The organism is Ruegeria marisrubri, assembly GCF_001507595.1.
Classification (GTDB): Bacteria; Pseudomonadota; Alphaproteobacteria; order Rhodobacterales; family Rhodobacteraceae; genus Ruegeria; species Ruegeria marisrubri.
On record NZ_LQBQ01000036.1, the window covers coordinates 109,200 to 217,504 of the forward strand.

The 108,305-nt window shown below is 61.5% G+C and carries 89 protein-coding genes, 2 tRNA genes and 2 pseudogenes (1 of these 93 only partly in view); 56 read left to right on the forward strand and 37 right to left on the reverse strand.

The genetic code is table 11. The annotated features are described in order from the left end of the window. Positions 1–133 carry the 3' end of a hypothetical protein gene (locus AVO45_RS16105; RefSeq protein ID WP_068349057.1) on the forward strand. It extends 533 nt beyond the left edge of the window, so the window shows 133 of its 666 coding nt (coding positions 534–666); its start codon lies off the left edge, out of view; the stop codon is at positions 131–133. Between the two features lie 52 nt (positions 134–185). On the opposite strand, the gene AVO45_RS16110 is transcribed toward AVO45_RS16105, so the two are convergent. Next, complete coding sequence (locus tag AVO45_RS16110) at positions 186–2,471, reverse strand: glycosyl hydrolase family 28-related protein (RefSeq protein WP_068349061.1); 2,286 nt, start codon at positions 2,469–2,471, stop codon at positions 186–188. Between the two features lie 184 nt (positions 2,472–2,655). Then, entirely contained in the window at positions 2,656–4,230 is a 1,575-nt protein-coding gene (locus tag AVO45_RS16115) for a lysine--tRNA ligase (RefSeq protein WP_068349064.1), read from the reverse strand. Positions 4,231–4,581: 351 nt separating this feature from the next. Between AVO45_RS16115 and AVO45_RS16120 the strand changes: the two genes are divergently transcribed. After that, positions 4,582–5,004: a tellurite resistance TerB family protein gene (locus tag AVO45_RS16120; protein WP_068349285.1), complete on the forward strand. Its 423-nt coding sequence runs from the start codon at positions 4,582–4,584 to the stop codon at positions 5,002–5,004. 9 nt (positions 5,005–5,013) lie between these two features. On the opposite strand, the gene dacB is transcribed toward AVO45_RS16120, so the two are convergent. After that, positions 5,014–6,492 carry a D-alanyl-D-alanine carboxypeptidase/D-alanyl-D-alanine endopeptidase gene (gene dacB, locus AVO45_RS16125; RefSeq protein WP_068349067.1) on the reverse strand — a complete coding sequence of 493 codons (1,479 nt, stop codon included), beginning with the start codon at positions 6,490–6,492 and terminating at the stop codon, positions 5,014–5,016. Between the two features lie 66 nt (positions 6,493–6,558). After that, positions 6,559–7,191 carry a nicotinate-nucleotide adenylyltransferase gene (locus AVO45_RS16130; protein WP_068349287.1) on the reverse strand — a complete coding sequence of 211 codons (633 nt, stop codon included), beginning with the start codon at positions 7,189–7,191 and terminating at the stop codon, positions 6,559–6,561. 174 nt (positions 7,192–7,365) lie between these two features. Here AVO45_RS16130 and ettA point away from each other — a divergent pair, with 174 nt between their 5' ends. Beyond that, positions 7,366–9,021 (forward strand): energy-dependent translational throttle protein EttA, encoded by a 1,656-nt coding sequence (gene ettA / locus AVO45_RS16135; RefSeq protein WP_068349070.1) that lies wholly within the window; start codon positions 7,366–7,368, stop codon positions 9,019–9,021. Positions 9,022–9,049: 28 nt separating this feature from the next. Here ettA and AVO45_RS19815 read toward each other — a convergent pair whose 3' ends face one another. After that, a complete protein-coding gene (locus AVO45_RS19815; protein ID WP_205627905.1) occupies positions 9,050–9,739 on the reverse strand; it encodes a hypothetical protein in 690 nt (229 codons plus the stop codon). A gap of 383 nt (positions 9,740–10,122) precedes the next feature. Here AVO45_RS19815 and AVO45_RS16140 point away from each other — a divergent pair, with 383 nt between their 5' ends. Then, complete coding sequence (locus AVO45_RS16140) at positions 10,123–10,794, forward strand: hypothetical protein (protein WP_068349072.1); 672 nt, start codon at positions 10,123–10,125, stop codon at positions 10,792–10,794. Positions 10,795–11,013: 219 nt separating this feature from the next. Then, positions 11,014–11,856 (forward strand): 2-dehydro-3-deoxygalactonokinase, encoded by an 843-nt coding sequence (locus tag AVO45_RS16145; RefSeq protein WP_068349074.1) that lies wholly within the window; start codon positions 11,014–11,016, stop codon positions 11,854–11,856. A gap of 11 nt (positions 11,857–11,867) precedes the next feature. Here the strand turns inward: AVO45_RS16145 and AVO45_RS16150 are convergent, their stop codons facing one another. Further along, positions 11,868–12,785, reverse strand: a complete 918-nt coding sequence (locus AVO45_RS16150) for an MBL fold metallo-hydrolase (RefSeq protein WP_068349077.1) — start codon at positions 12,783–12,785, stop codon at positions 11,868–11,870. 238 nt (positions 12,786–13,023) lie between these two features. Between AVO45_RS16150 and hemP the strand changes: the two genes are divergently transcribed. Next, positions 13,024–13,191: a hemin uptake protein HemP gene (gene hemP / locus AVO45_RS19495; RefSeq protein WP_082688839.1), complete on the forward strand. Its 168-nt coding sequence runs from the start codon at positions 13,024–13,026 to the stop codon at positions 13,189–13,191. Between the two features lie 76 nt (positions 13,192–13,267). On the opposite strand, the gene AVO45_RS16155 is transcribed toward hemP, so the two are convergent. From AVO45_RS16155 to AVO45_RS16180, 6 genes are all read right to left on the reverse strand, one after another. Continuing rightward, positions 13,268–16,333 (reverse strand): aminotransferase class III-fold pyridoxal phosphate-dependent enzyme, encoded by a 3,066-nt coding sequence (locus AVO45_RS16155; protein WP_068349080.1) that lies wholly within the window; start codon positions 16,331–16,333, stop codon positions 13,268–13,270. Between the two features lie 106 nt (positions 16,334–16,439). After that, positions 16,440–17,312 carry an NAD(P)-dependent oxidoreductase gene (locus tag AVO45_RS16160; protein WP_068349083.1) on the reverse strand — a complete coding sequence of 291 codons (873 nt, stop codon included), beginning with the start codon at positions 17,310–17,312 and terminating at the stop codon, positions 16,440–16,442. 98 nt (positions 17,313–17,410) lie between these two features. Next, the gene (locus AVO45_RS16165; RefSeq protein ID WP_068349289.1) at positions 17,411–18,169 is read right to left on the reverse strand and encodes an SDR family NAD(P)-dependent oxidoreductase; all 759 of its coding nucleotides are present in this window, start codon (positions 18,167–18,169) and stop codon (positions 17,411–17,413) included. Further along, entirely contained in the window at positions 18,166–19,098 is a 933-nt protein-coding gene (locus tag AVO45_RS16170) for an SDR family oxidoreductase (protein ID WP_068349086.1), read from the reverse strand. Before AVO45_RS16170 ends, AVO45_RS16165 begins: the two co-directional genes overlap by 4 nt. After that, positions 19,095–19,997, reverse strand: a complete 903-nt coding sequence (locus AVO45_RS16175) for a bile acid:sodium symporter family protein (RefSeq protein WP_068349089.1) — start codon at positions 19,995–19,997, stop codon at positions 19,095–19,097. The genes AVO45_RS16170 and AVO45_RS16175 overlap by 4 nt, the downstream gene beginning before the upstream one ends. Then, complete coding sequence (locus tag AVO45_RS16180; protein ID WP_068349091.1) at positions 19,994–21,310, reverse strand: flavin-containing monooxygenase; 1,317 nt, start codon at positions 21,308–21,310, stop codon at positions 19,994–19,996. The genes AVO45_RS16175 and AVO45_RS16180 overlap by 4 nt, the downstream gene beginning before the upstream one ends. Positions 21,311–21,372: 62 nt before the next feature. Between AVO45_RS16180 and AVO45_RS16185 the strand changes: the two genes are divergently transcribed. Continuing rightward, on the forward strand, positions 21,373–22,044 hold the full coding sequence (locus tag AVO45_RS16185) for a TetR/AcrR family transcriptional regulator (protein WP_068349094.1): 672 nt from the start codon (positions 21,373–21,375) through the stop codon (positions 22,042–22,044). 10 nt (positions 22,045–22,054) lie between these two features. On the opposite strand, the gene AVO45_RS16190 is transcribed toward AVO45_RS16185, so the two are convergent. Together AVO45_RS16190 and AVO45_RS16195 are read right to left on the reverse strand one after the other, a co-directional pair. After that, a complete protein-coding gene (locus tag AVO45_RS16190; RefSeq protein WP_068349097.1) occupies positions 22,055–22,795 on the reverse strand; it encodes an aspartate/glutamate racemase family protein in 741 nt (246 codons plus the stop codon). A 7-nt stretch (positions 22,796–22,802) separates the two neighbouring features. Next, a complete protein-coding gene (locus AVO45_RS16195) occupies positions 22,803–23,492 on the reverse strand; it encodes a GntR family transcriptional regulator (protein ID WP_068349101.1) in 690 nt (229 codons plus the stop codon). A 102-nt stretch (positions 23,493–23,594) separates the two neighbouring features. Between AVO45_RS16195 and AVO45_RS16200 the strand changes: the two genes are divergently transcribed. Next, positions 23,595–25,286 carry a thiamine pyrophosphate-binding protein gene (locus AVO45_RS16200; RefSeq protein WP_068349103.1) on the forward strand — a complete coding sequence of 564 codons (1,692 nt, stop codon included), beginning with the start codon at positions 23,595–23,597 and terminating at the stop codon, positions 25,284–25,286. A 13-nt stretch (positions 25,287–25,299) separates the two neighbouring features. Here the strand turns inward: AVO45_RS16200 and AVO45_RS16205 are convergent, their stop codons facing one another. Together AVO45_RS16205 and AVO45_RS19500 are read right to left on the reverse strand one after the other, a co-directional pair. After that, a complete protein-coding gene (locus AVO45_RS16205) occupies positions 25,300–25,494 on the reverse strand; it encodes a DUF1059 domain-containing protein (protein WP_068349106.1) in 195 nt (64 codons plus the stop codon). A 31-nt stretch (positions 25,495–25,525) separates the two neighbouring features. Then, positions 25,526–26,059 carry a GFA family protein gene (locus AVO45_RS19500; RefSeq protein WP_082688840.1) on the reverse strand — a complete coding sequence of 178 codons (534 nt, stop codon included), beginning with the start codon at positions 26,057–26,059 and terminating at the stop codon, positions 25,526–25,528. A 31-nt stretch (positions 26,060–26,090) separates the two neighbouring features. Here AVO45_RS19500 and AVO45_RS16215 point away from each other — a divergent pair, with 31 nt between their 5' ends. Beyond that, positions 26,091–26,972: a LysR family transcriptional regulator gene (locus AVO45_RS16215; protein WP_068349112.1), complete on the forward strand. Its 882-nt coding sequence runs from the start codon at positions 26,091–26,093 to the stop codon at positions 26,970–26,972. 58 nt (positions 26,973–27,030) lie between these two features. On the opposite strand, the gene AVO45_RS16220 is transcribed toward AVO45_RS16215, so the two are convergent. Both AVO45_RS16220 and AVO45_RS16225 read right to left on the reverse strand, forming a co-directional pair. Then, positions 27,031–29,175 carry a 3-hydroxyacyl-CoA dehydrogenase NAD-binding domain-containing protein gene (locus tag AVO45_RS16220; protein ID WP_068349114.1) on the reverse strand — a complete coding sequence of 715 codons (2,145 nt, stop codon included), beginning with the start codon at positions 29,173–29,175 and terminating at the stop codon, positions 27,031–27,033. A gap of 12 nt (positions 29,176–29,187) precedes the next feature. Further along, complete coding sequence (locus tag AVO45_RS16225) at positions 29,188–30,396, reverse strand: acetyl-CoA C-acetyltransferase (RefSeq protein ID WP_068349117.1); 1,209 nt, start codon at positions 30,394–30,396, stop codon at positions 29,188–29,190. Between the two features lie 99 nt (positions 30,397–30,495). Here AVO45_RS16225 and AVO45_RS16230 point away from each other — a divergent pair, with 99 nt between their 5' ends. Beyond that, the gene (locus AVO45_RS16230) at positions 30,496–31,491 is read left to right on the forward strand and encodes an AraC family transcriptional regulator (RefSeq protein ID WP_068349120.1); all 996 of its coding nucleotides are present in this window, start codon (positions 30,496–30,498) and stop codon (positions 31,489–31,491) included. A 7-nt stretch (positions 31,492–31,498) separates the two neighbouring features. Here the strand turns inward: AVO45_RS16230 and AVO45_RS16235 are convergent, their stop codons facing one another. Then, a complete protein-coding gene (locus AVO45_RS16235) occupies positions 31,499–32,656 on the reverse strand; it encodes an acyl-CoA dehydrogenase family protein (protein WP_068349123.1) in 1,158 nt (385 codons plus the stop codon). Then, positions 32,653–33,285, reverse strand: coding sequence for a TetR/AcrR family transcriptional regulator (locus AVO45_RS16240; protein WP_082688841.1), 633 nt, complete (start codon positions 33,283–33,285; stop codon positions 32,653–32,655). Before AVO45_RS16240 ends, AVO45_RS16235 begins: the two co-directional genes overlap by 4 nt. A 120-nt stretch (positions 33,286–33,405) precedes the next feature. On the opposite strand from AVO45_RS16240, the gene AVO45_RS16245 reads away from it, so the two are divergent. The 8 genes from AVO45_RS16245 (at position 33,406) to AVO45_RS16280 (ending at position 43,712) form a co-directional block, all read left to right on the forward strand. Continuing rightward, entirely contained in the window at positions 33,406–35,169 is a 1,764-nt protein-coding gene (locus AVO45_RS16245; RefSeq protein WP_068349129.1) for an acyclic terpene utilization AtuA family protein, read from the forward strand. Positions 35,170–35,182: 13 nt separating this feature from the next. Beyond that, on the forward strand, positions 35,183–36,802 hold the full coding sequence (locus AVO45_RS16250; RefSeq protein ID WP_068349131.1) for an acyl-CoA carboxylase subunit beta: 1,620 nt from the start codon (positions 35,183–35,185) through the stop codon (positions 36,800–36,802). Then, positions 36,802–37,599, forward strand: coding sequence for an enoyl-CoA hydratase/isomerase family protein (locus AVO45_RS16255; protein WP_068349134.1), 798 nt, complete (start codon positions 36,802–36,804; stop codon positions 37,597–37,599). Before AVO45_RS16250 ends, AVO45_RS16255 begins: the two co-directional genes overlap by 1 nt. Beyond that, positions 37,584–39,575: an acetyl/propionyl/methylcrotonyl-CoA carboxylase subunit alpha gene (locus tag AVO45_RS16260; RefSeq protein WP_276202410.1), complete on the forward strand. Its 1,992-nt coding sequence runs from the start codon at positions 37,584–37,586 to the stop codon at positions 39,573–39,575. The genes AVO45_RS16255 and AVO45_RS16260 overlap by 16 nt, the downstream gene beginning before the upstream one ends. Position 39,576: 1 nt before the next feature. Then, positions 39,577–40,704: an NAD(P)H-dependent flavin oxidoreductase gene (locus AVO45_RS16265; RefSeq protein WP_068349138.1), complete on the forward strand. Its 1,128-nt coding sequence runs from the start codon at positions 39,577–39,579 to the stop codon at positions 40,702–40,704. Between the two features lie 2 nt (positions 40,705–40,706). Next, entirely contained in the window at positions 40,707–41,498 is a 792-nt protein-coding gene (locus AVO45_RS16270) for a TIGR03084 family metal-binding protein (RefSeq protein ID WP_068349141.1), read from the forward strand. A gap of 106 nt (positions 41,499–41,604) precedes the next feature. Further along, positions 41,605–42,762 (forward strand): acyl-CoA dehydrogenase family protein, encoded by a 1,158-nt coding sequence (locus tag AVO45_RS16275; RefSeq protein ID WP_068349292.1) that lies wholly within the window; start codon positions 41,605–41,607, stop codon positions 42,760–42,762. A 185-nt stretch (positions 42,763–42,947) separates the two neighbouring features. Then, complete coding sequence (locus AVO45_RS16280; RefSeq protein ID WP_068349144.1) at positions 42,948–43,712, forward strand: nuclear transport factor 2 family protein; 765 nt, start codon at positions 42,948–42,950, stop codon at positions 43,710–43,712. A 12-nt stretch (positions 43,713–43,724) separates the two neighbouring features. Here AVO45_RS16280 and AVO45_RS16285 read toward each other — a convergent pair whose 3' ends face one another. Next, positions 43,725–44,621, reverse strand: coding sequence for a LysR family transcriptional regulator (locus AVO45_RS16285; RefSeq protein WP_068349147.1), 897 nt, complete (start codon positions 44,619–44,621; stop codon positions 43,725–43,727). Positions 44,622–44,720: 99 nt separating this feature from the next. On the opposite strand from AVO45_RS16285, the gene AVO45_RS16290 reads away from it, so the two are divergent. The 4 genes from AVO45_RS16290 to AVO45_RS16305 are packed head-to-tail and all read left to right on the forward strand — an operon-like array spanning position 44,721 to position 50,443. Beyond that, positions 44,721–45,887 (forward strand): pyridoxal phosphate-dependent aminotransferase, encoded by a 1,167-nt coding sequence (locus tag AVO45_RS16290; RefSeq protein WP_068349150.1) that lies wholly within the window; start codon positions 44,721–44,723, stop codon positions 45,885–45,887. Positions 45,888–45,905: 18 nt separating this feature from the next. Continuing rightward, positions 45,906–48,095: a dehydrogenase E1 component subunit alpha/beta gene (locus tag AVO45_RS16295; RefSeq protein ID WP_068349153.1), complete on the forward strand. Its 2,190-nt coding sequence runs from the start codon at positions 45,906–45,908 to the stop codon at positions 48,093–48,095. Further along, positions 48,092–49,126: an acyl carrier protein gene (locus AVO45_RS16300; RefSeq protein WP_068349155.1), complete on the forward strand. Its 1,035-nt coding sequence runs from the start codon at positions 48,092–48,094 to the stop codon at positions 49,124–49,126. The genes AVO45_RS16295 and AVO45_RS16300 overlap by 4 nt, the downstream gene beginning before the upstream one ends. Before the next feature lie 42 nt (positions 49,127–49,168). Then, entirely contained in the window at positions 49,169–50,443 is a 1,275-nt protein-coding gene (locus AVO45_RS16305; protein ID WP_068349158.1) for an NAD(P)/FAD-dependent oxidoreductase, read from the forward strand. 4 nt (positions 50,444–50,447) lie between these two features. Here the strand turns inward: AVO45_RS16305 and AVO45_RS16310 are convergent, their stop codons facing one another. Next, on the reverse strand, positions 50,448–51,152 hold the full coding sequence (locus AVO45_RS16310) for an SDR family oxidoreductase (protein ID WP_068349161.1): 705 nt from the start codon (positions 51,150–51,152) through the stop codon (positions 50,448–50,450). A gap of 102 nt (positions 51,153–51,254) precedes the next feature. On the opposite strand from AVO45_RS16310, the gene AVO45_RS16315 reads away from it, so the two are divergent. Beyond that, on the forward strand, positions 51,255–52,106 hold the full coding sequence (locus AVO45_RS16315) for a LysR substrate-binding domain-containing protein (RefSeq protein ID WP_068349162.1): 852 nt from the start codon (positions 51,255–51,257) through the stop codon (positions 52,104–52,106). On the opposite strand, the gene AVO45_RS16320 is transcribed toward AVO45_RS16315, so the two are convergent. Then, positions 52,097–52,999, reverse strand: coding sequence for a LysR family transcriptional regulator (locus tag AVO45_RS16320; protein WP_068349165.1), 903 nt, complete (start codon positions 52,997–52,999; stop codon positions 52,097–52,099). The genes AVO45_RS16315 and AVO45_RS16320 overlap by 10 nt on opposite strands. Before the next feature lie 73 nt (positions 53,000–53,072). Here AVO45_RS16320 and AVO45_RS16325 point away from each other — a divergent pair, with 73 nt between their 5' ends. The 5 genes from AVO45_RS16325 to AVO45_RS16345 all read left to right on the forward strand — a co-directional run bounded on the left by AVO45_RS16325 (position 53,073) and on the right by AVO45_RS16345 (position 60,272). After that, a complete protein-coding gene (locus AVO45_RS16325; RefSeq protein ID WP_068349169.1) occupies positions 53,073–56,285 on the forward strand; it encodes a reductive dehalogenase in 3,213 nt (1,070 codons plus the stop codon). A 148-nt stretch (positions 56,286–56,433) separates the two neighbouring features. Further along, positions 56,434–57,300 carry an FAD binding domain-containing protein gene (locus AVO45_RS16330; protein WP_068349172.1) on the forward strand — a complete coding sequence of 289 codons (867 nt, stop codon included), beginning with the start codon at positions 56,434–56,436 and terminating at the stop codon, positions 57,298–57,300. Further along, complete coding sequence (locus AVO45_RS16335) at positions 57,297–57,776, forward strand: (2Fe-2S)-binding protein (RefSeq protein WP_068349174.1); 480 nt, start codon at positions 57,297–57,299, stop codon at positions 57,774–57,776. Before AVO45_RS16330 ends, AVO45_RS16335 begins: the two co-directional genes overlap by 4 nt. After that, on the forward strand, positions 57,776–60,034 hold the full coding sequence (locus AVO45_RS16340) for a xanthine dehydrogenase family protein molybdopterin-binding subunit (RefSeq protein WP_068349176.1): 2,259 nt from the start codon (positions 57,776–57,778) through the stop codon (positions 60,032–60,034). Before AVO45_RS16335 ends, AVO45_RS16340 begins: the two co-directional genes overlap by 1 nt. Further along, positions 60,027–60,272, forward strand: a complete 246-nt coding sequence (locus AVO45_RS16345) for a MoaD/ThiS family protein (RefSeq protein WP_068349179.1) — start codon at positions 60,027–60,029, stop codon at positions 60,270–60,272. The genes AVO45_RS16340 and AVO45_RS16345 overlap by 8 nt, the downstream gene beginning before the upstream one ends. A gap of 138 nt (positions 60,273–60,410) precedes the next feature. Here AVO45_RS16345 and AVO45_RS19820 read toward each other — a convergent pair whose 3' ends face one another. Next, complete coding sequence (locus tag AVO45_RS19820) at positions 60,411–60,791, reverse strand: hypothetical protein (protein ID WP_157770189.1); 381 nt, start codon at positions 60,789–60,791, stop codon at positions 60,411–60,413. A gap of 308 nt (positions 60,792–61,099) precedes the next feature. Further along, positions 61,100–61,174: transfer RNA gene (locus AVO45_RS16350), tRNA-Thr, on the reverse strand. Positions 61,175–61,257: 83 nt separating this feature from the next. On the opposite strand from AVO45_RS16350, the gene AVO45_RS19915 reads away from it, so the two are divergent. From AVO45_RS19915 to AVO45_RS16385, 8 genes are all read left to right on the forward strand, one after another. Then, the gene (locus AVO45_RS19915) at positions 61,258–61,413 is read left to right on the forward strand and encodes a hypothetical protein (RefSeq protein WP_169796024.1); all 156 of its coding nucleotides are present in this window, start codon (positions 61,258–61,260) and stop codon (positions 61,411–61,413) included. A 5-nt stretch (positions 61,414–61,418) separates the two neighbouring features. Next, a complete protein-coding gene (gene murA, locus AVO45_RS16355) occupies positions 61,419–62,684 on the forward strand; it encodes a UDP-N-acetylglucosamine 1-carboxyvinyltransferase (RefSeq protein ID WP_068349182.1) in 1,266 nt (421 codons plus the stop codon). Then, complete coding sequence (locus AVO45_RS16360) at positions 62,684–63,160, forward strand: DUF2948 family protein (protein ID WP_068349185.1); 477 nt, start codon at positions 62,684–62,686, stop codon at positions 63,158–63,160. Before murA ends, AVO45_RS16360 begins: the two co-directional genes overlap by 1 nt. Before the next feature lie 147 nt (positions 63,161–63,307). Next, complete coding sequence (gene hisD, locus AVO45_RS16365; RefSeq protein ID WP_068349187.1) at positions 63,308–64,609, forward strand: histidinol dehydrogenase; 1,302 nt, start codon at positions 63,308–63,310, stop codon at positions 64,607–64,609. Between the two features lie 197 nt (positions 64,610–64,806). Next, positions 64,807–65,286, forward strand: a complete 480-nt coding sequence (locus AVO45_RS16370) for a UPF0262 family protein (RefSeq protein WP_068349190.1) — start codon at positions 64,807–64,809, stop codon at positions 65,284–65,286. A 3-nt stretch (positions 65,287–65,289) separates the two neighbouring features. Beyond that, the gene (locus AVO45_RS16375; protein WP_068349193.1) at positions 65,290–65,748 is read left to right on the forward strand and encodes an arsenate-mycothiol transferase ArsC; all 459 of its coding nucleotides are present in this window, start codon (positions 65,290–65,292) and stop codon (positions 65,746–65,748) included. Beyond that, positions 65,745–66,143 carry a ketosteroid isomerase-related protein gene (locus AVO45_RS16380; protein ID WP_068349195.1) on the forward strand — a complete coding sequence of 133 codons (399 nt, stop codon included), beginning with the start codon at positions 65,745–65,747 and terminating at the stop codon, positions 66,141–66,143. The genes AVO45_RS16375 and AVO45_RS16380 overlap by 4 nt, the downstream gene beginning before the upstream one ends. Beyond that, positions 66,136–66,729, forward strand: a complete 594-nt coding sequence (locus tag AVO45_RS16385) for a GNAT family N-acetyltransferase (RefSeq protein WP_068349198.1) — start codon at positions 66,136–66,138, stop codon at positions 66,727–66,729. Before AVO45_RS16380 ends, AVO45_RS16385 begins: the two co-directional genes overlap by 8 nt. Positions 66,730–66,854: 125 nt before the next feature. Here AVO45_RS16385 and AVO45_RS16390 read toward each other — a convergent pair whose 3' ends face one another. After that, on the reverse strand, positions 66,855–67,826 hold the full coding sequence (locus AVO45_RS16390; RefSeq protein ID WP_082688842.1) for an adenylate/guanylate cyclase domain-containing protein: 972 nt from the start codon (positions 67,824–67,826) through the stop codon (positions 66,855–66,857). Positions 67,827–68,082: 256 nt separating this feature from the next. Here AVO45_RS16390 and AVO45_RS16395 point away from each other — a divergent pair, with 256 nt between their 5' ends. The 9 genes from AVO45_RS16395 (at position 68,083) to AVO45_RS16430 (ending at position 76,460) form a co-directional block, all read left to right on the forward strand. Then, positions 68,083–68,958 carry a carbon-nitrogen hydrolase family protein gene (locus tag AVO45_RS16395; RefSeq protein WP_068349204.1) on the forward strand — a complete coding sequence of 292 codons (876 nt, stop codon included), beginning with the start codon at positions 68,083–68,085 and terminating at the stop codon, positions 68,956–68,958. 89 nt (positions 68,959–69,047) lie between these two features. Next, complete coding sequence (infA, locus tag AVO45_RS16400; RefSeq protein ID WP_005620785.1) at positions 69,048–69,266, forward strand: translation initiation factor IF-1; 219 nt, start codon at positions 69,048–69,050, stop codon at positions 69,264–69,266. 10 nt (positions 69,267–69,276) lie between these two features. After that, positions 69,277–69,855 carry a Maf family protein gene (locus AVO45_RS16405; protein ID WP_068349207.1) on the forward strand — a complete coding sequence of 193 codons (579 nt, stop codon included), beginning with the start codon at positions 69,277–69,279 and terminating at the stop codon, positions 69,853–69,855. After that, the gene (locus AVO45_RS16410; RefSeq protein ID WP_068349209.1) at positions 69,852–70,874 is read left to right on the forward strand and encodes a ribonuclease E/G; all 1,023 of its coding nucleotides are present in this window, start codon (positions 69,852–69,854) and stop codon (positions 70,872–70,874) included. Before AVO45_RS16405 ends, AVO45_RS16410 begins: the two co-directional genes overlap by 4 nt. After that, positions 70,871–71,053 (forward strand): DNA gyrase inhibitor YacG, encoded by a 183-nt coding sequence (locus AVO45_RS19505; RefSeq protein ID WP_082688843.1) that lies wholly within the window; start codon positions 70,871–70,873, stop codon positions 71,051–71,053. The genes AVO45_RS16410 and AVO45_RS19505 overlap by 4 nt, the downstream gene beginning before the upstream one ends. Before the next feature lie 79 nt (positions 71,054–71,132). Continuing rightward, positions 71,133–71,207 (forward strand) — tRNA-Phe (locus AVO45_RS16415). A gap of 99 nt (positions 71,208–71,306) precedes the next feature. Continuing rightward, positions 71,307–72,488 carry a tyrosine-type recombinase/integrase gene (locus AVO45_RS16420; RefSeq protein ID WP_068349211.1) on the forward strand — a complete coding sequence of 394 codons (1,182 nt, stop codon included), beginning with the start codon at positions 71,307–71,309 and terminating at the stop codon, positions 72,486–72,488. An 814-nt stretch (positions 72,489–73,302) separates the two neighbouring features. Further along, positions 73,303–73,671 carry a hypothetical protein gene (locus AVO45_RS16425; RefSeq protein ID WP_068349214.1) on the forward strand — a complete coding sequence of 123 codons (369 nt, stop codon included), beginning with the start codon at positions 73,303–73,305 and terminating at the stop codon, positions 73,669–73,671. A gap of 482 nt (positions 73,672–74,153) precedes the next feature. Then, positions 74,154–76,460 (forward strand): DNA polymerase, encoded by a 2,307-nt coding sequence (locus AVO45_RS16430; protein ID WP_240482159.1) that lies wholly within the window; start codon positions 74,154–74,156, stop codon positions 76,458–76,460. Positions 76,461–76,545: 85 nt separating this feature from the next. On the opposite strand, the gene AVO45_RS16435 is transcribed toward AVO45_RS16430, so the two are convergent. The 3 genes from AVO45_RS16435 to AVO45_RS16440 all read right to left on the reverse strand — a co-directional run bounded on the left by AVO45_RS16435 (position 76,546) and on the right by AVO45_RS16440 (position 79,414). Beyond that, positions 76,546–77,202 (reverse strand): recombinase family protein, encoded by a 657-nt coding sequence (locus AVO45_RS16435; protein WP_068349217.1) that lies wholly within the window; start codon positions 77,200–77,202, stop codon positions 76,546–76,548. 98 nt (positions 77,203–77,300) lie between these two features. Continuing rightward, a complete protein-coding gene (locus AVO45_RS19510) occupies positions 77,301–78,305 on the reverse strand; it encodes a glycosyltransferase family 2 protein (RefSeq protein WP_082688844.1) in 1,005 nt (334 codons plus the stop codon). Positions 78,306–78,481: 176 nt separating this feature from the next. Next, a complete protein-coding gene (locus AVO45_RS16440) occupies positions 78,482–79,414 on the reverse strand; it encodes an IS5 family transposase (protein WP_068349220.1) in 933 nt (310 codons plus the stop codon). 204 nt (positions 79,415–79,618) lie between these two features. Here AVO45_RS16440 and AVO45_RS16450 point away from each other — a divergent pair. From AVO45_RS16450 to istA, 5 genes and pseudogenes are all read left to right on the forward strand, one after another. After that, a protein-coding gene (locus tag AVO45_RS16450) for an IS3 family transposase (protein ID WP_099045746.1) occupies positions 79,619–80,721 on the forward strand; the annotation gives its coding sequence in 2 pieces (ribosomal slippage) (positions 79,619–79,880 and positions 79,880–80,721; 1,104 coding nt in all). A gap of 247 nt (positions 80,722–80,968) precedes the next feature. Beyond that, positions 80,969–83,713, forward strand: a complete 2,745-nt coding sequence (locus AVO45_RS19515; protein ID WP_082688845.1) for an FkbM family methyltransferase — start codon at positions 80,969–80,971, stop codon at positions 83,711–83,713. 786 nt (positions 83,714–84,499) lie between these two features. Further along, positions 84,500–85,018: a sulfotransferase family 2 domain-containing protein gene (locus tag AVO45_RS19825; protein WP_157770190.1), complete on the forward strand. Its 519-nt coding sequence runs from the start codon at positions 84,500–84,502 to the stop codon at positions 85,016–85,018. 399 nt (positions 85,019–85,417) lie between these two features. Then, positions 85,418–86,629, forward strand: a complete 1,212-nt coding sequence (locus tag AVO45_RS16465; RefSeq protein WP_068349229.1) for a tyrosine-type recombinase/integrase — start codon at positions 85,418–85,420, stop codon at positions 86,627–86,629. Positions 86,630–86,813: 184 nt separating this feature from the next. Next, positions 86,814–87,824, forward strand: a pseudogene (gene istA / locus AVO45_RS16470) (IS21 family transposase). Between the two features lie 425 nt (positions 87,825–88,249). On the opposite strand, the gene tnpC reads toward istA, so the two are convergent. The 4 genes from tnpC to AVO45_RS19520 all read right to left on the reverse strand — a co-directional run bounded on the left by tnpC (position 88,250) and on the right by AVO45_RS19520 (position 95,937). Then, entirely contained in the window at positions 88,250–89,767 is a 1,518-nt protein-coding gene (gene tnpC / locus AVO45_RS16475; RefSeq protein ID WP_068349234.1) for an IS66 family transposase, read from the reverse strand. Positions 89,768–89,838: 71 nt separating this feature from the next. Next, positions 89,839–90,186 carry an IS66 family insertion sequence element accessory protein TnpB gene (tnpB, locus tag AVO45_RS16480; protein ID WP_068349237.1) on the reverse strand — a complete coding sequence of 116 codons (348 nt, stop codon included), beginning with the start codon at positions 90,184–90,186 and terminating at the stop codon, positions 89,839–89,841. After that, entirely contained in the window at positions 90,183–90,530 is a 348-nt protein-coding gene (gene tnpA, locus AVO45_RS20220) for an IS66-like element accessory protein TnpA (protein WP_068349240.1), read from the reverse strand. The genes tnpB and tnpA overlap by 4 nt, the downstream gene beginning before the upstream one ends. Positions 90,531–90,780: 250 nt before the next feature. After that, entirely contained in the window at positions 90,781–95,937 is a 5,157-nt protein-coding gene (locus AVO45_RS19520) for a cadherin-like domain-containing protein (RefSeq protein WP_082688846.1), read from the reverse strand. 397 nt (positions 95,938–96,334) lie between these two features. Between AVO45_RS19520 and AVO45_RS16505 the strand changes: the two are divergent. Further along, positions 96,335–97,462 (forward strand): annotated as a pseudogene (locus tag AVO45_RS16505) (IS481 family transposase). A gap of 260 nt (positions 97,463–97,722) precedes the next feature. Here the strand turns inward: AVO45_RS16505 and AVO45_RS16510 are convergent. The 4 genes from AVO45_RS16510 to AVO45_RS16525 form a co-directional block, all read right to left on the reverse strand. Beyond that, positions 97,723–98,769 carry a tyrosine-type recombinase/integrase gene (locus AVO45_RS16510; RefSeq protein WP_082688847.1) on the reverse strand — a complete coding sequence of 349 codons (1,047 nt, stop codon included), beginning with the start codon at positions 98,767–98,769 and terminating at the stop codon, positions 97,723–97,725. 53 nt (positions 98,770–98,822) lie between these two features. Then, positions 98,823–99,239 (reverse strand): hypothetical protein, encoded by a 417-nt coding sequence (locus AVO45_RS16515; protein ID WP_068349250.1) that lies wholly within the window; start codon positions 99,237–99,239, stop codon positions 98,823–98,825. Next, positions 99,239–99,442, reverse strand: a complete 204-nt coding sequence (locus AVO45_RS16520; protein WP_068349252.1) for a helix-turn-helix transcriptional regulator — start codon at positions 99,440–99,442, stop codon at positions 99,239–99,241. Before AVO45_RS16520 ends, AVO45_RS16515 begins: the two co-directional genes overlap by 1 nt. 100 nt (positions 99,443–99,542) lie before the next feature. Beyond that, positions 99,543–100,637 (reverse strand): hypothetical protein, encoded by a 1,095-nt coding sequence (locus AVO45_RS16525; protein ID WP_068349255.1) that lies wholly within the window; start codon positions 100,635–100,637, stop codon positions 99,543–99,545. Positions 100,638–101,827: 1,190 nt separating this feature from the next. Here AVO45_RS16525 and AVO45_RS16530 point away from each other — a divergent pair. The 5 genes from AVO45_RS16530 (at position 101,828) to AVO45_RS16545 (ending at position 108,254) form a co-directional block, all read left to right on the forward strand. After that, positions 101,828–102,928, forward strand: a complete 1,101-nt coding sequence (locus AVO45_RS16530) for a glycosyltransferase family 4 protein (protein ID WP_169796025.1) — start codon at positions 101,828–101,830, stop codon at positions 102,926–102,928. Positions 102,929–102,958: 30 nt separating this feature from the next. Then, the gene (locus AVO45_RS19525; RefSeq protein ID WP_082688848.1) at positions 102,959–104,197 is read left to right on the forward strand and encodes a glycosyltransferase family 4 protein; all 1,239 of its coding nucleotides are present in this window, start codon (positions 102,959–102,961) and stop codon (positions 104,195–104,197) included. Positions 104,198–104,286: 89 nt separating this feature from the next. Next, a complete protein-coding gene (locus AVO45_RS16535) occupies positions 104,287–105,270 on the forward strand; it encodes a CgeB family protein (RefSeq protein WP_082688849.1) in 984 nt (327 codons plus the stop codon). Between the two features lie 11 nt (positions 105,271–105,281). Next, positions 105,282–106,592, forward strand: a complete 1,311-nt coding sequence (locus AVO45_RS16540; RefSeq protein WP_068349264.1) for an oligosaccharide flippase family protein — start codon at positions 105,282–105,284, stop codon at positions 106,590–106,592. Between the two features lie 81 nt (positions 106,593–106,673). Then, positions 106,674–108,254, forward strand: a complete 1,581-nt coding sequence (locus AVO45_RS16545; protein ID WP_157770193.1) for a hypothetical protein — start codon at positions 106,674–106,676, stop codon at positions 108,252–108,254. Positions 108,255–108,305 lie beyond the last annotated feature (51 nt).

Sequence of the window (108,305 nt, forward strand, 5' to 3'; positions counted from 1 at the left end):
GATCCACTGGACCGTGACGCCGTCGCTGATGATCCGGTCGCCCGGGATCCGGACGACCTGGCTGCTCGGGCTGCACAAGCGGTCCCGCACACGACAGCTCGGCCTGAAATTCGCCCTGTGGCGGGATTTCTGACGCCAGCGATCCGGGCCGCCGCAAGCGGCGCCCCGGGGATGGTGACACAGGCCTACTTGTCGATCCTCATGATCACGGACACCGTGCCCTTCAGGGCTTCCGGCCATTTCAGATGTATCTGATCCTGCTGCGCGCCCTGCTGCACCAGCGCATAGGGGGTGGCGTAACGGATCGCCTCGCCGCCGGTGCGCAGCGCGTCCAGCGCCATCACGCTGTCGCAGCCCCGCGCCTTTGCGCCGAACGGCAACTCTCCGCCGGGATCGATCACCCAGGTCTGCGCCGCCGTGTTCTGGCTGTGACGCAGCCGGAGCGGATTGGCGGATTTCGCGCTGACCCCGTGATAGGTGTTGCCCTCGAACACCACATGGACGCAGCGGTTGTAGTCCAGCCCGGCATGGCTGGTGTCGACCCGCTCGGCCCGGTCGATATAGCCGTTGATCGAGCGGAACTTGTTGCCGGTGACCGTCAGCCCGTTCAGGAAATGCCCCGAGCCATAGGGCCGGATGACGATATAGCTGAACCAGGGCGCCACCTCGCCCGACAGGAAAATGTTGTCGGTGATGCTCATCGCGCTGAAGGAGAACCCGGTGGTGAAATCGGGCGAGGGGTCATGCTCGTTGGTCCACTCGATATAGCAGTTGTCGACGTAATTCTCGGCGATGGTCGAGCTGGTATAGGTGCCGATCACCACCAGCCCCGCCGACCGGGTGCCGTTGGGAACGCTGTCGCCCTGGAAGAAATGGTTGCCCAGCACCATGTTGTTGTCGCCGCCCAGAACCGCAAAGTGATGGAACCGGGTCGCCCGGTTGTGCCGCAGCTTGATGTCATTGGCATTGGCGTTGAGCGCGATCGACGCCCGCTCGGGCACGGTCAGGCTTTCCTCGGCCGACAGGAACTGGCAGCCGTCGATCAGCATTCCCTGACACCCGGTCCCGATCGAGGTGATGCCGCGATCCTTGGGCCGGCTCACGAAACAGTTCGTCAACGAAAAGGTGGCCCCCGACGGCGCCAGCCGGATGGCGCTGCACCGGCTGTTGCACTGGAACTCGATGTCCTCCATGCCGAATTTCTGCAACGAGCTGAAGCCCTTGAAATCCAGCAGGTACTTGAAATCGACGAAGGTAAAGCTCTGCGTTCCCGCCGCATCATGCAAGGGCGCGCTCAGGGTGATCTCGGCCGCCCCTTCGTTTTTCGAGCGCACATAGATCTCGCGCCCGACGCCGCTGCCCTGAACCAATGCCCCCACCGGGATATTGGCCACGTTGACCACGTTGGTCAGCTTGTAGGGATCGTTCGGATCATAACTTGCCTGCGAGGTGAAGGTGTCGGTGTCCCATGCCGGGCTGTCCTTCACGTCCAGCTGCCCGTTGCGGATCACCCGCCGGGTGGCATAGCTGGTCCGGTTCGGCACCGCGGCCTGCATGTCGATCGGCGCGCTCACCGAGACCTTGCGCCCGCCCATGTCCAGCGACTCGTGGTCCGAGTTGTTGATCAGCGCCTGGAATGCCTTGCGAAAGGCCAGCGCCTCGTCCCCGAAGGCCGCGATATAGGTCGGCAGATCGAAATTCTTGGTCAGCAGCAGCATCTTGTCGGTGGGCATCGAAACCGTGCCCTCGAACTCGATCTCGGAATTCATGCTGGTGGTTTCGCCCAGGAAATAGGTGCCCTCGGGCACCAGCACCTTTCGGCCATTGGCCGCGTTGTCCGCCGCCTCGAAGGCGGCCCAGTCATCGGTCACCCCGTCGCCGCGCGCGCCATAGTCGCGCACGTCCACCACGCCGACCATGTCGCGCAGAAAGACGCTGGTGACATCCTCGATCCGAATGTCGTCGACCCGCACGACCCCGCCATTGGGGCCTTCCAGATTCAGCCCGAAATGGCCGTAAAGCGCCGACGCCCCCCAAGGCATGTCCACGCCGTCCCGATGGCCGGTGCCGACGATGGCGCTGACCTCGACGACGGTGCCATAGTTCGTCAGGGCCACCGCCGGCCCCTGTTCGGTCAGGCCGGCGACATGCACGTCGCCCGCACCTCCGGCCCAGCCGGCGATCCGAACGCTGGGCAGCGGCCCGCTCACCGCCTTGATGCGCGCCGTGATCTGCAGGTAGCACCCCGGCAGCAGGGGGGTCTGCCCCATGTAGCGCAGCTTCTGCGTCGCATTCGTCTTCTGCAACTCCAGGCAGCCGCCGAAATCCGCGTCCGCCGGGACGAAGGCCGCGCTGCCTGAGGCGGCATAGGTATCCGACCCGGGCGTGCCGTCGCCGCTCGACCAGACGTCCAAACCGTTCACGAAAGCCGGCGGCATGAACACGATGCCGTCCGTGATTGCCTTGTTCATTGAAACCCCTTTCCCATTCGCGCCGCGGTCCACTGCGTCGCGCGCATCAAAAGCCGGGTTCGGGCAAGCCCCGAACACAGCCATCTGGGTATTGCAAAGGGGTTAACCCCGGCTCACATCACCGTGACGGTGGCGTTGCGCGGGGCAGGGGGCAGGGGCCTTGCACAGCCCCCGCAGATCTTGTTCAGACCAGTTCGCCGGCCAGCGCCTTGTCGATCAGGGCGATGGTTTCCGCCACGCCATAGAGCGCGATGAATCCACCGAAGCGGGGCCCCTGGCTGGCGCCCAGCAGAACCTCGTAGAGCGCCGTGAACCAGGCGCGCATCGGGTCGAACCGTTCCCGGCCGATGGCATAGACCACCGATTGCAGCGCCTCGTCCTCGATCGGCCCGTCATAGGCTTCCAGCGCCGCCTTCAGCGCCTCCAGCGCCTCGCGCTCCTGCTCGGTCGGCAGGCGGAACGTGCGGGTGGGTTTGACGAAATCGTTGTAGTAGCGCACCGCGAACCCGGCCGCCTGATCCAGGTCGGGGTGGGTCTCGGCCGTGGCCTCGGGCGCATAGCGGCGGATGAAGCCCCACAGCGTCTCCTTGTCCTCGGCGCCGGAAACCGAGGCCAGGTTCAGCAGCATCGCAAAGGGCACGATCAGGGTCGATTCAGGCACCTCGCCGCCGTGGATATGCCAGACGGGGTTGTTCAGCTGCGCCTTCAGGTCCTGCCCCGGATAGGCCCGCAACTGCTGGTGATACTCGTCCACCGCCTTGGGGATCACGTCGAAATACAGCCGCTTCGCCGTCTTGGGCTTCTGGTACATGAAATACGACAGGCTCTCGGGCGCGGCATAGGTCAGCCACTCCTCCATCGACAGGCCGTTGCCCTTCGATTTCGAGATCTTCTGGCCGTGCTCGTCGTTGAACAGCTCATAGCTCAGCGTCTCGGGCGGCTGCTTGCCCAGCGCCCGGCAGATCTTGGACGACTGCGTGACCGAGTCGATCAGGTCCTTGCCCGACATCTCGTAATCCACGCCCAGCGCGGCCCAGCGCAGCGCCCAGTCGGGCTTCCACTGCATCTTGACATGGCCGCCGGTGACCGGGATCTCGACCCGCTCGCCATCGGGTTCCTCGTAGACGATGGTGCCCTTTTCGACATTGCGCTCCAGCGTCGGCACCTGCAGCACATGGCCCGTCTTGGGCGAGATCGGCAGGAAGGGCGAATAGGTCTCGCGCCGCTCGGGGCCGAGCGTCGGCAGCATGATCTCCATGATCTTGTCGAACCGCTCCAGCGCCACCAGCAGCATCTCGTCGAAGCGCCCGGAGGTGTAGTACTCGGTGGCCGAGGCGAACTCGTAGTCGAACCCGAAACTGTCGAGGAACTCGCACAGCCGCGCGTTGTTGTGCTGGGCAAAGCCCTCATGCGTGCCGAACGGGTCGCGCACCTTGGTCAGCGGCAGGTTCAGGTCCTGCTTCAGCTCTTCCTGCATGGGCACGTTGCCGGGCACCTTGCGGAACCCGTCCATGTCGTCGGAAAAGCAGATCAGCTTGGTGGGAATATCGCTCAGCTGCTCGAAGGCGTGACGCACCATCGAGGTCCGCGCCACCTCGCCGAAGGTGCCGATATGCGGCAGGCCCGAGGGGCCATAGCCGGTCTGGAACAGCACATAGCCCTTTTCCGGCGGAGCATGTCTGTAGCGTTTGAGCACCCGGCGCGCCTCTTCGAAAGGCCAGGCCTTGGACGCAAGAGCGGTTTCACGCAGTTCGGACATTTTGGTTTGATCTCCATCGGAAAAACGGCGCCGGCCGCCCCATGCGACCGGACCGGTCCCTCCTATTGTGCCGGTGCAGCATGAGTCAACAAACAGACAGGCAAACAAGGGCTATTTCTGCCCCTTTTCCGCGATCCAGCCCAGGATTTCCCGCACTTGCGGCTCGGCGGCCAGCCATCGCGCGCCGACAGGAAATAGCCCCGCGCATCGCCACCCGGAGTTTCGAAGAAATCGAATACCGCTTCTCGGCGCGGGCCTGACCCCGCTGCGCAAAATCCAAGGCGGGTGTTGAACCCGCCAATCTCCGCCCGTATCTTGCGCTGGAATGAAAATCGGCAGCAGGACAAGACCATGAACGAGCAAGTTCCCCACCCGATGACTCCGCAGGATTGCCTGGTGGCGATCATGGTCGCGATCTCGGCCTCGGACGAGAACATAAGAACGGCGGAACTGGTCAAGATCGAGACCGCCGTGAACATGCTGCCGGTCTTTGCCGATTACGATATCGACCGGGTGAAACGCATCTCGCAGACCGTGTTCGACCTGTTCGAACAAGAGGAAGGTCTGGATGCGCTCTTTGGCCTGATCCGCAACAACCTGCCCGAACGGCTGAATGAAACCGCCTATGCGCTGGCCTGCGACGTGGCGGCGGCCGACGGCAAACTGGCCGAGTCCGAACTGCGCCTGCTGGAAGAGATCCGCTACGAACTGGACATCGACCGCCTGCACGCCGCCGCGATCGAGCGCGGCGCACGGGCGCGGCACACCACCTGACCGCGCGGGTCAGCTTCCGTAAAGGGCGCCCCAGCGTTCGATCAACGCCTGCTGCAGGTTTCGCGACCTCCGGTTCCAGGGCCGCGCACCCTGGGGCCGCTCCCGCTCGGCCTTGCTCAGCTGCGCCCGGCGGGCCATGTCCGCGGTGAATATGGCAAAGGCCAGCTCGGCCCCATCGGCCGTGGTCATGAAACCGCCCAGCCCCGAGACGAAATTCAGGGTTCCGGTCTTGGCATCCACCTTGATCGGATGCGACTTGACCGGCCGGCCCTTGCTGTCCTTCAGCCGGTATGGCTTGAGCAGCGGCCGCAGAAGGTCCGACTTGCGCGCCTCGACCAAGGCCTTGACCAGATCCCCCGGCGCCATGCGCGAGGCATCCCCCAGCCCCGAGTGATCCACCATCGCGATCCGCGTCGCCCCGTATGTCTCGGCGGCCCAGCGGTTCATTTCGGCCGCCGACTCGCGCAGATCGCCGGGCATGACCCCGCGCGCCTTGGTGGCCGCCATTCCCACCATCTCGGCGGTCAGGTTCGTCGAATATTTCAGCATCCCGCGCAGGATATCCGTCAGCGGTGCGCTGCGGTGGACCACCAGCGCGGTCCCCTCGGGCGCGGTGCGCACGACCTGCGTCCGGCCCAGCACGATGCCGTTCACCCGCGCCAGCGTGCGGAACACGTCCCCGGCATAGAGCGACGGCTTGCGCACCGGCAGCCACCGTGCGCCCCCTTTCCCCAGAGCCGCCCGCGCCACCGTCCAGTTGTCGGCCCGCGCGGTCGCTTCGTAGGTATAGATCGGCAGCCTGCGGTTCTTGACCTTCATCCGGGCCATTTCCACGCGGGGTTTGTAGTTCGCGCTGCGCGCGTCCATGGTCACGTCGTATCCGGTGGCCGCCCGCTTCCACTCGAAATGCACACGGTTGAAATTCAGCGAGATGCCGGTGACCGCCGGGCTGTATCCCACGTGATCCGGCTGGCCGGGATCGATGCTGAAGACATAGGGCAGGGCGCCTTCATAGACCTTGAAATCCCCCCGCACCTCGCGGATTCCCGCCTCGCGCAGATTGGCCGCCATCGCGGCCAGCGCCTCGGTATCCAGCAGCGGGTCGCCGCCACCGGCAAGGATCAGATCGCCCTTGATGACGCCGTTCTCGACCGGCCCGCCCGCGATCAGGCGGGTTTCGAACCGGTGATCCGGCCCCAGCATGTCCAGCGCATACAGCGCGGTCAGGGCCTTGGCGACGCTGGCCGGCGGCAGGCCCTCGTCCGCCCCAAGCGCCTCCAGCTGGACCCCGGTTTTCACGTCAGCGACCGCAAAGACCACCTCGCCCTTCAGCCCGGCGGACCGGACGACCCTCTCCGGCCCGCTCAGAGGGGCCGTGCGCAGCTGTGGCCTGAGAGAGACCGCCGGCGGGTTGGCCCACCCCGCGGACGGGGCAAGCGCCGCCCCCAATCCCGCGAGAAAGAACCGACGTGAAATCCGATCAGTCATGGCACGATAAAATCCCGGAGTGCCCGCTCAAACAAGTGAATAACCGGATTGTCCCGCGTCCGGGCCTCAATGTCGATGAGATTTTTCGTCCGCGTGGCTTTGGCCCCACTCGCCACGGGTCCGTATCTCGGTCGAACTCACGTTGACCATCGGCACGTTCACGAAACACCACGCCGGCGCGGCCGACCGGCCCAGCAGGTGACGGGCCTCTCCGTCCAGCCGGAACCGCCCATAGGCCCGCGCCGCCGGAGACATCCGCGCCGAGATCCGGTCTCCGGGCCGGGCCACCACCCCGACGGGGCAGTTTTCCATGATTTCGCGCCAGTTCTGCCACTGGTGCAGCTGCGCCAGGTTGTCGGCCCCCATCAGCCAGACGAACCGAACCCCGGGATAAAGCGCCCTCAGCGCCCGCAGCGTGTCCGCCGTGGCCCGCGTTCCGATCTGCGCCTCGATATCGGTGATCTCGACCCGCGGATGCCGCATCATGGCGCGGGCCGCCCGCATCCTGCGCTCCAACGGGGCCGGGCAGCGCCGCTTCAACGGGTTGCCCGGGGACACCAGCCACCAGACCCGGTCCAGCCCAAAGGCCTTCATCGCCTCGAGCGTCACATGCACATGGCCCTCGTGCGGCGGATCGAACGACCCGCCCAGCAGTCCGACGACCTGCCCGGGCCGCGCAAAGGGAATGGAATGCCTCATCATCCCCTGCTGTTGCGCAAACTTGGTGCCGAATGTCAATCGAGCGCCAGCCTTCAGCCCATGAACCACCGGCAAGTTTCCTGCGGCAGATTCACGCCGCCGGCTGCTTGCCCCGCCCTGCCAGCTTGGCTATCAAGCGCCCAACCCGATTTTCCCCGTATCAGAGGACGCGACATGGCCGCCTATCAATATGTCTACCACATGCAGGGTGTCTCCAAGACCTATCCCGGTGGCAAGAAGTGCTTCGAGAACATCAACCTGAGCTTCCTGCCCGGCGTCAAGATCGGCGTCGTCGGCGTCAACGGCGCCGGTAAATCGACGCTGATGAAGATCATGGCCGGCCTCGACAAGGACTACACTGGCGAGGCTTGGGCCGCCGAGGGCGCCAAGGTCGGCTACCTGCCGCAGGAGCCCCAACTCGACCCCAACCTGACCGTGCGCGAGAACGTCATGCTGGGCGTCGCCGGGAAAAAGGCCATCCTCGACCGCTACAACGAACTGGCCATGAACTACTCGGACGAAACCGCCGAGGAGATGGCCCAGCTTCAGGACAAGATCGACGCCGAGAACCTGTGGGATCTCGACAGCCAGATCGACGTCTCGATGGAGGCGCTGCGATGCCCGCCGGACGACGCCAATGTCGAAACCCTCTCGGGCGGCGAGAAACGCCGCGTGGCGCTGTGCAAGCTGCTGCTCGAAGCGCCCGACATGCTTCTGCTCGACGAACCGACCAACCACCTCGACGCCGAGACCATCGCCTGGCTGCAGCAGCACCTGATCGACTACAAGGGCACCATCCTGATCGTCACCCACGACCGCTACTTCCTGGATGACATCACCGGCTGGATCCTGGAACTCGACCGCGGCCGCGGCATCCCCTACGAGGGCAACTATTCCTCGTGGCTCGAGCAGAAGGCCAAGCGGCTGGAACAGGAAGCGCGCGAGGACAAGTCCAAGCAGAAAACCCTGCAACGCGAACTGGAATGGATGCGCCAGGGGCAAAAGGCCCGCCAGGCCAAGCAGAAGGCCCGGATCAACGCCTACAACGAACTGGCCCAGCAATCCGAGCGCGAGAAAATCACCCGCGCCCAGATCGTCATCCCCAACGGTCCGCGCCTGGGCAGCAAGGTGATCGAGGTCAACGGGTTGTCCAAGCACATGGGCGACAAGCAACTGATCGAGGATCTCTCCTTCAGCCTGCCGCCGGGTGGCATCGTGGGCGTCATCGGCCCCAACGGCGCCGGTAAATCGACCCTGTTCAAGATGCTGACCGGCCAGGAAAAACCCGACGCCGGCACGATCGAATACGGCGACACGGTGAAGCTGTCCTACGTCGACCAGTCGCGCGACGACCTCAACGGCAACGACACCGTGTGGGAGGCGATCTCGGGCGGCGCCGAGCTGATCCAGCTGGGCGACGCGCAGGTCAACTCGCGCGCCTATTGTTCGTCCTTCAACTTCAAGGGCGGCGACCAGCAAAAGAAGGTCTCGCTGCTCTCGGGCGGCGAGCGCAACCGCGTCCACATGGCCCGGCTGCTGAAAGAGGGCGGCAACGTCATCCTGCTCGACGAACCGACCAACGACCTCGACGTCGAAACCCTGCGCGCGCTGGAAGACGCGCTGGTGGATTTCGCCGGCTGCGCCGTGGTCATCTCGCACGACCGCTTCTTCCTCGACCGCATCTGCACCCACATCCTCGCCTTCGAGGGCGACGCCCATGTGGAGTGGTTCGAGGGCAACTTCGAGGATTACGAAGAGGACAAGAAACGCCGTCTGGGACCGGATGCGCTGGAGCCCAAGCGGTTGAAATACAAGAAGTTCGTGAGGTAGTTCGCTTCCTACTCCTGTCTCTGGAATCTCAGCGAAGATTTCTGAACGTGAACTGGGTCGATGGTTCGGTGAAGATAACGGTAGCGTCAAATGATTGTCCGGCGCTACCGTCGAATTCAAAAAGGAACCCGAAACGTTCGGCGCCTCCACCCATTATATCCCTGCAGTCGTATCTTCGTCCGACTTCTGATTTCTTTCCGTCTTCGGAAATCGCGTATGCATGTGGAGTAGATTGGCAAAGGCGAATTTTCTCCTCAGTCCTATTTTGCAGGGTCAAACTCAAGTCGGCGAAATTTCCTCGAATTCGCGAACTATCAACACAAACCTCGAAATACTGAGTGGTCTTGCAGTCGAAGATACTGGATTGACCGACGTACTGTGCGGCTCGATTGGAAAGATCCGTTGCTTCGTCTCCACTTTTCAACAAGACCTTTGAAACAAAGTCATTCCAAATCTTCATGCGACAGGCTCTATTATCCTTTATTTCGTCGCCTAACTCTTCTCGCAACACGCCGATATATTCATCAGCTGAAAATTCCCCTTCTCCCTCCGAGCTAAAGTCCGCAAATAGCCGCGATAAGTTTAACAAATCAACATTAATAGCCCCGCTTGCATCGACCTCGCTTGACGATCCACTGCGAGCAAACTCTCCGCAAATCGCAACAACGCTCTCTTTGATTGTCTCAAAATCATCATCTTCAAGCGATTGTGCGCTCAATGATCCTGCAAGGAAACACGCGAGCGCTGAAATCCAAGTTCTAAAAACAAGCATGTATCTGTTCCTATTATTGATGTGCCGCCAGTCATTTTTCACAGGGCAACTCCCTTTGGCAATTTTTTTTGCAATCTTGAAATGCGTTTTCACTCGCGCCAAAACGACCTAGCGAGCTTGTCACATAGCAATTTCAGCAAGCGTAGAACTCGTGCTCGCACCCACCATACCCCATTCTCCCGCCAACCCGGCCATATCTCGATAGGGCCCGCCGCGACCCAACCCAACCGGACACCCTTGAACCCCACCCGCCGCAGAGGCTACCAACGGGAAACGAAACGCCCGACCTCACCCGAGGCCCCACGGCCAGAACCCGAGACCCTGCTCCGGTGATCACACTCGCCTCGTTCCTGCTCGCCCCACGCCCCTGCATCGTCGTTGCCAGCAACGGCCGGTCGGGCAGCACGCTGACCTATGCCGCGCTGCGCAAGGCGCGCAACCGTCGGTTCTGGTGGAAGAAACAGGGCTTCCCCTTCGACGCCCGCCTCAAGGACGCCCCGCTCGAGCCGGGCACCGTCACCAAGACCCACGACTTTCCCGACGCCCTGCGCGGGCGCGACAACGTCAAGGTCGTGTTCTGCTTCGGCTCGGCCCGGGACTCGGCCCTGTCGGTCTATTCCGCGATGGAGCGCTACGGGCCGGACTGGATCGCCGACCACTTCTATCACCTGCACGCCAAGGGCGGCTTTGACGATCTGTTCCGTTATGACGTGCTGCGCCAGGCCGAGCAGGTCAGGGCCTGGGCCACCTTCGAGGACGTCCCCGTGCTCTGCGTCCACTACGATGCGATCTGGCGGCGGCAGAAGGACATCGCCGAATTCACCGGGCTGAACTTCACCCCGCCCGAGAGGAAAGAGCGCGCGCCCAAGCAGATCCCCCAAGACCTGCTGCGCGCAGCGTCAGAGGTCTACGATCCGATCGACGCGGTTCTGGCCGAGTTGCCCGAGATGTTTCTGTCGTCGAAGGAGATGGCGGGCGCGGTTTCCAAGCTGCCGGTCTGATCGCCGATCACCGTCGGGCGCGGCCCGGCGGTTTTGTACAAAACGGACATTCCGTCAGGAAACCCCGGTACAAAATGGACGAATGCCCCTCGTTCCGGCTGGCAGACCCGCACCGCGACCCCGGAGCCATTTGGCCGCCGGTCTCGGCCCGAAGGGCTGGATCACCGGTCCGGGCTGACCTAGAACCATCCGCACGATACTCGGACAAGCGGGGCAAAAATGTCACAGGATTGGATCGCGGTTGATTGGGGACGAAGCCGGCAACGGGCCTGGGCGATGCGCGGCACGGATGTGCGCGACCACCGTCAGCAGCATGCAACGACCGAAAATCTTGCCGGCTGGCTATCCGACTGGCTCACCAGCGATCAGAACCTCGTTCTGGCCTGCGGCGTGCTCGGCCCCGTCGGCAACGCCGTCCCCTGCAAACCTCTGTCCGAGGGTCTGTGGTCGATCGACATCGGCGCCCCCCGGATCGAGCTGCGCGTGATACCGGGCCTGCGTCAGTCGGCGCCGCTGGACCTGATGCAAGGCGACGAGACCCGGGTCGAGGGGTTCCTTGCGCTGAACAAGAACTGGGACGGTGTCATCTGCCTGGTCGGCGAAGAAACCCGGTGGGTTCATGTCAGCGCCGGCGAGATCGTCAGTTTCCAGTCCTTCCTGACCGGCGCCATGTTCGACGCCCTGGTGAATGGGCGGTTGTCGGTTCACCGGCTCGCCGATGTGCAGACGGATCGCACCGCCTTTGCCGCCGCCTTGTCGGATGCCATGGCCAAGCCCGAACGGGTTATGGCGCGGCTGCACGAGGCCCACGCGGCCCGGATTCTGGACGGTCTGGAGCCCGCAGAGGCGAGGGCGCGCCTGCTTGGCGCTCTGATCGGAGCGGAATTGGCGGCGGCGCGGCCCTTCTGGCTGGGCCAGCAACTTGCGGTCGTGGGCGACGGCGAACTGGCGACGCTTTACGTGGACGCGCTGTCCGAGCAGGGCGCGCCGGCGGCCCTGGCCGACGAGTCCCGCGTGACGCTCGAGGGGCTGAAATCCGCGTGGCGCCAACTGACGGGCTGACCTGAGGGGGCTTAGCTGTCTCTCGGGACGAAGCGATAGGCGTCGTCCTTGCGCTCCACATGCCCCAGCCCGCCCGAAGGCAGATGGAAGCCGATGATGGGGATCTGCTCCGAGGCCAGCTTGTCCATCAGGCGGACGCGCGTCGCGGCGGCGGTGGGCTTGTCCTGATCCGAACCGGAATGCCAGTCCGGGCGCGCAAAGGCGACATGGTGGTTGCCGATCGCATCGCCGGTGACGAATACCGCCTCGCTCCCGCTGCGCAACTCGAAGGACATATGCCCCGGCGTGTGCCCGAACGTGGCGTGGGCGGCGACACCGGGCAGGATTTCCTGCCCGTCCTCGAACAAGGTGATCGCGTCTTCCAGCACCTCCAGCCTGCGCTTTGCGCCGACGGCCATGGTCGTGCGCGCGGATTCGATTTCATTCACGGTGTTGGGGTTCAGCCAATACTCCCACTCGGCCTTGCCCATCATGTGTTCCGCATTCGCGAACAGCGGCTCGTCGAAATCGTCCAGAACGCCCCACAGGTGATCGGGGTGGCCGTGGGTGAACACCACATGGGTCACGTCCTCGGGGGACAGGCCAACCGAATCCAGCGCGTCGGGCAGTTTCCCGGCCGTGTCCTGGAAGGACAGGCCAGAGCCGGCGTCGAACAGCACCACCCGGTCTTCGCTCTGCATCAACGTGATGTTGCACGGCGGAGTCAGCGGGCCGTCGCCGAGACCATATTGGGTCAGAATCGGTGCGAGTTCCTCTTGCGGCATCGGTGCAAAGATGAAATCGCGGGGCAGGGTCAGGTGCCCGTCGCTGAGGCTCAGGATGCGGGTGTTGCCAAGCATCACTTCGGACGTTGCCCAAAGGGGGCGCGCGGCCAGCACGGCCAGCGCGGCCCCGGTCCCTGTCAACATGGCGCGGCGGTTCAAGTTCATCGGGTGGTCCTCCTTGCAGGAGTCATGACATTCATAAACATGAATATCAATCACTCATTGAAAAAAGTCAGAAAACCGGCGCTTGACAAATCTTAGTATTTTTATCAGAAATAAGCCCCATTACACCAGCCAGCCCGGACTTTCGGGTCAGCCAGATCGAGACCCCAGGATGCGAAACGTGAAAACCCGGCCTGACGGCCAGATGCGCTTTCGTCCTTCAAACGCTGGAGATGACCCGATGAATGTTCAGAACCCGACCCCGACCCAAGGTTATGCCGTCTCGTCGCTGCCGGCACACAAGGCCGAGGACCTGACCAAGGGCGGCAACCTGGCCCATATCGCGCTGGGCGACCAGCTCTACACGCTGCGCATCACCCGTGCCGGCAAGCTGATTCTGACGAAATGAGCTTGTGACGCATCCGTTCACGGAGCGAATTTGAGCTCAAACCAGGCCCCGGCTCAAGATGGCCGGGGCCTGATATTCAACAGCACCCGCACCCTGCGTGATGGTGGTCGTGATCGCAGACCGGGGCGGGGGCAAAGTCGCCTACTTCGGACAACACCTCGCGCAGGGCCCACAGGATCATGTCCACGCCTTCCTCGTCGATGGTCAGCGGCGGGCGGATTTTCAGGATGTTGTCCTTGGGCCCCTCGCTGCCGATCAGGATGCGGTGATCGCGCATCCTGTTCTTGACGAACTTGCAGATCTCGGTGCCCTCCGAGCCGTCCGGGTTCACCAGTTCCACCCCCAGGAACAGCCCCATGCCACGCACGTCGCCGACGCAGCCGAACTCGGCCTCGATCCGGCGCAGCCCATCCATCAGGCGGCCACCCATCAGGCGCGCATTTTCCTGCAACCCCTCGTCATCGACGATGTCCAGAACCTCCTTGCCGATCCGGCAGGAAAGCGTCGAGCCGCCGAAGGTCGAAAAGAATTCGGGCCCTTTCGCAAAGCTGTCGGCGATGGCCCGCGTCGTGACCAGAACGCCCAGCGGGTGGCCGTTGCCGATCGGCTTGCCCAGGACGACGATATCCGGGCGCGCGCCCTGGTGCTCGAACCCGAAATAATAGTCGCCCAGGCGCCCCAGCCCGGTCTGCACCTCGTCGGCGATGCAGACGCCACCGGCGGCGCGGATCTTTTCATAGACCGCCGGCAGGTAGCCCTTGGGCGGGATGATCTGGCCACCGACCGAGGGGAAGGTCTCGGCGATGAAGCCCGCGACCCCGTGGCCCTTTTCCTTTAGCGCCGCGATGGCGCCATCCACGAGATCGGCGTATTTCTGCGCCCTGTCGGGATCGTCGCGCCGGAACGAGCCGCGATAGTCGTCGGCCACCTCGACCAGTTCCACCCAGTCCGGCTGGCCCGGCCCGCCGGGCTTGTTGAACTTGTAGGCCGAGATGTCGATCGCGCCGGTGGTATTGCCGTGATAGCCGTGATCGGGCGTCACCATGCCTTTGGCGCCGGTATGTGCGCGGGCCAGCCGCAACGCCAGCTCGTTGGCCTCGGTGCCGGAATTGACAAAGAAACAGACCTGCAAATGGTCCGGCAGCTTTGACAGCACCTTTTCGGCAAAGGCGACCTGCGCAGGGTGCAGATAGCGGGTGTTCGAGTTCATCCGCTTCAACTGATCCGCCGCCACCGCCTGAATGCGCGGATGCGCGTGGCCCACATGCGGCACGTTGTTGTAGGCGTCCAGATAGGGCCGGCCCCATTCATCGAACAGGTGATGTCTCCACCCGCGCACCAGCATGACCGGGTCGTCATAGGTCAGCGACAGGTTGCCGCCGAAATGATCCCGCCGCCCCTGCAGCACCGCCGCCTTGTCGGTCGGGTGATAGTGCACCTTGTCGTCGGGCAGGTTCAGCAGCGCCGCCGGGTTGGGGCAGACGGCGTGCCACAGATACAGCTCGTCGGGATCGCCCACGCCGGGCCAGTCACTCTCCATCCCTGCGGTTGTCAGCGCCAGCTGGAAATGCACATGCGGCGCCCAGCCGCCATTCTGGCCAACATCCCCCAGCAGGGCAAAGGCCGAACCCTGCGCCACCGGGTCGCCGGGCTTCAGCCTGTCGCAAATCTCCGGATCGAGATGGCCATAGAGCGTATAGAAAGGATCGCCCTCGGGCGTTTCGTGGTGCAGGATCACCACGCCGCCATAATCGAGATGCCCCGTGCGGTTCTCGACCGCCTCCACCCGCCCGCTGAGCGGCGCGTAAAGCGTGGTTCCGGCGGGCGCAAAGACATCCACCGCCAGATGCACGGTGCGCCGGTCCGACGCCTTCCACGGCCCCTTGCGAAACGCCCCTTCGGTGTAGATCAGGCGCGGCTCGTTGTAATAGCCTAGCCAGATCCCCTCGCCGAATTCCTCGCCGACGCGCGCGGCTTCCTCCAGCGGCATGTGGAACGGATCCCGCGGCCAGGTCGAGTTCTCGACCGACAGCGACCCCATCGGCGCGTCCGACAGATCCTCTCCGAACAGCTGCGCGAACTCGCCGCGATGGTCGTTCAGATAGGCATGGATGCGCTCGGCCCCGTCGGTCACCGGCAGATGGCAGGCCGCGCGCAGCCGGGCCGGCATCAGGCCGCCATTGACCGAGCCATTCTCCAGAAAGCGCCAGGCGGGGGCTTGGCTGATCGTCACATAGGGATCATCGGGGTTCTCTGCCGCCATGAGGGTCGAGTTGACCACCGAAACCGCCAGCCGCATCCGCAGAAGCGGCCAGATCAGATCGACTTCCTCCGGCGCGAGACGGTTGGCGGCGTGATAGCCGCTGACAAGCGCGGCCAGCGCCTGCTCGGGCCTGGGATGGTCGAGAACCACATAGGCCGCGGCAATCGCCACCTCACAGACCTTTGGCGCCGCACACATGTCGCCCAGGTCGATCAGGCCCGAGATACCGCGCCGCTCGCCCAACTCGCCCTCGACCAGGATGTTGTAGTCGTTGGCATCGTTGTGGATGGCTTGTCTGGGCAGCTTGTCCAGCTTGTCCGAGATGGCGGCGAAACCCTCGGTGATGTCTTCCAGCAGCGCCCGGCGCATGGGATCGGCAACCGCGTCCAGCCTGTCCGCGATCCAGCCGGCCTGCATCAGATCCCACTTGAAATCCTCGCGATGCAACTGCGGGTGCGAGAAGTGCTCCAGCGCGCGGTCGGTCGCCCCCAGAACGCGGCCCAGCCTGAGGATGAGTTCCTCCGACTTCGGCGCCGCTTTCGCATAGCACTGCCCCGGCAGGCGGTTCTGCAGCCAGACCAGTCGGACTGCTCCGCTCTCGTCGGCGATTTCGGGAAGGGCGCTTCCGTCCAGAGCATGGATCACGTCAGGAAAGGGCAGGCCGGGCGCCTCACGGGCAATATGTTCCAGCGCCTTGATCTGCAGATCTACCAGCCCCGCGTCGCAGCCGGCGCGCATCACCTTCAGCACGTAATCCTGCCCGTTCGTGGCCTGGGCCAGAAAGTTCAGGTCATATTCGCCGTCAAGCCGCGTCAGCCGGGTGTCCAGCCCCCAGAAGCGGCGCAGCGCATCCGCCCAGAATGTCGTCAAGTCGCTCATGCAGTTCCCTGTCCCGAATGCATCGGGAATTCCTTCATCTGGCCCAAAATATCCTCGGGGGTGAATTGGCCCGACGGGCCAAGAGGGGGCAGACAGCCCCCTTGTCTCACCCCATGGCCCGCAGGCGCTTGATCAGTGACGAGGTATCCCAGCGCCCGCCGCCCATCTTCTGCACGTCCTTGTAGAACTGGTCCACCAGCGCGGTGACCGGCAACGAGGCCCCGGTCTCGTTGGCGGTCGACAGGCAGATCCCCAGATCCTTGCGCATCCAGTCCACCGCGAAACCGTGATCGAAGTGATCGTCCAGCATGGTTTCATAGCGGTTCGACATCTGCCAACTGCCCGCGGCGCCCTGGCTGATGACTTCGACGACGGCGCGCCCGTCGAGCCCGGCCTTCTCGGCGAAATGCAGCGCCTCGCTCAGGCCCTGAACAAGACCTGCGATGGCGATCTGGTTGCACATCTTGGTCATCTGGCCCGCGCCGCTGTCGCCGATGCGGCGGCAGATCCTGGCATAGACCTGCATGATCGGCTCGGCCTTGTCATAGGCCTCCTGGTCGCCGCCGCACATGATCGACAGCACGCCGTTCTCGGCCCCCGCCTGACCGCCCGAGATCGGCGCATCGACAAAGGCGATGCCCTGCGCCTTGCCGGCCTCGTATAGTTCGCGGGTCACCTTGGCGGATACGGTGGTGTGGTCGACAAAGACCGCGCCCTTCTCCATGCCGTGAAACGCGCCACCTTCGCCGGTGCAGACCATGCGCAGGTCGTCGTCATTGCCGACGCAGGCCATGACGAACTCGGCCCCCCGCGCGGCCTCTTCCGGGGTCGAGGCCATCGCCCCGCCATGCTGCTTGACCCAGGCCTCGGCCTTGGAGGCGGTGCGGTTGTAGACGGTGACGTCGTGGCCCGCGGCCTGAAGGTGCCCGGCCATGGGATAGCCCATGACGCCGAGGCCAAGAAATGCGACTTTTGCCATTTTGGTGATCCTCTCGGCTGCCGGCCTCTCCCCCGGCCGGTTTGGTCGCCAAAGACAAAGCAAAGCTGGCGGCAAAGGGCAACCCCGCGCAGAGAATATCAGGCGCCGTCGATCCGTCGCTCCATCAGCCGCTGATAGAGGCCGGGCGACAGCCGGTTGATCAGCCACGCCGCCTTTGCCACCCGGCCCACGGGGATCATCGGGCGCGACTTCTCCATACCGCGCAGGATCGCCTCGGCCGCCGCCTCGGGCGTCATCGGGTCCACGTCGTCACCGGCCGAGCCCGGGCGGGCGGTGCCATCCGCCTGTGGCCCGCCGTCGCCGGGGTTGGTCGAGACGAAAGCCGGGGCGGCGATCAGGGTGCGCACGCCATGCGCCCTTTCCTCGGAGCGCAGCGACTTGAAGAACCCCTCCAGCGCGTGTTTCGACGCGGCATAGGCTGTCCGGTGATAGAGCGGCGCAAAGCCCGCGACCGATGAGATCGCCAGATGCGTGCCGCGCGCGGCCCGGATAGGCTGCAGAAAGGCGCGGGCCAGCGCCACGGCAGAAAAATAGTTGATCTCGAACACCCTGCGATGCCCGGCCTCGTCCGCCGCTTCGAACGGCCCGATCTGCGTGATGCCCGCGTTGTAGATCACCAGATCGATCGCTTCGCAGAGACCAAGGATCTCCGATACGCGCTCGGCCAGTTGCCCCGCATCCGTCAGGTCGCAGGGCAGCGGGATCTGGGTGGGCGTCCGCTCGAGCCCCGAGATGTCCAGGTCCAGCAGAACGACACGCCAGCCTCTTCTCTGCAATCCGGTCGAAAGCGCCCGGCCAAGCCCGCCCGCGCCGCCCGATATGACGGCCGTCTTCACAGACCTGCCTGCCGCTTCCACAGGTCGAACACCTCGGCACTGGTCTTTTCCGGGGCGTAACCGAACTCGGACTTCAGCGCGGTGTTGTCCAGAACCGGGCGGTATTGCAGAAAGCGCACCTGCTCCGGCCCGTATTGCGACAGGCCCAAGGGGCGCGCCACGGCCAGCGCGGCCTTCAGCCCCCACGCGGGCAAGCGCAGCACGGGCTTGTTCATGGCTCGCGCCAGATCGGCAACGCCCATGACGCCATCCCCGGCGACGTTGTAGATGCCCGGCGGGCCGTCGGTGGCCGCCCGCTTGAGGATGCGGGCCAGATCGCGGGTCCAGATGAACACGAAGGGGCTTTCGCTGCCCGACACCGCCAGCAGGCGGGGCTTGTGAAACAGGGCGGTGATCTGGTTTTCCGTCTCTTCCCCCAGAACGGTCCCGACCCGCAGGACGACCTGTTCCAGATGGGGTGCCGTGCGGCGGGCCTCGGCCAGCATCTCTTCGACCTGGCGCTTGTGGTCGGAATAGGCGAACTCCCGGTTCCCGCGCAGCGGGTCGGTCTCGCGCAGCGGCACCGGGTTGTCCGGGTGATAGCCATAGGCCGCGCCCGAGGACGTAACGACCAGTCGCCTGACCCCATGCGCCAGCGCGGCGTCCAGCACCTTGCGGGTGCCTTCGACATCGACCCGATAGGCGGCCTCGCGACTCATGCCCTTGGGGGGCGTGACGATCGAGGCGAGGTGAACGATCACGTCCGGCCTGACCTTGCGGATCACGCGCTCGGGTTCGCCGGTCGTCACGTCCATTCGGGCATAGGCGATGCCGTCGGGCAGGGGGCAGGGGCGGTGGATGTCGGTGGCAAAGACCTCGGCCTCGGCCAGTTCCTCCAGCAGGGCGCGCCCCACCATTCCGGCGGCGCCGGTGATCAGGATGCGGGTCATCTGGCGGCCTCGGTCCGGGCCATGAGGCCGGCAAGGCCGATGCCGGAAATGGCGTGCCAGATGCCCCAGAAGGCCGCCACCACGGCCATGCCTCCGAGGCCGTGGAAAAAGCCGAAGATCAGCACCAGGCCCAGCCCCGAATTCTGGATGCCGGTCTCGATCGTGATGGCGCGGCGATCATAGGGGGGCAGCCGGGTCAGAGTGGCCACAACCCAACCACCCCCCAGAGCCAGGGCATTGTGAAGGATCACAAGCCCGGCGACGGCTCCGGCGAAGGCCAGGAAGAAATTCCAGTTGGCCGCCAGAGCGAGAATGATGAAAGCAAAGAAAATGCCCATGGACAGGTATTGCAGAGGCCGCCGCAGCCTCTGGGTGATATCCGGCCGGTGCCGGTTCAGCGTGATGCCGAGCGCCAGCGGCAGCAGAAGCATCAGTCCGACCGTGATGGCGATCTGCGCCGGGTCGATCTCGGTACGTTGCAGGATTTCGCGCGTCGGCGCATAGAGCCCGCCCCAAAACGCGATGTTGAACGGGGTCATGACGATCGCGGCGACGGTGGCGAAAGCGGTCAGCGAAACAGACAGCGCCGCGTTTCCCCCCGCGCGATGGGTGATGAAATTCGAGATGTTGCCGCCCGGACAGGCCGCCACCAGGATCAGGCCCAGCGCGATCGAAGGGCGCGGCTCGGCCAGCCAGACCAGCGCGAAGGTCAGAATGGGCAGCACCGCGAATTGCGAGAACAGGCCGACCACGACCGGCTTGGGTGCGCGGCGCAGGCGGTTGAAATCCTGCGGCGTCAGGTCGATCGCGACCGAGAACATGACCACCGCCAGGATGGCGTTCAGCAGCAACATCGAGGCCGGGCTGAAATTCAGCGTGATCTCGTCGATGCCGGTCATGCCGCCGCCTTCCGCATCCGGTCGATCCAGCCGGTGACGGTCTTGCGATAGGTGGCCTTGTCCACGTAATAGGCCATCCGGGCGAGCTTGAGGTAATTCATCCCGCCGGTCGCACGCTCGAACCGGCCGGATTTTGTGGCCTTCAACTCGGCCGCCACCGGGCAGCCGTTCTGCAGCCCCTTGATGTAACGCGCCACCAATTCGGCCTGCTCGTGGCGGCCCTGCCAGCCAAGGCCGGTTGCCTCGACCATGCCCAGAACGAAAAGGTCGTCGCGTTCCGGGTGCATCGCGTTGAGATAGAGATGCGGCGCGTCGCCCTGCCAGTTCAGAAGATCCCGGTCGATGAACGGGTAATGCAGCTTGTAGCCGGTCGCGGCGAGGATCATGTCGTACTCGTCGCTGTGCCCGTCCCGGAAATAGACGGTCTTGCCTTCGATCTGCTCGATATCCGGCCGGACCCGCAGATCCCCGTGGCCCGCGTGATACAGCACCAGCGAGTTCACGACCGGGTGACTTTCATAGAGTTTGTAGTCGGGTTTCGGAAAGCCGTATTTCTGGGGATTGCCGACGAACCAGCCCAGGATCAGCCCGTCGATCCGGCGCTTGAGCCACATGGGCAGGCGGATCCTGCCGCCGATCGTGTCGGCGGGCCTGCCGAAGACGTATTTGGGGACGAAGTAGTAACCCCTGCGCATGGACAGATCGCAGCGCACCGCGTGGTGAATGGCGTCCACGGCGATATCGCAGCCCGAGTTTCCGCCACCGACGATCAGAACCCGCTTGCCCTCGAGCTGGTCGGGATAGCGGTAGGCCGAGGAATGGATCAACTCGCCGTCGAACCGGCCGGGGAACTCGGGCATGTTGGGCTCGGACAGGGTGCCGTTTGCGATCAGGACGCCGGCGAAGTCCTGTCTGTGCTCGCCCTCCTTGTCGCGCCAGGTGACGCGCCACCCGTCGCCGGGGCCGCCAAGTGGTGCGACTTCGGTGACTTCGGAATTGAAGCGGAAATGCTCACGCAGTCCGAAACGGTCGGCGAAGGCGTGAAAATAGTTCTTCATCGCGCGGTGCGAGGGGTATTCGGCAACCGACGCGTCCATCGGAAAGTCGGTGAACTCGGTCATCCTCTTGGACGAGATCAGGTGTGCGGTCTCGTACATGGTCGATTTCGGGCCGTCGATGTCCCACAGGCCGCCCACGTCCGAATGCAGCTCGAAGCCCTGGAACGGGATGCCTTGCTCGGCAAGCACCTTTGCGGCAGCCAGACCCATCGGGCCCGCGCCGATCAAGGCATAGGCCCCGCTCGTTTCAACCATGTTTCCTCCCGTTTGCGACGCTTAACTTGAACGATCGTTCAATCTAAGGCAAGATGTTTCTCATGACCGCCAAAGCCGATGAAAAACAACGCAAAAGAGCGCCGTCCAAGCGGTCGCTGCAGACCAAGGCGCGGATTCTCGACGCGGCAGAGCAGGTTTTTGCAGCGAGGGGATTCGAGGGCGCGTCGATCCGCGACATAGCGGCTCTGGCCGAGGTACCTCTGGGGCTGGTCAGCCATCACGGCGGCAGCAAGGAAGAGTTGTTTCATCAGGCGGTCGCGCGGCGCGCCAAGGAGCTTTCGAGACTCCGGATCGAGAAGCTGGAGGCACGCAAGGCGCTTGGCCCGGTTTCGATGCGGGATGTTCTGGATTGCTTCGTTCGGCCCTATGTCTCGCTGGCGCAGACGCCGGGAACGGGGTGGATGGCCTATGGCCGCCTCGTGGCGCATGTGTCGGCCGATCCACGCTGGCGCACCATCACCGCCGAGTGTTTCGACCCGATCGCGCAGCGGTTCATCGACGAGGTCGCGGCCCTGTTTCCCGGCGTGGACAAGGCGCTGGTGGCGGCCGGGCATGTCTATACGGTTGCCGCCACGCTGGCCTATCTGAACAGTGTCTGGCGGATCGAGGATCTGGCCGCCGGCGCGCCAGAGGCCAACGCGGCCGGGATCGACAGGCTTGTCGATTTCTGCGTGGCGGGCACCGAGGCGATGATCGCCCGCGGCAGCGCCTGAGACTCCGGCGTCAAAAGCGCGGATCGCCCAACTCGGGATCGAACCTGCGCGGCATCAGCCCGGCCTGAAACCACTGGATCATGGAATGGATCGAATAGACCGGCAGGCCGGTGCGTTTGCGGATGTCGGCGGCATAGGGAACCATGTTGGTGCATTCCAGCACGATGGCACCCGCATCCGGTTCACCCGCAACGATTTCATCGGCGGCATCCAGCATGTCCTGCCGGCAGGCGGCAAAGTCGATCTCAAGCGCATCGCCGAGGATGCCCCGCGTAAACGCCTTGCCGGCATCCGTGCCATAGACCGGCGTGTCCAGCGGCACCCCGGCGGCTGTCAGGTGGGCATCGGTCAGAGTGGCCTTGGAGATCGTCAGGATCACGGTCCTTTTGCCCGGCGGCAGCAGGGCCTGCACCATTGGCACCTGCATCAGCGACGACGTGGCCACCGGCACGCCCAAGGCCTCGCGCAATTCGTTCTGCACCAGCGCCAGGAAGCCGCAATTGGTGGTGATCCCGTCGGCCCCCATCGCCACCAGGTCACGACCTGCGTCGATGAAGGCGTCCAGCAGGGCGCGCGGGTCGCCGCGCACCACCTTGTCGGGCGAGGCGCCGCGCACCACCCGGTAATGCACCGGAAACGGCCAGGTCATCGCGTTGCCCATGTCGCCGGGGATACGCGGAAAGCGCGTCTCCAGCATCAGGATGCCGACGGTGGCGCCAAAGACGGTTTTTCCTCCGGTTTGAACGGACATGGGAACCTCAGAAATCGGGGACATAAAGCTGCGCATAGGCTTCGCGCACCGCCTGCGTCGCGCCCTCGCGGCGGCGCTCGATATGGGCGCGCATCTGGGCCGTCGCCTCTTCGGCGTCGCGGCGGGCGACGGCTTCGATAATCCGGCGGTGGGCCGACACCATGGTCTGCCCGTCCGGCGCCGTTCCGCGCAGGCGGCGCAGGTCGATCAGGCGCAGGTAGCGGATGCGGTCGTTGAGATTGGCCAGCATCCGGCACAGCTCGGCATTTCCCGAAAGCTGGCACAGCTGGCCGTGAAAGCGTTCGTCCATCGCCAGCAGGGCTTCGGGGTCGGCCTCGGGCGTGTAGTCCGGCGCGATCTCGTCGAGTTCGCGCAAGAGGCCGGAGATCGCGTCGTCCGAACCGCGCAGGCAGGCCAGGCGCACCGCCTCGACCTCGACCGCGACCCGCGCCTCGTAAAGGTCCATGACCAGTTCGGGCGACAGCGACCGGCAGAAGAATCCGCGCCCGGACTGAAAGGTCAGAAACCCCTCGGCCACCAGCCGGTTCAGCGCCTCGCGGATCGGGGTGCGCGAGGCGTTCAACTGCGCAGCCAGCGCGCTTTCGTTGATCCTTGCATCCGGCTTGAAGGCGAAATCCGCCGCCATGCGCCGAAGCGCCTCGTAGATCCGGTCAACATTGCTTTCGGATTTGGCCATTCGCGTTCCCTTTCGGTGCGAGATTAGATCGGGATTGACTTGTGCGCAAGATGTAATGCATAGCTGTATACAATTTTGAACGCAGTAGCGCGAGGAACAGAAATGGGCAACCAGATGAACGGCGCCGAGGCGATGGTGCGCATGCTCGAGGCGCAGGGCGTGAGGCATATCTTTGGCCTGTGCGGGGACACGACGCTGCCCTTTTATGACGCGATGCTGCGGCTCGATCATGGAATCACCCATGTCCTGACCCGTGACGAACGCTGCGCGACTTACATGGCTGATGGCTATTCCCGCGTGACCGGACGCGTCGGCGTGGCCGAGGGGCCGTCGGGCGGCGGCGCGACCTATATCCTGCCGGGGCTGATCGAGGCATCGGAAAGCTCGTATGCGGTGCTGGGGATAACCACCGATATCTCGGTCGCGTCCTACGGAAAGTATCCCCTGACCGAAGTGAACCAGGAGGCGCTGATGGCGCCGCTGACAAAGTGGAACACGGTGATCAAGCGCGCCGACCACATCCCGCGCATGGTGCGGGCGGCCTTTCGGGCGATGACCACGGGGCGGCCGGGCGCGGCGCATATCGGGCTGCCCTATGACGTGCAATACGACCCGGTGGAGGCCTCGGACATCTGGGCCGACGGCGCCACCGCGACCTATCCGGCCTATCCCCAGGCCCCGGCGCCGGGCGCGGCGCAGGCGGCGGTCGAGGCGATCCTGTCGGCGAAAAATCCGCTGATCGTCTGTGGCGGCGGGGTGGTGATCGCGCAGGCCTGGGAGGAACTCGACCGGCTGGCGACCCGGCTGGACATCCCGGTGGCCACCTCGATCTCGGGGCAGGGGTCGCTGGCGGAAACGCACCCGAACTGCCTGGGCGTCGTCGGCTCGAACGGCGGCACCGACGAGACGTGGGAAATGATGGAGGCCGCCGACCTGGTGGTGTTCATGGGCTGCCGCGCCGGTTCGACCACCACCGCCCGGTGGGAGGCCCCCAGACCCGGCACCCGCATCGTGCATTTCGACAACGATCCGATGGTGATGAACGCAAACTACCCGACCGAGGTGGCCGTCGTCGGCGACCTGCGCCTTGCGCTGGCCGAGGTCAACGCCGTGCTGGACGCGCGCGGGCAGGGGGGCGACACCTTTGGCGGTGCTGCGGCGATTGCCGAGAAGAAACGGCGCAAGTTCGAGACCTTCGAGAAGCTGGCGCGGTCCTCGCAGGCTCCGATCCGGCCCGAGCGGGTGATCGCGGCGCTGATGCAGGTCTTGCCCGAGGACGCGACCGTGGTGTCCGATCCCGGCACCAGCTGCCCCTATTTCTCGGCCTATTACCAGCTGCCGAAACCGGGCCGGTATTTCATCACCAACCGGGCGCATGGGGCGCTGGGATATTCCCTGTCGGCGGCGCTGGGCGCGTGGTTCGGGCGGCCGTCTTCCAAGACGGTGGCGTTGATGGGGGATGGCTCCTTCGGCTTCACCTGCGGCGAGTTGGAAACCGTCTGCCGGGTCGGCGCGCCGATCACCTTCGTCGTGTTCTCGAACGCGAATTTCGGCTGGATCAAGGCCAGCCAGTTCGCCGACAAGGATGCGCGCTACTACAACGTGGATTTCAGCCGCACCGACCAGGCAGCGGTGGCGGCGGCCTATGGGGTGAAATCCTGGCGGGTCGAGAGCCCCGACGATCTGGAGAAGGTGCTGGCCGAGGCGGTGGCCCATGATGGCCCGACTCTGGTGGACGTGGTCTGCCAGCCGCTCGAGGAAAGCAACGCCCCGGTCCGCCGCTGGATGGGGTGAGGCGCGCCCTAAGTCACTCCGCCTTGATCAGCTTGGCAAGCTCGGCCCGGTCCTCTTCGCTCCAGGCCGAGGGGTCTTCGCCATGTGCTACCACGGCATGCAGTTCCATCAGTTTCCAAACCTCGTCTTCGGTCGCTGCGACGACCTTTCCGGGGCAGTCTTCCATACCGGGGTAATCCTTGCAGGCATATGAGAATGAACCGGGCATCGTGAACTCCTGTGCTGTTTGTTCGAGGCCTTCAGAATGTGTCAAATGCAGGCGCCCCTTCGGGCAGGGTGATCCAGGGCTGCTTGTGCGAGACAAAAACGTGGTTCTGCGGCGAGACGATGGTGGGGTCGTCGAGCGTGACGGCGGTGAACCAGGCATCCTTGCTCCAATCCTGTCCCTCGACCACATGGTCGGCGGCATAGGTCAGGGTGGTTCCGCAATCGCCGCAGAAGCCGCGCCGGATGCCGGGCGTCTTTTCGCAGATCTTGATCTTTCCTTTTGTCACCGAAAAGTTCCCGGCGGGAATCTTCGCCCATGTCACGAAGGCACCGCCCAAGGCCAGTTGGCAGGACCGGCAGTGACAATGTGCTGAGAAGTCCGGGACGCCCTGAATTCGATACCGAACGGCACCGCAATAACAGCCACCGTCGTGAGTGTTGGATTTTCCATTCATCGCCGCGTCTCCAAAGCAAAAGGAAAAGTTTAAATGGTCGGGTGCGTTCTGACGCCAGGGCCAAATTTTCCTGAACGATTGTTGAAGAAATCGCCTGATCGTGCAAATCATTAAAAATCCGAGATATTAGAAAAAGTAACAAATGGACTGGCTCAAACTTCCGCCTCTCAACGGGTTGCGCGCCTTTTCCGTGGTGGCAGAAACCGGAAGCTACACATTGGCCGCGCAGAAGCTGAACGTCACCCATGCCGCTGTCAGCCAGCAGGTCAGACGGCTGGAAGAGCACTTGGGTGTTGCACTGGCGGTCCGGTCAGGGCGCGGGATCGAACTGACCGCAGAGGGCGCCTCGCTGGCGCGGGATCTGGACATCGGTTTCGCCACCATCGGGCGTGGCGTCGAGCGGTTGACGGAAATCGTCGAAAACCGACCTGTTCAGGTGACAATGTCCCCCGCCTTTGCCGTGGAATGGTTGTTGCCCCGAATGGCCGAGTTTCAGCATGAATACCCGGACATCACCTTGATGCTGAACCCGACTGCCGAGGTGGTCGAGTTGAAGCCCGGCGGTATAGATGTCGCCATTCGCTACCGGGACAAGCGCCGTCCCGTTGCCGGGGTCCAGCCTCTTCTGCTGTCGGACATGGTGGTGATCGGTGCGCCGGAACTCGTCGCGGGTCGCGATCTGTCGAACCCGGCGTCTCTGATGGATTTGCCCTGGTTGCAGGAGTTGGGCACCAACGAAGCCTCGGAGTGGTTCACCTTTCACGGAGTGATTCCGGATCGGAGGCTGACGGTGCATCACATGCCGGGCAATCTGATCATGGATGCGGTGCGCCGCGGTGACGGTATCACCTATACCAGCCGGGCCTTCTTTCGAGAGGAGATCGAGCAGGGAAGGATGATCGAGCTGTTCTCGGAAAAGCTCTTCGGGATTTACTTTGTCGAAACGCGCGCTGGCGCGCAGCGTCCGGCGGTCAAGGCGTTCCTGAAATGGCTGCGCGCCCAGGCGGAAACCGTAACTGTCTGACAGTTTTCTCGACCCTTGAAACATGGAGGGGCGCGGGTGAGGCCCCGCGCCCCGTGCTTCAGGCAAAGGCCCGGTTCTCGGCCACATGCCGTTTGAGGATTTCCGGCGGCGCGAAGCGTGGCCCGTATTTTGCCGCCAGTTCCTCGCAGCGTTTCATGAACCGCTCGGGGCCATAGGTGTTGACGAACTGGATGTAGCCGCCGGTATGAACCGGCGCGCCGATGCCCAGGATAGAGCCGACATTGCCGTCCGCCACCGACCGCAGCACGCCTTCCTCAAGACAGCGCAGGCTTTCCAGAACCGCCCGGAACAGGATGCGGTCCTGAATGTCCTCGTCGCTGATGCGGGCGTCTTCCTTGCGCCACGCGGCGAGGCCGGGCCAGATCGTCTTGCCCTCTTCGGAGTAGTCGTAGAACCCCTTGCCGGTGGCGCGGCCGTGGCGGCCGTGCTGGCTGATCATCTCTGCCAGCATGGCGCGCGCGCCGGGGTTCTGTTCCTGCTCGGGATCGAGCAGCCCCATCTCGACCTGGGTGTTGTAGATGTCCACCACCAGCTTGATCTGCACCTCGTCGAGCAGCGACAGCATCCCCGTTGGCATGCCCGTGAGGCGCGACAGGTTGTCGACGCGCACCGGGTCGTGCCCCTCGGCCACCAGTTCCACCGCCTCGATGATCTTGGTGCCGATCGTGCGCGAGGTGTAGAAACCGGTGCTGTCGCCCACGATGATCGGGGTTTTCCTGATCTGGCGGGCGAAGTCGAAGGCGCGGGCCAGGGTCTCGTCCGAGGTCTTTTCGCCCGCGATGATCTCGAGCAGCGGCATCTTGTCCACCGGCGAGAAGAAGTGCAGGCCGACGAAGTTCTCGGGCCTGGCCGAACCTGTCGCCAGCCGCGTGATCGGCAGGGTCGAGGTGTTCGAGCCCCAGATGCCGTTCTCGGCCAGCAGCGACTCGTGTTCGGCCAGAACCGCGTCTTTCACGTCGATCTTTTCGAACACGGCCTCGATGATCAGGTCGCAGCCCTTGAGGTCGTCGGTCTTGTCGGTGGGCGTGATCAGGCCCAGAACCGCGTCGCGCTTTTCAGCCGACATGCGGCCCTGTTTGACGCGCTTGTCCAGCAGCTTGGCCGTGTAGGCCTTGCCGCGTTCGGCGGCCTCGACGGTCATGTCCTTCAGCACCACCGGAATCCCGGCCATCGCGGCCGAATAGGCGATGCCCTGACCCATCATGCCGGCGCCCAGAATGCCCAGACGTTCGACCTTTGACGGAGGGATGCCCTTGGGCCGGCTGGCCCCGCCATTGACCTTGTTCATGCCAAAGAACAGGGTTTCGATCATGTTCTTGGTGGTGGCCAGCGGCGTCAGCGACACGAACTTGCGGCTTTCGTAACGCTGCGCCGTGTCGAAATCGACCTTGCCTGCCGCCTCGGTCATGATGTCGAGGATCTTGACCGGCGCCGGCATCAGGCCGCGGGTTTTCTTGAACAGCATCGCCGCCGCGCCCGCGATGCGGGTCATGTTCTTGGGCGAGGTCGAGGGTCCGCCGGGGATCCTGTAGCCCTTGGTGTCCCAGGGCTGGGTCACGGCGGCCTCGTCACCCTGCACCGACAGGATCCATTCCTTGGCGCGGGCCAGCATCCGGTCGGCGGGGACGACCTCGTGGATCAGCCCGGCCTTCAGCGCCTTGTCGGGCGAGACCTGACGGCCTTCGAGCAGGAAGGGCATCGCCGCCTCCATGCCCAGCAGCCAGGTCAGGCGCACCACGCCGCCGCCGCCGGGCAGCAGGCCAAGGGTCACTTCCGGCAGGCCGATCTTGGTCTTGGGATTGTCGGCCGCGATCCGGTAGTTGCAGGCCAGGCAGATCTCGTAGCCGCCGCCCAGGGCCGCGCCGTTGATGGCCGCGACCACCGGAACCGGCAGTTTCTCCTGCCGGCGCATAACGGCCTTGGTGGCCTCGACCGAGTTGAACAGGTCTTCGACCTGATCCGGCTCGATGCTTTTGAGCATGTTCAGGTCGCCGCCGGCAAAGAACGTGTCCTTGGCCGAGGTCCAGATCACGCCCTTGAGGTCTTTCTCGGCTTCGATCCGGTCCATCGTGTCGGAGAACAGCGGCCAGAACTGCGCGTTCATGGCGTTCACCGGGCCGTCCATGTCCATCGTGATCGTGACGATGCCGTCGGCGTCTTTTTCGTAAGCAAATTCACCCATGTCCGGCCTCCCTTACAGACGTTCGATCAGGGTCGAGATACCCATGCCCCCGCCCACGCAGAGCGACATCATGGCGCGTTTGGCGTTGCGGCGTTCCAGCTCGTCCAGAACGGTGGAAACCAGCATCCCGCCCGTGGCCCCCAACGGGTGACCCATGGCGATGGCGCCGCCGTTGACGTTGGTGATCTCGTGGTCGATGCCCAGATCCTTCATGTAGCGCAGCGCCACCGAGGCGAAGGCCTCGTTGATCTCCCAGATGTCGATGTCGGAAACCTTCAGGCCGGCCTTGTCCAGGCACTTCTTGGCGGCCGGTCCGGGGCCTGCCAGCATGATCACCGGGTCGGTCGAGATGACCGTGGCCGAAACGATCCGCGCACGCGGTTCGAGGCCCAGATCCTTGCCGGACTTCTCCGAGCCGATCATCACGGCGGATGCGCCGTCCACGATGCCCGACGAGTTGCCCGGGGTGTGAACATGGTTGATCCGGGACACCTGCGGGTATTTCGCCAGCGCCATGTCGTCAAATCCGAACGCGCCCATCTGCTCGAACGAGGGGTTCAGCGCGCCCAGCTTCTGCATGTCGGTGTCGGGCTTGATGAAGTCGTCGCGCTCCATGATCGTCAGGCTGTTCTCGTCCTTCACCGGCACCACCGAGCGGTCGAACCAGCCGTTGTCGCGGGCGCGGGCCGCGCGTTTCTGGCTTTCCATGGCAAAGGCGTCCACGTCCTCGCGGCTGTAGCCGTCGATGGTGGCGATCAGGTCGGCGCCGATGCCCTGCGGGGCCGAGTTCTGGTCGATCACGAAATCAGGGTCGGTGAACATCGCGCCGCCCTGGCTCAGCATCGGAATGCGGCTCATGGATTCGACGCCGCCTGCGATCACCAGGTCCTCCTGATCCGAGCCGACCTTGGCGGCGGCCATGTTCACGGCCTCGAGCCCCGAGGCGCAGAAACGGTCAAGCTGCACGCCCGGCACCGCCTCGTCCCAATGGGCGGCCTGCACGGCGGCCTTGGCGACGCAGGCCCCCTGATCGCCGACCGGGGCGGTGCAGCCAAGGATCACGTCGCCGACCTGGCTGGTGTCCAGATCGTGACGCGATTGCAGTTCCCGCAGCAGGCCAGCAGCCAGTTGGACCGGCTTGACCTCGTGCAGGGTTCCGTCCTTCTTGCCCTTGGAGCGCGGGGTGCGAACCGCGTCGTAGATATAGGCTGGAGTCGCCATTTCTCATCCTCCTGAATCCGTTCGCGGCAAGGGTATGGGGTGTGCGGGCGAGTCCACAATGATCTGGCCGAGCGCAAAAATTGACATTATGTGACAATCATGGCCGTCAGAATTCCTGAACCCATCGCCGCCAACATCCTCGAAGGAGCCGCCGGCCGCGGCTTCGATCCCGCGGCGTTGCTGGCACGCGCGGGCTTGCCACGCACCGATGCCGACCTCGGCGCGCCGGATTTCGTGCGGCTGGTGCGGGCGGTGACCCTGACTCTCGATGACGAACTGGCCGGGCTGCACGACCGGCCGCAACGCGTGGGGACGCATGCGATCATGGCATCCTATCTCAGCCGGGCGGAAACGCTGGGTGACGCCTTTGCCCGCGCCGTGCGGTTCATGGACCTGGCGGACAACTCCTTCAGGTTCAGTCTTGGCGAAGGCGGCGCGAACCTGCGTCTGGACATGGCGCGCATTCCGGGCAGAACCGTTCTGAACGAAACCGCGATCGAGATGGTGCTGGTGCTGGTCAGCCGGATGCTGTTCTGGATGGCCGGAACGCCAGGGGCCATCAACGGGGCGTGGTTCGACTATCCCGCGCCGGCGCATTCTGCGTCCTATCCGGCGATGTTTCAGCGCGCGCCCATGCATTTCAACCAGCGCACGAGCGGATTGGCGATCCCCCGGACGTTGCTCAAGCTGCCGGTCATCCGGTCCGAGGCCGAGGCCGTCGCCTATGCCCGCCGCACCCCGCTCGATGCCTTTCTGCCCCAGGACGGCACGACCGGGCTGGCGTTGGAGGTTTATGTTGCTGTCGAAAGCACCCTTGCCGCCGAGGGGCGTCTGGCCGACATGGCGGAAACCGGGGCGGCGCTGGGGATGCCGGTGCACACGCTGCGCCGCCGCCTGAAGCGGGACGGGGTGGAATATTCGGACATCCGCAGACAGGTCCGCCGGGACATGGCGGTCCGGTTGCTGACGACCACGGATCTTTCCATCGAACAGATCGCCGAAAAGACTGGCTTCAGCGAGGCCAGCGCCTTCATCCGCGCCTTCCGCAGCTGGACGGGGCTGACCCCGCGGGCCTACCGGGTCTCGGAGTTCTGAAGGCGCGCTATTGCCCTGCCAGCCCCATCTGGCGCACGGCGAGGTCGCGCATGATTTCCTCGGACCCGCCGCCGATGGCCATGACCTTGACCTCGCGCCAGACGCGCTCGACCGGGTTGCCGGTCAGATAGCCCGCACCGCCGAATATCTGCATCGCTTCCGAGGCCACGAATTCCAGCGCCTTGGTCGCCTGCACCTTGGCCTTGGCGATTTCCGCCGCCGGCATCAGGCCCTGGTTGATGGCCCAGCAGATCCGTTCCAGATAGGCCTCGATCATGTCGATCCGCGCCGAGATCTCGGCGAACTTGTGCGCGATCACCTGATGCTCGATCAGCCGCTTGCCAAAGGTCCTGCGCTCGCGCGCCCAGTCGAGGGCCGAGTCGTAGCAGACCCGCATCATGCCCAGGCTGCCCGCGATCATGGCAAGGCGTTCATGGTTGAAGTTGTTCATGATCGCGATGAAGCCCTTGTTCTCCGGGCCGATCAGGGCCGTGCCGGGCACCCGGCAATCGTCGAAATGCAACATGGCCTGTTCCGAACAGTGCCAGCCCATCTTGCCGCCCAGCGGCGTGCGGGTGAAACCGGGCGTATCCGCCTCGATCAGGAACAGCGAGATACCGGCAATCCCCGGCCCGCCGGTGCGGGCGCCCACGACGAACCACTGCGAGTCCATCCCGCCGGTGATATAGGCCTTGGCCCCGTTCAGAACCCAGTCGTCCCCGTCACGCTCGGCCCTTGTGGTCAGGTTGGCCACGTCCGACCCGCCGCCCGGTTCGGTGATGGCCAGCGACGAATTCATCCTTCCTGCGATGATCTCGGGCAGGACGGTGCGCTTGAACTCTTCGGGCGCGAAACGCGCGATCGGGCCCAGCGAGATCATCCGCCCCCCGACCGCCGCCGCCACGCCCGAGGCGCCGCAGCCAAAGGCAAGCTCGGCGTAGTCGGCGCGCATGAAGGCATCGTCGAAACCAAGCCCGCCATATTCCTCGGGGATGCCGAAACCGAATACGCCCAGATCGCCCAGCTTTTCGTGCAACTCCCAAGGGACGGCACGGTTGGCTTCCCATTCCTCGACATGCGGTTTGACCTCGCTGTCGAAGAACCGCCTGAGGTTGTTGCGGTAAGCCTCGCGTTCGGGCGTCATGAAGGGGGAAGGGCAGGTCATGTCGTCTCCTTGTCCGGGGCCACGATCAGTTGGGTTTCCATCATGCGCGCAAAACGGTCCACCATCCGCGCAATGTACTCGGGGTCCGAGACGAACTTGTCATGCAGCACCAGTCCGCGCAGAAAGTTCCGGGTCATGCTCCACAGCAGTTCGGCATCGTCCGGCTCCGGCCCCGTTCCCGCATAGCTTGTCGCGATGGCCGCGCGGCTCTGCCTGTCCCAGTCGTGCAGCTGGTCCTTCAGCAGATCATAGAGATCGGGATCGGTGCGGCAGGCCACCAGAATCTCGACCATGGCCCGGCCTCCGGGCGAGTTCACCACCTTGCCCCAGGCCTTCATGATCAGCTCGTGGACCGGCGCGGGCTCGCCTGCGGGCGCGCCAAGGCGCCGCTCGACCGGCCCCAGCGCGTTGGACAGCAACTCCATCGCCGTTGCGGCCACAAGCGCCTGTTTCGTGGGGAAATGATGCGTGATCGCCCCGCGCGACACACCCGCGCGCGCCTGTATCTTGGCGAAACTCGTCTCGGCATAGCCCAGCTTGTCGAGGCAGGTGATCGCGGCGCGGATCACCTTGGCCTTCATCGCCCGAGAGCGTCCGTCCTGCGTCGTGGATCTGTCCGTAGCTGCCATTTGTTCCGTCGCGTCGTTTGGGCCTGAACCCGGTTGACCGGGGCAGGGGTTGCGGGCAACTTAAAAACAGAACGAGCGGTCTGTAAAGTGCCGCTCCGGGAGGAAACGAAAGGACGTTGCGTGACACAGGTCCTGCGCATCGGAGGAGCCAGCGGATTCTGGGGAGAGGCGCCGCACGCCACCGCGCAGCTTTTGGGCGCGGGCGTGGACGTTCTGGTCTACGACTACCTGGCCGAGATCACCATGTCGATCATGGCCCGCGCCCGGATGAAGGATGCGTCCCTCGGCTATGCTACCGATTTCGTCACCGATGCGATGGCGCCGAACCTCCAGAAGATCGCGGCGGGCGGCATCAAGGTTCTGTCCAATGCGGGCGGGGTGAACCCCTCGGCCTGCGCCGAGGCGCTGCGTGCCCGGATCGCCGATGCGGGGCTGTCGCTGAAGGTTGCGGTGGTCGAGGGCGACGACCTGCTGCCCCGTGCTGACGAATTCGCGGGAGCGGTCGAGATGTTCTCGGGCGCACCCATGCCGCCGCGCGACAGGATCGCCTCGATGAACGCCTATCTCGGGGCCGCGCCGGTCGTGGCGGCGCTGGCGGCCGGGGCCGATATCGTCATCACCGGCCGCTGCGCCGACAGCGCGCTGACGCTTGCGGCCTGCATGCACCGCTTTGGCTGGACGGCGGGCGACCATGACCTGCTGGCGGCCGGGTCTCTGGCGGGACATCTGCTGGAATGCGGCCCACAATCCACGGGCGGCAATTTCACCGATTGGCAGCAGGCGGGCGATCTGGCCCGGATCGGCTATCCCATTGCCGAAATCTCGGCGGACGGTGGCATGGTTCTGACCAAGCCCGAGGGCAGCACGGGCATCGTCTCGCCCGCCTCGGTGGGCGAACAGATGGTGTATGAGATCGGCGATCCGCAGGCCTATCTGCTGCCCGACGTGATCTGTGACTTCTCCGAGGTGGAGCTGTCCCAGGACGGTCCCGATCGGGTTCGGGTCAGCGGCGCGAAGGGCCGTGCGCCCACGGGGCGGCTCAAGGTGTCCGCCACATGGGCCGACGGCTATCGCGCCGGGATGGTGTTCCAGATGAACGGCCGCAACGCGCGGGACAAGGCGCGCGCCTTTGCGCAGATGGGGCTGGACCGGGCGCGGGCAAGGCTGGCCCAATTGGGCGCGCCGGACTATCGCGAGGTCAGTTTCGAGGCGTTCGGGGGCAGGCCGGGACCGGGCGAGTACGAGGAAATCGCCTATAAGGCGGCCGTGCGCCATGACGATGCGCGCGCGGTCGGGCTGTTCCTCAAGGAATTGATCGGCGGCGCGCTGGCCACGCCTCCGGGCCTGCATTTCTTCACCGGCGGAGGCCGGCCGAAGCCGTCGCCCGTGGTGGCTCTGTTCTCGTTCCTCGTCGATGCGGATGCGGTGACCTGTCGCGTGACCCTCGATGGCCAGCCCGTCGCCTTCGGGCCTGTGCGCCTGCCGATCCGGGACATCGAGCCCTCGGTGCCGAAATCCCCGCCAGCGGCGGAACCGGCGGCGGAAACCGTCGCCCGCCCGCTGGAAGAGCTCGCCTGGGCCCGGTCCGGCGACAAGGGCGACAGCGCCAATATCGGGGTGATCGCGCGGCACCCGGCCTACATGCCGTATATCTGGGAGGCACTGACGCCTGAGGCGGTCGCACGGGTCTTTGCCGATGAACTGCGGGGCGAGGTCGCGCGGTTCTACTTGCCCGGCATCGACGGGATGAACATTCTGATGACGCAGGTGCTGGGCGGCGGCGGCGTCGCCTCGCTGCGCAATGATCCGCAGGGCAAGGCCTTTGCCCAGAAACTCCTGTCCCTGCCGGTGCACGTGCCGGCCGGGCTGATCGTGAATTCCTGACAGGGAGGCGTCGATGGGCTTTGTCAGCCAGGTCGTCCGAGACAGTGAAACCTTTGCCAAGAACCGGGCCGACATGCTGGCGCTGGTGCAGCAGCTGCGCGACCTCGAGGCGCGCCCCGTGGCGCTGTCGGAAAAGCGGCGCGAGCGGATGGAGGCGCGCGGCCAGCTGACCCCGCGCGACCGTCTGGCGCGCCTGCTGGACCCGGGGATGCCGTTCCTGCAACTGCACAGCCTCGCGGGCTACATGGTCGACAGTTCCGACCCCGAGAAATCGGTGCCCGGCGCCTCGGTCATCATCGGCATCGGCTTCATCTCGGGGGTGCGCTGCATGGTCGTGGTCGATGACAGCGGCATCAAGGCGGGTGCCATGGTCGAAATGACGGCCGCAGCCTTCCTCTCGGCGCAGGAGACGGCGCTGCGGCACAACCTGCCCTTCGTGCATCTGGTGGAAAGCGCCGGGGCCAACCTGATGGAATACAAGGTCGAGCTTTGGGCCAAGGGCGGCAGCCTGTTCCGCAACCTTGCCCGCCTGTCGGCGGCAGGGCTGCCGAACCTTGCGGTGCTGCATGGCCCTTCGACGGCGGGCGGCGCCTATATGCCGGGGCTGGCCGACTACGTGATCGGGGTGAAAAAGAACGGCATGGCCGCGCTGGCCGGGGCCGCGCTGGTCCATGCGGCGACGGGCGAAAAGGCCAATGACCGCGATCTCGGCGGCTCCGAGATGCACGCCTCGACCTCGGGGCTGGTGGAATACCTGGCCGAGGACGATGCCCACGGCGTCGAGATCGTCCGCGACGTGATCGCGCGGCTCGACTGGAACAAGTCGCTGCCGCCGCGCCCGGCCCGCGCCTTTGCCGAGCCGCGCCATGACATCGAGGACATCGCAGGCGTGGTGCCCACCGACTATCGCATCCCCTATGACGTGCGCGAGGTGGTGGCCCGCATCGTCGATGGCTCGGATTTCGAGGATTTCAAGCCGCTCTACGGCGCGTCCACGGTCTGCCTTCAGGCGGCGATCAACGGCATCCCGGTGGGGATCATCGGCAACAATGGCCCCATCGACCCGGCCGGCGCCACCAAGGCCGCGCAGTTCATCCAGCTCTGCGGTCAGGCGGATATCCCGTTGATCTTTCTCAACAACACCACCGGCTACATGGTCGGCACGCAATACGAGCAGGCCGGCATGATCAAGCACGGGGCCAAGATGATCCAGGCCGTCACCTCGGTCGATGTGCCGCGCATCACGCTCTATATCGGGGCGAGTTTCGGGGCCGGGAACTATGGCATGTCGGGCTTTGCCTACGAGCCCGATTTCCTCTTTGCCTGGCCCAATGCCACGACCGGCGTGATGGGCGGCGAGCAGGCGGCGGGAACCATGGCGATGGTGGCCCGTGCCGGGGCAAAGCGAAAGGGCGAGGAGATCGACGAAGAGCGGCTGGCCAGGCAAAGCGCGATGATCGCGGCGCATTTCGACCGGCAGGCGGGGGCCTTCTACACCTCGGGCCGCTGTCTGGATCACGGCGTCATCGACCCGCGCGACACCCGCCGCGTTCTGGGCTTCTGCCTTGAAACCTGCCTCGAAGGGCGCGCCCGCAAGGTCAAGCCCAGCAGCTACGGCGTGGCGAGGTTCTGATGGAACTGCCGGTTTCCGAGCAACTGGAGCTTGAGCGTGACGGCGCATGGTTGACCGTCTGGTTCAACACCCCCGAGAAACGCAACCCGCTGACCGGCGAGCGTGTCGCGGCGCTGATCCGCCTGTGCGAGGCCTTGCAGAACAGCGACATTCGCGGTGTCACCTTTCGCGGCCGGGGCGGCATGTTCTGCGCGGGCGGTGACCTCAAAGCCTTCCGGTCGATCCTTCAGGGCGGTGCCCGGCACGAGGACGTGGTGCAACTCAGCCTGCAGGCGGCCGACCTGTTCGACGCGGTGTCCGGCCTGCCGCAATTCACCGTGATGGCGGTCGAGGGCGCGGCGATGGCGGGTGGTTTCGGTCTGGCCTGTTGCGGCGATTACGTGCTGGCCGACGAGGCCGCGCGGTTCGCGCTGACCGAGGCGCGGATCGGGCTGACGCCCGCGCAGATCGCGCCCTTCGTCGTGCAGCGGCTGGGCCAGCGCACCGCGCGCCGCCTGATGCTGACGGGCGAGACGCTTGCCGGCGATGCGGCCCGGGAGGCGGGTCTTGTCGACCGGCTGGTTCCGCCCGGAGAGATGGAGGCGGCGATTGCCGATCTTCGCGCCCGGATGGCGGCCGTGGCCCCGCAGGCGCTGGCGGCGATCAAGCGCCAGGTCGCGGCGCTGCCCACGCAGACCCGCGCCGAACAACGGCAGGCCGCGGCCGACAGTTTTGCCGCGGCCATGCTCTCGGACGAGGCGCGCGAGGGCATTTCGGCCTTTCTGGAAAAACGCAAACCCCAATGGGCGGAGAACTGACGATGGCGTTCGACACGATTTTGGTGGCCAACCGGGGCGAGATCGCGGCCCGCGTGATCCGGTCGGCCCGCGATCTGGGGCTGCGGACGGTGGCGGTCTACACCACGGCTGACGAACGCGCGCCACACGTGGCGTTGGCGCATCAGGCCGTCTGGATCGGCGAAGGGCCGGTCGGCGACAGCTATCTGGACGCGGACAGGATATTGGCGGCTGCCCGCGAAACCGGCGCGGGGGCGATCCATCCCGGCTATGGCTTCCTGTCCGAGAACGCGGATTTCGCCAGCGCGGTCGCGGCGGCGGGGCTGACCTTTGTCGGGCCAGACCCTCAGGCGATCCGGGCGATGGGCAACAAGGCGGGGGCCAAGCGCCTGATGATCGCTGCCGGCGTGCCCTGCGTGCCGGGCTACGAGGGCGAGGACCAGTCGGACGAGGCGCTGATCAGGGCCGCGCAGGACATCGGCTATCCGCTGATGGTCAAGGCCGCTGCGGGCGGCGGCGGGCGCGGCATGAGGCTGGTGCAGGAACCGGCCGACCTGCCCAAGGCGCTCGCCTCGGCCCGCTCCGAGGCCGCCAATGCCTTCGGGTCGGACGAGTTGATCCTTGAAAAGGCGATCATCGAGCCGCGCCACGTCGAAATCCAGGTCTTTGCCGATGCGCATGGCAACGTCATCCATCTGGGCGAACGCGACTGTTCCGTCCAGCGCCGCCATCAGAAGGTGGTGGAAGAGGCGCCATGCCCGGTGATGACGCCGGAGCTGCGCGCGCGCATGGGCGCGGCGGCGGTCGAGGCGGCGCGGGCGGTGAACTATCGCGGTGCCGGGACGGTGGAATTCCTGCTGGATGCCTCGGGCGCGTTCTACTTCCTAGAAATGAACACGCGGCTGCAGGTCGAACACCCCGTGACCGAGATGGTCACAGGGCTGGATCTGGTGGCCATGCAGATCGCCGTCGCACAGGGCGCGCCGCTGCCTCTCGCGCAGGAGGAGGTGCGCTTTGACGGCCACGCCATCGAGGTGCGGCTCTACGCCGAGGACCCGGCCAATGGCTATCTGCCGGTGACCGGCCCGGTCGACCTCTGGCGCCCGGCCCAAGGCCCCGGAATCCGCGTCGATGCCGGTATCGTGCAGGGGCAGGAGATCTCGCCCTTCTACGACCCGATGCTGGCCAAGATCATCGCCCACGGCCCGACGCGGCAGGCGGCCCGCGCGCGGCTGATCAAGGCGGTCGAGGACAGCGTTCTGCTGGGCACGGTGACCAACGCGGCATTTCTGGCCGCGGTGCTGCGCCACGAGAAATTCGCGGCAGGCGTGGCGACGACGGGGTTTCTCGATCAGGTCTATCCCGACGGGTTCCCGGTCGGTGAGACGCACCCGCAGGACGCGGCGCTGGCCGTTGCGGCCTTGATGCAGCATGACCGCGATGCGGCGCTGGCGCGGGCCGGTTATGTCTCGGCAGACCAGCTGGGCTGGTCCAGCGCCCCGCTGTTGCCGCGCGGTCTGACCCTGCTGGCGGGGGACGCGAGGATCGACGCCACCGCAAGCGCCACGCGCGACGGGTGGCGCGTCGGGGTCGGTGCCGAGCAATACGAGATCGAACTCGCGACCGAGGGGAATGATCTGCGCGCCCGCATCAATGGCCGCAAGGTCGAGGCGGTGGCGCATATCGACGGCGACACGGTGCAACTGGCCGTCGGGGCCGCGCGGCACAAGTTCCGCCGCCTGCGGGCCGGGGCGCAGGACGAGGCCCATGCCGGAGGTGGTCGTGTCACCGCGCCGATGCCCGGGCTGGTGCTGGCCATCGAGGTCGCCCAGGGGCAGGCCGTGACCAAGGGCGACACGCTGGCGGTGCTTGAGGCGATGAAGATGCAGCACCAGATCACCGCATCCGTGGCGGGCGTCGTGACCGAGGTGCGCGTCGCCACGGGACAGCAACTGGCCTCGGGCGAGGTGATGATCGAGATCGAGGAGGAGGCCTGAGATGAATTCCGAACTGTGCCGCAAGCTGGGTATCGAATTCCCGCTGTTTGCCTTCAGCCACTGCCGCGACGTGGTGGCCGCCGTCAGCCGCGCCGGGGGCATGGGGGTGTTCGGGGCGGTGCTCTACACACCCGAACAGCTGAGGACCGAACTGGAGTGGATCGACGCAAATTGCGACGGCAAGCCGTACGGGGTGGACCTGATCGTGCCGACCTCGCTGCAACGGCAGGACGCCGAGCCGTCCGATGAGCAACTGCTGGGCGCCTTGCCCGGCGAACACCTGGATTTCGTCGAGGACGTTCTGGCCCGCAGCGGCGTGCCGGCCGACGATCTGGCCGAGCGGCGCAAGGCGATGCTGCATATCTCGCACAACCTCAACAACGCCGGCGCGGACGAGATGCTGGACGTCGCCTTTTCCTTTCCGATCAAGCTGATCGCCAACGCGCTGGGCACGCCGCCGCAGATCATGCTGGACCGCGCCCGCGAGGCCGGGGTGCCGGTGGCGGCGCTGGTCGGGTCGAAGAAACATGCCGAACGGCAGGTGGCGGCGGGGGTGGACATACTGGTCGCCGCCGGGGGCGAGGCCGGTGGCCATTGCGGCGAGGTCTCGACGATGGTGCTGGTGCCCGAGGTGGTGTCGGTGGCAGGCGATACGCCGGTTCTGGCCGCGGGCGGCATCGTCACCGGCCGCCAGATGGCCGCCGCGATGGCCATGGGCGCGGCGGGGGCTTGGTGCGGCTCGGTCTGGCTGACCACGGCCGAGGGCGAGCCGGGGCAGAAGATCAAGGAAAAGATGCTGGCGGCCTCGTCGTCCGACACGGTCCGGTCGCGTTCGCGCACCGGCAAGACCTCGCGCCAGTTGCGCTCGACCTGGACGGATGCGTGGGAGGCAGGCGGGCCCGAGCCCCTGCAGATGCCGTTCCAGTCGCTGATCTCGGAGCCGGCACTGGGCAAGATCGAGAAGCTGGCCGAAGGTGGCCACGAAGGTGCCGCCGATCTGGCGACCTATTGGGTCGGGCAGGGCGTCGGGTTGATGAACCAGATGTCCTCGGCGGCGGCGGTGGTTCAGGAGTTCAAGCAGGATTACATCGACGCCGCCGAGCGTCTGATGGCGACCTTGGAGGGGTAGGGATGGAGCAGGCGAAGGATTTTCTGGACGAAAGCGAGGCGCTCCATGCGGTGCTGGCGGATGTCTCGGGCGAGCAGTGGAACACGGTGACGCAGTTCAAGGGCTGGACGCTGAACGACGTGCTGGTTCACCTGCATTTCTGGAACCGGATGGCCGACCTGTCGCTGAATGACGAGGCGGCGTTTCAGGCGCGCGTGGCCGAAACCTTTGCGGGCATCCAGTCCAAGGGCTTTCGCGCCACCGAGAACGCGATGATCCCCGAGCGCGGAGACGAGCTGCGCGAGGCTTGGCGGGCGCTCTATACTGACATGGGCCGGCGATGGGCCGGGCTCGATCCCAAGCGACGGGTGAAATGGGCCGGGCCGGACATGTCGGTGCGCTCGTCCATCACCGCGCGCCAGATGGAAACATGGGCCCACGGGCAGGAGGTGTTCGACATTCTCGGCGTCGAGCGGCAGGAGACTGACCGCATCAGGAACATCGTGGTTCTGGGGGTGAACACCTTTGGCTGGTCCTACAAGGTGCATGGCCGCGAGGTGCCCGAGGTGATGCCCCGGCTGGAACTGACCGCGCCGTCGGGCGCCGTCTGGGACTTCGGCGAGCCGGGGGAAAACCGCATCACCGGCCCGGCGGTCGACTTCGCGCGGGTCGTGGCCCAGACCCGCAACATCGCCGACACGACTCTGACGGTCGAAGGGCCTGTCGCCGCCGAATGGATGTCGATCGCCCAATGCTTTGCCGGCGGCCCCGAGGCCCCTCCGGCCAAGGGGGTGCGCCACAAGGTCGGCGGCTGAGTGCAAAGGACGTTGCGTTGCAGTCCGGCGACGCGGCGTCACTCGGATTGGCTTGAATCGGCGGCGACTGTAGCCTGCGGGCAATCTCAGATTTGGAGAAATGGAAATGTCTCTTTTTACCAGCACCGCCTCCTGGGTCACCGACGAGCACCGCATGTTTGCCGAGATGGCAGGCCGCTTCCTGGATGACGAACTGGTCCCGAATATCGAGACCTGGGTCGACAATGGCGTGGTCGATCGCGACTTCTGGCGCAAGGCGGGGGAAACGGGCCTGATGGCAGGCTCGATCGCCGAGGAATACGGCGGCGTCGGCGGCGGCATGGGCTTCGACTCGGTCACCATCTACGAGCAGACCTCGCGCGGGGATGCGGGCTGGGGCTATGGCATCCAGTCGATCGTGACCCACTACATCGCCGCCTACGGCAGCGAAGAGCAGAAGCAGAAATGGCTGCCCAAGCTGGCCTCGGGCGAGATGGTCGGCGCGATTGCCATGACCGAGCCGGGCACCGGGTCGGACCTGCAGGCGGTGCGCACCACCGCCGAAAAGGACGGAAACTCCTACCGTATCAACGGATCCAAGATCTTCATCACCAACGGCCAGACCGCCGACCTGGTCATCGTCGTGGCCAAGACCGACAAGACCCAAGGCGCGCGCGGCGTCTCGCTGATCGCGGTCGAGACCGAGGGCGCCGAGGGCTTCCGCCGGGGCCGCAACCTCAAGAAGCTGGGGATGAAGGCCAACGACACGGCCGAGCTGTTCTTCGAGGACGTGAAGGTGCCGATGACCAACCTCATCGGACCGGAAGAGGGGCAGGGCTTCTACCAGCTGATGAAACAGCTGCCATGGGAGCGTCTGACCATCGGCATCATGGCGCTGGGCGCGATCGACTTTGCCATCGCCGAGACGGTGAAATACGTGCAGGAGCGCAAGGCGTTCGGCCAGCGGGTGATGGATTTCCAGAACACCCGCTTCAAGCTGGCCGAGTGCAAGACCAAGGCCGAGGTGCTGCGCAGCTTCGTCAATGACTGCATCGCCAAGCTCGAGGCCGGTCAGCTGGATGCGGCCACCGCCTCGATGGTGAAATACTATGGCTCCGAGGTGCAGAACGAGATCATGCATGAATGCCTGCAGCTGTTCGGCGGCTATGGCTTCATGATGGAATACCCGATCGCGCGGCTCTATGCCGATGCGCGGGTGCAGATGATCTATGGCGGCACCAACGAGGTGATGAAGGAACTCATCGCCCGCTCGCTGGACGTGTGATTGGGCGGGCGGGTCTCCCGCCCGTCGTCAACGGCCCTTGCGGGCCGCCTCCTCCCGTTGGGCCCGGCCGCGCCCGAGCAAGGCTCGGCCGCGGCGGAGGGGCTGTCCGTCCGCCCCATTGCCGGATGTCCGGTGGTCTGTCAGACTGATCAGTGTGGCGTGACCGCCACCCGGCAGGAGGCCCCATGACCGCATCGAACAAGGACCGGATCCGCGCGTTGCTGAAAAGCATAGAAACCGGCGATCCGGGGCCGGTCGCGGTGGTCAACGAGGCGAAATACATCCAGCACAACCCTCAGACCCACGAGGGCAGCGAGGGGCTGGCCGTGTTGTTCCAGCGCCTGTCCCGGACCTCTCCGCGGGTCAACGTCGTGCGGGCCTTCGAGGACGGGGATTTCGTGTTCGCCCATACCGAATACGATTTCTCGCGCCGCAATATCGGGTTCGAGCTGTTCCGCTTTGAGGATGGTCGCGCGGTGGAGCATTGGGACAACATCCAGCCGCGGCAAGGGCCGAACCCGTCGGGCCATTCCATGGTGGACGGCCCGACCGAGGCCAGTGACCTTGACCGGACCGAAGCCAACCGGGCCTTTGTGCGCGCCTTTGTCGAAAGCGTATTGGTGGGCGGCGATCTGGACCGGCTGGATGCGTGTCTGGACCGCCGCGACTACACCGAACACAATCCACGGCTGAGGGATGACGTGTCACAGTTGCGCGCGGCGCTGTCCGAGCATCGGGGTGGCCGACGGCGGATCGACTATCACCGGCTGCATCGCGTGCTGGCGCAGGGCGATTTCGTTCTGACCCAGTGCGAGGGCGAATTCGACGGCGTTCCCAGTGCCTATTACGATCTGTTCCGCGTCGCGGGCGGCAAGATCGTCGAACATTGGGACACGACCGAAAAGATCGCACCGAAGAGTGAATGGAAGAACGACAATGGCAAGTTCTGAGCCCTGATGGGCTCATTCGGGTTGCGTCGTCAACTGCCCTTGTAGCCAGGCGCGGAACGAGACAAGCGGCGCGGGTTCTGCGCGATCCTGTGGCCACACAAGGTAGTAGTCGCCCAGGCTGACCGGCGGGGCGGGGCAGGCCGGAACCAAACGGCCGGCTTCCAGCTCGGTCGAGATCAGGTAGCTGGGCAGCAAGGCGACACCCAGCCCGTGAATGGTGGCCTGGATCATGGTCGAGAACTGGTCGAACAGCATCCCGCGCAGGCCCGGGGCTGCGATGGACTGTGCCGCGAACCACCGCTCCCAGGCGTCGGGCCGGGTATCGAGATGCAGCAGCGGCGCGCTCAGCAGCCAATCAGGGCTGTCCGTTGCCTGTTGCCCAAGCCCGGGCGCGCAGACCGGCAGCACCTCTTCGCGCATGATCCGCAGATAGTTCACCCCGGCCCAGTTGCATTCTCCGAAATGGATGGCAGCGTCGAAGGGTTCGGCGGCGAAGTCGAAGGGCCTCAGCCGCGTGTTCAGGTTCACAGTCACTTCCGGATGGCGCCGCGCGAAATCCTGCAGGCGCGGCGCCAGCCAGTGCATGCCGAAGGCGGGCAGGATCGACAGGTTCAGCGATCCGCCGGTGGGGTTTGCCTTCAGCTTCAGCGAGGCCTGCGCCAGTTGCTGCAGCGCCGCGCGGGCGGTTTCCACGTATTCCTTGGCGGCGGGGGTCAGGCGCAGGCGCATCTGCGTCCGCTGGATCAGCGAGACGCCCAACTGCTCCTCCATCACCTTCAGCTGGCGACTGATGGCGCTTTGGGTCAGAGACAGTTCCTCGGCCGCCGCCGAGGCGCTGCCCAGGCGGTCCACGGCTTCGAGCGCGAGCAGCGACGAGATCGAGGGCAGAAAGCGGCGGGGTGCGATCATATGACTTTTCCTCATGCCTCGTGGAGGGAATATCACTGGCGTTTTCCCTGTTCCAGAGCGAAAAGGGCGAGAAAGCGGCCAGAGCGCGGTGGGAATGTCATGACTATTCAGAACGGTTTGGGCGGATTTCGCAGGGCAGGGCGACTCGACGGGATCGAATTGTCCGAGATCGTCCAGATCTCGGAACGGGCCGCGCAGTTGCGGGCGCAGGGCGTGGACGTGATCGCGCTCAGCACCGGCGAGCCCGATTTCCCGACGCCGCCGCATGTGGTCGAGGCCGCGCACAAGGCGGCGCTGGACGGTCAGACGCGATACCCCGCCACCGCCGGAACCCCTGCCCTGCGTTCCGCTATCGCGGAACAGGCCGGGGTCGAGTCTGCGCAGGTGATCGTCTCGACCGGGGCCAAGCAGGTGCTGGTCGGCGCATTCCTGGCCACTCTGGACCCGGGCGATCAGGTCATCACCACCGCGCCTTTCTGGACCAGCTATGCCGACATGGTGAAACTGGCCGGCGGCGTCCCCATCGTGCTGAACTGCCCGCGCAAACAGGGTTTCAAGCTGACGCCCGAACAACTCGAGGCCGCGATCACCCCGCGCACCCGCTGGCTGCTGCTGAACACGCCGTCGAATCCGACCGGGGCGGTTTACACCGAGGCCGAACTGCGGGCGCTGGGCGCGGTGCTGGAGCGGCACCGCCAGGTCTGGGTGATTTCGGACGAGATCTATCAGCACCTTGCCTATGCGCCCTTCACCCCCTTCACGCAAGCGGTGCCGACGCTGGCAGACCGCACCCTGACGGTGAATGGCGTGTCCAAGGCCTATTCGATGACCGGCTGGCGCATCGGCTGGGGGATCGGCCCCGCGCCGCTGATCAAGGCGATGGCGGCGGTTCAGGGGCAGATCACCTCGGGCGCCTGTTCCATCGCGCAGGCGGCGGCGCTGGCCGCGCTGACCGGGCCGCAGGACCTGCTGGCCGAGCGTCGCGCGGCCATGCGCGCGCGCCGCGATCTGGTCGTGGCGGGACTGAACGCGGCCGGATTGGCCTGCCCGGTGCCCGACGGCGCGTTCTACGTCTTTCCACAGACGCCTCAGGCGATGCCCTCGGACCCCGCGTTCTGCCGCCACCTGCTGGATCATGCCGGCGTTGCGGTGGTGCCGGGGCGGGCCTTTGGCATGCCGGGGCATTTTCGGCTTTCCTTCGCCTATGACACCGATAGCCTGACCCAAGGCCTGCGCCGGATCGCCGACGCCACGGCCAAACTCTGACCTGACCGGGGAACCCAGATGGATCGCGCCCAGATCGTTCACGAAAACTTCCTGACCCGTGTCGCCAATCGCGACCTGCCCGCAGGCGCGCCGCCGCGCCCGGGCCTCAGCGCACCCGAGGCGGTGTCGCTGTTCCGCTCGCAGGTGCTCAGCCGCGCGCTGGACCGCACCAGCCGGGCGATGCAGAAGGCGGGGCAGGGGTTCTACACCATCGGCTCGTCAGGGCACGAGGGCATGGCCGCCGTGGCCCACGCCCTGCGCCCGACCGACATCGCCTTTCTGCACTATCGCGACGCCGCCTTTCAGATCGCCCGGGCCGAGCAGGTGCCCGGCCAGCAGATCGCCTGGGACATGTTGCTGAGCTTTGCCTGTTCCAAAGAGGACCCGACCTCGGGCGGGCGGCACAAGGTGCTGGGCTCCAAGGCGCTGATGATCCCGCCGCAGACCTCGACCATCGCCAGCCACCTGCCCAAGGCGGTGGGGGCGGCCTACAGCCTGGGCGCGGCGCGGCGACACGACCCCGAGCACCGGCAATTGCCCGAGGATGGCATCGCCATGTGCTCCTTCGGTGATGCGTCCGCGAACCACTCCACCGCGCAGGGCGCGATCAACACCGCCGGCTGGACCAGCGTGCAGTCAATCCCGCTGCCGCTGCTCTTTGTCTGCGAGGACAACGGCATCGGCATTTCGGTCAAGACGCCCAAGGGCTGGATTCAGGCCTCGATGGAGCATCGCTCGGGCATCACGTATTTCCAGGCCAACGGGCTGGACATCTATGAGACCTTCGCGGTGGCGCAGCAGGCGGCCGACTATGTCCGCACCCGGCGCAAACCGGCTTTCCTGCACCTGAAAACCGTGCGCCTCTACGGCCATGCGGGGGCGGATGTGCCCACCACCTATCTCAGCCGTGCCGAGGTCGAGGCGGACGAGGCCAACGATCCGCTGCTGCATTCGGTGCGCCTGCTGGATCAGGCCGGGGCGCTGTCGCCCAATCAGGCGCTGAAGATCTACACTGACACCTGCGCCCGCACCGACCGCATCGCGGCCGAGGCCGCCACCCGCCCGCATCTGGCCAGCGCCGCCGAGGTCGCGGCCAGCCTGATCCCGCCCAAGCGCCCCTGCAAGCCCACCAACGGCCCCAGCGCCGAGGCCCGCGCCGCCGCCTTCGGCAGCGACCTGCGGGCGATGGACGACCCGCAGCCGATGGCGCGCCTGATCAACTGGGCGCTGACCGACCTGATGCTGGAACATGGCGAGATCGTCTGCATGGGCGAGGATGTGGGCCGCAAGGGCGGCGTCTATGGCGTGACGCAGAAGCTGCAACAGCGCTTCGGCCCCGACCGGGTGATCGACACGCTGCTGGACGAACAGTCCATCCTTGGCCTTGCCATCGGCATGGCCCATAACGGCTTCGTCCCGATCCCCGAGATCCAGTTCCTCGCCTATCTGCACAATGCCGAGGACCAGATCCGGGGCGAGGCCGCCACGCTCCCCTTCTTCTCGAACGGGCAGTTCACCAACCCGATGGTCGTGCGGATCGCCGGGCTGGGATATCAGAAGGGCTTTGGCGGGCATTTCCACAATGACAACTCGCTGGCCGTGCTGCGCGACATTCCGGGCATCATCATTGCCTGCCCCTCGACCGGGGCGGACGCGGCGCGGATGCTGCGTGAATGCGTGCGCCTTGCGCGTGAAGAGCAGCGCGTGGTGGTGTTCTTGGAACCCATCGCGCTCTACCCGATGCGCGACCTGCACGAGGGGCAGGACGGCGCCTGGATGACCCGCTATCCCGCGCCCGGTGAACGGATCGCGCTGGGCGAGGTCGGCGTGCATGGCGACGGCACCGATCTGGCGATCGTGACCTACGGCAACGGGCACTACCTGTCGAAACAGGCGCTGCCCGAGTTGCAGGCGGCGGGCCTCAAGACCCGCATCATCGACATGCGCTGGCTGGCGCCGCTGCCGGAACAGGCGCTGCTGGAGGCCACCAAGGGCTGCAAGCACGTCCTGATCGTCGATGAATGCCGCCGCACCGGCAGCCAGTCCGAGGCGCTGATGACGCTCTTTGCCGAACGAACCGACCTGCCCACCGCCCGCGTGGTGGCCGAGGATTGCTTCATCGCCACCGGCCCCGCCTATGCCGCGCCGCTGCCCTCGCGCGAGGGGATCGTGGCCGCCGCCCTGACCCTGACCGGAGCTGCAAAATGACCCGCACCGCCGTCGTGATCTGCCCCGGCCGGGGCACCTACAACAAGCCCGAGTTGGGCTATCTGCACCGCCACCATTCGAACCGGATGAAGTTGTTCCGCGAATTCGACGCGATCCGCGCCGAAACGGGGCAAGAGGCGGTGACCGCGCTGGATGGCGCGTCGCGCTTCTCGGTCAGCAAGTATTCGCGCGGCGACGTGGCCTCGCCCCTGATCTATGCCGCCGCGCTGGCCGATGCGCAGGCGCTGGCCGAGGATATCGAGGTGGTGGCCGTCACCGGCAACTCGATGGGCTGGTATATCGCGCTGGCCGCCGCGGGGGCGCTCAGCCCGGAAAACGGGTTCCGGGTGGTCAACACGATGGGCACGCTGATGCAGACCCACCTGATCGGCGGGCAGCTGGTCTATCCCTTCACCGGCGACGACTGGCGCGACGACCCGGCCCGCAAGGCCGAGCTTTTGGCCGAGGTGGCGCGCATCGACTCTCTGCCCGAACATGACCTCGCCCTGTCGATCGACCTGGGCGGGATGCTGGTGCTGGCCGGCAACGAGGCCGGGCTGAGGGCCTTCGAGGCCAGGCAGCCCTTGGTGCAGGAGCGGTTCCCGATGCGGCTGGCCAACCACGCGGCCTTTCACACGCGCCTGCAGGCCCCGGTGGCGCAGGAAGGCCGCCGCCAGCTGCCCGCCACACTGTTCACCCAGCCCGATCTGCCGATGATCGACGGGCGCGGCAAGATCTGGTGGCCCGGCGCCACCGACACGGGTGCGCTGTGGGATTACACGCTGGGCCATCAGGTGACCGAGCCTTACGATTTCACCCGCGCGGTGCAGACGGCGGCCCGCGAATTCGCGCCCGATCTGTTCATCGTGACCGGCCCGGGCGCCACGCTGGGCGGTGCGGTGGCGCAGTCGCTGGTGCTGGCCAACTGGCGCGGCATGTCCGACAAAAACAGCTTTCAGGCCCTGCAGGCACAGGACCCGTTCCTGATCGCGCTGGGGCGCGAGGATCAAAGACCCCTTGCCATCGGCTGAGCCCTCGGGAAATCTGCGCGCGCATTCAAGGACATCCCGCCCATGACCACCGACCCGGAAACCAGCCTGTGGACCAAGACCAGCCGCGAGCGGGTGGACGCCCCGCCTCTGACCGGGTCCGTCACGGTGGACCTCGCCGTGATCGGCGGTGGCTACACGGGCTGCTCGGCGGCGCTGCACGCGGCGCAGGCGGGGGCCTCGGTCTGCCTGCTCGAGGCGCATGAGATCGGCCATGGCGGGTCGGGCCGCAATGTCGGGCTGGCCAATGCCGGGCTGTGGCTGCCCCCGGCCGAGATCCGCGCCCATCTGGGTGACGCGGCGGGCAACCGCCTGATTGCCTTGCTGGCGCAGGCCCCGGCCGAGGTGTTCCGCCTGATCCGCGACCTTGAGATCGACTGCGAGCCGGTGCAGGCCGGAACCCTGCATCTGGCCCATTCGCCCAAGGGCCTGCGCGACCTGCAGACCCGCCACCAACAGCTGTCAGCCGACGGCGCTCCGGTCGAGCTGCTGTCCGCGCAGGAGACCGCCCGCCGCAGCGGCAGCACCGCCTTTCACGGCGCCATTTTCGACCCGCGCGCCGGGACGATCCAGCCGCTGGCCTATGTGCAGGGCCTCGCCCGCGCCGCGCAGCAGGCCGGGGCAGCGATCCTCGCCAGCAGCCCGGTGCAGGCCCTGCGCCACGATGGCGAGATCTGGCATCTGGACACGCCGCAAGGCAGGGTGCGGGCCAAGGCGCTGATCCAGGCCACCAACGCCTATCACGCCGGCCTGCCCGACACCCGGCAAGCCTATGTTCCGGTCTATTACTTCCAATACGCCACCGACCCGCTGCCCGAAAACATCCGCGCCACCCTGCTGCCGGGCGGCGAAGGGTGCTGGGATACCGGGCTGATCATGACCTCGTTCCGCATGGATCAGGCCGGGCGGCTGGTGATCGGGGCGATGGGCGATCTGGGCCATGCGGGCAGCTTTGCCCATCGCGGCTGGATCACGCGCAAACTGGCGCAGATCTTTCCCGCGCTGGCCGACCAACCGCTGAAGGACGGCTGGCACGGGCGCATTGCCATGACCTCGGACCATATCCCGAAACTGGTTCAGATCGGGCCGAACGCGCTGTCGGCGCACGGCTATTCCGGGCGTGGCATCGGTCCGGGCACGGTGTTCGGCCGCATGATGGCCGACAGCCTGCTGACGGGCGAGCCCGCCCGCCTGCCGCTGCCGCCGGTGCCCGCCCATCACGAGAGCTGGACGGGCCTGCGCCGCGCCTTCTTTGAAACCGGCGCGGCGCTCACGCACCTGGTCAAGGCGCGGCTCTGACCGATCAGACCGAGCGGGTGATCCCGCCATCCACCCGGATGTTCTGCCCGGTGATGTACCCGCCGCCCTCGGAGGCCAGGAACGCGATGACCGAGGCGATCTCGTCATAGCTGCGCCCATAGCGGCCCATGGGGATCTTGGCCTTGAACTCTTCCTTCTCGGGCAGGCTGTCGATGAAGCCGGGCAGGACGTTGTTCATGCGGATGTTCTCGGCGGCGTACCTGTCGGCGAACAACTTGGTGAACGCCGCGAGCCCCGCCCGGAACACGCCCGAGGTCGGAAAGACCGGGTCCGGCTCGAACGCCGCGAAGGTCGAGATGTTGATGATCGCCCCGCCGCCCTGCGCCTGCATGATCGGCGTCACCAGCCGCGTGGGGCGCACGGCGTTCAGGAAATAGACCTCCATGCCGCGGTGCCAGTCCTCGTCGGTCAGCTCCAGCACCGGCGCGCGGGGGCCATGCCCGGCCGAGTTCACCAGCACGTCGATCCGCCCCCAATGCGCCATCGCCGCATCCACCAGCCTCTGCAGGTCGTCATTCGACTGGTTCGAGCCGGTCACGCCCACGCCGCCCAGCTCGGCCGCCAGCGCCTCGCCCTTGCCGGACGAGGACAGGACGCCCACCTTGAACCCGTCCGCCGCCAGCCGCCGCGCCGCATCCGCGCCCATGCCGCTGCCGCCGGCGGTGATCAGAGCCACTTTCTCCGTCATGATAAGTCTCCTTGTTCCGTTGCCACCAGTCTGGCCGCGACCACCCACATTGACCAATCAGTTCTGCTGCCTTAATCCTGTAGAAATTCTACAGGGTTCCATATGCCGTCACTTCCGCCTCTCAATGCCCTGCGCGCCTTCGAAGCGGCGGGCCGCCATCTGAATTTCCGCCTTGCGGCGGACGAGATCGGCGTGACCCAGGGCGCCGTGGCACAACAGGTGCGCGGGCTCGAGGCGCGGCTTGGCGTGCAGCTGTTCGACCGCCTGCCGCGCGGGCTGCGGCTGACCGAGGCGGGGCGCAGGTATCACGCCCCCTTGCGGCGGGCTTTCCGGCTGATCGAGGAAGCGACCGAGGAACTGGGCGGCCGGCAAAGCCTCACCATCTCGGTCACGCCCAGTTTCGCCGCCAAATGGCTGGTGCCGCGTCTGGGCGATTTCACGGCGAAACACCCCGAGGTCGGCGTGCAGGTGGATGCGGGCGAACGGCTTGCCAATTTCCAGAGCGACGGCATTGACATCGCGGTTCGGCAAACCCGCCCGCCCTTTGGGCCGGGGCTGGTGGCCGAGCCGCTCTTCGGCACCGAATACGTGCCCGTGTGCAGTCCGGATCTGGCGGCGGAGATCACGCAGCCGGGGGACCTGGTGCGGCATGTCCTGCTGAATGACACGCATGGGCTGTGGCCGCTCTATCTGGAACGGATCGGCGTATCCGGCAAGCCGCGCCTGATGAATTTCAGCCAGACCAGCCTTGCCATCGACGCAGCTGTGGCGGGGCAGGGGGTTGCCCTTGCCAATGCGCCCCTGGTGTCGTCCGAGTTGGCCTCGGGCCGGCTGGTGCAACCCTTGCGGCAGAGCTTGGTCGAGGACCTGGGCTTCTACATCGTAGCACCCCGTCAGCCGCGCCAGCCCGAGCTTGTGGCCCTGATGCGCGACTGGCTGAAACGTCAGGCCTGAAGCGCGGCGGCGATTTTCTCGATACGGCCGCGCAGCCAGCGATGTGCCGGGTCGCCGGTCGAACGCCGGTGCCAGACCATGTAGATCGGGACGGGCTCGCACTGAAACGGCAGGGGCGCGCAGTCCAGCGCGGCCAGCGGCCCCCGTTTCATCAGGGCGGTATCGGTCGAAATCAGGTCGCTGCCCAGAACGAAGGACGGGATGGCGTTGAAATGCGGCAGGGTCACGGTGGCTGGCCGGATCTGGCTTTGATCCACGCCCCGCATCACCGCATTGGCGCTGCGCCCGTCGGCAAAGCGCACCTCGACATGCTCGGCGGCGCAATACTCCTCCCAGCTTGCGGGCGGGGCGCGATGGTCACCATCGTAGAACACCATCAATGGGCTGGTCAGCAACCGTTTCTGAAAGATGTCCGGCCCGTCCGGCGGCAGCGGCGTCAGCATCAACTGGCAGCGGTCGCTGCGCAGGATCGTCGCGTCGGGAACCCCCGAAGGCACGAAGGTCAGGCGCAGACGGATGCCCTCGGCGCGGGCTTCGTGCAGTAGCCGGGGGAACACAAGCTCGCGTTGCAGGTCGTTGGCGGCAACCTGGAACTGCATGTCCTCGGACAGCGGATCAAAGGGCCGCTCGTCGGTCAGGGCGCGCATCCCGTCCAGCACTTTCTGGACCGGCTCCTTCAGGGCCAGCGCCCGCTCAGTCGGGGTCAGCCCCTGGCCGGACCGCACGAACAGCGGGTCGCCCAGCACCGTCCGCAGCTTGGACAGGGTGTGGCTGACCGCCGATTGCGTGACGCCCAGCCGGTCGGCGGCCCGCGACACCGAGTTTTCCTCCAAGATGGTCAGAAAGGCCCGCAGAACCTTGCCGTCGAGATCGGTGAAATCGAAACTGCTCATATGATTTATGATTATACATGAATGGTTTTGCTGTCCATTTCCCGTTAGGGAAAACCGAATACAGGAGGACGCAATGGGAATCCGCTTTTTCTCGGACAGGAACCGGCCCGTTCACATGGGGCGCTATCCGCTGGAACGGCTCGTACGCCGGGGCGGGACACCCGACCTGTCGGCGGTTCCGCCGATGCCGGTGCTGAGTTTCCACCGGCCGGAAAAACCCGACAGCATCGTCAACGCGATGGGCGAGTTCCAGGCGATGATGGACGCGATCCGCGACGGGTTCGTCAACCCGGCCATGGCGGAAATCCCCTCGGACCCCGTGGAACGGGCCAACCATCTGAAAGCCTTCGGCTATTTTAACGACGCCTCGATGATGGGATGCGGCCCGCTGCCGCGCGACGCGCTGCTGGCCGAGCCGCGCCGCAACCCCGATATCGACCGGCTGGCCCACGCGCTCAGGACGCGCCAGACCAAGACGCTGGCCTCGGGCATCGACGTGATCATGGCCGATCTCAAGGAAAGCATGGAGGCCGCGCCCACCGGCATCGACAGCCACCGCCACGCCATCCTGTTCCTCTACGAGCACAACCGCGACCCCGAGCCGGACGAGCCGGGGGCCGAGTGGATCATGGACGCGCAGGACCATCGCGCCTGCCTGCTGGCGACCGAGAACGCGGTGGTGATCGCCAATTACATCCGGCTTCTGGGCTTCGATGCGCGGGCGCACACGGTTACGTCCACGGACGTTGACCTTGGCAAGCTGGCGGTGGCGGCGGGGCTGGTCTCGGCCGAGGACGGCCGTCTGGTCGCGCCGTGGCTGGGCGAACGCTTCGGGCTGGCCGCCGTGACCACCGAGATGGAGATCGCGCATGACCGGCCGCTGGTGCCGATGTCCCGCCAGCCGTGGTTCAAGACACAAGGCCCGGCCTGGTGGCTGGGCGCGGGCTTTGCCAAGAATGCCCTGAACCGCGATCCCTACGCCAGGCGCCGCTACATGGACGGGGCGCACCCGTTCGAACGCCTCAGGCGAGTCGAGGAGCCCACCACCTATATCGACGAGGCCAACGTGGCGCGGGTGCCGAAACGCGCCGACATGTTCGCGCGCGCGCAGTTCGGCGACATGGGTAAGGCCCTGCAGGACGGGGCCAAGGGCGGCCACTATGCCCGCAAGGCCGCACCCAGCTTTGCCCAACGCCGCGCGCTGGGGGCGTTCGTCCTGCTTCAGGACGGCGACAGCGCCGAGGTCGCAAAACCCACCGATGCCGAGCGCAACGCGGCGAACATCAAGGCCGCCAGCTATTTCCTCGGCGTCGACGCCGTGGGCCTCAGCCGGTGCCCCGAGTGGGCGTGGTATTCCCACGACGCCACCGGCGAGGAAATCGTGCCGCCCCATGATCAGGCCGTCAGCATGATCATCGACCAGGGCTACGAGACGATGGAGGGCGCCTCGGGCGATGACTGGATCAGCGTCGCCCAGTCGATGCGCGCCTATCTGCGGTTCTCGCTGCTGGGCGGGGTGATCGCCCAGCAGATCCGCAACCTGGGCTACAAGGCCAAGGCCCACACCGTGATGGATGGCGAAGTGCTGCAGCCGCCGCTTCTGCTCTTGTCGGGGCTGGGCGAGGTCAGCCGCATCGGCGAGGTGATCCTGAACCCCTACCTCGGCCCGCGCCTCAAGTCGGGCGTCGTGACGACCGACATGCCGATGGCCCATGACAAGCCCATCGACTTTGGCCTGCAGCGGTTCTGCGAGAGCTGCAACAAATGCGCCCGCGAATGCCCCTCGGGGGCGATCACCGCCGGGCCCAAGCTGATGTTCAACGGCTACGAGATCTGGAAATCCGACAGCCAGAAATGCGCCACCTACCGGATCACCACGCCCGGCGGCGCGATGTGCGGGCGCTGCATGAAGACCTGCCCGTGGAACCTCGAAGGCATCTTCGCCGAACGCCCCTTCCGCTGGGCCGCGATGACCATCCCCTCTGCCGCGCCCGCGCTGGCACGGCTGGACGACGCGGTGGGCAATGGCGGGCTGAACGACACCAAGAAATGGTGGTGGGATATCGAGCTTCAGCCCGACGGCGCCTATCGCCCCACGAAACACCCGCTGAACCGGCGCGATCTGCAAAGGGATCTGGACCTGAAATACGAGGACCAGACCCTGGCCGTCTATCCCGCCCCGCTGGCCCCGCATCCCTGGCCCTATCCCTTCGCGATGGATCGCGAGGCGGGGATCGCCGCCTACCAGGCGATGGTCGGCGCCGAGGAATACAAGGCCCGTCTGGCCGCCGGGGACATGTCGGTGGTGCATCGCTACACGATTGCCGGCGACGCTCCGGTCATGCGGGTCGAGGTGACGAAGGTCGAGAAGATGACGCCGGATGTCAGCAAATACGAATTCTCGGCGCTGGATGGCGCGCCCCTGCCGGAATGGACGGCGGGCGCGCATCTGGACGTGCTGGTGGCGCCCGAGTTCCTGCGCCAGTATTCCATGTCGGGCGACCCGGCGGACCGGTCGAAATACCAGATCGGCGTGCTGCGTGAGGTTCAGGGCCGCGGCGGCTCGGTTCTGCTGCACCGGATCTTTCACGAGGGGCGCAAGGTCTTCATCTCGAAGCCCATCAACCATTTCGAGCTGGATGAAACCGCCACCCGGACCTTTCTTATGGGCGGCGGCATCGGGATCACCCCGATGATCGCCTTCGCCCATCGGCTGCACGCGCTGGGCGCCGAGTTCGAGCTGCACTACTCGGCCAGCACGCGGACCGGTGCCGGTTATCTGGACGACCTCGCCAACATGCCCTGGGCCGACCGGGTGCATTACCACTTTTCCGACGAGGGAACGCGGGCGGATCTGGATGCGATCCTGTCGGGATATCAGCCGGGCTGGCACGTCTATACCTGCGGGCCCGACCGCTACATGGAGGGCGTCATCCAGGCGGCCGAGCGGCAGGGCTTCCCCGAAGAGGCGCGGCACCTGGAGTATTTCTCGGTCCCCGAGCAGCCGGACTACGAGAATCACCCCTTCGTTCTGAAACTGGCGCGCTCGGGGCGCGAGTTGGTCGTGCCGGCGGACAAGGACGCGGCGCAGGTGCTGAACGAGGCGGGGATCCACGTGGACGTCAAATGCGCCGACGGCATCTGCGGGGTATGCAAATGCGGCCTCGTCTCGGGCGAGGTCGAACATCGCGACTTCGTTCTGTCCAACAAACAGCGCGACTCCGCGATCATCCTGTGCCAGAGCCGCGCGGCAAAGCCGGACGGTGTCATCGAGATCGACATGTAACGGCCCGTGGCCCGCAAGGCGGACGGCCTGAAAGCGACGCGAAGGTAGGGAAAAAACAGTCGTTCATGTCATGGACGCGGCGAAAATGCTGCTCTAACGTCCCCCTCGAACCCCAGTGACCCCTGACCAACAGGTGCGAGGTATATTCATGGACTACCACAGCCCCGCCAGTTTCGCCGAGGCCTCGGCGCTGGCCGCAAACGCGACGGGCATTACCCGTTTCCTTGCCGGCGGGACCGATGTTCTGGTGCAGATGCGCGCCGATATCGTCACGCCGGACACGCTGATCGACATCAAGAAGATCGACGGCGTGCGCGACATCACCCGCAATGACGACGGCAGCTGGACCATCGGCGTGGCCGTCACCGGCGCGGAGATGAGCGAACACCCCGAGCTTGGCCGCGACTGGCCGGGCGTGGTCGAGGCGATGGACCTGATCGGTTCGACCCAGGTGCAGGGCCGCGCCACGCTGACCGGCAACCTGTGCAACGCTTCGCCCGCCGCCGACTCGGTTCCGGCGATGGTCGCCGCGGGCGTGACGGTGACGGTCACCGGCCCGAATGGCGACCGCGAGGTGCCGGTTGAGCAGATCCCGACCGCACCGGGCCGCACCTCGCTGGCCAAGGGCGAGCTGATCTCGGCCCTGCACATCCCCGCGCGGGGCGAGAATGGTGGCGACGCCTATCTGCGCTTCATTCCGCGCACCGAGATGGACATCGCCGTCGTCGGTTGCGGCGTGAACCTGCGCATCGATGGGGATACGATCACCGAGGCCCGCGTGTCGCTGGGCGCGGTGGCGCCGACCGTTCTGCTGGTCGAGGATTGCGCCAGGGCCATCATCGGCACCAAGCTGGACGAGGCCGCGCTTGAGGCGCTGGCGGCGGCGGCATCGGCCGCCTGCAACCCGATCAACGACAAGCGCGGCACCATCGAGTTCCGGACCGAGGTCGCGGGTGTCCTCGCGAAACGGGCGGCCCGGATCGCCTATGCCCGCGCAAAGGGAGAAAAGGCATGAGCAAGATCCACGTAACCACCACCGTGAACGGTGACGAGGTCGATTTCCTGTGCGACCCGCGCGAGACCCTGCTGGACTGCTTGCGCGACAGGCTGAACCTGACCGGCGCCAAGGAAGGCTGCGGCACCGGCGACTGCGGCGCCTGCTCGGTGACGCTGGACGGGCGGCTGGTCTGCTCGTGCCTCGTTCTGGGGGTCGAGGCCGAAGGCAAGGAAATCGGCACGGTCGAGGGGATCGCGGATGGCGACGTCCTGCACCCGTTGCAGAAGAAGTTCATCGAATACGCCGCCCTGCAATGCGGCGTCTGCACGCCGGGCATCCTGGTGGCGGCCAAGGCGCTGCTGGAAAAGAACCCGGACCCGACCGAGGAAGAGGTCCGTTACTGGCTGGCCGGCAATCTCTGCCGCTGCACTGGCTATGACAAGATCATCCGCGCCGTGATGGACACGGCCGCCGAACTGAGGGAGGCCGTCTGATGGCGCTCGACGACCGCAAGACCGATTTCAAATTCGTAGGCACCCGCCCCGACCGCCCGGACGGGCTGGACAAGGTCACCGGCCGCGCCAAGTTCGGCGCCGACATGTATGCGCCGGGGATGCTGCATGGCGCGATCCTGCGCTCGCCCCACGCCCATGCGCGGATCGTGAAGATCGACACTTCCAAGGCCGAGGCGCTCAAGGACGTCAAGGCCGTGGTCACCCGCGCCGATTTCTCGGACGAGGTGGAGTTCAAGCCGGGGCTCGAGGGCGAGTTCTGGAACGTGCTGGAAAACGTCATGGCGGGCGAAAAGGCGCTCTATGACGGGCACGCGGTGGCGGCCGTGGCCGCGACCTCGGCGCTGGCGGCGCGCGACGCGCTGAAACTGATCGAGGTGGAATACGAGGTGCTGCCCCACGTCACCGACGTGGACAAGGCGATGGAGCCCGATGCGCCGGTGATCCGCGAGGGTGCGGCCGATTACTCGGTGCCCGAGGGGATGCACCCCAACGTGGTGCGCTACCACGAAAGCGGCCACGGCGATGTCGAGGCCGGTTTCGCTGAGGCCGACCTAGTGATCGAGGACCATTTCGACACAGAGGCCACCCATCAGGGCTATATCGAGCCGCACGCCTGCCTTGCGATGCTGGGCAATGACGGCAAGGGCGAACTGTGGTGCTGCACCCAGGGGCACTGGATCGTGCAAAAGACCTGCGCGGCGCTCTTGGGCATCGAGACCTCGCAACTGCGCGTCACCGCCTCCGAGATCGGCGGCGGCTTCGGCGGCAAGACCACCGTCTTCATCGAACCCGTCGCGCTGGCCCTGTCACGCAAGGCGAACCGTCCGGTGAAACTGGTGATGAGCCGCTCCGAGGTGTTCCGGGCCACCGGGCCGACGGCCTCGGCCTCGATGGACGTCAAGATCGGCATGAAGAAGGACGGCACCATAACCGCCGCGCAGGGCGTGTTCCGGCTGCAGGGCGGGGCCTTTCCCGGCGCGCCGGGGGATTTCACCGCCATGTGCGCCTTTGCCCCCTACAACCTGACCAATGTCCGGCAGGTGGGCTATGACGTGATGACCAACCGCCCGAAACAGGCCGCCTATCGCGCGCCGGGCGCGCCGATGGGGGCATTCGCCGTGGAATCGGTCATCGACGAGCTGTGCAACCAGCTGGGCCTGGACCCGATCGACGTGCGCCTCAAGAACGCCGCGCGCGAGGGCACCAAGGCCAGCTATGGCCCGCGCTACCCGCGGATCGGACTGGTCGAGACGCTCGAGGCCGCCAAGGCGCATCCCCACTACTCGGCCCCGCTGAAACCGGGGCAGGGGCGCGGCATCTCCTGCGGGTTCTGGTTCAACCACGGCGGCGAAACCTCGGTGTCGCTGGCGCTGAGCGAGGACGGCTCGGCGCAGGTCATGGTCGGCACCCCGGATATCGGCGGCTCGCGCGCGTCGATGGCGCTGATGGCGGCCGAGGTTCTGGGCATCCCGTACGAAAACATCCGCGTGACCGTCGCCGACACCGCCACGCTGGGCTACAACGACGTCAGCCATGGCTCGCGCGTGACCTATGCCAGCGGATTGGCCACGATCAAGGCCGCCCAAAATGCGGTCGAGAAACTGTGCGAGCGCGCGGCGGCCAAGTGGGGCATCCCGGTCGATGCGGTGAAATGGGAAAACGGCTGCGCGGTGCCTTCGGGGCCCAACGCGGGCGATTTCGACCCGCTGCCGATTGCCGAGATCACCGCCGACATGGGGCGCACGGGCGGCCCGATCTCGGGCCATTTCGAGGCGACGCCCGAAGGCGCGGGCGTGTCCTTTGGCACCCATATCGTCGATGCCGAGGTCGACCGGGAAACCGGCAAGACCACCATCACCCGCTACACCGTCATCCAGGACGCGGGCAAGGCGATCCACCCCACCTATGTCGAGGGCCAGTTCCAGGGCGGCGCGGCCCAGGGCATCGGCTGGGCGCTGAACGAGGAATACATCTATGGCGAGGATGGCCGGCTGCAGAACGCGGTGTTCCTCGACTACCGCATTCCCGTCGCCAGCGACCTGCCAATGATCGACACGGTGATCGTCGAGGTGCCCAATCCGGGCCACCCCTTCGGCGTGCGCGGCGTGGGCGAAACCGGCATCGTGCCACCGCTGGCCGCGATCGCCAACGCCGTCTCGAACGCGGCGGGCGTGCGGATGCGCCAGCTGCCCATGTCGCCGCCGCGCGTGCTGGCGGCGCTGAAGGGCGATGGTTGAGGTCCATCTCTGGTCCGGCCTCCGGTCACTGACCGGGGGCCGCGAGGTGGTGGAGGTCGAGGCCTCCAACACCGGCGAGCTGCTGCGCGAGCTTGTCCGCGCCTATCCCCAGCTCGAAGGCCCGATCCAGGCCGGCGTGTCGGTGGCGATCGACGGCCGCATCATCGCCAGCGGCCTGACCGAGCCGATTCCCGAGGGCAGCGAAGTCTACCTGATGCAGCGGTTGAGGGGTGGGTAGGTCGGGCAAATCCGGTGGAACCTGCGCTGGCCCAAGGCTAACGTATCATCATGAAAGATGGTGCGAAACACCGTGCCGTTAACGGCCTCTTGTCAGAGAAGATTTGCCTCTGACAAGAGGGTCATCTGGATTTGATCCTTACCACTTCGATGTATTGCAGCTGATCGAGTTCCCGAACGAATTACAGTTTGTTGTATACATTTCAGGACCATTGCTGAAGTCGGACATCTGTTGGCCCATGTTGGCCAAAGCTTGTTGGGCTCCAGAGCGCATTTCTCCAGCCGTTTGCTTCATGCACATTGCAAAATGAGGTGTTCCGGGTTGGAAACCGAACTCTTCACATTCTTGTGCGTAGAAGGCCATCTGGGTTTCCTCTGATGCTGTCGCGAACCAAGCCGGCGAACCAGGTAGCCCGGCAACTGTCTCGCCGTTGACGCCTGTCGAGCAACCGGAAGTTAGAGCCGCAGTTCCTACAAGTGTAAGTACAGCCAAAGTTGATTTCATCTCGAGCTTTCTCATTTCACAGGGAGGTTGTTCCTCAGCGATCTACCCTTGGAAATGCTCAAACTCTTTTTTCTTCGCGTCATTATTTTTTGATTTTCTGTCATGTTGCGGTGAGCCGAATCCAAAAAAACACGTCGAATCCATCCTATGACGCCCAATCTGTCTGCAGAAAAGTTTAGAAGCGGAATTGCTTCCTTAGTTATAGGAATATTGTTGAAGCTGGATCAGTCGCCGACAGGTCAGTGAAAGTCGACCTTTCAACGCCATCCTCGTGCAGAGAATCCGCGCCAATCGCACGCTGTTCGCTTTCATTTGTGGGAAGATGGTGCTGCTGGAGAGAATTGAACTCTCGACCTCTCCCTTACCAAGGGAGTGCTCTACCTCTGAGCTACAGCAGCGCTGTGGGCGGGTGATTAGACTCAAACGAAACGGGGTGCAAGGGCATCTGGACGGTTTTTTTCGCCTCCTGTAGAGAAAGATCATGTCAGACAAAAATTCACCCAAAAAACACGGCAAATCCGGCGATGCGCGCGAGGATCGGCTCAAGGCCGCTCTCAAGGCAAATCTCGCGCGGCGCAAGGCTCAGGCCAAGGCGCGGGCGGGCTCGGACGGCAAGGCCGGTCAGGACAAGGGCTAGAGCAGATGGATTCGATTCTTGTAACGGGCAACGGGCCGCTTCATGGCCGAATCCCGATCGCGGGGGCAAAGAATGCCTGCCTCACCCTGATGCCGGCCACGCTGCTGAGCGAAGAACCGCTCACGCTGACCAACGCGCCGCGGCTGAGCGACATCAAGACCATGACCGCGCTGCTGCAGTCGCTGGGGGCCGAAGTGTCGGCCCTGCAGGACGGGCAGGTTCTGGCGATGTCCAGCCACGACCTGACCAGTCACACCGCCGAGTACGAGATCGTGCGCAAGATGCGGGCCTCGAACCTGGTGCTGGGGCCGCTCTTGGCGCGATTCGGGCAGGCGGTGGTGTCGCTGCCGGGCGGCTGCGCCATCGGCGCGCGTCCGATGGACCTGCATGTCGAGGGGCTGGAAGCCCTGGGCGCCGAGATCGAGCTCAAGGACGGATACCTGCATGCCAAGGCACCGAACGGGCTGAAAGGGGCGGTGCACGAGATGCGCTTTGCCTCGGTCGGCGCCACCGAGAACATCGTCATGGCGGCGACTCTGGCCAAGGGGGCCACGGTTCTGAAAAACGCCGCGCGCGAGCCCGAGATCGTCGATCTGGTGGAATGCCTGCGCAAGATGGGCGCGCAGATTCAGGGCGAGGGCAGCTCGACCATCGAGATTCAGGGCGTCGACCGGCTGCACGGCGCGACGCACCAGGTGGTCACCGACCGGATCGAACTGGGCACCTACATGCTGGCCCCCGCCATCTGCGGCGGCGAGGTCGAGTTGCTGGGCGGTCGGATGGGTCTGGTCGGCTCTTTCGTGGAAAAGCTGACTGCCGCCGGGGTCGATGTCGAGGAAACCGAAGCGGGGCTGAAGGTCTCGCGCAGGAACGGCCGGGTGCGGTCCGTGGACGTGGTGACCGAGCCCTTCCCCGGCTTTCCCACCGACCTGCAGGCGCAGATGATGGCGCTGATGTGCACGGCCGACGGGGTTTCGGTGCTGGAAGAGCGGATTTTCGAGAACCGTTTCATGCACGCGCCGGAACTGATGCGCATGGGCGCGCAGATCGAGGTTCACGGCGGCACCGCCACGGTGACGGGCGTCGAACGGCTAAAGGGCGCGCCGGTCATGGCGACGGATCTGCGGGCCTCGGTGTCGCTGATTCTGGCCGGACTGGCGGCCGAGGGTGAAACCGTGGTCAGCAGGGTCTATCATCTGGACCGTGGATATGAGCATGTGGTCCGCAAGCTGGAAGGCGTGGGCGCAAAGATCGAACGGATCAAGGGCTGATGGCAGACGCAACATTCGAAGAGGGGCGCGAAGCTCCGCTGAACCTCGGCGCGCTGGACAGCGATGACCTGAAGATCATCGCGGCGCTGGTGCAGGATGCCGTGTTTCCGGTGACCGAAATGTCGTGGCGCCCGGCCGAGCGTCGGTTTGCGCTGCTGCTCAACCGCTTCCGCTGGGAAGACCGCGACGCGGCAGAGCGCCGGGGGCGGCCCTTTGAACGGGTGCAGTCGCTGCTGGTTTTCGACAATGTGCTGAGCGTTGCAAGCCAGGGGATCGACCGCAACGACAAGGACATGATCCTGTCGCTGCTGGATATCGCCTTCGAGCCCGAGGAGGACGGGGCGGGGCAGATCCTGCTGACGCTGGCCGGGGATGGCGCCATCCGGCTGTCGGTCGAGGCGCTGGAATGCACGCTCAAGGATGTCACGCGGCCCTATCAGGCGCCGTCCAGACAGGCGCCGAACCACCCGGTCTAGGTGAAGAACAAGCGCGGGATATCGTGGGTATTCTACGACGCGCCCCGCGCCGGATCGCCGATGCGCAAATCGCTGCACCCCTGATCTAAGCCCTTGAGGCCCGGGCCGTCCCCGGATATTCCCGGCGGGACTGCCGGAGACACCATCATGCCCGTTTTCCTCGATACCACTACGCCCGATTTCGAAACCGCGTTTTCCGACCTGCTCTCGGCCAAGCGCGAGGACAGCCCGGACGTGGACGCGGTCGTGGCTGGGATCATCGCGGACGTGCGGTCGCGCGGTGACGCCGCCGTCATCGAACTGACCGCGAAATTCGACCGGCTGGAGCTGACGCCGGACACGCTGGCCTTCACCGCCGAGGAGATCGACGCCGCGATCAAGGGCGTTTCGGCCGAGGACCGCGCGGCGCTGGAACTGGCCGCCGGGCGCATCCGGGCCTATCACGAGCGCCAGATGCCGCAGGACCAGGAATGGACCGACGAGGCGGGTGCGACTCTTGGCTGGCGCTGGTCGGCGGTGTCTGCCGCGGGGCTTTATGTGCCGGGCGGGCTGGCCTCCTACCCCTCCTCGGTGCTGATGAACGCGATCCCGGCCAAGGTTGCGGGGGTCGAGCGTCTGGCCATCGTGGTGCCCACGCCCGACGGACAGGTCAATCCGCTGGTCCTGCTGGCCGCGCGTCTGTCGGGCGTCGATGAAATCTACCGCATCGGCGGCGCACAGGCGATTGCGGCGCTGGCCTATGGCACCGAAACCATCGCGCCGGTGGACAAGATCACCGGGCCGGGCAACGCCTTTGTCGCGGCGGCCAAGCGGCGGGTGTTCGGCAAGGTCGGCATCGACATGATCGCGGGCCCCTCCGAGATCCTGGTGATCGCCGACAGGGACAACGACCCTGACTGGATCGCGCTGGACCTGCTCAGCCAGGCCGAACATGACGAAAGCGCCCAGTCCATCCTGATCACCGACGACGCCGCTTTCGGCCGCGCGGTGGCCGAGGCAGTCGAGGCGCGGCTGGAAACGTTGGATCGCCGCCAGATCGCCGGCGCCAGCTGGCGTGATTTCGGCGCCGTCATCACCGTGCGCGACCTGGACGAGGCCGCCGCCCTGTCGAACCGCATCGCGCCGGAACACCTGGAACTGTGCGTGGCCGATCCGGTGGCGCTCAGCCAAAAGACGATCCACGCCGGCGCCATCTTTTTGGGCCAGTACACGCCCGAGGCCATCGGCGACTATGTCGGCGGCCCGAACCACGTCCTGCCCACGGCGCGCTCGGCGCGGTTTTCCTCGGGCCTGTCGGTGATGGATTTCCTCAAACGCACCACGCTCAGCCGCATGACGCCCGAGGCGCTGCGCGCCATCGGCCCCGCCGCCGAGCGGTTGGCGCAATCGGAAAGCCTGGAGGCGCATGGTCTGTCGGTCCGGGCGCGGCTGGATCTGCTGAACGGCTGACGGCGGGCCGCAGGGGGGGGGCGCTGCCCCCGCCCGGCCACATTTTGTGGCCGGACTCCCCCGGAGTATTTGTCAAAAGATGAAGGGGTGTGGGCGCGGCAGGTTACGCCGTTGTCCCGAGGATTCCGCGCGTTGCCCAACCCGTGCAGGTGGTGTAGGTCTGTCGCGATCCGAAGCAGACGCAGAAGCCCGACGACATGAGCCGCATCACCCATATCGAACTGGACGACCGCAACCTGCCGGCGCCCACGCCCGAAATCGAGCAGGAGCGCAAGGTCGCCATTTTCGATCTGCTCGAGGAAAACTCGTTCACGCTGCCCAAGCGCGACGACCGGGTGGTGCCCGACGGCCCCTATCGCCTTCAGCTGTCGATCCGGGACAAGCGGCTGGTTTTCGATGTCTCCACCGAAGACCACCAGAAAGCGGCCGAATTTCACCTGTCGCTGGGGCCGTTCCGGCAGGTGGTCAAGGACTACTTCCAGATCTGCGAAAGCTACTTCAACGCGGTCAAGACCCTGCCGCCCAGCCAGATCGAGACCATCGACATGGCCCGGCGCGGCATCCACAACGAGGGCAGCCGGGTTCTGCAGGAACGTCTGGAGGGAAAGGCCGAGATCGACACCGACACCGCCCGCCGCCTGTTCACGCTGATCTGCGTGCTGCATTTCGGAGGCTGACGCGTGCAGCCGCTTCCGAACTCGGTCCTGTTCTGCTGCGACCACAACTCGGTCCGCTCGCCCATGGCCGAGGGCATCATGAAGAAGTTCTACGGCAAGGGCACCTATGTCCAATCCGCGGGCGTCCGGAACGAGATGGAAATCGACGGGTTCTGCATCGCGGTGTGCCAGGAAATCGGGGTCGAGCTGTCGCGCCACCGCTCGCGCTCCTTCGACGAGATGGAGCAGTGGGGCGACGACCTGAGCTCGTTCGATCTGGTCATCGCGCTGTCGCCGGCAAGCCAGCGAAAGGCGCTGGAACTCACGCGATATTTTCACCTCGATGTCGAATATTGGCCAATAATGGACCCTACTGGGCTCGGCGAGACGCGGGAAGAGAAGTTAAACCACTATCGACAAACCCGCGATCAGATCATCCAGCATCTCAAGGACCGCTGGGGAGAGCCTACGGAGACACAATGAACGAGACCGTCAAACGCTATTTCGATGCCTTCAACGCAGGTGACGTCGAAGGCATGCTGGCCTGCCTGTCGGACGACGTGGCGCATCACGTGAACGAGGGGCAGATTCGCGTCGGCAAAGAGAAATTCGCCGAGTTCTGCGCCCACATGAATCGCTGTTACAAGGAAAACCTGACCGACATGGTGATCTTCGAGGCCGAAGGCGGCACCCGCGCGGCGGCCGAATTCATCGTGAACGGCACCTATCTTCAAACCGATGAAGGGCTGCCCGAGGCGCATGGCCAGACCTACCGTTTGCCGGCCGGGTCCTTTTTCAATCTCCAGGATGGCAAGATCACCCGGGTCACCACCTTCTACAACCTTGCGGACTGGGTAAAGCAGGTCTCGAATGGCTGAGGTCACGCAGGTTCGCGCGCTGACGGGGCCGGCGCTCGAGGCGGCATTGGACGACGTGGCGCGGCTGCGCATCGAGGTGTTCCGCGCCTGGCCCTATCTCTATGACGGAGATCCGGCCTATGAGCGCGACTACCTGCAATCCTATCGCGACAGCGACCGGGCGATCGTCGTCGGCGCCTTTGACGGCGATCGGCTGGTCGGGGCCTCGACCGGCATGCCGCTGGCGGACCACGCCGACGATTTCGCCGCGGCCTTCGAGGGCAGCGGGCTGGATCTGAACCAGATCTTCTACTGCGCGGAATCGGTGTTGGACCCGGCTTATCGCGGGCAGGGCATCGGGCACCGGTTCTTTGACCTGCGCGAGGCCCATGCCCGCGAGCTGGGTTTTGCCAAAAGCGCCTTTTGCGGTGTTCAGCGCCCGGCGGATCATCCGATGCGCCCGGCCGATTACCGGCCGCTCGACGCGTTCTGGCGCGCGCGGGGGTATGAGCCTCTGCCCGGGGTGATCGCCCAGTTCTCGTGGAAGGACCTGGGCGAGGCATCGGAAACCCTCAAACCGCTGCAGTTCTGGATCAGGGGTTTGTGAGGCGGCCCTGCACGGGCTTTCAGGTGTTCCGGTCGATCGCGGATTTTGGAGTTCGGATGAACGACCGCTGTGCAGGCGTTTCGTTCATTCGGCGATGACCACATTCGGCCTGCAAAACGTCAAATTCATGGTTTCCATTCCAGCCGATGAAGCAAATGCTTTCCTTCAAAGCCCTTGAAAAACACTGATACGGGCTCTGAAAACGTCATGTCCCGAGCGTCTCCAGCCATGGTGCATGTGACGTCGGACACCAAGATCTGACCAGCAGAGGCCATGGTTGTTATTCTGGCAGCCTTGTTTACCACAGCACCAAAGAAGTCACCGCGATTCTGAACGACTTCTCCGGTGTGGATTCCGATGCGCAAACCAAGTTGCGGGTCCTGATTTCGGGAAACAACGGCCTTCTGCATTTCAACGGCAGCTTTCAAGGCTTGCTGTGCCGAAGGAAAGCTCGACAACGTGCCATCTCCAAGGGATTTCACGAACTGACCGCCCTGCGCCTCTACGATGTCTGCAATATCGCGAAAGTGGTCATTGATCAGGCTCGACCAGCGTGCATCGCCCAACGCAGCCGCCAATTCCGTGCTGGCTTCCAGATCGGTGAACAGGATCGAAGCCAAACCTTCGGTCTGTTCCAGTTCCGGACCTTCGTCTCTCGCCGCATCGACCAGCCGCTGTATTGCTGTTTGTTCCGTGCCCATATGAACAGCGTTCGGTACTGGTGCAGAACCATGCCGCTGAACTATTTTCCATCGGGCCCCATCCAAAACAAACACGTATGTTTCGCGCTGAAGGCTGGGTTTGGGCAAACCTGAAAAGTGGACGCGGTACACGAAAGACGCCCAGCCGGTTTCGCCATTCTCGAATGCCTCGGACTGGATTTCTTCCGCCGCAAGAATGTCAGGCACTTCGCTGAAAAAGTCGGCAACCCCTTCGCTCACAACCGAACCGTTCCAATATTCGTTCTCGGCCGTACCAATGAAGCGCATTTCTTCGCCGACAGAGAAAAAGCCCGGCAGAATTTCGGTGTTGCCGGTGAGGATGGCCTGATGCAGGCGGCGCGAAATCGCAAGCAACTCTGGGGACGGCCGTATCATCTTGCTGTGTACGGCTGTCTGAGCAGACTTGTGGCTTTGCGTTCTGGCACAATCAACTCCGATGGGATTACCCAGACTATGCTGATGGTCAGCGTTTCACCAATCAAGGTTTATTTGCTCAGGAGAATCGAGGGCGTCGGCTTCGATCTGACATCAGCATTGGCGGGTCTTTCGTATCGATCGGGGCAATTGATCTATACACTCCCTGCCTGCATCTCATAGAGTTGCCGCCGAATCTGCCACCGGAACCTGTATCATGAAAATCGCCACCGCCGCCTACAATCTCGACTGGCTCGACAGCTGGGCGCAATACGAGGACAAGTTGGCCGGCTGGGTGGCGCAGGCCGCGGGGCAGGGCGCACAGTTGCTGGTGTTTCCGGAATACGGCGCGATGGAGCTTTCGACGCTGGACGGCGCCGAGGTGGCTGGCGATCTGGAGCGGTCGATTCAGGCCGTATCCGACCGGATGGAGGATGTACAAAACGTACATCGGCGCCTCGCAACCGAGTACAATTTGTACATTCTGGGCGCGTCGGCGCCGGTGAATACCGGTCAGGGCCGCCCCGTGAACCGGGCCGAGTTCTACTCGCCCAACGGCGACCATGACCATCAGGACAAGCAGATCATGACCCGGTTCGAGCGCGACCCCTGGAACATCGCGCCGGGCGGGCCGCTGAAACTGTTCGACACGGCACTGGGCAAGATCGGTGTCCTCATTTGCTATGATAGCGAGTTTCCTCTGCTGGGGCGCGCCCTGTCCGAGGCTGATCTGATCCTGGTGCCCTCCTGCACCGAAGCCCTGTCGGGCTATTGGCGCGTCCGCATCGGTGCGATGTCGCGTGCGCTGGAAAATCAATGCGTTACCGTTATGTCCTCGCTGGTCGGCAACAATGAGTGGTCCGAAGCAGTGGACATGAACACCGGCATGGGCGGCGTGTTCGGCCCTCCCGACGTGGGTTTCCCAGATACCGGCGTTCTCGCAGAGGGCGCGCTGAACCAGCCGGGCTGGACCTATGCCGAGGTCGATCTGGACGCGATCGCCCATGTGCGGGCCGATGGCCGGGTTCTCAACCGGACGCACTGGCAAGAGCAGGAACCCCGCGTCCAATCGGTCACAAACTGTTGCCTTTAGGCAATTCAACCCTTGAAAAATAGGCAAAATGCGCCCATTTAGGCGCTGATTCCGCGGTTCCCGCGGAGCAACGCAAGTATGGAGACAACATGGCCAAGGAAGATACGCTCGAATTTCCCGGTGTCGTGAAGGAACTCCTGCCCAATGCGACGTTTCGGGTCGAGCTGGAAAACGGCCATGAAATCATCGCACATACGGCAGGCAAGATGCGCAAGAACCGCATCCGCGTTCTGGCCGGCGACCGCGTTCAGGTCGAGATGACCCCCTATGATCTGACTAAGGGTCGGATCAACTACCGCTTCAAGTAACGCCACCCACATGGCGTTGATTCTCGGATCGGGCAGCCCGAGACGGCTGGACCTGCTGGCCCAGCTTGGCGTGCGGCCCGACGCCGTTCTTCCCCCCGACATTGACGAAGATCCCCGCAAGGGTGAATTGCCGCGCCCCTATTGCGCCCGTATCGCGCGCGAAAAGGTGCTGGCGGTTCCGGCGAGTGACGATGACATCGTGCTGTGCGCAGACACCACCGTGGCGCTTGGCCGGCGGATTCTGGGCAAGCCCGCGGATGCGGGCGAGGCGGCGGAGTTTCTCTATGCCCTGTCCGGGCGCCGTCATCGGGTGATCACTTCGGTCGCAGTGCGCCGTGGCGACAAGCTCTGGGAACGCGACGTTGTGAGCCTGGTCAAGTTCAAGCGGCTGTCGGATCTGGAGGTGAATGCCTATCTCGCCACCGATGACTGGCAGGGCAAGGCAGGGGCCTATGCGATTCAGGGGCCGGCCGGGGCCTTCATCCCGTGGATCAGCGGGTCTTTCACCGGTATCGTGGGGCTGCCGCTGTCGGAAACGGCCGCGCTTTTGCAGGCCGCAGGTTATCCCCTGTATGGAGAGGCATCATGAAGGGCCGGACCATCATTCTGGATCACATCCAGGGCCGCGAGGCCGCCGCCCTGATGGTGGATGGCAAACTGGATGATTTCCTCATCGCAGGCGATGCGCCGCCACCCGGAACGATCTATCGCGCCCGCGCCGACCGCCCGGTGAAGGGGCAGGGCGGCATGTTCCTCTCCACCCCGGACGGGCCGGCCTTCCTGCGTCAGGTCAAGGGTCTTGCGCCCGGAGCGCAGCTGCTGGTGCAGGTGAGCGGCTATGCCGAGCCGGGCAAGGCGATCCCGGTGACGACCCGTCTGCTGTTCAAGAGCCGTTATGCCATCGTCACGCCGGATGCGCCGGGCCTCAACGTCTCGCGCAGCATCCGCGATGACGAGGAACGCGACCGGTTGCTGGAAATCGCCCACGAGGCGATGGAAGGGTGTGCGTTCGGCCTGATCCTGCGATCCTGCTGCGCAGAGGCGGGTGCCGATGAGATCGCCGAAGACATCGCCGCAATGACCGATCTGGCCCGACAGGTTCTGGACGACACGGGCACGGAATCCGAGAAACTGGCCGAGGGCGACGGGCCGCACGTTCTGGCCTGGCGCGACTGGACCGAGCCGGCCGAGGTGGTGACCGAGCCCGGTGGTTTCGAGTCTCATGGCGTCCTGGACGCGCTGGACGCGGTGTTGGGGATTGCCGAGCCGCTGCCCGGCGGTGGGCAGCTCTATATCCAGCCCACGCGGGCTCTGGTCGCGGTGGATGTGAACACGGGTAGCGATACGTCTTTGGCGGCTGGGCAGAAGGCGAATTTCGCCTGCGCCAAGGCTCTTCCGCGGGCGCTGCGCGTGCGCGGCTTGGGCGGCCAGATCACGCTGGATCTGGCGCCGATGCCCAAGAAGGACCGGCGCGGTTTCGAAGCCGCCTTGCGCGCGGCCTTCAAGGCGGACAGCGAGGAAACCATCCTAGCCGGCTGGACGCCGCTGGGGCATTTCGAACTGCAGCGCAAGCGGGGACGTGTTCCATTGGCGGAGGTGTTGAAATGAGCTGTCCGATATGCGGTGAGGCAACGGTGAAGGTCTATCGTCCATTCTGCTCGAAGCGCTGCGCGGATCTGGACCTGGCAAAGTGGCTGAACGGGTCCTACGCGGTGCCCTCGCAGCGTGAGGAAGACGTTGACGCCGACATTCCGTCTGAAGAAACAAGGCCGGATCGTCGGCACTGAAAAAATCTCAAAAAGCCTCTGGACACCGCCTGTTGCAAGTCATAGAAGGCCTCCACCCAACGGCAAACGCCGTTCCCGTGCCCGGGTAGCTCAGGGGTAGAGCAGTGGATTGAAAATCCTCGTGTCGGTGGTTCGATTCCGCCCCCGGGCACCACTAAACTCCTGAAATAGTTGATAAATTTCTGACGTTGAAGCCTTCAGATTTGGCCCGTAAAAGTTATACACAGTTATACACTCCTCCCACTGGCTGAACTTGTCCAAAGATTCAAAAAACCAAATCTCCAAGCTGAAACATCTCCGAAAAGGTCTGGCGATCTATCGGACGGGCCGCAGCCCCTATTGGTTCATCCGTCTGAGGGATCCAATAGCGGGCAAATACGTCCATCGATCATCCAAGGAAGAATCAAGGCTCGAAGCCATTGAAGTGGCGTATGAGTTTGCCGATACGTACCACAGCAAGGCCAACAGCGACCACGCCCAGAAGAAGACCACCAGCTTCGAGCACTATGCCAAAAAGCTGATGACCGTGCAGAAGGGCAAATCGAAATGGTCGGATGGCGACAACAAACTGCTGAACCGGTCGAAAGACGGTCTGATTTGCTACTTCGGCAAGTATGACGTAACCAAAATCAATACGGGGATGGTTCGGGATTATCTGGTTCATCTTGATCAGAATCGGTCAAAGAAGTTGGCTGAATCGACCAAGGCCAAGCACACCATCATCATTCGCAAAGTTCTTATGATGGCGATGGAAGACGGGCTGCTGAATGTTGTGCCTGTCATGCCGAAGCAAAAGACCGTGGATACCCCCCGGCACACGTTCAGTGATGACGAATACAAACGGTTCCTGAAGGCTGCCGATGAATGTGCCAAACGGGGTGATAAGGTTCGTGGTGTGAAGATCACCGGCCACCATGCCAAGATGTTCCGGTTTGTAGTTCATACCTTTCTCCGACCGACTGAAGGGGAGTTGTTCGGCCTCAAGCACAAGGACATTCAGATCAAGGGTGATCCTGCTCATCTGGAAATGAATGTTCGGGGCGGCAAAACTGGCGGACGGGTAAGTATTACCATGCCAATAGCCGTGCCTTTGTACCAGGGCGTCGTAAACCCCTTCGATGAAAAGGGACCGGACAAGAATGGCTACGTCTGGATGCCGGAATATCCGAACCGGCGAACGGCCATCAATACGGCCCGTCGTATCTTCAACCACATTCTGGAAAAGGCCGAGCTGCTGGATGAAGATCGGAAGCTGTCGCCATATTCGCTTCGGCACTATGCCATCCAAGCACGACTCAGAGGGTCGAATGGGAAGGTGAACCTCCACACCCTTGCCAAGAATGCTGGGACGTCCGTGGATCAGTTGGAGCGGTTCTATCTGAAGAACATGGCACCGACGAAAGGGATCATTGAAAACTTGCAGCACAAGGAGTGATGACTGAATTCCGGTATCCCAATATTTGGTTTGAGTGGTGAAAAAACCATGTTCTTCTCTTGGGTTTTTTCGGGCACCAATGGAAGGTGAAGAGGTGTTGTGAGTGGCCCCTTCAGATATCAAGACTATTTTTTCCCGGTACTCATGAACCCCGCTTAGGCGGGGTTCATTTTTGACCAAAGTCAAACATGGCTTCCACGTGACTGGGTAGAGATACAGGACGACATGGCACACCCTTTGCTGTCAACCCCGCTCTGGCGGGGTTTCTTTTGCCAGGCGGGACGTCCTGTCTTGCCTGAGCAAGTTACTAATCGGATCGGTTGCTATCTGCCTGAAAAACAAAGCTCGCAAAACACCTTGGTACAATATCATTGATGCCTTGCGGCCTTGACAAGCACTGGCTGTAGGTCTCGAAAAGAGAACCAGATCACCCCATTGAGGTCGACAGATAGGAGCCCAGACGGTGAAATCTATTTCGGTCTCAGCAAGTGAAGTCAGTACGTTGCTGATAGTAGCGATTGTTGCAGCCATTCTGGGCTTGTGGCTGGTTCTGCGACTGATGACAAATGCCGTTCGTCAGCAAAAGACAAGGCTGGTGTGCAAATGGAAACGTACGTCAGCAGACGATCGAGGCGCGCTGATCGCTTGGAAATGCAAAGCGTGTGGTGTGACTGCTTACTCGGGAACCGGCAAGCGACCTGTGGACTGCAAACAGATTACCAAACCGAAGTCTCTCTAAGGTCAAACATCAAAAAGAACGTTGCCTGTTGCGGGGAGGTTGGGGGACGCCGTTGGGGTAGCAAAGGAGATCCCAATGACACTCGAGAAACAATTCAATCTTGACGCCGCGGAAAAGCCGAAAACCACACAGCCGTCCCAACAGCGTCGTCAGAAATTCATTGCCGCCATCGACAAGCAGTTGGCAGGAATGCAAGCAGGGAACGCCAGCAAAACCTGGAAAAGCACTTGGGTCTGGCAGACCAGCAAAGGGGATTGGTTCATTTCGCCCCGGTATGGCAGGACGCCCCTGGAACTTGCTCCCGGCCTGACGGCCATCAAATGCTCGGATGCGGAGGACGTTGTCCAAAACCTCGAAAAACTGAAGAACCTCACGAGCGACGGCAAGCTGGATGCCGTCCTTGAAACAGCTGCCTCAGAAATCCGTAGCCGGTTCGGAAAGTGACACCTGCCGGATACATTGAAAAAGCCATTGGTCCCCTTGGGTTCTGGTCGGGACGCAACGGGACCAATAGCTTTCCGGGCGATGCCAATCACGAGCAACAAAACCCAAATCATGCGAAGCACTTCACGAAGTGAAGTTGATAGCCAAATAGTTGCTAGATGATAGCGATGGGTGGCAATTTGTTGTCCCGCCATCGTCCTGAAGGACACCAGATTGAACGCCATGGGACCAAATACTTTCCCCGGCCAGCCCAACCAGCCAGCCAAACCAACCTAGCGAATACGAAGTACTTCACGAAGTGAAGTTAGTTGGCCAACTGCTTGCGATGGGTAGCAATGCTTGGCCAATCGCTTGCTTCGCAAGACATTCGCTGCGCGAATGTTGGTTCTTTTGGGGGCAATCTGGATTTTGGACATACTTCTCCTATCCGTTGAGGAGAAGTCCGAAAGAACCAATGGTTCTGTCATACCATCCACACACGATTGCTTTCCAAAGCACGGCTGTATGTCAAAATCAGAGATACGATTGCCCTTGCACCAACAGGGGCCAAAAGCCTTGCCAAGCTCGGTGAAATCCTTGGCTTTGAAAAGCTGAAGCTGTCGGACGACCCCAAGCAGGAGCAGCACTACAAAGAAAACATGGCCGACCTGTTGGAGGATAATTGGCCTCTGTTCCGGGACTATGCCATCCGGGACGCTGAGGTATGTGCCCAATACACGGTTCGCATGATCCGGCTGTATTTCGAGAAGACGGGTAAGTTCAAACTGCCTGTCACGCTGACATCCATCGGTGTCGATCTGATACGGTCACATTGGTTGTCCCAAGGACTCGATCCGCTTGAAATCGTCGGCAAAGAAGTCGTGACGGAGAAGCGCTGGAACGACAAGAAACAGCAATACGAGACAAATGCTGAACCGAGGTCCGTTCAGAAACTGTTCTGGCACGAAGACTTCTTTACCGAATGCTATCACGGTGGCCGCAATGAACAGTTCTGGTTTGGCCCCGCACCCGAAGGTGTCTGGTATGATTATGATCTGACCAGTGCGTACCCATCGGCAATGGCGCTCATCGGGGAACCGGATTGGAATACGATCACGCACATCACCAGCACCGAAGAACTGCTTGGCGGTGGTTTGACCGTTGAAGACCTGGCCTTTGCCAATGTGGATTTTGAGTTCCCGGATGACGTGCGATACCCGGTTCTGCCCGTGCGCACCGAAAACGGTTTGCTGTTCCCTCGCAAGGGCAACTGCACCACGCATATCAGTGAAATCCTGCTGGCCAAGAAACTAGGGGCAAAGATCGAACTGGTGGAGGGGCGGCGGATCAACTCTGACCGTGTTATCAGTCGTAGAGAAGGTGGCGGCAGGGAATACGGCGGTCATGCCAAGCGACCGTTTCTCGACTTTGCCCGTCATTGCATCGAGGAGAGGGCCAAGCATCCCAAGAAGACCCTGGACAACCTATTCTGGAAGGAGCTTGTCAATTCCACATACGGCAAGACGGCTCAGGGTCTGCGAGAACGACGTATCTACGATCTGAGGGATGCCGAAACCAAACGTCTGGAACCGAGCAAGATCACCAACCCGGTCTATGCTGCCTTCATCACGGCTTTCTGCCGGGGTGTGCTCAGTGAAATTATGAATGCGCTGCCTCAGGACGTGCAAATCTTCAGTGTCACCACCGATGGCTTTTTGACCACGGCCACCGATGAGCAAATGAAGAAGGCTGCCAAAGGCACGCTCGGTCGGCGATATCTGGACTCCCGGATCAAGTTGGCCGCGCAATGGGGCATCTATGAGGTCAAGCACATCATCCGCCAGCCTGTTGGGTGGCGCACCAGAGGCCAAGCCACGCTGCGGCCATCGGAGGTTCCTGACTGGTCAGGCACTGGCATTGAACCCAAGGAAGATGAGAAAGTTGTGCTAGCGAAGGGTGGTATCAAGCTGGATGCCATCCTGTCCAAGAAAGAGCAGAATGACAAAATTGTTGATCTGTTCTTTGACCGGAAGCCGACCGACACGCTGACAGTCACGATGGGGGCGGGTATTCGGGAGATGTATGAACAGGGGATGGACTTCGTTGACAAGACGATGACCAAACGCCTGTCGATGGAGTTTGACTGGAAGCGGAAACCAATTATGGCCGGAGACGTCACTGTCACAACCGACGACGGGCAAACTCGTACCCACTTGGCATTCTCGACCCAGCCGTGGGACACCGTGGACCAGTTCAACACCACTCGGGCGATCTGGGCAGACTACAACAAGCAGGCTGGGCATTGTCTGAAAACGACGTCTGACTACCGAGCATGGGCGGAGTACTTTGAGGGCAAACTGGCGGCACAGGGTCCGGCTGGGGCATATATCGCTAAAGAGGATGGTGTCCTGAAGCGCCTTCGCCGGGACCTGAGCATTGCGCATAAGCTACGGAAAGCGGGCACCCACAAGATCAACGTGGAGGCGTTTCAGCGGGCCGACATCACCTCTGACTACAAGCTCAAGGTCAAAGAGTTTGCGCAAATCCTGAATGATGGTTTCGGCATTCCCTGCACCAAAATGGATGTGGACAATGCCCGAAAGAAAAAGGTCTTCGTGCCGCATCAGGTGCCGCGAACAGCCAAAACCGTTGAGTTGTTGGAAAACATCAAGCAGGTGCTGTTCCCGGAGCTGGACGTAGAACAATTCCTGACGCCGAAAGCGGCCTTTGATCTGGAGGTGGCGCAGACTGATATGGCTGTGCATACTTGTGGTCCGTTGAAGGGCCGGATGATATCGCTCAGTGGGTAGTCGCTCTAGCTCTCTGTATCTGGCCGAGGTTGCCCCAACAAGAAAATGGTAAAAGTGCTGTATGGGTGTAGGAGCATGACAATTACTATTTCGATGCCACGCTGGAGTTTCCCATCGCCAGCACCGAGTAGTTCTTCACTGTCTGTGGATACCAGCGCCCGCCCTTGAATGTTGCCACACTCCGTTCATTCAGCAGACTGGCCGTGGCCGAAAACGATCCAGACTCAATGAGTGCCTGTTCGAACTCGGTGCGGATCGTTTCGAAGAATTTCCGCTTCTCCGACTGCCGTTGAGTCGCCAAGGCTTGAGCATTCCGGCCAAGGACGGTTCCCCGGTTCTTTGCCGCTCTGAGTGCGGCTCTGGTGCGCTCCGAAATCTGTCGACGCTCCTCCTCGGCAAAGCAGGCCAACAGGTGCAGGAAAAATGTTGAGACGTTAGGGTGTTCGCAGACGACCAATTCGATCCCTTGGTCGATGATCCCCGAAATGAATGACACCTTCCGGGAAAACCTGTCCAGCTTCGGGATCAGCAGCTTCGACCGAGTCTTCTTCACAAGGTTGATAGCGTTCCAAAGCTCAACCCGATCATCCCGTTTGCCAGATTGGATTTCTGTGAACTCGGCAGCCACCTGATCTGTGGGGGCCAGAAATTGCTCGACCATCGCCCGCTGTGCTTCCAGCCCAAGGCCGGATTGCCCCTGCCGTTCGGTCGAAACCCGATAGTAAACCACATATTCGGCCATGCCTTCCCCTCTCCGTAAATGACAAACCAGCGTTTGTCGTAGAAGGCGTCGGATTTCTTCGCCGAGTGGGCAACGGGGTTGATCAACGTGGAGGAGGTCTATTTCATTGGGTTAGCAGTCGAATTTTTTTTACGGTTTCGAAACCGATTATAACGCTTAGCACGAGAGGGATGTTGAAGCCAGAACATGAGCAAGTCAAGCCGACTTGTTAACATAGTTTGCTTATGCGCCCGACGATGAAAGAAATCCAACAAATCTGATTGCATTCGCGCCTGAGCCCAGAGCATTAATTCCGTTTTGAATGCCAGGTATTCGGAATATCCAATCCTTTTGTATTCGCGGACAGAAAACAGCTCGCGTTCAACTTGATCAAAAACATCAAACATCTGGAGTCTATTTTTTCCAAAATCGTTTGTAATTTGATGGTGCTTATCACTCAAAATATGTGAAGTGTATACTCCATCAAAAAATCCAATTCTTTTCGCCGCCAATAATAATTGCCAGTGTGCAAAAACATCGTTTTGCACTCGCGTTTCGCTGAATTTCAGATTCACCTTCCGAGCAAATTCAGTATTTACGATCTTGTTCCATGGGTAGTTTGTAAGTCGCAGAAGCTTCGGGAACTCATCAATAGAAAACAGTTTGTGGCTATATCTACTTTTAATTATTTCAAAAATTTTTCTATCGGTCCTAGACAATCTCAGGGTGTTCCCATTCTCATCTTCCAAGGAGAATCTAGAAAGTTGGATTTCACAACCCTGTGTGCGGCAATCAGCGAGCGCTTCGCACAATAAATCTGCGTCAATTCGATCGTCTATATCAAGAAATAAAACGAACTCTCTATTTGCCAGTTTGAAGCCAACATTTCTTGACGCCCCGGCGCCCACGTTTTCACTTAAGTTAGCTAAAACAAAACCTTCTTCATGTGAGGCAAGCGCGTCACAAAGTATTGAGGCCCCATTGTCTCTGGAGTTATCATTGACAAATATTAGCTGTCCTCCCATTTCCAGGATTTTTCCAAATATACTTAGCTTTTCCTCAACATGTCTCTGGGCATTGAAAAACGGGAAAATTATAGACAGTTTCGATAGTCTTTTTGTCATTGGGTGATCCGCAGAATCTCAACACAGCTACCTCTAGCCAAACTGCACACTATCGACAACCGAAAGTACAAACGGCGGTGCAGCACTCTGCCACGGTTGCTTGCGCGCCTTGGGGATAGACCGGCTCTGTTGCAGAAATCGGCTGATGGCCGAAGTTCCCCTTTCCCCGGACAGACTTATCCCACGGGCTCTGTGACAGGGATTCCGAGCGCGGTGTAACCGTTGAGAACGGCGATACGGACCTGAAGCTCCGCGACCTGTCGGTCGAAGTCTCGTGCCATGAGGCGCTGCCCCAGCAGTTTCACACAATGCATCTTGGTCTCGACGCGGCTTCGGCGGTGGTATCCGCTCCATCGTCGCCAGAGGGCACGACCGAGGTATTTCGATGCTCGCAGTGCTTCGTTTCGCGCCATGGCTCCGGCGGTGATCGTCTTCCAGGGCTTCGCGTTCTTGCGGGGCGGGATGACAGCGTGGGCGCCGCGGTCAGCGATTACATCGTGGCATTTGCGCGTGTCGTAGGCGCCATCAGCCTTGACGCTACCGATTTCCCGGTCCTGCGGGATTTGGTCGAGAAGGTCGGGTAATACCGGCGCATCACCGATGTGGCTCCCTGTGATTTCGACGGCCCGAACCTCCAGCGTTTCCTCATCAATCCCCAAGTGGATCTTGCGCCAGACGCGCCTTTTGGGGCCACCATGCTTGCGGGCGTGCCACTCGCCTTCGCCCTCGACCTTGACCCCGGTGCTATCGATCAACAGGTGGAGCGGGCCCTTCGACCCACGGTAGGGGATGTTGACGGCCAGGGTCTTCTGGCGGCGGGACAGCGTGCTGAAGTCGGGCACCGCCCAGTCGAGGCCGACCAACCGCAACAGGCTTTCGACGAAGCCTGTCGTCTGCCGAAGCGCCATGCCGAACAAAACCTTCATCGTAAGGCATGTCTGGATAGCGGCGTCGCTGTAGGTCTGCTGACGGCCGTGCCTGCCTGACGGCGCGGCATCCCAGCTCATGTCGGGGTCAAACCAGATCGTCAGAGAGCCCCGGCGCTTGAGCGCTTCATTGTAGGCTGGCCAGTTCCTGGTCCTGTAGGTTGGGGGTGTAGGTCTGCTCATGCATACTAGCTACCATGCTGGATTCACGAGATGAATCCCACACGGATTTGTGCAACAGAGCCGGGTAGACCGATCAAGTTGTTTTTTTGACCAAGCTATGGCGTTCCTTTCTTCCAACTGGTTTGCTCTGCCCCCTGAAAACTGGACCGTATGAAGTTGGAGTTTTCCGCTAAGTTTCCCTGGCTGGGAGAGGAGCGGAATCGCATGAAAGCATCGAAGTTCACGGAGGCGCAGAAGGCCTTCATCCTGAAGCAGGGCGAACAAGGCACGCCGGTTGCGGAGATCTGCCGCAGGGCGGGGATCAGCCAGGCGACATATTTCAACTGGAAGAAAAAATACGGGGGCCTTTTGCCGGATGAGATGCGTCGGCTGAAAGCGCTGGAGGATGAGAACACCCGGCTGAAGAAGATCGTGGCCGATCTGACGCTGGATCGGGAAATGCTTCAGGATGTCATTCGGCGAAAGCTCTGAAGCCTGGCCGTTTGCGCGAAATCGTCACCGGGATGTGCGTCGATTGGGGCGTGTCGATCCGGAGGGCCTGTGGGGCCATCTGCTTCGACACATCCACCTACCACTACAAGTCCCGGCGGACGGATCAGGCTGCCGTCGAACGGCGGATCAAAGAGATCGCAGAGACGCGTGTGCGCTATGGCTACAGGCGCGTTCACGTGCTTCTGAGACGGGAGGGCTGGGTGATCAACATGAAGAAGACACGCAGGATTTACAACGAGTTGGGCCTGCAGCTCAGGAACAAGCACCCGAAGCGCCGGGTGAAGGCAAAGCTCAGAGAAGACCGTCAGGAAGCCGTCGGGCCGAACGATGTCTGGGCGATGGACTTCGTTCACGACCAACTCGCCCTGGGCAGGAGGTTGCGTATCCTGACCATCGTCGACACGCATTCGCGGCTCTGCCCTGCGGCCGATCCGCGCTTCACCTATCGGGGCGAAGATGTCGTGCAGACGCTCGAACGGGTCTGCGGGCAGATCGGCTATCCGAAAACGATCAGAGTCGATAACGGCAGCGAGTTCATCTCGCGGGACCTCGATCTCTGGGCCTACGCCAACGACGTTACCCTCGACTTCTCACGGCCCGGAAAGCCCACGGACAACGGCTTCATTGAGGCGTTTAACAGCAAGCTCCGGGCGGAATGCCTGAACGCACACTGGTTCATGAGCCTTGCAGATGCCCGCGAAAAGCTGGAGGATTGGCGTCGGCACTACAATGAGGACAGACCCCACAGCGCAATCGGATACAACGTCCCGATTGCCATGCATTATCCCGATGGCGTCACCAGCCCGTCATCGTGACAGAGCCGGAAAACTCCAGCTTCTGGCGGTCCAAGGTTGGGGCTCAGAGCAAAGAACCGGAAAAATCCAGCTTCCGGCGGTCCAAACTTGGGGAGCAGCGCAATCAAAAATCAAACTCTCGTTATGAAAGAGGGGCCAGCGGGGGGGGGGGAGGTCACAGATCTTGTCAAAATATATTGAAGTGCCCCAACGAAACTCATAGGAATACGACAACGATACCCAGTATGAGCCCAGAGGGAGATGAAGCTTGTCGAATCCAGATTGCCGCGATGAGCAAGTGCATTCAATCAATTTTGACGGGAAAACATTCCGAATTATCCTTCCGGACTCTTCTACAGATCACATCCAGAAACAAGTTTCAGTATCTCGTGTGCCGTACGAGGCTGATCTGATCCGAGACATTTTAAAAAGAATTATTCCAAATAGCGTCATCTTTGATGTCGGCGCAAATATTGGAAATCACACATTGGCTTTAGCAGCTCATGGCGCAAACGTCACAGCTTTCGAACCCGATGCGAGGTTGGTTTCTTACCTACGAGAATCCATAAATATAAACTCCTTTTCCGGAGATGTATCTATTGTAAACGCTGCTGTCGGGGCATCAAAAGGCAAAGGCCACCTCGAGGGCGGCTCACTCGAAAATATTGGCATGCAACACTTTAGTGAAGACAGCCAAGGATCGATTAACCTCGTTACTCTCGATGATTTCCGGCCTAAGAAAAGGGTATCGGTCCTGAAAATTGACGTAGAAGGAATGGAACGGCAGGTCTTGGATGGAGCTATTAGGCTATTACATTCAGACAAGCCATTTGTATATGCTGAGGCTTCCAGCCCCTCTAATCTTGACGAATTAGTCGAATGGGCGCAAGAGTTTGACTACACTCCGATCAACATATTCAATGAAACCCCAACTATTTGTTTTGCCCCAAAAGAAAACGATTTTTCGAGTGAGTCGGCATATGATCTTTTGCGCGCTTCCTTCGAGTACTATCAAAAATCTAGATTGCATGAAAAGAAAATTCAGAAACACTTGGAGCAAATCAGGGAACTTGCAAGCGATCAAAGCCTATTGTCAAAAGAAAAGGAAATAATCGATCTGCAGCTTTCTAACCTGAAAAAGCAAGTGAACATTCTGCAGGCCGAAGTGGCAACGCAAAAGCAAAGATTGGCTTCGAGTGAGGCTCAAAACAGGAAAATAAAGAAACGAGAAAAGCGAGCTAGAATAGTCGCTTTGACAGCGGGCCTGCCTGTTCTAGCTATTCTTTCTCCAATTATCTTGCCGGCATTAATTGTGCATCGATTTAAGAAGGGGAAAAAAGAAAATGCTCTAACGCTGAGCAGGAACGGTGGAAAAAGTTATGATGTAAATGAAGAAGCCATCCTGGTTTCTATAGTTGTCCCGGTTCACAACGGTGAAGAGTTTATTGCCGAAGCAATAGATTCGGCGCTTCGACAAACGCATGAAAACATAGAAATCATCGTAGTTGATGACGGCAGCAACGACAGAACGTTGGAAGTCGTGAAAGCTGTTTCAGATGCCGATTCTAGGGTTAAATTGATACCCCTTTTCAAAAACTTCGGGTGTTACTATGCCCGCAACCGGGGCCTGCTAGCTGCAACGGGAGATTACATCTGTTTTCTTGACGCCGATGATAAAATTCATCCTGAGCGTGTTAGAGAGCAGTTGAGGGCTGTTTTGAAGGATGAAGTGGCTGTGGCCAGCCAGTGTCAACAAAGAAGATGGAGTAAGGACTTTCAAAAACCTATGGGTGAGTTGAAATATGGTGAAAATTCATTGTTTTTTCACAGGAGTGTATTCCAAGAAATAGGTTTCTATGACTTTGTAAGATACGCTGGCGATAGCGAATATCGGGAACGTCTTTTGACTGCTTTTGGGCCTCGTTCTATTAAAAGGGTCGAAAGAGAGCTTTATTTCCTTCGTACGGTGAGTGGATCTTTGACTCTTTCGAGCGGATCCCACGCTTATTCAACGGATGGGGACACCTTAAAGGATAATCTATCGCCAACACGAACTGCATATCGCGAAAATTTTCGGAAATGGCACTCTGATATTAAACTTTTGAATTTGTCACCGCGCATCGAATTTACTCAGCGTACTCGGCCCTTCCCTTTGGGTGAAATTGACCAAAATGCTTCACCATTTTTGGGAGAAAAGTTGGTCGGGATGCTTGCAACCTTTCCGGAACGACAAGAAATACTTCGACGTACCTTGCCTAGTATGCTGTCTCAGTTAGATGAGCTGCATGTGTACCTGAATAATTATGACTATGTTCCCGAGTTTTTGAAAATGGACGGAGTTCACCCGATCTTGGGAAGAGATGCACTAGGTGATTTGCGGGATAATGGAAAATTCTATGAGATTGAAGAGAAAAGTGGTTACATTTTCACTTTTGATGATGATATATTCTATCCCTCGGACTACGTATCTCGTCTAGTATCCGAAATAGAAACCCTTGATCGCAAAGCTGTTGTCGGAGTGCATGGTGTTGTGTTTCCTAAGGAAAAGCTACGCTACACTGAAAACCGTACGGTGTTTCATTTTCAAGATGGCGCTGGGCCGTTCCTGTGCGACCTTCTTGGTACTGGAACGGTTGCCTTTCATTCATCCACCCTTCCAATTGCTTTTGAGGATTTCGGAACCTCTGGCATTTGCGATCTATGGTTTGCTATCGCCTGCCATAGGCATAATGTTCCACTTGTTTCTATCGCGAGAAATAAAAATTGGCTGATTGAGGCCAAGAAAAATGTTGGGGCAATTCGTCTTTTCGACGAAGCGAAAGAGCAAGACAGATTTCATACAGAACTATATCACAGTTTTCTTTACCCAATTGTGTCCAGTGAAGGTGCTCGGAGCGCGGCAGCGAAGAAGCTTTTAAGTCTTTTCGGGCGGAAACTCTTGGATGCATACGGGTTGCGCAATGAGGTGTACCCTGAAAATAACGGTCGCTCCAAAGAGATCCTCCGCCAATGAAATGATTCGCCAGACCTGCCCAGCTTTTGACCTAGTTCACCACGTTAATGGTCCGGTGATCGTGCGATATTTCTGCTTTCATTCTGTTGGTCCGCAAGTTGGTTTGACGTCAAGATTCTGAACAATGAATGCGGCCGGGAGGAATAGTACAATTTAACGCAAGAACTCCCACGTTACCGACCGGCGTGAGACCCTTTTCCCTTGGCACGCTTGGTTTGGCCGCTTGGTCTATGTCCAGGAGCGAAGAGTAGCTTAAATAACGCCAGAAACTGTCCAAACATTGGGGAGTAGCTGACTCCGCAAGCAATCATGTCTTCAAACAGCACGCCACTTGGGAGATGATGGTGGACATCCCCCATGCGGTGTGTGAATATAGATTGTCATTTCCTAGTGTGACGCCAATTATTGAGCTGTCTGAACACGAAAATGCTTGCCAATGATTCAACCTTGGGCTCATTGAACCTTCCCAATGGTACTGCCATCCATTTCTACGATCTGCCGCAACATAGTCTACCAGACCTGCCGCTATTCACGCTCGCCGATCAGAGAGCTTTTCAACAAAAGCATGGAGCACCCCCGCCGTCCGGCGAAATCCTGATTATGAACTCTAGGGGCTCCTGGATCCAAGTTGCGGCGTATGCTCAGTCCTTCGGAATTACAGCGCTCCATGTTTGGCAGCCACCCAGAAACTCCGAAGTCCTTACCCCTATGCGGCGAGTAGTCCGGTATAATGGCTTGACCTATGTGCCAAATTACAAATGCGGGTACACATCAATAACAGTGATGATGCGCGACATTTCCGGACTTTCTCTCCGAGAAATTTCGGCTCAAAGCGATCCACGACAAGTTGAAGGCTTCTCCTTTTCTGTCGTGCGCCATCCGATCAACCGATTTCGTTCGTTCTATCTTGATAAGTTTTGCCGCGGTTCCGGTCACCACAATCATCGCGACTGGCTTGCAGTTTATCAAGCTCTCCTTTGCGAAGTTACACCTGCCTCGGTCCTGCAATTTGTCTCCTCGGTCCCGACCGGATTTGAGGACCCCCACTGGCGGTCTATGCGTAGCAACTTGTTCTATGGTGACCGGCCCCTTGTTGACCGGATATATACAACCTCTGAAATTGAACAGTTGGCGACGGAGATATCTGGCTATCTAGGCCAAAAAGTCGCCATCCCAAGAGCTCTTGCCACCGAGAGAATTGAAGCACCACAGATACGGGAACAGCTCGCTGCCCTCGCACCGAAAATCATGGAAACATATGCAGAGGATGTTGTACTCGTAGAGGGCTTGGCAAAAAGCTTCTAATGAAACAGGTTTCATAGTGGTGCCGAGATAGGACGATAACCGGCTGGGGATTTGACGTCGTGTATGATTGCGTTTCGGCGTCGAGGTCATGAAAAAAGTTTTAATTTCCAATAGCTTGAGCGGAATCTCGCCTCAGACTCCATAAAGGTATACAAAAAGGTAAGCAAACCTTTTTAACCAATTGAAAATACATTTGGTAACTTGATTGAAAATCCTCGTGTCGGTGGTTCGATTCCGCCCCCGGCACCACTACAACCTCCGAGGTAGTCTGATAACGTCCGATGTATCTGTTATTATTGAGGTTTCGTCTTTTGATTGTCCAGCGTGTTCCGGTTTTGTCCGCCTCCAGCCGAAAAATCTGGGGGTGGAATTAGGGGTTGCAATTTGCTATCAAACGACATGCCTCTGACCGATATCGCATTGAAAAACCTACAACCTTCTGAGCGACCGTACAAACGTTCGGATCAATATGGCCTATACATTCTGGTAAAACCAAACGGATCCAAGCTCTGGCATCTGAAGTATCGCTTCAACAACAAAGAAAAACTGATGTCCTACGGGCCTTACCCCCTGATTTCGTTGAGGGAAGCCAGGGAGAAGCGTGATAGAGACCGTAAGCTGCTTCTTGAGGGCATCGACCCTTCTACGGTGAAAAAGGAACGGAAACGTGCTGCGGAGGTAGAGGCCCGCGGTTGTTTCGACGTGCTTGCCGGTGAGCTGCTCGAGAAAAATCGTCTCGAGGGGCGCGCCGAACAAACGGTCAAGAAGAAGGCGTGGCTGCTTGAAATAGCCAACAAGGATCTCGCGGGGCGCCCGATCATGGAGATCACGCCGAGCGAAGTTCTTGCTGTTCTCAAGAAGCAGGAGAAGATCGGCAACCTCGAAACAGCAAGCAGATTGAGGACAACGATCGGAGAGGTCTTCCGGTATGCCATTGCGAGCGGCATCACCACCAATGATCCCACGATCCCTCTCAAGGGCGCCCTCGCGCGAAGGCGGGTCCAATCCCGCGCCGCAATAACCGACAAGGAACGGCTTGGAGAACTCATGGCCGCCATCGATGGTTATGGCGGATACAGGGTGGTTGCGCTCGGCCTCAAACTTCTCGCTATTCTGCACGTCCGTCCCGGGGAACTGAGGCTGGCAAGTTGGAAGGAGTTCGACTTGGATGCTGCCAAATGGAGCATTCCTTCGGAGCGCATGAAGATGCGAACTGAACATGTCGCACCGCTTCCCCGCCAAGCCATCGCAGTTCTGGAAGAACTCAAGACGTATTCGCATCCGGATGCGCTCGTCCTCCCGTCTCAAAGCCTGAAGATCAAACCTCTGAGCGAGAACACCTTCAACCAGGCCCTCCGCAAGATGGGCTTTGGCAAAGAGGAGATGACAGCACATGGGTTCCGAGCAACGTTCTCCACGCTTGCAAACGAAAGTGGTCGTTGGAACCCCGATGCAATCGAACGGGCGTTGGCCCATGTCGAAGGCAACGAAGTCCGGCGTGCGTACGCAAGGGGGGCATATTGGGATGAGCGTGTGAAGATGTCCCAGTGGTGGGCTGACGAGTTGGACGAAGTGCAACGGGCTGCAATTTCAGTAGCAGAGGCCTCATGATCAAGCGGGATGAGGTGAAATTCGAATTGGACGTAGATGCGACGCGTTGAGCTTCGACCTCTTATTGGACCTGGGAATTGGCAGAGCGCCTTCTGGTGTTAGCGCCGATGTAAAACTGACCCGGGGCGCCGGTTGAAAACTGGCCCACCTGTTACCTTGCCCGTCCGGAGGAGAGGAAGGGCAGATACTGACAGGAGAGATGACCTTGGAGATCAGGATTTTGCACCGACAGGGGAAGAGCATCCGTGTCATCGCGCGGGAGCTGGGGATCAGCCGGGAGACGGTGCGGAAGTATCTACGCGGGCCGGATCTGGCGCCGAGATACGGGCCGCGGGCGCGGCCATCGAAGCTCGATCCGTTCAAGGGCTACCTGGAGATGCGGATCGCCGAGGCGGCACCGCGGCGTCTGCCGGCGACGGTCTACATGCGGGAACTGTGCGGGTTCGGGTATAACGGTGGCATCACGATCCTGAAGGTATGGCTGGCGGAACAATATCCGCAGGTGGCTGCACCGGAGATCATCCGGTTCGAGACGCCACCGGGGCGGTAGGCCCAGGCGGACTGGACCTCGATCCGGCGCGGCAGGAACAAGCTCTCGGCCTTTGTCGGCGCTCTCGGGTTCAGACGGCTGTCCTTCGTCTGGTTCGCCGACAACGAGCGGTTCGACACGCTGATCGAGGCGCACGAGCGTTTCTTCGACGCGATCGGTGGGGTGCCGCAGACGGTGCTCTACAACAACATGAAGACGGTGTTGATCGACCGCGACGCCTATGGCCCCGGGCGGCACCGGTTCAACGAGGGGTCCCGGGACTTCGCCAAGCATCACGGCTTCAGCCCGCGTATGTGCGCCCCGCATCGGGCTCAAACCAAGGGCAAGGTCGAGCGGTTCAACCGCTACCTGATGGAAAGCTTCATCTGGCCGCTGGAGAGCCGGCTCAAGGGACAGGGTCTTCTGCTGGATGCCGCGACGGCCAATGCCCATGTCGGCGGCTGGCTGCGCGAGGTCGCCAATCCCCGCATCCACGGCGAGACGAAGGAACGCCCGGTCGACCGCTTCGCCCGCGAGCAGGCGCAGCTGTTGCCGCGTGGCCCGGTCTGGACCGGTATCGCCGCCTCGGTGCCCGCGCCGCTCCATGATGTGCAGGTGCCGCAGCACGACCTGTCGATCTATGACGCGATCGGGAGGCTGGCATGAGGCCACATGCAACTGTTCGAGATGATGAAGAGAGACGGTGCTGGCTCGCTAGCAAACGTAGCCACACCCACAAGGCTCAGACGCCCTACACCGCCCCGTCAGCGACCTTAGCGAAGGTCGCTGACGGGGCAACATAGCAAAGCTGAGATACGGGAGGGTCGGAACCTATAGATAGGTCCCAGCCACAACGCTTACAAACGACGTTGACTGCTCCATTGAGAAACTCCCTGAAAATTGTCACTCAGGCTGGAAACTCAAATCACAAACCAAAACAGAAGGTGGGGCTAAAGCACCGCTTACCCTCAACGGCAGCTTCTACCAACAGCGGACGTTCGGCAAAACCGGGGCAACGACCGGCTCGCGGGACATAGGGTGAATTGTGACCGTCCGGTGAAGGCGCTCTGGAACGGACGAGGCGTCCCCGGTTACGCTGCCTGCGCAGCGTAACTCCAGGGCATCAACTCGTCGAGACGATTGATCTTGTGATCGGCGATGCGTCCGAGTACCCAAGTCAGCCAGGCTTGCGGATCTACGTCGTTCAGCTTGGCGGTCTCGATCAACGTGAAGGCTATGGCCATGGCTTTTCCGCCGCCTTCGGAACCGGCAAACATCCAGTTTTTCCTGCCGATGGCCACAGGCTTCATCGCCCGCTCGGCTGAGTTATTGTCCAGTTCCAGTGCCCCGTTGTCGAGATACGGCCGTGCCTTCGGCATCCTGCCAAGGGCATAGCGGATGGCCTGTGCCAGTGGCGACTTGCCCGAGATCCGGGGTAACTGGGAGTGCAGCCAGCCTTCAAGGTCGTCGAAGATAGGCTTGGCCTTTGATTGCCGGAGCGTCACCCGCTCGTCAGGTGGTTTGCCGCGTGCCTCTTTCTCCACGGCGTAGAGGTCGGCGATCCGGCAGATGGCTTCTTCGGCGATGGCCGACCCCTGGGAGGCGAAGACATCCACGAACTTACGCCGGACATGCGCCATGCAGGCCGTCTCGGAGGCCTTGCCGTCGCCAAACAACCCGTTGAAACCAGAGTATCCGTCGGCATGGACCCAGCCCTTGTAGCCGGAAAGGTGGCTTACCGGATGGGCACCTTTGCGGTCCACGGTGAACTGATACCAGACGCAGGGCGGCGATTGCCCCGACCAGGGCCGTTCATCTCGGACGTAAGTCCAGACCCGTGCGGTCTTCGTCTTCTTCTGACCCGGCGCCAGCATCTTCACCGGGGTATCATCGGCGAAAAGGGCTTCGCCCTGCCGGACCATCCGGCCAATGGCATCGGCGAGCGGCTCCAGCAACGCCGTAGAGCGCCCCACCCAGTCGGCCAGCGTGGAGCGATCCAGATCGACGCCTTCACGGGCGAAGATCTGCGATTGGCGGTATAAGGGAAGATGGTCCGAGTATTTGGACACGAGGACATGTGCCAGCAGCCCCGGACCGGGACGACCGCGATCAATCGGGCGGGACGGCAGCGGCGATTGAACAATCGCCTCACAGCAGGAGCAGGCCATGCGCGGACGAACGATCCGGTTCACGACGAACCGACCAGGGACGTACTCCAGTTCTTCCGTCACATCCTCCCCGAGCGTCTTCAAGGCACCGCCACAGCGGCGGCACTCCTCACCGGGTGACAGGATCTCGTCATGTCGCTCCAGGTGATCGGGCAGCGGCTTGCGGCTGTGCCGGCGCGCCGGTTTGTCTTCTTCAGCTTCGGTGGCGGGCTTGGATTGCGCCTTGGCTGCCTCGGCAATCTGCTCGTCTTCCTGGAACGTCAGGTTGAGCTGGTCGAGGCCCTCCGACTTCGAGCCGAACCGGTGCCGGCTGTGGCCCGCAAGCTGGTGCTGAAGTTGCTCCACCTTCAGGGTCAGAGCCTTGACCTCATCGGCTAGAAGCCGGTTCACGGCCCGCAGTTCGGCGGGATCTTCCGGCGCTATGTCGAGGTCTTTCAGCATCTCCGATCATCTACCGGATGGGGACCTCAGAGTGAATCCTGAAAACGCTCAAGCACCAGTATTTATTGGACCTATCCTGTCGTCAGAGGCCGCCATGTCTTCTTCGGCATCCGCCAGTCGATCCCCTCCAGCAGCATCGACAATTGAGCAGGTGTCACGCTGACCTTGCCGTCCTTGGCCGCAGGCCAGACGAACCGGCCCTTTTCCAGGCGCTTCGAGAACAGGCAAGCGCCCTGGGTGTCCCACCAGATGATCTTCAGCAGGTCTCCACGGCGGCCACGAAAGACGAACAGGTGACCAGAATACGGATCTTCCGCCAGTATCTTCTCGGCATAGGCCGACAGGCTGTTGAACCTTTTGCGCATGTCCGTGACCCCGGCGGCAATCCAGACCTTCGTGTTTGACGGGACCGGGATCATACCGCTTCCAGAGCCCGGACAAGATTGGCGATGGCGTTCGGATCTTCGGCATCTGTCACCACCAGGCGATGGCCGTTCCGGGTCATGATCTCGATCCTGGTCACGATAGGCGTCGTGCAATGGCCGTCGTCGCGTCCAGCGTCCACGATCTCAACCGGCAACAGAGCCGCTGGATCAGGCGCAGGCCGGAACCGCTCGTCCTTGCACCATCGAAAGATCATGTTCGCATTCAGGCCATGACGGCGACCGACACCGGCAACCGTCGCGCCTTCAACCATCGTCTCGGCAACCACCTGACGCTTGAAATCGTGAGGGTAGTTCCCCCGACCTCTCTTCCTGCCCATAGAATAGTGTCCACTACTTTTTTGCGGACACTATCCGGCAAAGATCAAAACCGGCAGGTCGGGTTCACCGGACGCTTACGGTGAATTCGCAGCGTTTCCGTTAGATCAAGTCTGAAGTTTTACAGTTAGAGGCTGCTTTCGTGCGCTTTCCGGCCCTTCACTTTGGATTGCACACAAGTTGCACGCCTCAGGTGGGTACGACCTTGATCCAGCTAGAAAGTCTGTCCGCTCCTCCATGACCTCTCCAGTTCTAGAGAAGGTGGTAATCACCAAGATCACTTATCACTAGATCCTCGATGCCCTTCAGAAGAACTTGGTCAGCCGCGTTTCCAGACACCGCGTCGCCATCAAGTTCGAGAACGAGGCCTTTGCGCGTCTCGAACGAGAATGCATCCGCACCGTCGATGAGTCCGTCAGAATTGGTATCAAAGAATGCGAACACATCTTCGTGCTCCGTCGCCCCCAAGATTGACCGCAGATCCAATAGATCCTCGCCTTTAGTGAAATCAGCGATTTCATCCGCATCGGGATCAGACGTAAACCAGAATACATCGGCGCCCTTTCCACCTCTCAGACTGTCATTGCCTCCCGCGCCATTGATCAAGTCATCACCAGAACCGCCGCTTATCTTCTCGTCAACGCTCGTGCCGATCAGAGTATCGCCAGATTTCCCGCCGCCGATGTTGCCGCCATTGTTTGGCTCGCTGGCACCCAACACCGTCACATCGACGGTGACCTTGTCCTCGCCGCCGAAGCCGTCCGCCACCGTGTAGTCGAAGCTCGCCGGGCCGTCATAGCCCGCGTCGGGCGTGAAGATCACCTCGTCGTTTGTCGGATCCGCGTCGCCCTTATCGTCGAGCGAGGTCGACCCGTTGACTGTATCCGACACCGACACCACCGTCAGCGTATCGCCATCGGCATCCGTGTCGCCATCGAGCAGCGAAGACACCGGCAGCACCAGCGTCCCGTTCTCGGTGATCTCGAAGGTTTCAGCATCCGCGACCGGCGCGGTGTTGTCTTCGTCCGTCAGGCCGTCCTGGTCGTTGTCCTTGAAGTCGTTGATCTCGGGCGCGCCTGGATAGACCGTGTTGTCCGCGTCGTCTGCATCGCCCGCAATCCCGGACGTGCCGGCCGGCGCCGCGTAGGCCGACTGGTTCGTCGCCGCATCGTCCACCCCGAAGCCGTCGCTGTCCGCATCCAGATACCAGGTGAAGGGACCGCCAAGGCCATCGACGATCAGCGTCGCCGTGTTGGGCGTCTCGCCACCCTGGCCATCCGTCACGGTGTAGCTCACCGTGACCGTCGTGCTCTCGCCCGACGACAGGGCTTCGGCGAACTGGCCCGGATCAATGCTCAGAACCGCGCCGACCAGCCCAAACGACACCGCGGCGCCGTTCTGGTCCTGCGCGCTCACAGACGTCACGCCGAGCGTCCCGCCGTCGCTGTCCGAAGCCCCCGCATCCCCCAGCAGGTCGATCTCGACAACCGAACCGTCCTCAGACACGGACCCAGCGTCAATCGCACTCGCAGAAGGCGGGACGTTTGTGGTGAGGCCGATGAAGTCAGAAGCCTCCAGAGCAGACACGCCAACGCCTTGGAGGAGAATACTGTCCGTTCCGAGAATGATGCGTAGACCGCCCGCTTCGGGTGAGAAGGCAACCTCGCCGAACGCGAAGCCGTAGCCGCTGATGTCGATCTTGTCACCTTCAAGGACGGTTGCGCCCTTGGTGAAATCGGTTATTACGTCGTCGCTTTCGCCCGGGCGCTTGACGAAGATGTCGTTGCCGCCACCACCCGTCAGAGTGTCGTTCCCAAGTCCCCCAATGAGAGTGTCGCTCCCTTCACCACCCCTGAGGTCATCGTTCCCGATCCCACCGTCGAGCACGTCATCGCCCTCGGCAGTGATCAGCTGGTCGCCCCCCGAACCGCCAAAGATCGTGTAGCGTTCGACCTCGAAAAACTCGACGCTGTCAAACGACTGGGTGGCCGAGAAGAAACGACCGGAACCGTAGTTGCCGTTGAAGCCCGTGCCCGTGCTGACCGAGCCTGTGACCCCCCGGAAGTCTGCTATCGCGTGATCGTCGCCGCCGTTGCCGTCGAAGATGTGGTTCGTATCGTTCGCACCCGCGACAATCGTCACCTCGTCATCGCCGGAGCCGGTACTCCCGCGGATGACTTCTATGCCTGTCCATGATCCGCCTGCCCCCTCACCAGTGGACATATTGATCCGGATATCGGTGGTCTCGCCACTCACATCAAAGTTAACGACGTCGATACCTGCACCGCCTGCAATGACTTCGCCAAAACCAACGTTGAGGAAAGTATCGTTCCCGTCACCGCCATCCATAACGTCGATACCGGCACCGCCGTCGATGATGTCATCGCCGCCAAGTCCGAGAATGCCGTCATTTCCCGCACCGGTCGTGATCCGGTCGTCGCCCGATCCACCGATGACGAAGAAGTTTTCGACCCGAGTGAACGCAAGACTGTCGGAGCCGCTCGAGAATGTCCGCGTGCCCGAACTCGTCGATGTATTGATACCGGCGGTCCAGCCTCTGAGATCGAGCGTTGCGGTATCCGTGCCCCCAAGGCCATCGAAGATCTCGGCCCCACCAGTCGGTTCGATCCACTCGTTGTCGCTGTTTTCCGTGAAGTTGACCGTCGATCCGGCTGCGTCGTCGTCGATGATCGTAAACGAGGCCGAAGCGAGGTTGTTCGGGAGATCCGGAGTTAAGTCAGGATCAGGCGTTGCTTGCACAACCAGCCCGAATGTCTCCACGGACTCGTCCGAGCCGTCGTCGAGGATGTTGACCGACACCGTCGCGGTATCGACACCAGCTGCAAAGGTCACCGCCTGATCAGCAAACCCGACATAATCGCCGTTATTTGAACTCGTTCCCCGATCGCGAGTGGTACTTACGTAGACAGTTTCCTCAAATGTGTCGTCCGGCCTTGTGATGGTGAATTCGATTGTCGTCGAACTCTCCACAACAGTCTCGGAAACCGGAGAGATTGTGTAGCTGCCTGGTGCAGCTACAACAGACAGTGTCGTATCACTTCCGATACTTGCAGGATCAAGCTTGAACGCCACGCTTGCACCAGCCGAAATGCCACTCAAAAGCGCAACCGTAACCCAGTTCTCGCCGTCGACGGCACCATTCAGATCGACTTCGACAAGAGTGCGATTGATATAATCCGACTGACGGACCCGCAGGAAATTTGAAACATCTCTACCTGAAGCCGCGAGATAGTCTCCGATCACCGAAGACAGGTCGATGTAATCACCCTCGCCGGCGTTGTAGGAGCCTGTGTTGCCCTGATTAAAATCGGCGATCTCATCAACGTTCGCGGGCAAAATTCTCGGCTCCAGAGTGCCGACAGGCGCAATATCGTGAAGCTCATAAGTGAATACATCCGCCCCTGGTCCACCAATGAGAACATCAGCCTCGTAGCTCGCAGGGAACGCCGCTCGGCCACCACCGTGCAGGACGTCGTTTCCCTGATCTCCGTAAATGACATCGCGACCGCCCTCACCGTAGAGCAAATCGTCATGATCTTCACCGCGGATTGTGTCGTTGTCGGCCCCGCCGTAAATGGTATCGTTGTTGTCCCCTCCAAATAAGCTATCTCCGCCACCGTCGCCATAAATCTCGTCATTACCACTTTCGCCAAAAATTCTGTCGTTATCTTCTTCACCAAACAGAAAATCAAAACCAGCTCCTCCATTTAAGACATCATCTCCACGACCTCCATAAATAAAGTCAAAAGACAGGCCGCCGTACAATTCGTCATTCCCGTCCTCTCCACGTATGTCATCTGAACCTGACCCTCCGTCAATCAAGTCACGGGAGCTGCCACCAAAAAAGTTCTCCGCTCCATCGCCCCCGAAAAACACTTCTGGAGCATCGTCGCCAAAGAACTGTCCAGCATCTGAGTCCTCAATATTTACGCGATATGTTTCAGCACTTCCGATCAATTCGTCAAAGAACGGCGCATTTACAATTGTTTCAATCGTATTCCTATACGAGACGCGTGCGTGCTCCTCTAGCCCTGCGATGATGTCTTCTGGTCGATCGACTATTAGATGCTGGCCCAAATTGAAGACTAAAGAAGATACACCAGCCAAGTATGTAGCAACGAGATCATCGGTATGAACAATATTCAGTAGTTGCGCGTCGATAGTTGCATCCGCGCTTCGCACGCCAGGCGAACCAATTGTTATCCCTGTGATGGTATCGTTTGTAGGCGCATGTTGATCCATAAAGTACTCAACCATTGCGCCACCAAGACTGTGACCGACGACTAGAATTTTCTCGATGCCAGCGTTTGAAGCATAGTAATTAAACAGCCCCGTGATCAAGGCATCATACTTCAAATAGTGCGCGGTCCACCCCAATACTCCACCAAACAAGTCGGTTACAATATCAAGGCCACTGCTAGTGCCTGTAAAAGAAATTGCTAGCGTGTCGCCATTTCGTGCAACAAAGCCTTGGGCATTAAGAAAATCATAAAGAAAATTCGTATCTCCTAAACCGACGCCAAAATAGGATGGCGCAATTCCAAGATCATCGGCTCCAAGAATTTGCCATCCAGATCCAGAAGAAGCTGCAATGAGATCAACTGATGATTTCTCGTAGGACCAATCGATTAGATCCATCGCTGTTAGAAGTGTGCTCTGCTCAAATCTGTTGATATTGATTGAAAGAGACGAGGCGCTCACCTCGTCGAAGGTTGTGGTCCCAAATATAACAATCGATTCAGTAGAAAAGACAGCTTCAGTCGAACTAACAAGTGTTTCGCCGGTTGATAATTCGCCTGTGGAATTGGGGCTATCAGCAAAATCCAAAAGTGCAAGAAGGCTGCCGCCATCATCTGGCCCTTCGGCAATCAGATAGCCTGGAAACTCCAGGCCGTCCGAATTCGTGTAGGCACCGACAGTGCTTCCAATGTTCAGGTGGAAATGTGTATCGGTACGAAATCCAGTGTTTCCTACGACACCGATAGGCTCTCCGGCTACTACCGAGTCACCGACTTCCAGCGGCACCGAGTCCTGTGCAAGATGCAGATAGCTCGCATAGAACACCTGCCCGTCTACGACGTGCTCGACAGTCACTACATTGCCAAGCGCGCCCGCGGGACCAAGAGAAGGATCACGCTCCGAGCCATCATTCCCGAAACTGCCGCTCGCCGGATCACCATCCGGCACGCTCTCCTCAACGAAGACGACCGTTCCATCAGCAATGGCAAGAACCTCTTCACCAAAAAGGCTTCCTGACGTCGTGACGAAGTCCCACCCGTAGTAGAGGTCACCATCGTGGCTGAACTCGCCACCCGGTGCTTGCGTTAAAAGCAACTCGAGATTGCGCCGAAGTGGCGTTAGCAAAGTGATTGTTTCTTCAATTGGCATATTCTATGCCCCAATAGATCAATTGCCCCGCCGGATTATTTCAACAGGAATAAATCAGTCCTTGGAAATGCAGGAAAAAGGTTACGGTCAGCCAGCTTCGGCGCTCCGCCAGAACTACACAAACACACAAATCGCTACCCCACGTCCCCCGAGGATGGACAGATTAAACACTACAGAACCACATCAGGCAAGGATTTCCAGTCCCTGGGGACGGACAGGCAAACCCCCAGCCGTGGTCTATTGGCTGAGAAAAGACGAAACCCAACCCCCTAACGGTGATGCAGGCATCACCTGCCGGGCAACGGATCAGCAGGAGCAGAGAGTAGTTTAATCTGTAAAACACACGACTTGATCTGACATTTCGGCTCTTTTTAGCGCAAGCAAGGAGTGTCGATCAATGACATGTATTCAAGAAAAGATCATCAAACCGAAACTGGGGCTGTTGGAGCTGGCCAAGCAACTCGGCAGCGTTTCGCAAGCCTGCAAGGTGATGGGGTATAGTCGGGACAGCTTCTACCGGTTCAAGGAACTCTACGAGCAAGGCGGTGAGTCAGGAGGATCAGGAATTGGTCCGGGGGACCAATTCCCCGACGAACGCGCTGATGGATCTCAGCCGCAGGAAGCCGGTCCTCAAGAACCGGGTGCCGGAACATGTCGAACGGGCGGTGATCGAGTTGGCCATCGAGAACCCGGCCCTGGGCCAGAAGCGGGCGTCATGGGAGCTTCAACAGAAAGGTGTCATGGTGTCCTCGTCCGGCGTCCGTTCGATCTGGCTGCGCATTGATCTGGAAACCATGAAGAAGCGGCTCAAAGCTCTGGAAGCCCGCGCCGCCCAAGACGGCATCCTGCTGACCGAGGAGCAGATGGCGTCGCTGGAGAAGGCCAAGGCCCGGAAGGAGGCCCACGGCGAGATCGAGAGCCACCATCCGGGTTATCTGGGCTCTCAGGACACTTGTTTTATGTGGGCACGATGAAGGGCGTCGGGCGGATTTACCAGCAGACCTTCGTCGATACCTATGCCCGCGTGGCGATCTGCAAGCTCTATACAGAGAAGACCGCGATCACGGCAGCCGACCTGCTGAACGACCGGGTCATTCCCTTCTTTGCCGAACACGGCATCAGCCTGCGGCGCATCCTGACCGACCGAGGCACCGAGTATTGCGGCAAGGTCGAGAACCACGCCTATCAGCTCTATCTGGCTGTCGAGGATGTGGACCATTCGAAGACCAAGGCGAACAGCCCGCAGATCAACGGCATTTGCGAGCGCTTCCACCGGACCATCAAGGACGAGTTCTACGACATTGCCTGCCGCAAGAAGCTTTATCGGTCGGTGGAAGAATTGCAGACCGATCTGGACGCTTGGCTGACCAAATACAACGAACGGCGCCCGCATTTAGGAAGATACTGCTATGGCAAAACACCTATGCAGACCTTCCGCGAAACGCTACACATCGCCGTAGACAAGACGATAAGGACTTCCGTGAAATCGGACGGCCAACAACTCATTCTCAGCGCTGTTCGCTGAGATGTCCGTCAGATCAAATCTGAAGTTTTACACTTAATCTATCTACGCGGAAACTTGCCCAAGGATCGGGGAGTAGCTCAGACGGCTTCGTCCGTACTGCAGACATCACTTGGTTGATTCCACCGGCGAACCTAGGGATTTGAGCAACGGACGCTGGCCAGATGGAAACAGCCCGACTTGAGCCGTTCCCTTGGGGTCTGTTCACTTGGACCGACCTCACCCAGACCAGACAAGCGCAGCGCCATCACCTCAGTTGACGTTTACTCTATCACGTCCTCCGCCTCCGCCAGATGCTTCAGTAAATGCGCTTGACGCTCCGAGGTGACCGAACCGTAACTATTGAAGGTGGTCATAACATCTTCGTGCGAGAGGTTTTGCGACCAGGCTTTCATTTCCTCCGGTGTGCTGCAGATGGTTGTGCCGTACCGTGCGAGAGTTTTTCGGAAACTATGTGGACCGAAATTGGGAAATCCGAGCCGAATGAAATTCTCACGCACAATCTTTCCAACAGGTTGAGTTGCCTTCCAGTGGTTCCGGGACAGTTCAGCTGCCTCAAAGGCAAGACGCTCTCCCGTGATCATCTTTACCTTCGGGAACAGTGGGTCATCTGGGCCGAAGAGGCGTGTGTTTCGCATATGCGTGACATAATCTTCAAATGCCTTCCCGATGTCTTTTCCAACGGGAAAGAAGGTCGTGGTCGAGGTCTTGTGGAACTTGGTCGCGACCTCACGGGAATCCTGATACACGCAATCGTCGTGAAGATTGACATGGCGCATCTTCAGGGTGATCAGAGCCCCGACACGGATACCGGTCAGGGCCAGGAATGCGATCACAGCGCGATCGCGCCGCTGCACATCCGTCGTGCTGGGCATGTTCGCTAGCACGTACCGGATCTGATCGAGCGTGGGCGACGGTCTCACGTCGTGCGTTCGAGCTTGAGCCTGTTCCGCATTTGTCAAATTGAAATAGTCCGCGTCGCTATACCGGACGGCGCGACGGTAGCCGGGCTGCTCGGACAACCACTGAACGAAGGAGCGTAGCGCCTTGCAGATCTGGTTCATCGTCGCGGCCGAAAGTGGCTGGCCGGATTTCATGCTCTTTTCAGCGCGCAGTTTGTCCTTGAAAGCCACCGCCTGCTGAATGTGAAAGTGCTTGAACGGTTTGTAGCCGGTCGAGGCTTCGAACCGTTCTATTGCCGCGAGATGAACATCAAGGGTGCGATTCGACAATCGCTTAGCTTCGCGCAGGTAGGTTTGGTAACGGCGGCGCAGTCGGACGTTCTCGGGGTGGCGTTTCTTGCTGCTCATTGCTGTTGTCTTCTCTTGAGTCCTCAAACAGGAGGATGTGATTTCAGATAAAGTCAGGAGACGTTGCTCTGAGGGTTTTGGGCGGCCTTGAGAAATGCGGCCACCTCGCCCCGCGCTACACGGCGGCTCATGACCGCTCCACAATTGCTGCAGAGAGCCTGTAACAGGCTCGGCTGGTTCGGTTTGGCGACATCGTCAACCACCCCACCGTCGGGGTAGGCTGGCTTCTTGCAGCCGAGGCAGAACATCTGCCCCGGTGCCAACTTGCCCTTGGTGTTGCGGCCGCGCAGGGCCGGAATCAAATCCGCGCCGATCACCAACATAGGCGATAGGTCATCGATGACCTGAACTCCCTCTTCGTACAAGAGACGTTTGAGGGTGCGCGGAGCACATCGAAGGAGCGCACTGGCCTCCTCAATCGAGTAGACACGGTGCTCCTTGAGCGCACGCCAATTGAAAACGCGCGCCATCAGTGGGTCCCCTCCCGAAGCAAACTGCGGATGTCACCCACACGCCATGCCGTCGTGCGCGGCCCGAGCTTGATGGGTTGCGGGAACCGACCGCTGCTCACCCCCGCCCACCAGGTCGAGCGTGAAACCGGCAAGGGGCCGTTAGGTTGCAGAATCTGTTTTTCGCGCAAGAGCGCATCATCGGGGAGGTCGTCGAAAGTCATGTTTTCCATCCTTGTGCTTTGGGATGGAACCAAGACTGCCATCGGCCGAAATCGTCCGGGGCCAAATCACGTTTGGAAAGGCCAAATCACCTTTCCATCCTTATTTTCTTGGGAATAGTTGTTCCCAAATGCCTTGGTCGACGTGAATGTCGGCAGCTTCACGGAGGTATTTTCGAACTGTTTGGGGCGTCATAGGGATGCCTAGCTCCTCGGACTTTTCCGCCACTTGGACAGGCACATCCGATTTAGCTCGCCGCGGGTCATAGGAATAGCCATCCACCGCCATAGCGATCAGCGCCTTTTGGAGGCTCGCAATTCTTTTTGCTTGTGCTCCTTTGGCCGAAGGGGAGTCTGCGTCCTCTGACAATTCTTTGATCTTTTGGCGGAGCCGGGCTATCTCTTCGTCGCCGGTTCCCGTTGCTTCGTTCCGAACGATCTGCATTTCTTCAAGCTCTGTGACCTTGGCGATTTGCGCGTTCAGCTTTCGGTTCAGGTCCGCATTTTCCTCTACCAGTCTTGTCAGCCGATGGTCATCGACCGGTTCAACGGACTCCAACTTCAATCCAACCGCGCGCGTCCACGCTTCCGACACGTAGTATCCCCTGGTATTTAGCCAATTGAGCCACTCCAAGGGGGAGGCTTTCTCGGTGATTTCCTCCATTTCCAAGGCGCGTTCGAGAATACGAAACCTGTCCTCCCGCTCGCGGATAGTGTCACCTGTCTCGGGTGCTTCCCCCCGCCAGCCATTCGTGGTGTAGGGATCGAAGTTTAGCGAAAGATCGATCGCTTCGCGTGAAGTCCAATACGGCTTGCGCGCCCACTTGCCGATCAAAGCGCGTTCTTGTGCGCGATACCTCTCGGAGAGGATCTGTTCGCGGCTGAAAGCGAAATGCTGGCCGTCAAACCCGATCGGTCCCTGAGGTGTGATGGCAATCCACCAGTCCTCATGAAATGGCAGGCCATTTCGTTGACCCCACCAAAGCCACCACTTAGGCGAACGAAAGGTTTCGCCTGATCGTCTTGCCCGCTCCAGTGTTGTCGCGTTTTCAAGGAGCTCTGTTTCCGCAAGAAGAGAGTCCGGCGAAATGCCCAGCGCGAGCGGCACGGCTTCCTCCAAGGTCCAATCATTCCGATAGCTCCACGCCTCCAATAGCTCGTGCGTCGGTCTTTTGGCGGCCTGCTGGTATGCTGTCATGAATGTGCTCTATCCGATCTCATCTGGTCGAAGTGGCGCAATGCTGCATTCAGCGTGTTCTCACTCGCGCAGCGCTGCGAAGGTCGCCCGGAAGGAAAGACGAATCTCTCTTGCCCGGTCAAGGTTTGAAAATCCTCCACATGCGCAAATGGTTGGCGGAAGGGAGGAGCAGAATTGGCGAGACGTGTCTTCGCCCGATGAGCGTGATACAAACCATACCCGGGCTTGTCGAGAATGGCCGTGCTAGACTGAAGCCCAAGCTAGTTACCAATCAGTTCAGCCATGCGATCACCGCGGGCCACGTGTCCCGCGAGTCGTCCAAGATCACTGAACGCTATCTCGGAGACAAACTGTGCCCTGCGCCTTGCACCACGTCGCCGCAACCTCCATCGCCGAATACGATCCCGGGTATGTCGGGGTTATTCGTGATCTCTTCGGCCACACCACGATGAAGACTGCTGAGAAGTACCACAACCGCGCTGGAAGCATCTCCAGTTGCAACGCGTTGCAGAGATTAGTCGCGGGTTTACGCAGATGATGCCGAGACTGGTACGATGAACTGCTCAAAAAGACTTGAGATCCAGGCTGTCTGGATCTGATGTGGGGTTGTGCCGCCCGTTGAACGATTTGGTTGGGTCCGCCACAGCCATCCCTGGGATGCGAAAAACTAGGCGGTGATGTGATCGGGTCCGATCCTTTTTTGCGAGATCATGTCTTCCATGGCGGTACACGAGACTGCGAAGCATCGTCTTGGAAAGGCGACGACATCTTGATGTAGGCCAAACAATCTGCCGCGCGCTCTCGACGCGACGAAGCGTCTGCGCGATACGATACCTGTACCAACATTCCGGACCAGAGGGCTTTTCACCTACGAAGCATTACGGTATCGACCGGACCAATACGATGCTGGTGATTCATTCTCGGTTTCGAATTTCTCGCAAACAAGGCGCCGCCTAAGGCCGTCCTTGTGCGGTAGCCGTGCTGGTGCCGTATGGTTCACGGCAGATAGTGGTTCAATGTTCACGAACCGTACCAACAATTTGAGCAAGCCGAGCTTGGCGCGCTGATGGCGCTAACTTCGAGTTCGGATAGATATAGATAGTGTGCGTATCGGGGGGGCACGTTGTCTGTTTTGCGGAGACTTAGCGTGATCATCGTCCTGGGGCGACCAAACCTCACTGTGTTGCATGATGCAGAATAGCCAATCCGAAGTCCGCGTTCTTGCCCTTGCTGCAGAAGCTTTTGGAGCCAGTGGTGGAATAGCTCAGTCCACGCGTGATCTCATGTTGGCTTTGTCGAACATGCCCGAAGTGGATGGCGTCGACATTCTGCCGAGACTGCAACCTGACCCCGCTACAAAACTGCCGGCTGGCATTCGGCAGTTTTCGGCATGTAAGTCGCGACTGGCCTATGCCATCCGGGCAATCTGGCTAGCAGCTACGCTGAGACCGCAGGTCGTCTATTGCGGTCATGCCTTCATGGCGCCGCTCGCCTATCTCTGTGCGCGTCTGGCCGGGGCATACCTTGTTTCACATGTTCATGGGCTTGAAGTTTGGCAGCCGTTGACGGCCATTAAGAGGCGTGCCCTTGCTGCGTCGGATCTAATTCTATGCGTAAGCCGATACACGGAAAAAAAAGTTATCGAAGTGACGGGTGCCGACCCGAGCCGGTGCAAAGTCATTTTCAACACATACGATGAGAGGTTCACACCGGGTGATAAGATCGCGGCACGTGAAAAGTTCAAGATCCCACGAGAGGCTACCGTTTTATCCACAGTCAGTAGACTGGATCCCCAACAACGCCATAAGGGGCATGATCGGGTAATACCTCTCCTCAAGAATTTGACTCAGGACTACCCAAACCTCGTGTATCTCATAGCTGGCAAGGGTGGAGATCGCGCAAGGCTTGAAGAACTGGCTCGCAACTCAGGATCAGGGGATATTGTTCGGTTCCTTGGTTTCGTGGCTGATGACGATCTTCCGGATCTGTATCGTGCTAGTGACATCTATACCATGCCGTCCCATGGGGAAGGCTTCGGCATTGCCTTTGTGGAGGCAATGGCCTGCGGCACGCTCGCCCTCGGTCTCAACGTGGGCGGAGCCGGCGATGCGCTCCGAGACGGCGAGCTGGGGCTGGCTGTTACCGAAGAGAATTTTCCCGATACACTGCGCGTCGCGCTTGCCAGGCTGCCCGTCGATCACACAGACCTTTCCGAGCGCACGCGCGCTGCCTTTGGCCGTCCTCGCTTTGCGGCTCGGGTGGAGGAGGCGGTAGCGCCACTGTTTTCTTGAGGCCCCGATTGGCGAGAAAGTACGTTCCAAATGAGAAATGATTCAAATTCAAAGGCTGAGAATGCCAAGGTGCCCTTTCCAATCTATCGAATTGCTTTCGTTAATACTCACCCAATACAGTACTTTGCCCCGCTCTATCGTTATCTCCAAGCAGAAGGAGGCTTTGACGTAACGTGTCTTTATTTTTCGGATTTTTCCCTCCGTGGTGCGATTGATCACGGTTTTGGTTGCGAAGTTAAGTGGGACATCGATTTGCTAAGTGGGTATCAGCCAATATTCATGAGGCGATCTGCGCAAAGGCGAGAAAGTCGAGGCTTTTTTTCGATGGTCGCACCTGAAGTGTGGCCCGCAATACGACGCGGAAAGTTCGACGCCATTGTGATTCACGGGCACTATGTTGCCGGCCATCATGTCGCTCTTGCCGCGGCAAAGGCAAGTGGAACTCCAGTATTTGCACGTGGTGACACGAACGGATTTCGCAAACATCATGGTGTGCGCGGGCGGGTTCGCAAGGTCGTTTTGTCTGGATTCTACCGTATGTTCGATGGTGTTCTCTCGGTCGGAACAGCCAACGACATGCACTACCGAAGCATGGGCATTCCAAACGATCACATCTTTCGTGTTCCGTTTGCTGTGGACAACTCGAGGTTCTCGGCATTTGCCGACTTTGGCCAGGTTCGCAAGCGAGATCTAAGGTTAGAATACGGCCTTGACCCTGATCTACCAGTTATTTGCTTTGCAGCCAAGCTCGCGCCGCATAAGCGACCACATGACCTTCTGAAAGCTTATGCGGCACTGGTTTCTAGCGGCACTCGCGCACAACTAGCCATTGTTGGCACGGGCCATCTTGAGAGTGAACTGCGTCAGGAGGCAGAAAAGATAAAGAATGGGCGCATTTCATTCCTCGGTTTCGTCAATCAGTCGAGACTACCCAGCTTGTTCGCTGCATGTGATGTCTTTGTGCTACCAAGTGAGTTTGAAGCTTGGGGATTGGTAGTTAACGAAGCGATGTGCGCAGGTTTGCCAGTCATTTGCTCTCGGGAATGTGGCTGCAGCCATGATCTTGTGAAAGACGGGCTAAACGGGCATGTGTTCGACGTAGGAGACATTGGAGCACTTTACAATGCACTTTCAAATGTTCTGAGCGACGGTGATCGTCAGGCTAGCTACAGCGCCGCAAGCCGAGAGATCGTCGCTCGGTGGAGCTTTCGAGAGTGTGCGAACGGATTACGCCAGGCTATCGACGCGACGCGGGGATCCAACGCTTGACCCGCAAAGAGCTTTTACACAATTCGCTCGCTCAGTGGCCTGAGCGGAATCCAGTGATTCTATTAGCTGGGACTTTCTGGACGGGAAGTATGGAACACGGCCTTTCCACAGGCTTTCGACGGCAAGGCTGGATCGTTCGCGAGATCGAAAAAAGGGACTTTTTCTCATCTTCCTCTACGTTGCTCGAACGTGCGCTGAACCGGCTCTCGGCACGCAGTCGGGCTGAACGATACGAACGCGCTGTCATAGAGGCCTGCCGACATCTACAACCGAAAGTGCTTTTCACGGTGAAAGGCGCGTTTCTGTCTCGCAGGGTCTTCGAGGCCGCGCGAGAAATGGATATCAAGACGGTGTGTTTCTGGCCGGATAGAGATTTCGATCACAGCGGAGTCGACCTTGAGGGATTGCTCGCGTCCGACCTGTTCATCACCAGTAAATCGTTCCAAATGCCGTGGCTGGCAGAACGTGGATTGGCCGCACGCAGTGCTTTTGTCGCCCATGGGTATGATCCCGATGCGCACATGCCAATCTTGCGCAATGTAACTGAAAACGATTACACCGCTGATATTCGGTATATTGGGAACCATTCTCCGGCAAAGCAGTGCTGGGTAGAAGGATTAAACGGCGCGTTGCCTGATGTTAATCTGCGCGTCATAGGAAACCGTTGGTCAAGTAACCTGCCGCGACCGCTTTCCCAGCGATTGGTCGAGGCAGCCTCATACCACGCGGCTAACTATGCGTTGGCCATACAAACCGCTCGGATAAATATCGCTGTTCATTGGGGAAAAGCGCCAAATGGTTGGGAAGATCACGTTTCGACCCGAACGTTCGAAATCCCGGCGTGTGGTGGCTTCATGCTGCATATTGATAACGACGAGGTGCGGCAGTACTACGACGTAGGAACCGAAATTGACGTTTTTTCCGATGTGGATGAGTTGGCTGACAAGTGCCGATATTACCTGAAACACGACGAAACGCGTAGGCGTATGGCACGAAAAGCCCACGAGCGTTGTGTGCCGGCCTATTCCTATCATTCGCGTGCGCTTGAAATCGGTCGAATGTTGAGAAGCTGACTGTGCCTCGATTGGCTGCCTTGAAAGGGCACCTGCTTGGACAAACCGGCCGGCAGGGAGCCAGTCTCGCTTTTGCGCAGGCGGTTACGGTTGTCGCCGGAATCGGCATTGGTTCACTTTTGGCTCGAGGTCTTGGTGTCGAAGGGTACGGACGATACCTATTCGCACTGACCGTTGTTCAGGTCATGATGATCCCGCTCGACTTCGGTTTGCCGACGCTTGTTATGCGCGAGGTTGCCGTGCTGCGAGCGCGGGGTGACTGGGCGTTGCTAGGTGGGCTGCTGCGGTGGAGCATCGCATTCGTGGCAGTGATATGGGCGTTATTAGCGATCGGCATCCTTGGGTGGATACACCTCATCGAAACTGAAGATCTGCTTTACATTTTTGCGGTGTTGCTAGCCGGTGTCTGGGCCTATATGCGCTTTGCGGCGGCCATACTACGCGGAATGGAAAAAGTGGTCTGGGCAGCCTTGCCGGATCAGGTCATCCGTCCCCTGACGATGCTTGCGGCACTAACCGTTGTTTCTCTGATCGGAACGCTAACGCCGTCCCGCGCGATGGCGCTTCACACGCTGGCGGCAACCGTCGGTCTGTTCTGGGCCGTATGGATTCTGCACAGGCGCAGTGGTCCCGCCCTGGTCGGTCAGACTGGCGGGGTTCGCTATGCACCTCGAGTCTGGTTTGCAAGCCTGCTGCCGCTTGGCATGGAGGTTGGTGCAGGCTTCCTAAATGCACGAATTGACGTTCTAATGCTCGGATTTCTTACTGATAGCCGCGCAGTGGGCATCTATGGGCTGGGGCTTTTGATTGGGGGCCTCGCGCGTATGCCTGAGACTGTCATAAAGCAGATTGCCGCACCCCGTGTCGCGCGTTACCACGCAGAAGGCAGGACGGTAGAAATCCGGCATCTCGCAAGGCTAAGCGCCGGAGCTTCTGTTTGTGCAGCTATGATTTCTTTGTTCGGCATACTTCTAATCGGCAAGCCAGTTGTCGCCCTGCTCGCGGGGCCTGAGTTTGAGCCTTCCGTGATGGTAGCGGCAATTGTCGCGAGCAGCAGTATCGTGACCGGTTTTTGGTGTCTGGCTGCCACGATACTTAACATGACGGGGCATGAAAAACACACTGCGCGCATCAGCTGGAGTTCGACCATTATCAACGCACTGGCAAATCTAGCTCTGATCCCGCTGCTGGGCGCTCTCGGCGCAGCCTTGGCCACTGCTGTTGTCACCGGCGCGCGGCAGTTTGCTTTTGAAACCGCCGCTAGGAACCATGCAGGGATGACTTCGGGTTTGTTGCGTTTAACTCGGCGAACCCTCGCGTAGCCTAGTGTGCTTACAACTGAGAACAGATGACGAATTGGTCAAGACTGAAGGGGAAACAATGACCGAAATGTGGGAGGCGAGTTGGCGCACTTAGCCGAAGTGTCAAAAGAACTAGAGCTTGTTCGCAAAGGCGGACCGGTAGCCATTTTCTCGCGTATGCTCGCAGCGCTGGTTCCGCTTGTAGTGCTTTACTTCGCGGCGTTAGCATTCACTGAGTTTCAATCGCTCACTCACGTCGCCAACCGTGCGGGACCGATTTGGTTCGTCATTGTTTTGGCTCGCGGAGCTATAAATTTGCTGCGCTATGATGTTCGTCTGATTTGGACTCCCCTTTTCTGGCTTCCGGCGCAATCTGCGATCTTTTTCGGATTTGGTCCACTCGTCCTAGTGTTTGGCAACGACGTCACCCGGCTCTGGGCAACCACCCATTACCTATCGGTGACCTTTGAAGAGTTAGTTTGGGCGAACCAGTTGAGTACTATCGGTGTATTCTGTCTATTGCTCGGCATTTTCTTTCATCTGAGACTGTCGCACTATCGATGGCGGGACGCGCTTTCGGAAGAGAGAAAAATACGGCCACCCATGTCGGCACGGCAGGTGGCGATAACGTTCATCGTTTTCGGTGGAATCCTGAAGTACTTGGTAGTCCTGCCAGCCGCGTGGGGCGTGACCGGCATAGTCGTTCCAGGTTTCCTGACCAATGTTACAAAGCTTGTCGATGTGGGCTTCGCAATAATGGCCTATCTTAGCGCGTGCGGAAATTCGCGGGTGCGAACTCTGTTACTGATATTCTTGCCCATCCATATCATACTATCTGGGCTTACCTTCTCGAAGGAAGAGTTGATAACCGCTTTTCTCTTTCCTGTGCTTGGTGACCTCATGGGGCGCCGTAGTCTCCGTCGATTCCTGATCGTCATCATAGGCATCACGCTCGTTTACACTTGGTCTCAAGATTTCGTAAGCTACGGGCGCGCTCGGATCTTCGAGGATACCGGGACAATCTGGAAGGCAGGGTACGGTCAGAGGGCTGATATCGCGACAGATTTTTTGCTTGGCGAGGAGTTTGCAAGAAAGAGCCCCGATCTAGCTACGCAGATGGAATTTCAGGGTTGGTGGACGAGGCTAAATTATGCAGGCGTACAGGTAGCTGCTCGCAACCTTTACCTTGCCGGGGTTCCTAATGACTCATTTGTGAACGCATGGCTTTATTTCGTCCCGCGGATTATCTGGCCGGAAAAGCCTGTTATCATTGGGCCGGGCTGGTTCTTCTATGAGCGTTTGACCGGGAACGAGGGCACATTCCTCGGGCTGTCTATCTATGGCGACCTGTTTTGGCTTGGCGGATGGGCAACGCTGGTCGTCGGATCATTCCTGGTTGGCTGGATGTTCTCGGCGATGAGTCTTCGATCCATGAGATTCTTGCGTGATGGGAACTACTTGATGTTTCCTCTCGTGCTTCTACCAATGAAGGCGGCTATTTTTGCTCCGACCAATTTCGTGGCAAATGGCATCATAGCGTTGGTCCCTATGTATTTGGCCTATTTTCTCCTTATGAGTATTGCTCTCAGGATAATAGCTCTTATGCCTCGCCGTCTCGTGGCTCACCAAAAAACGCCTGATCGCGGACGCGGTATTGGACCTAGACAAACCGTTGCTCACTGAATTGGCGGCTGTGGGAAAGCACAGGCGCGTCCCCCCCCCCCCCCCCAAAAA

Excerpts from the sequence above, each read along its gene's own strand:
- AVO45_RS16110 (WP_068349061.1), bottom strand. The coding sequence starts at position 2,471 with ATGAACAAGGCAATCACGGACGGCATCGTGTTCATGCCGCCGGCTTTC.
- AVO45_RS16115 (WP_068349064.1), bottom strand. The coding sequence starts at position 4,230 with ATGTCCGAACTGCGTGAAACCGCTCTTGCGTCCAAGGCCTGGCCTTTC.
- AVO45_RS16120 (WP_068349285.1), top strand. The coding sequence starts at position 4,582 with ATGAACGAGCAAGTTCCCCACCCGATGACTCCGCAGGATTGCCTGGTG.
- dacB (WP_068349067.1), bottom strand. The coding sequence starts at position 6,492 with ATGACTGATCGGATTTCACGTCGGTTCTTTCTCGCGGGATTGGGGGCG.
- AVO45_RS16130 (WP_068349287.1), bottom strand. The coding sequence starts at position 7,191 with ATGAGGCATTCCATTCCCTTTGCGCGGCCCGGGCAGGTCGTCGGACTG.
- ettA (WP_068349070.1), top strand. The coding sequence starts at position 7,366 with ATGGCCGCCTATCAATATGTCTACCACATGCAGGGTGTCTCCAAGACC.
- AVO45_RS16145 (WP_068349074.1), top strand. The coding sequence starts at position 11,014 with ATGTCACAGGATTGGATCGCGGTTGATTGGGGACGAAGCCGGCAACGG.
- AVO45_RS16150 (WP_068349077.1), bottom strand. The coding sequence starts at position 12,785 with ATGAACTTGAACCGCCGCGCCATGTTGACAGGGACCGGGGCCGCGCTG.
- hemP (WP_082688839.1), top strand. The coding sequence starts at position 13,024 with ATGAATGTTCAGAACCCGACCCCGACCCAAGGTTATGCCGTCTCGTCG.
- AVO45_RS16155 (WP_068349080.1), bottom strand. The coding sequence starts at position 16,333 with ATGAGCGACTTGACGACATTCTGGGCGGATGCGCTGCGCCGCTTCTGG.
- AVO45_RS16160 (WP_068349083.1), bottom strand. The coding sequence starts at position 17,312 with ATGGCAAAAGTCGCATTTCTTGGCCTCGGCGTCATGGGCTATCCCATG.
- AVO45_RS16170 (WP_068349086.1), bottom strand. The coding sequence starts at position 19,098 with ATGACCCGCATCCTGATCACCGGCGCCGCCGGAATGGTGGGGCGCGCC.
- AVO45_RS16175 (WP_068349089.1), bottom strand. The coding sequence starts at position 19,997 with ATGACCGGCATCGACGAGATCACGCTGAATTTCAGCCCGGCCTCGATG.
- AVO45_RS16180 (WP_068349091.1), bottom strand. The coding sequence starts at position 21,310 with ATGGTTGAAACGAGCGGGGCCTATGCCTTGATCGGCGCGGGCCCGATG.
- AVO45_RS16185 (WP_068349094.1), top strand. The coding sequence starts at position 21,373 with ATGACCGCCAAAGCCGATGAAAAACAACGCAAAAGAGCGCCGTCCAAG.
- AVO45_RS16190 (WP_068349097.1), bottom strand. The coding sequence starts at position 22,795 with ATGTCCGTTCAAACCGGAGGAAAAACCGTCTTTGGCGCCACCGTCGGC.
- AVO45_RS16195 (WP_068349101.1), bottom strand. The coding sequence starts at position 23,492 with ATGGCCAAATCCGAAAGCAATGTTGACCGGATCTACGAGGCGCTTCGG.
- AVO45_RS16200 (WP_068349103.1), top strand. The coding sequence starts at position 23,595 with ATGGGCAACCAGATGAACGGCGCCGAGGCGATGGTGCGCATGCTCGAG.
- AVO45_RS16205 (WP_068349106.1), bottom strand. The coding sequence starts at position 25,494 with ATGCCCGGTTCATTCTCATATGCCTGCAAGGATTACCCCGGTATGGAA.
- AVO45_RS19500 (WP_082688840.1), bottom strand. The coding sequence starts at position 26,059 with ATGATTTGCACGATCAGGCGATTTCTTCAACAATCGTTCAGGAAAATT.
- AVO45_RS16215 (WP_068349112.1), top strand. The coding sequence starts at position 26,091 with ATGGACTGGCTCAAACTTCCGCCTCTCAACGGGTTGCGCGCCTTTTCC.
- AVO45_RS16220 (WP_068349114.1), bottom strand. The coding sequence starts at position 29,175 with ATGGGTGAATTTGCTTACGAAAAAGACGCCGACGGCATCGTCACGATC.
- AVO45_RS16225 (WP_068349117.1), bottom strand. The coding sequence starts at position 30,396 with ATGGCGACTCCAGCCTATATCTACGACGCGGTTCGCACCCCGCGCTCC.
- AVO45_RS16230 (WP_068349120.1), top strand. The coding sequence starts at position 30,496 with ATGGCCGTCAGAATTCCTGAACCCATCGCCGCCAACATCCTCGAAGGA.
- AVO45_RS16235 (WP_068349123.1), bottom strand. The coding sequence starts at position 32,656 with ATGACCTGCCCTTCCCCCTTCATGACGCCCGAACGCGAGGCTTACCGC.
- AVO45_RS16240 (WP_082688841.1), bottom strand. The coding sequence starts at position 33,285 with ATGGCAGCTACGGACAGATCCACGACGCAGGACGGACGCTCTCGGGCG.
- AVO45_RS16250 (WP_068349131.1), top strand. The coding sequence starts at position 35,183 with ATGGGCTTTGTCAGCCAGGTCGTCCGAGACAGTGAAACCTTTGCCAAG.
- AVO45_RS16255 (WP_068349134.1), top strand. The coding sequence starts at position 36,802 with ATGGAACTGCCGGTTTCCGAGCAACTGGAGCTTGAGCGTGACGGCGCA.
- AVO45_RS16260 (WP_276202410.1), top strand. The coding sequence starts at position 37,584 with ATGGGCGGAGAACTGACGATGGCGTTCGACACGATTTTGGTGGCCAAC.
- AVO45_RS16265 (WP_068349138.1), top strand. The coding sequence starts at position 39,577 with ATGAATTCCGAACTGTGCCGCAAGCTGGGTATCGAATTCCCGCTGTTT.
- AVO45_RS16270 (WP_068349141.1), top strand. The coding sequence starts at position 40,707 with ATGGAGCAGGCGAAGGATTTTCTGGACGAAAGCGAGGCGCTCCATGCG.
- AVO45_RS16275 (WP_068349292.1), top strand. The coding sequence starts at position 41,605 with ATGTCTCTTTTTACCAGCACCGCCTCCTGGGTCACCGACGAGCACCGC.
- AVO45_RS16280 (WP_068349144.1), top strand. The coding sequence starts at position 42,948 with ATGACCGCATCGAACAAGGACCGGATCCGCGCGTTGCTGAAAAGCATA.
- AVO45_RS16285 (WP_068349147.1), bottom strand. The coding sequence starts at position 44,621 with ATGATCGCACCCCGCCGCTTTCTGCCCTCGATCTCGTCGCTGCTCGCG.
- AVO45_RS16290 (WP_068349150.1), top strand. The coding sequence starts at position 44,721 with ATGACTATTCAGAACGGTTTGGGCGGATTTCGCAGGGCAGGGCGACTC.
- AVO45_RS16295 (WP_068349153.1), top strand. The coding sequence starts at position 45,906 with ATGGATCGCGCCCAGATCGTTCACGAAAACTTCCTGACCCGTGTCGCC.
- AVO45_RS16300 (WP_068349155.1), top strand. The coding sequence starts at position 48,092 with ATGACCCGCACCGCCGTCGTGATCTGCCCCGGCCGGGGCACCTACAAC.
- AVO45_RS16305 (WP_068349158.1), top strand. The coding sequence starts at position 49,169 with ATGACCACCGACCCGGAAACCAGCCTGTGGACCAAGACCAGCCGCGAG.
- AVO45_RS16310 (WP_068349161.1), bottom strand. The coding sequence starts at position 51,152 with ATGACGGAGAAAGTGGCTCTGATCACCGCCGGCGGCAGCGGCATGGGC.
- AVO45_RS16315 (WP_068349162.1), top strand. The coding sequence starts at position 51,255 with ATGCCGTCACTTCCGCCTCTCAATGCCCTGCGCGCCTTCGAAGCGGCG.
- AVO45_RS16320 (WP_068349165.1), bottom strand. The coding sequence starts at position 52,999 with ATGAGCAGTTTCGATTTCACCGATCTCGACGGCAAGGTTCTGCGGGCC.
- AVO45_RS16325 (WP_068349169.1), top strand. The coding sequence starts at position 53,073 with ATGGGAATCCGCTTTTTCTCGGACAGGAACCGGCCCGTTCACATGGGG.
- AVO45_RS16330 (WP_068349172.1), top strand. The coding sequence starts at position 56,434 with ATGGACTACCACAGCCCCGCCAGTTTCGCCGAGGCCTCGGCGCTGGCC.
- AVO45_RS16335 (WP_068349174.1), top strand. The coding sequence starts at position 57,297 with ATGAGCAAGATCCACGTAACCACCACCGTGAACGGTGACGAGGTCGAT.
- AVO45_RS16340 (WP_068349176.1), top strand. The coding sequence starts at position 57,776 with ATGGCGCTCGACGACCGCAAGACCGATTTCAAATTCGTAGGCACCCGC.
- AVO45_RS16345 (WP_068349179.1), top strand. The coding sequence starts at position 60,027 with ATGGTTGAGGTCCATCTCTGGTCCGGCCTCCGGTCACTGACCGGGGGC.
- AVO45_RS19820 (WP_157770189.1), bottom strand. The coding sequence starts at position 60,791 with ATGAGAAAGCTCGAGATGAAATCAACTTTGGCTGTACTTACACTTGTA.
- AVO45_RS19915 (WP_169796024.1), top strand. The coding sequence starts at position 61,258 with ATGTCAGACAAAAATTCACCCAAAAAACACGGCAAATCCGGCGATGCG.
- murA (WP_068349182.1), top strand. The coding sequence starts at position 61,419 with ATGGATTCGATTCTTGTAACGGGCAACGGGCCGCTTCATGGCCGAATC.
- AVO45_RS16360 (WP_068349185.1), top strand. The coding sequence starts at position 62,684 with ATGGCAGACGCAACATTCGAAGAGGGGCGCGAAGCTCCGCTGAACCTC.
- hisD (WP_068349187.1), top strand. The coding sequence starts at position 63,308 with ATGCCCGTTTTCCTCGATACCACTACGCCCGATTTCGAAACCGCGTTT.
- AVO45_RS16370 (WP_068349190.1), top strand. The coding sequence starts at position 64,807 with ATGAGCCGCATCACCCATATCGAACTGGACGACCGCAACCTGCCGGCG.
- AVO45_RS16380 (WP_068349195.1), top strand. The coding sequence starts at position 65,745 with ATGAACGAGACCGTCAAACGCTATTTCGATGCCTTCAACGCAGGTGAC.
- AVO45_RS16385 (WP_068349198.1), top strand. The coding sequence starts at position 66,136 with ATGGCTGAGGTCACGCAGGTTCGCGCGCTGACGGGGCCGGCGCTCGAG.
- AVO45_RS16390 (WP_082688842.1), bottom strand. The coding sequence starts at position 67,826 with ATGATACGGCCGTCCCCAGAGTTGCTTGCGATTTCGCGCCGCCTGCAT.
- AVO45_RS16395 (WP_068349204.1), top strand. The coding sequence starts at position 68,083 with ATGAAAATCGCCACCGCCGCCTACAATCTCGACTGGCTCGACAGCTGG.
- infA (WP_005620785.1), top strand. The coding sequence starts at position 69,048 with ATGGCCAAGGAAGATACGCTCGAATTTCCCGGTGTCGTGAAGGAACTC.
- AVO45_RS16405 (WP_068349207.1), top strand. The coding sequence starts at position 69,277 with ATGGCGTTGATTCTCGGATCGGGCAGCCCGAGACGGCTGGACCTGCTG.
- AVO45_RS16410 (WP_068349209.1), top strand. The coding sequence starts at position 69,852 with ATGAAGGGCCGGACCATCATTCTGGATCACATCCAGGGCCGCGAGGCC.
- AVO45_RS19505 (WP_082688843.1), top strand. The coding sequence starts at position 70,871 with ATGAGCTGTCCGATATGCGGTGAGGCAACGGTGAAGGTCTATCGTCCA.
- AVO45_RS16425 (WP_068349214.1), top strand. The coding sequence starts at position 73,303 with ATGACACTCGAGAAACAATTCAATCTTGACGCCGCGGAAAAGCCGAAA.
- AVO45_RS16435 (WP_068349217.1), bottom strand. The coding sequence starts at position 77,202 with ATGGCCGAATATGTGGTTTACTATCGGGTTTCGACCGAACGGCAGGGG.
- AVO45_RS19510 (WP_082688844.1), bottom strand. The coding sequence starts at position 78,305 with ATGACAAAAAGACTATCGAAACTGTCTATAATTTTCCCGTTTTTCAAT.
- AVO45_RS16440 (WP_068349220.1), bottom strand. The coding sequence starts at position 79,414 with ATGAGCAGACCTACACCCCCAACCTACAGGACCAGGAACTGGCCAGCC.
- AVO45_RS19825 (WP_157770190.1), top strand. The coding sequence starts at position 84,500 with ATGCGCGACATTTCCGGACTTTCTCTCCGAGAAATTTCGGCTCAAAGC.
- AVO45_RS16465 (WP_068349229.1), top strand. The coding sequence starts at position 85,418 with ATGCCTCTGACCGATATCGCATTGAAAAACCTACAACCTTCTGAGCGA.
- tnpC (WP_068349234.1), bottom strand. The coding sequence starts at position 89,767 with ATGCTGAAAGACCTCGACATAGCGCCGGAAGATCCCGCCGAACTGCGG.
- tnpB (WP_068349237.1), bottom strand. The coding sequence starts at position 90,186 with ATGATCCCGGTCCCGTCAAACACGAAGGTCTGGATTGCCGCCGGGGTC.
- tnpA (WP_068349240.1), bottom strand. The coding sequence starts at position 90,530 with ATGGGCAGGAAGAGAGGTCGGGGGAACTACCCTCACGATTTCAAGCGT.
- AVO45_RS19520 (WP_082688846.1), bottom strand. The coding sequence starts at position 95,937 with ATGCCAATTGAAGAAACAATCACTTTGCTAACGCCACTTCGGCGCAAT.
- AVO45_RS16510 (WP_082688847.1), bottom strand. The coding sequence starts at position 98,769 with ATGAGCAGCAAGAAACGCCACCCCGAGAACGTCCGACTGCGCCGCCGT.
- AVO45_RS16515 (WP_068349250.1), bottom strand. The coding sequence starts at position 99,239 with ATGGCGCGCGTTTTCAATTGGCGTGCGCTCAAGGAGCACCGTGTCTAC.
- AVO45_RS16520 (WP_068349252.1), bottom strand. The coding sequence starts at position 99,442 with ATGACTTTCGACGACCTCCCCGATGATGCGCTCTTGCGCGAAAAACAG.
- AVO45_RS16525 (WP_068349255.1), bottom strand. The coding sequence starts at position 100,637 with ATGACAGCATACCAGCAGGCCGCCAAAAGACCGACGCACGAGCTATTG.
- AVO45_RS16530 (WP_169796025.1), top strand. The coding sequence starts at position 101,828 with ATGCAGAATAGCCAATCCGAAGTCCGCGTTCTTGCCCTTGCTGCAGAA.
- AVO45_RS19525 (WP_082688848.1), top strand. The coding sequence starts at position 102,959 with ATGAGAAATGATTCAAATTCAAAGGCTGAGAATGCCAAGGTGCCCTTT.
- AVO45_RS16535 (WP_082688849.1), top strand. The coding sequence starts at position 104,287 with ATGGAACACGGCCTTTCCACAGGCTTTCGACGGCAAGGCTGGATCGTT.